A 111,423-nucleotide genomic window follows, 5' to 3' on the forward strand; every position below is an offset into this window, starting at 1 on the left:
ACCGTGTGCCCGGCCTCTTCCAGGGCGTTGGCGTGCTCGATGACCGGACCGCGGATCTCGTAACAGACCCCTGACAGTTTGCTCGACGGCGTGAACCGCATCCGACACCCTCCCGTTGGCGTTCCGGGCTCCGCGGGACTGCTGATCCCGAAACGTTTGCATACTTGGTTCTACCAAGTATGCACTTGGAAAGTCCAACTTGATGGCTAGACTGCTCGCATGCCGCGACGAAGTTACGACCAGTACTGCACCGCAGCCCGCGCCCTCGACGCCATCGGCGAGCGCTGGACCCTTTTGGTGGTCCGGGAACTGCTGGCCGGCCCCCGCCGCTACACCGACCTGCACACCGACCTGCCCGGCGTGAGCACCGATGTGCTCGCCGGGCGCCTCAAGGACATGGAACGCGACGGACTGGTCCACAAGCGCCGCCTCCCCAAACCCGCCAATGCCCAGGTCTACGAGCTGACCGAGCGCGGGCGCTCCCTCCTCCCGGTGATCACGGCGCTGGCGGCGTGGGGCGGACCGGACCTGGTCGAGCGACGCTCCACCGACGCGGTGCGCGCCCACTGGTTCGCGCCCGTCCTGCTCGCCTTGTTCGCCGGGATGGCTCCGGACGCGGACGCAACGGTTGAAGTCGTCCTCGACGAGGGGGTGTTCCGCCTCCGCCTGGGCCAAGACCCCGGTTACACCCATGGGCCGGCCCAGGGCACAGCCGAGGCCAGGGTGGAGACCGACCTCTCCACCCTGGGCGCCCTTGCTTCAGGGGCGATGACCTGGACCGGCGCGCTTACCGCCAACCGGGTCAGGGTGATCGGCGACGGTCCGGTGGCCGATGCTCTGCGCACCCCGGTCAACGACCGCGCCCCGACCGGACCTCCCGTGGCCAGAAGCTCGACCGCTGGCTCGACGCGTTGAAGGTCGCCAGGTCCCGCCCGATCCTCGCCGCCGGCCAGAAGTCCGGACCGCACGGGAGGCCGACCGCATCACTACCGTGTCCGGGGCCCGACCGTGGTGTCGATCCAGTCGGCATAGGCCGTGGCATCACTCCACGCCCCAGGGCCGACGCAGCTCGGGGCGCTCGTGAAGTCCCCGCCCCGGGCCGTTGGGCCATCGGAGCCGGGGGCGCGCTTCCGGGCCTCCTCGGTGGGGTGCTCGGAGCAGAGGGTGCTCGCGGCGTCGATCCCCGTACGCCGGTCGTCGGAAGGTTGTCGAAGTCGTCGGCATGCCCCAGGCAAAGCTGGAAGGGGACCGGCATTGGACGCGAGCCAAGATCCCCGTCCCGGGCGATCTGACGCCCGACCGACTTTCGACGACGGCTGCCCGGCGCAGATCCTACTCCGTTGCCCCTGCCACCATCCTGGGACGGGGGAAGTGGGAGCGGTGCCGCCTACCGGATCTTCATATGGACACGCATCTGCTCGGCAAGCCGATCGAGTTCGGCCGCCTCGGCGGGCGAGGTGTTGTTGAGTCCGCTGTATAGGGCCGTCGGGCTGCGCAAGAAGCGCCGGAGCACGGCCACGAGCAGCCCTTCCGGCAGCGTCCGCAACGCGACGAACCCCCGGGGCACCGGTGGCGTCGGCATGGCGGCCAGGTTCTGCCGCATGAGGTGGAGCATCCGGCGGAGCGCGTCCGCGTCGTCGGCCAGCGCTATTGGACCGCCCGCCGCCCGTACCGCTTGCCCGAGCGGTACGGAGAACGCGGCGTGCGTCCTGAGCCGGGCCTCCATCCGCGGCTCGTGCTTGGCGCTGATCCCGGCCACACGGAACTCGTCCACGATCCGCTCCGGGCGCGGGGTGGTCCGATTGTCGGGTTCGCCGATCGGTACGGCCACCCGGCGGGTCACGAAGTTGGCCGCGCGGTAACGGACCACGTCGCCGTCCATCGTGCCGCCTTCTGTGGGGGAGCCGAGCAGTACCCGTTCGTGGCCGATGACCGCGCCCAGCGGCTCCGCGCCCGCCGCCCAGCCGAGCATGAACAGCACGTCGCCTTCCAGGCCGACGAGCGACTCCAACACCGCACCCACCTGATGCGCGCGGACGAGGACGGCGGTCAGGTCGTACCCGCCGGCCGGCTGCTCGACCACCGGCACCGGTACCCGTCTGACGGCCGAACTGTCCTCCTCGGCGAGCTGCACGCCGTGCCGGCGCAGGGCGGCCAGGCGCTCGCCCCGGGCCAGGAGCGAGACGTCGTGTCCCGCCTCATACATGCGAACGGCGAACAGGCTGCCGGTGACCCCGGCACCGTACACGAGCAGTTTCATTGCACTCCTTTTTCGCACGATCGTTTAATTCATACGTTTGTTTGATCCAAACGTATGTACAGTACACTCCCATGGCGCCACCCGACACCCGCACCCAGATCCTCGACGCGGCCGAACGCCTCTTCGGCGAGCGCGGATACCGTGGCACATCGGTCCGCGCGGTCACCGACCTCGCGGGAGCGAACCTGGCCGCCGTCGGGTACCACTTCGGCTCGAAGGCGGAACTCCTGGCCGCGGTCGTCCGCCGCGTGGTCGATCCCATCAACGCCGCGCAGCGCGCCGCGCTCGATCGGCTGCTCGACCGGACACCGGACCCGTCGGTCGCCGAACTGGTGGAAGCGTTCGCGGGGCCGCTGTTCGACGAGACGCCGGCCGACGACGAGGGGGGCGCCCGGACGTCCCGGCTGATCACGACGATTCTCAGCGACCCGGCCGAGGAGGCGCGCAGCTGGACCGGTCCGGAGCAGGACACGGTCGGTGAGCACTACCTGGCGGCCTTCGCGCGCGCGTTGCCCGGCCTTGCCCCGGAGGAACTGCGGTTCCGGATGCGGGGGATCCTCGCCGTGGCGGCCGTGGACCGTATCGAGGTCAACACCCCGGACTCCACGGCCTGCCCGGCCCCGGTGGTGGGCAAGGCGACCCGGCACTGGACGATCACGTTCCTGACGGCAGCGATGAGCGCACCACCGACCAGGCTCTGACGACTCGCGTCGGCCACGACCAGCTGAAACCGATCCCCTCGCACGCGCGCGGCAGGGACGGCTCCCGTCCCCTTGGCGAACGGCGTCCTCGGCTCCGGGCAGTCCCGGAGAAGGCGCCAAAGCCCCCCGGGCTGGCCGGCAGGAAGAACCGTGGCGCCGAGCCAACGGCAGAGGACGGCCCTCACGCAGACGAGGCCCCTCATCCTTCTGCTCCGACCAGCGCGTTTGCGCACCGTTGGCATCGGGATAGGCGGACCTGCCGGTCGCGGCCCCCGATACGGCCGACCGCTGACGAACAACAGCGGTTGAGTCTCAAGCGGCTTGAGACCCGATAGTGGCGCTATGCACGACAACGACCTGTACCCCATCGGGGACGCCGCGCGCCGATCCGGCCTGAGCGTCAGCACCGTCCGCTTCTACTCCGACGCCGGGATCGTCGCCCCCACACGCCTGACCGAGGCCGGCTACCGGCTCTACGACGTTCACGCCATCGCCCGCCTTGAGTTCGTCGCGACCCTGCGCGAACTCGACGCCGGTCTGGAAGAGATCCGCCGGGTACTCCACGGCGAGTCAACCCTGCACGACCTCCTCACCGCGCATTTGCGCATCGTCGAACGCCAAGAACGCGCCCTGCGCGCCAAGACAGCCGTTCTGAGAACCCTGGTCCAGCAGGAGGGAACCGCCGCCCAGACGGTGCTCCTGGGCAAACTCGTCTCGATGCCCGACAGGGAGCGCGAACAGCTCGTCAACGACTTCTGGAACGAAGTCGGCGCGAACCTCGACGTGCCCGCCGAGTTCGTCGAGCGACTGCGGCAGCTGCGGCCACGACTGCCGCAGGACCCCACCGCCGCTCAACTGGAGGCCTGGATCGAACTGGCCGACCTGGTCGGGGACCGGGAGTTTCGCGAAGCGGTCCGCGCCTATCTCCGGTTCACCTACACGACCGAGCCGGGCAAGCTCATGGCCGCCGCACCGGTGCAGGAGTTCATCTACGAAACGGGGGGGGCCGGTCATGGAGGACATCGCCGCCCTCCAGCGTTCAGGGGTGCCGGTGGAGTCCCCACGCGCCCAGGAGGCGATCACCCGCCTGGTCCAGGCCACCACCGCCCTCGACGAGGAGCCGGACAGCGCCGGGAAACGGGAGGGGATGGCCGCGTACTTCACCGAGATCATCACGCTCATGGACGAGGAGGGAGCGGTGGAGGACCCCTGGTTCGACAGCACGCACGGCAGGTACATCGGCCTGGTCGCGGTGATCAACGGGACCCCGCCCGACGGTGAGGAGGACGAAAGGATGCTCTTGGCGTGGCTGGCGGCGGCCCTGCGCGCGTCAGTCCCCACAGACTGAACCGCTGGACGACGCCCCCGTCGCGGTGGGGACGGCCCACCGCCAAATCCTGGAAGGATCCTTCTCAACCCCTTGAAACAACTGCGCTGCCAAAGAGTCGGGGGTGGTCGAAGCGGAGCGCCGATCCCGGCCACGTTTGCGTCCTTCGGAGTGTCCCTCGTCACTGATGACGTAGAGGCAACCGCGTTTTGTGGCAGATCTGGCGTGAATCGGCAACCGAACGGTGTACTTCGGGGGCTTTTTTGTGGGGTTCCCACAAGTTAGCGGCTCCAGCATTTGCCGTAGGGAACATTGCTGTACCCGGCGGTAATCGAGGAGGGTAGGGAGTCAGGTGCAGGCGACGCTCCGGAAACCGGACGTCGCCTTCTGCGTGTAGGTACTTGGGAGGCTCAGCCGGTGTTCAGTCGTGTCGCCATCGTCAACCGCGGAGAGGCCGCGATGCGGCTCATCCACGCTGTCCGGGATCTTTCTGCTGAAACCGGAACACGAATCGAGACGGTCGCCCTCTACACCGACGCCGACCGCAACGCGACCTTCGTTCGTGAAGCCGACGTCGCCTACTCGCTGGGCCCCGCCTCGGCCCGTCCCTACCTCGACCACGCCGTCCTGGAGCGGGCGCTGGTGGAGACCGGGGCCGACGCCGCCTGGGTCGGTTGGGGCTTCGTCGCCGAGGACCCGGCGTTCGCCGAGCTGTGCGAGAAGATCGGTGTCACCTTCGTCGGGCCGAGCGCGGAAGCGATGCGCAAACTCGGCGACAAGATCGGCGCGAAGCTGATCGCCGAAGAGGTCGGTGTCCCGGTGGCACCGTGGAGCCGCGGCGAGGTCGCCACCCTTGACGACGCACTGCGTGCCGGTACCGAGATCGGCTACCCGCTGATGCTCAAGGCCACCGCGGGCGGAGGCGGACGCGGCATCCGAATGGTCGCCTCGAACGAGGACCTGGCCGACGCCTACGAGCGCACCAGCCAGGAGGCGCTGCGCGCCTTCGGCTCCGGTGTGGTCTTCCTGGAGCGTCTGGTCACCGGTGCCCGGCACGTCGAGGTCCAGGTCATCGCCGACGGGCAGGGCACCGCGTGGGCCCTGGGCGTGCGCGACTGTTCGGTGCAGCGCCGCAACCAGAAGATCATCGAGGAATCCGCCTCCCCGGTCCTGGAACCGGAGCAGACCGCGGAGCTGAAGGCATCGGCCGAGCGGCTCGCCGTGGCCGTCGGCTATCGCGGCGCCTGCACCGTCGAGTTCCTCTACCACCCCGGGGAGAAGCTGTTCGCTTTCCTTGAGGTCAACACCCGGCTTCAGGTCGAGCACCCGATCACCGAGATCACCACCAGCACCGACCTCGTCCGGCTGCAGCTGCACGTGGCGGGCGGCGGGAAGCTGGAGGGGGACCAGCCGAGCGAGGCCGGCCACGCCGTGGAGGCCCGGCTGAACGCCGAGGACCCCGACCGCGACTTCGCCCCTTCCCCCGGCCGTATCGCGCGACTGGTGCTGCCCGCCGGCCCCGGCATCCGCGTTGACACCGGCGTCAGCGAGGGCGACAGCATCCCGGCCGACTTCGACTCGATGATCGCGAAGATCATCGCCTACGGCCGCGACCGCAACGAGGCCCTGGGCAGACTGCGTCGTGCGATGGCCGAGACCACCGTGATCATCGAAGGCGGCGCGACCAACAAGAGTTTCGTGCTCGACCTGCTCGACCAGCCCGAGGTGATCGACGCGAGCGCTGACACCGGCTGGATCGACCGGGTACGCGCCCAAGGCCGCCTGGTCAACCACCGGCACTCCGCGATCGCCCTGGCCGCAGCCGCGATCGAGGCCTACCAGGACGAGGAGGAGGTCAGCCGCCAACGGCTGCTGTCCACCGCCAACGGCGGACGGCCCCAGGTCCAGCACGAGAGCGGCCGTCCCCTGGACCTCAAACTCCGCGGCGCCGGCTACCGGGTGGGCGTCGTCCGTGTCGGTCAGAAGCGTTTCCGCGTCGGCATCTCTGGCGGGGGTGACGTGCACCCGGCGAACGTCGAGGTCGAGCGGTTCGACGCCCACAGCGGCCAGATCGTGGTCAACGGACACCGCTTCCGGCTCGTGTCGGCCACGCACGGCCCGATCCACCTGGTCGAGATCGACGGCGTCACGCACCGCATCAGCCGCGACGAGGGCGGCGTCGTCCGTTCCCCCGCGCCCGCGCTGGTCGTGGCGACGCCCTTGTCGGTGGGCGAAGAGGTCGATTCGGGGGCGCCGATCCTGGTGCTGGAGAGCATGAAGATGGAGACGGTGCTGCGCGCACCGTTTCGCGCCCGGGTCCGCGAGTGCCCCGTGTCGGTGGGCAGTCAGGTCGAGACCGGTACACCGCTGATGCGGCTGGAGCCCCTGGCCGACGAAGGAGCCGAGGAGGAAGCCGCCGGCGTCAGCGAGGTTGACCTGCCGGCCGAGCCGTTGGACGTGTCCGCGGCCGATCGGGTCGAGGGCGACCTCAAGGACCTGCGCAGTCTGCTGCTGGGCTTCGACGTTGACCCGCAGGACCGCAAACGTCTGCTGTCGGGATACCTGGCCGCCCGGGCCGAGCTCGGCGACCGTCCGCTTCCGGGCGAGGTTGACCTGCTGACGGTGTTCGCCGACCTGTCGGAGCTGAGCCGCAACAAGCCGGGCGGCGAGCTGGAGGTCGAACCGGGAAGCCCGGTGCACAGCCCGCGCGAGTACTTCCACGGCTATCTGCAGAGCCTCGACGTCGAACGCGCCGGTGTCACCGAGGGGTTCCAGGCCAAGCTCAAGAAGATGCTCGGGCACTACGGCATCGCCGAACTGGACCGCACCCCGGAGCTGGAGGCGGCGGTCTTCCGGATCTTCCTCGCGCTCCAGCGGATGTTCAACCGACGTCGCTGTCGTCTCGGAGGTGCTGCGGCAGTGGCTGGCCGGGGCGCCTCCGATCGAGTCGCTGAGCGAGCGCGCCGGCCTCGCCCTGGAGCACCTGGTCGAGGCAACGCAGGTGCGTTTCCCCGCGGTGTCGGACCTGGCGCGCGGTGTGGTGTTCCGCTGGTTCGCGCAGCCGTTGCTGCGCCGCAACCGCGCCAAGGTGTACGCCGAGGTGCGCAACGAGCTGCGCCACCTGGACCGCAACCCGGACGCCCCGGACCGCGCGGAGCGGATCCAGGCCATGGTGGCCAGCGCCGAGCCGCTCGTCCGGCTGATCGGGCAGCGGATCGGGCGTCCCGGCCGGGACCACGACCCGCTGCTGGAGGTGTTGACCCGCCGCTACTACGGCAACCGCAGACTGTCCGAGGTCACCGCGCGGGAGACTGCGGGCTGCCGGTTCATCACGGCCGAGCACACCGGTCCCGTCGGAGTGACCCGCCTGGTCACGACCACCGTTGACATCTCCGCCCTGCCCGACGCCATCGGCGCGGTCGGCGCGTTCGCTGCCGACGTCGCCGAGCGCGGGCTCGCCGCCGACCTCTACGTCACGTGGGAAAGCCAGCCCGACGCCGACACCATGGCGGTGCGGCTCGGCCAGCTCCTCGCCGAACACCCCTTGTCAACGGGCGTCCGCCGGATCACCATCACCGTCGCCGGGACCAGCGGCGCGGTGATGCACCACCACTTCACCTTCCGGTTCGACGGTGCGGGCTTCACCGAGGACCGGTTGATCCGTGGTCTGCACCCGCAGATCGCACAGCGCCTGCAACTGGAGCGGCTGCGCGAGTTCGACCTCACCCGGCTTCCCTCAGCCGACGAGGAGATCTACCTGTTCAAGGGGGTCGCGAAGAGCAACCCGACCGACGAGCGGCTCTTCGCGATGGGCCAGGTCCGCGACCTGACGCCCCTGCGTGAGGCCGACGGCCGGCTGGTCGCGCTGCCCGCGGTGGAGGACACGATCACCGGGTGCCTGGACGCGATCCGCAACATCCAGGCGCAGCGGCCGCAGAACAGGCGGTTCGACACCAACCGGATCATGATGTACGTGTGGCCGTTGACCGAACTGTCCGCCGACGAGCTCAACACCCTGGTCCAGCGCATCCTGCCGACCACGGCGGGCGCCGGACTGGAAGAGGTCCAGTTCCTGGCCCGCCAGCGCACCGCGTCGGGTGAACTCACCGAGGTCGCCGTACGGATCGTCCTCGACCAGGACAACGGTGCGCGGGTCCACGTCGGAGAGCCGTTGACGGAACCGGTGCAGCCGCTGGACGACTACCGCCAGAAGGTGCTGCGCGCTTCCCGACGCGGAAACGTCTACCCCTACGAGCTCACCGGCCTGTTGGCCGGGAGCGACGGCGGTTTCACCGAATACGACCTCGACGGGAACGGCGCACTGGTACCGGTCGAGCGCCCCGCGGGAAAGAACTCCGCGGCGATCGTGGCGGGCGTCGTGACGACGCCGACCGAACGGTACCCCGAAGGCGTCACCCGTGTGGTGCTGCTCGGTGACCCGACGAAGGCGCTGGGCGCGCTGTCGGAACCGGAGTGCTCACGCGTGATCGCGGCACTCGACCTGGCCGAGCAGATGCGGGTCCCGCTGGAGTGGTTCGCGCTGTCGGCCGGGGCGCGGATCTCCATGACCTCGGGCACCGAGAACATGGACTGGGTCGCGGCCGCGCTGAAGCGGATCGTCACGTTCACCCAGGCCGGCGGCGAGATCAACATCGTGGTCGCGGGAATCAACGTCGGCGCCCAGCCGTACTGGAACGCCGAGGCGACGATGCTCATGCACACCAAGGGCATCCTCGTGATGACGCCCGACTCCGCGATGGTGCTCACCGGGAAGCAGTCGCTGGACTTCTCCGGCGGCGTGTCGGCGGAGGACAACTTCGGCATCGGCGGCTACGACCGCGTGATGGGTCCGAACGGTCAGGCGCAGTACTGGGCTCCCAGCCTGGCGGCCGCCAGCGACGTGCTGATGGCGCACTACGACCACACCTACGTCGTGCCCGGCGAAACGGCACCGCGCAAGGCGGGGACGAACGACCCGGTTGACCGCAGCGTCTCCGAGTTCCCGCACACGATCGCCGGCAGCGACTTCACCACCGTCGGCCAGATCTTCTCCCCGGAGCACAACCCGGACCGCAAGAAGCCGTTCGACATCCGCACGGTCATGCGTGCGCTGTCCGACCAGGACCACCCGGTGCTGGAGCGCTGGGCGGGCATGGCCGACGCCGACACCTCGGCGGTACAGGACGTGCACATCGGCGGCTGGCCGGTCTGCCTGATCGGGATCGAGTCGCGGTCGGTACCGCGGCGCGGCTTCCCGCCCGCCGACGGGCCCGACACCTACACCGCGGGCACGCTGTTCCCGCGGTCCTCGAAGAAGACCGCGCGAGCGATCAACGCGGCGTCCGGCAACCGGCCGCTGGTCGTGCTGGCGAACCTGTCCGGATTCGACGGTTCCCCGGAGTCGATGCGCAAGCTCCAGTTGGAGTACGGCGCCGAGATCGGCCGGGCGATCGTCAACTTCGACGGCCCGATCGTGTTCTGCGTGATCTCCCGCTACCACGGTGGCGCGTTCGTGGTGTTCTCCAAGGCACTCAACCCGAACATGACCGTGCTGGCGCTGGAGGGCTCGTTCGCCTCGGTGCTCGGCGGCGCCCCTGCGGCGGCGGTGGTGTTCTCCGGCGACGTCAACACCCGCACCGCGACCGACCCCAGGGTGACCAAGCTGCAGGAACAGGTCTCGGCAGCCAGCGGAGCCACACGGGCGACGCTCAACGCCCAGCTCGCCGAGGTGCAGTCCGCGGTCCGAGCGGAGAAGCTCGGCGAGGTCGCCACGGAGTTCGACCGGATGCACAGCATCCAGCGCGCAGTCGAGGTCGGATCGGTGGATTCGATCATCAGCGCCGCCGAGCTGCGGCCGCGGATCATCGAGGCCATCGAGCAGGGCATGCGGCGCTGACTGCCCGTGGAACCGGCCGCACCCCCTGTCCGGCCGGTTCCACGGTTTCCCGGGGAGGGGACACGCCCTCGGCGCCCTGTTCCCGGACAGCGGTAGGACCGTCTGCCCTGCGGGTACCGTACGCGTCCGGCCCGGTCGGTCCCGTCCGCGGCAGCGGGGGAGTGGCTTCGCGTGTCGATCCTCCCGACTTCCGGTTTCCTACCGCCCTGAGCAGTTCCCGGGGGAGCATCGAATTGTTCGGCCGAGGACGATCCCGGGTCCAACGGCGGCGGCAGCGGTGCTCACGTGCACCGCTGCCGCCGTCTCGCCCGTGCGGGACCTCGGGACACAGCAGTCCCATCCCGTACGGGGACGCACCCGGCGCACCCGCTTCCGTCCTGTGGGCGACCGGCATGTGAGCGTGGTAACGGACCTGCTCCGACCCGTGGCGGCCTCAGGCGTGCTACCTTCGGTAACGGTTGCAGTTGTGGTTCCCAAGGACTTTCTCGTGCGCCTCCTGGTTCAGACCTCTAGGCGCATCTTCTTTTTTCGGTCCTCACGTCTTTTGTCTCGGGTGATCATCACGGCGACACGGCACTGCCCGCATCGTGCGGGCCCGCCGGTACAGCCCCCGAAGGAGACTGACATGACCAACGGCACCGTCACGTGGTTCACCGGTGCGGACGGCTCCCGCCGTATCGCCCACCGCTTCGCCGTTGACGCGCAGGGCTTCCGCGCGCCGGCGAAGGGCATCAAGGCCGAGACCATCGGACTCGGCTGAGCCACCACGTCACCGCCGCCCCGATCATGGGACCGCGCTCAACCACGGCCCGGCACCCGACCGCCTCCGGCGGCGGACGTCGGCCATCCCGAAGCCCGCAGCACGGTCGTCCCGTCCGCGCTTCGCATCCGTTTCTTCGGTTCGTTCTTGTGATTCCCCGTGCGGCTTCAGCGCCGCCAGGGCTTCCTCGACCGCGCCGTATCGAGGAAGGCATCACCGTATGAATCGTCCCACCCGCTCCACCGAGCGCTCCTCCCGCCAGGGACAGGGCCGCGGCGGCCGACAGCGCCCCCGCCCCCAGTCCTCGGGTCGCGGCCCCGCCGCCCCGCACGGCGAGTTCGCGCTCCCCGTCAGCACCACTCCGCCGCTTCCCGCGGTGGAGACCTTCGAAGAGCTGGACATGCCGGCTCCGCTGATGGCCACCCTCACCCGCAACGGTGTGAGCGCCCCGTTCCCGATCCAGGCCGCGACGCTGCCCGACTCCCTGGCCGGACGCGACGTCCTGGGCCGCGGCCGCACCGGCTCCGGCAAAACCCTCGCCTTCGGTCTGGCCATGCTGGCGCGCACCACCGGGCAGCGCGCCCAGGCCCACCGGCCGCTGGCGCTGGTGCTCGTCCCCACCCGTGAGCTCGCACAGCAGGTCACCGACGCCCTGACCCCCTACGCCCAGTCGGTGCGCCTGCGGCTGGCCACGGTCGTCGGCGGCATGTCCATCTCGCGTCAGGCCAACGCGCTGCGCAACGGTGCCGAGGTCGTCGTCGCCACCCCCGGCCGCCTCAAGGACCTCATCGAGCGCGGCGACTGCCGACTCGACGAGGTCGGCACGACCGTTCTGGACGAGGCCGACCAGATGGCCGACATGGGCTTCATGCCCCAGGTGACGGCCCTGCTGCAGCAGGTGCGTCCCGAGGGACAGCGCATGCTGTTCTCGGCCACCCTGGACCGCAACGTGGACAAGCTGGTGCGCCGGTTCCTGTCCGACCCGGTGGTCCACTCCGTCAACCCCTCCGCCGGTGCCGTGACGACGCTGGAGCACCACGTGCTGCACGTCTCCGACGCCGACAAGCGCACCGCCGCCACCCACATCGCCGCCCGTGAGGGCCGGGTGATCATGTTCATGGACACCAAGCACGCCGTGGACCGTATGACCCGCCACCTGCTGACCAGCGGGGTGCGCGCGGCCGCGCTGCACGGCGGCAAGTCCCAGCCCCAGCGCAACCGCACCCTGGAGCAGTTCAAGAACGGTCACGTGACCGCACTGGTCGCCACGAACGTCGCCGCACGCGGCATCCACGTTGACAACCTCGACCTGGTCGTGAACATCGACCCGCCCACCGACCACAAGGACTACCTCCACCGTGGTGGACGCACCGCCCGCGCCGGCGAGTCCGGCAGCGTCGTCACCCTGGTGCTGCCCAACCAGCGCCGCGAGATGGCCCGCCTGATGGCCACCGCCCGGATCAACGCGCGCACCGCCCAGGTGCGCTCCGGAGACTCCGAGCTCACCGAGATCACCGGTGCCCGCGAGCCCTCAGGCGTCCCGGTGGTCGTGGCCGCCCCCGCCCCCGAGCGCACCCAGCGTGCGGGGGGAGGCGCTTCGCGTGGACGGCGCAGCCGTTCGGCGCAGAGCCGCCGCGGTTCCGGTGCCCCGCGCGTCGGCGCCGGCAGCTCCGAGCGTCCGGCTCGGCGCAGCGCGGTCTAGCCGCTGAATCACGTTCCCGCGGGGGCGCTCCATGGTCGCGACAGCGACCGCGGGGCGCCCCCGTTCTTCGTTTCGGGGTTCGGCGGAGCAACCGCAGACCTCCCTCCGGGGCAGAAAGGCGAGGGACATCGGGGCGGAATACGAAGCCACGCATTTTCTCTGGTCAGAGGCGTCCAGGAAGGAGTCGGGGTGTCCCGGTGGGGGCCAGTTCGCTCAAGTGAGCTGGTTGACGCGGATGAGGTTGCCGGACGGATCGCGGAAAGCGCAGTCGCGGATTCCGTAGCCCTGGTCCATGGGTTCTTGGACGACATCGGCACCTGCGGTCTGGAGACGGTCGAAGAGCCCGTCGAGGTCGTCGGTGGCCAGCGTGACGGCGGTGTAGGCGCCCTTGGTGATGAGTTCCAGGATGGTGCGGCGCTCCTCGTCGGTGACGCCCGGATCGGCGGCCGGCGGGTGCAGCACGATGGAAGTACCGGGTTGGCCGACCGGACCGACGGTGATCCAGCGCATGTCCTCGTAGCCGACGTCGTTGCGGACCTCGAAGCCCAGGAGGTCGCGGTAGAAGCCCAAAGCGGCTTCGGGGTCGGTGTGCGGGAGGAAGGCGTGGTGAATGGTGATGGTCATGGTCATCACGTTAATCAGGGCTGCCGGGTGCGGGCTTCTTGATTCCTGACCGGTCTGGTCACCTGCTTGGCCAGACACGGCGGGATCCCCGCCCCGGCCTGGGAGTGGTCGCGACGGTAGACGCTCGGCGACACGCCGACCAGCTCGGTGAACCTCGTGCTGAACGTGCCCAGCGAGGAGGAGCCCACCGCGAAGCAGACCTCGGTGACGCTGAGATCGCCGCGGCGCAGCAGCGTCATCGCGCGTTCGATCCGCCGGGTCATCAGGTACGAGTACGGGGACTCGCCGTAGACGCGGCGGAACTCTCGGCTCAAGTGCCCGGCCGACATGTGCGCTCCACGGGCCAGTGCCTCGACGTTCAACGGTTCGGCGTACTCACGGTCGATCCGGTCGCGGACACGACGGATCACCGCGATGTCGCGCAGACGTTGCGCCTCTGCGCACTCCGAGTCCATACGCACCATCGTTCCACGTCGCACCTGCCACCTCGGCAGGGCAGGCGCGTCGTCGGCCGACCGCTCGGACCCGTGCGGTGGGACGGGCATCGGTCAGGAATCGAGAAGCACCGGGCCTCCGCGCACGGATAGCGTCAAAAGCACGTCACACCGATCACGACCGGGAGGGCCACAGCAATGAGCGCGGACACCGACACGAAGAGCACGAACGGCTTCTCCGAGGAGGAACGCGCCGCCATGAAGGAACGCGCGGCGGAACTGAAGAAGGAGGCGACCCGTGGTCGTGGCACCAAGGCGGCCGCCGCGGAACTCGACGTGCTGTCGAAGATCGCGGAGATGGAGGAATCGGACCGGGCGGTGGCCGAACGCATTCACGCCATCGTCACCGCCACCGCCCCGGAGCTGTCGCCGAAGCTGTGGTACGGCCAGCCGGCCTACGCCAGGAAGGGGAAGGTGGTGTGCTTCTTCCGGAGCGGGCACGTCAACAAGGAGCGCTACTCGACCTTCGGCTTCACCCCCGAGGCCAACCTCGATGACGACAGCGGCCTGTGGCCCACGTCCTACGCCGTGACCGAGCTGAGCGGCAAGGCCGAGAAGGCGATCACCGCCCTCGTCGAGAAGGCCGTGAGCTGACGTCACACCGGCGACGACGCGGATGGCCCGCTGTTCGGGGCACGGTGGAAACGATCGCCACGATGCCGCCTACCGGTTTTTCGCATGGGCGCGGATTTGTCCGGCCAGCCCTTCGAGTTCGGCCGCCTCGGCGGGCGAGGTGTTGTTGAGTCCGCTGTATAGGGCCGTCGGGCTGCGCAAGAAGCGCCGGAGCACGGCCACGAGCAGCCCTTCCGGCAGCGTCCGCAACGCGACGAACCCCCGGGGTACCGGTGGTGTCGGCATGGCGGCCAGGTTCTGCCGCATGAGGTGGAGCATCCGGCGGAGCGCGTCCGCGTCGTCGGCCAGCGCTATTGGACCGCCCGCCGCCCTGACCGCTTGCCCGAGTGGCACGGAGAACGCGGCGTGCGTCCTGAGCCGGGCTCCCGGCTGGACCGGCGCAGCGGCCCGCTTCTCACCCGGCTGCCCGTGGACCACCCGTCCACTTCCACGACTTTTTCGTCCTCGGCCTCTCAGCCCGGGCCGGTCTGCCCCTGGATCAGGGGCGCGAGTCCGTCGAGCAGGAGTTTCATACCGAGGTCGAAGATTTCGGGCACGTCGGGCGGCCCTGAGACGCTGAACGTGAGCGGGTACCGACCCTGTTCCGCGATCCGGAGGAATTCCGGGCCCCTGGACCTCCACCAGTCCTCGGTGTCCATTCCGAACTCGTGCTCCTCCACCACCGCCGGTGTGGCCTGGAGGGCCATGCCGGCGGTGTAGGCGGACACGAAGATGAGGATCTTCATGGCCTCGTCGGGGGAGCGCCCCTGGGCGGTGATCACTCGCATCATCCACTCGGCGTTCTCCAGGAGCCGGGGGGACTGGACCGCTCCGGCGAGCATGGTCAGTCGAACGACCCAGGGGTGCCTTCGATAGATGCCCCACTCCGTCCGGAGGGCCAGTTCGAGGGCCGGCCGCCAGTCCCCGGGCGGCGGATCGGGCAGTGCGTGCTCCGTGTAGACCTGGTCGATCATCGCCGTCACCAGCGCGTCCTTGCTCGCGACGTGGCGGTACAGGGCCATGGTGCTCACCCCCAGCTGGGTGGCGACCTTGCGCATGGACAAACCCTCGATGCCCGCGGCGTCGGCGATGGTGATCGCGACCCCGACGATGGCCTCCCGGGTGAGCGCCGGTTCGGAGGCGGAGCGGCGCCCCTCGCCCTCGGCCGGTCGTGGGCGCTGTCCGCCCTGCCCTCGCGGTTCCGGAGCGGGAGCGGGTGCGCCCCGCACGACGGTTCCCACCCCGCGTACCGCTTCGACCAGCCCTTCCTGGCGCAGGGCCGCGAGCGCCTTGGTGGCGGTGGCCATGGCCACCCCCCGCTCCCGGATGATCTCCCTGGTCGAGGGGACCCGGTCGCCCGGGCGCAGTTCCCCGGCGGCGATACGCGCTCGGATATCGGCGACCACCCGCGCGTAGGGCGGCAGTTCCCGTTCCCCAGCCGTGGACATCTACGGCACCTCCTTCGATCTTTCTCCGCTTCTCCAAGTGTACTAGTGCACTTGAGGTACAAAGTACCCATGGAGAGCGCCAGGGCGATCTGAAAAGCCCTTATCGAAGCCTAGTGCACTAGGTCTAATTAGCACAGAAGCTAAAAGGGAGAGAGTTTGCTGCAATCTCGATTTGATGCGTACTATGTACGCATCGCGCACTACCCCCGAGTGGTGCGCATCGGCGTATACACCGTTCCTCAAACTCCGCAGCTCTTCTGGAGGCCCCCATGACGCACACGTCCACCCCCGGACCCCGTTCCCACGCTCCGCCCGGACCGCTCCCGGCCGACCGCCGCTCGCTGACCCCGGACCTGGCTCGCGGCGTCATGCTCCTGCTCATCGCGCTCGCCCACACGCACCTGTTCACCGAGTTCATCGGAGGGCCCGGAAACACCTCCGCCATCGCTGACCAGATCACTACGGCGGGCACGGTCATGTTCGTCAACCTGCGCGCCTACCCCTTGTTCGCGACCCTGTTCGGCTACGGCGTGGCCCAGATCTACCGCCGCCGCAGCGAGCAGGGATACGCGTGGCCCCGGACCCGCGACCTGTTGCGCCGGCGCGGCCTGTGGCTGATCGTCTTCGGCCTGGTGCACACGGCACTGCTCTTCCCCGCAGACATCCTGGCCGTCTACGGCCTGGTGACGCTGCTCCTGATGGGTGTACTGCGCCTGCGCGACCGGACACTGATGATCCTGGCGGCGGCCTTGCTGCCCCTGGCCGTGGCCTTCCACTCCCTGGTCGCCGTCACGACCGGCCGGAACATGCCGCTGCTGCCCGACGGGTTCGTGAACGAACTCTTCTTCCGCCTGACCCTGTTCTCGGTCCTGTCCGTGATCATGGTCGTCAGCACCCTCGTCCCGTTCCTGATCGGCGTCCTGGCGGCACGGCACCGAATCCTGGAACAGCCCCACGAGCACCTGCGGCTGTTGCGCTGGACCGCGTCCATCGGCATCCCCCTGGCCGCTCTGGGCGGCCTCCCCCTGGCCTTGGACAAGGCGGGTGTGTGGACCGACGTCGCCCCCGGGGACATCATGATCACCAGTGCCCTGCACCAGGTGAGCGGCTACGCGGGCGGACTGGGCTACGCGGCGCTCATCGCCCTGGTCGCGGTCCGCCTCACGGGCCGGCCCGGACCGGTGACCAACGCCCTGGCCGCGCTCGGGCAGCGCTCCATGACCTTCTACCTGGCCCAGTCCGTGGCGTGGGCGGTTCTGTTCTCCTCCTACACACTCAACCTGCACCAGACATCACCGGCCGTGGGTGTAGGCATCGCGGTGGCCGTGTGGCTGACCACGGTGGTGCTCGCCGACCTCATGCGCCGTCGAGGCGTGCGAGGGCCGGCCGAGGTGGCGCTGCGCCGCCTCACCTACCGAGGCGGACCGAACACCACCGGCAACGGTCGCGAGTAGGCGAAGGCCCTGAGAGCCGCGCACACCGGCCGGAACTCCCAGGGCAGGGCAGGACGCGGGCAGGACCCAAAACCTCTCCGTAGCGACCGTCATCGATGTCTCGGGGCCCTCCCACCACTGTGGGAGGGCCCCGACGGTGTGTGCGGTCCTCGCGCCCGCGTCCGCGCCGAGGACGGTGCGCCGGTCCCGACGAGGGCCGGGCCTCAGCCCTCGGGAGTCGGCATGGGCGGGCCGGGGCAGGTGTCCGTGGTGGTCCGGCCGGTGGCGAAGAAGTTGACGGCCGCCGTGGCGCAATCGAGGTCGGACAGGGTGCCGTGACCGTCGTCGTTGACGGTCATGACCTCTCCGCCGATCACGTCGCGCATGTCCTCTGCCCAGGCGTGCGGAGTGACCATCTCCTTGGAGTGGCCCACCAGCTGAAGGGGGCTCTGCCCCTGGCGCAGGTCGGGGCCCTCGCCCTCCTCGGGCCATCCCACGCAGAGGTGCTCGTAGAAGCCCATGGCGCCCACGGCGGGGTAGCGCTCGGCCCGCTCGGTGCGGTTGCGCCACACCTCGTCGAAGTCACGGGGGCTGTCGGAGTCGTTGCAGAACAGCGCGACCTGGGCGAAGGCGGTGAACCCGTAGGTCTCGGCGTCCCACCCGGTGTCCGGCGCCTGTCTCTGGGAGAACCCCCATTCGGGCACGCCGCCATCCAGGAGCATGCCTAGCGCACGCGCGTTGGCGGGCCACTCGCGTTCGGGTGTCGCCAGAAGCATGGTCACGGTGTTTCCGTCGGCGACCGTCCCGTCGGGCCCGGTTCGGGGGTGCTCGGTCAACGCGTCCCGGAGCGCGAGGACGTCCTCGCGCAGCCGGGCGGCGTCCGAGCCGTGTCCGTAGACGTCGTGGTGGTGGGCCATCCACGCGGTGAACCGGTGGAAGACGGCCTCACCGGCCTCGACTTGTCCCGCCTCCAGGTGGGTGAGAGAGCTGTCCGGCGAGACCACCGAGTCCAGGAGCATGGCCTCGACCCGGTCGTCGTGGAGCGAACGGTAGGTGGCACCGAGCAGGGTTCCCCAGGACACCCCGTAATAGCCGATGGTCTCCTCACCCAGGGCCTCGCGGATCAGCTCCATGTCCCGGGCCGCGTTCTCCACGGTCAGGGAGGCGACCAACTCGGGGTCGTTGGCGTGGCAGGCGGTGTTCATCCGGCTCTGCTCCTCCGCCACGTGGCGGTCCCTGCCTTCGGCGTCCAGGCCGGGATCGGGTTCGGTCATCTCGTAGTCGCACTCCAGGGCGCTGCTGTAGCCCACGCCGCGGGTGTCGAAACCGATGAGGTCGTGGCGCAGGCCCAGGTCCGCGGCGGAACTCCCCAGGATGCGCTGCGGCATGGTCACCCCCTGCATGCCCGGGCCTCCGGGGTTGAACAGGACGGGGTAGGCGTTCTCCTCGGCGGCGGGCACCCGGGCTACCGCGATCTCGATGGTGCGCCCGTCGGGATCTTCGTGATCCAGTGGCACCGGTACCGAGGCGCACAGGGTGCGGTCGTCGTCCTCGTCCCAGCCTCGGGCGGTGTCGGAACACAACCGCCACTCCAGGTCCGGGGCGGCCGAGGCCGGGACGGCGGCGGCGGTCAGCAACAGGCCGGAGACCGCGGTCAGTGCGGCGCTGCGGGCAAAGAGCACGGGGGTTCTCCGCTCAAATGGGGTCAGGGGTCGCAAACAGGCTATTTTCGCCTGCCCCACCCGCACCTCCGACCGGAGGACGAACCCGCGAGCGACTAAAGGAGGGGCCCGGGACCGCGCGCGTCCTCCCCGACAGGACGGCGGGTGCGCACCGTCACGGGTGTCGGCTCCTGTGACGCGAGGGCGGCCCCGCGGCGACCGGCCGCCCTGGGTACGCCGGTGACCGCTCCGAAGCTCCATCGCTTCCCTAGGAGGAACGACTCCGGCGTTCGGACGAACACCGGGCAACAGAGCTGTTCGGGGCCGGCTCCTGGCCGGCCACGGGCAACGGTGACGACGCTTGCCGCCCCCGGGCCAGCCGTCACACCTTGTTGCGGCATCCGGCGAGGAGGAGGGCGACCATGTCCTTGGCGTCGGCCTGGCCGTAGTCGGGGCCGGTGATGCAGAGGTTCCCGATGGCGCGCAGGAGCGTGTACGCGGCGACACCGGGGCGGAGCTCCTCGGTGGCGGCACAGGCGTCCAGCAATGACGCGCAGGCCGGAACCAGGGTGTCGAGCATGAGGGCGTGGAGGTTCTCCAGTCCTGGGTCGCCCGACCCCAGCGCCGCGCCGAGGCCGTGCTTGGTCACCAGAAAGTCCACGAACGCGTCTGTCCACAGGGCCAGAGCGGTGAACGGCGAGGCGGATTCCTCAAGAAGCCGGGGTGCGAGAGCGGTACAGGCGTCGATCTGGTGCCGGTAGACGGCCGTGACGAGATCCGCACGGGTCGGGAAGTTCCGGTAGACCGTGCCGACACCGACCCCGGCGCGTTCGGCGATGTCGCGGACGGGCGCCTGGATCCCCCTGTCCACGAAGACTGCCGCAGCGGCCTCCAGCACACCACTGCGGGTGCGCTGGGCCTGTGCTTGGCGTACCCCGACCGACTTCGGCACGGATGCCCCCTTGTTCGCGGAACAATGTTCCGCTAATTTGGCGGAACGACGCTCCGCCAAATTATGGCATCCCGGTACTCATGGAAAGTGTGGCTCCCTCATGCCCTCGTCCCACTCGCTCAGCCAACAGATCGTCTCGGTCAAGCCCATCGTCGTCCCCTCGCCCGGGCGCGGCATCGACCTTCAGGTGAAGGTCACCGCACCCCGCTCGGGCCACAACCTGCCCGTGATCGTCTTCTCCCACGGGAACGCGTGGTCACTGGACGGGTACGAGCCCCTCGTCAACCGGTGGGCCGCCGCCGGATTCGTCGTGGTACAGCCCACCCACCTGGACTCCCGGCGCAACGCCATCGCCTGGGACGACCCGCGTTTCGCCACCATCTGGCGCGTGCGGATCACCGACCTGCACGCAGTCCTCGACCACCTCGCGGACGTTCTGGCCCAGGCCGGTCTGGAGACCCGCGCCGACCCTGAGCGCACTGCCGTGGTCGGCCACTCCTGGGGCGCCCAGACCGCGGGCGCCCTCCTCGGTGCGCGCGTGCTGGACGCCGAGGGTGGTGCGGGAGAGGACTTCTCCCACTCCGCGGTTTCGGCCGGCGCGCTGATCGGGGCGACGGGAACCGGCGACACCCTCACCCCGTTCGCCGCCGAGAACCTTCCGTTCATGAAGCCGGACTTCTCCACCATGACCGCACCGGCCCTGATCGTCGCGGGGGGCAAGGACGACTCGCAGCTCTCCACCCGCGGGCCGGAGTGGTTCACCGACGCCTACCACCTCGGCCCGGCGCCCAAGAGCCTGCTCACCATCACCGAGGCCGAGCACACCATGGGCGGAATCGCCGGCGAGAAGGTCGCCGAGACCACCGACGAGGACCCCGCCCGTGTCGCCCTCACAGCCGACACGATCTCCGCCTACCTCCGCTCGGTCCTCGGCCTCGACGACTCCGGGTGGGCCGCCTTGAACGGCACCGCCGGCGACGGTGGGTGGAGCCTCGCCAGCAAATGACCTCGGTCCGACCACCGTCGTGTACTGGGTGGTCGGCAATGCGGGGCGGGGCTCGGCACCGGAGTGCGCCCCGACCCCGCCGGGCCCGTCGGCGCTTATCCGGAGGGAGTCCGGCTCGGGGCGGGCCGGTTCCTCGGTGGACTTCCCGTACGCCACAACCTGCTCATCAGTGGGTACCCCACCGGCGCGAAGCGGACGTGGCACCGACACCCGTCCGACGGTCTTTTCCGCGAACCGCGGTGGAGCCCTCGCCGCTGGACTTCGCCTTCGCCTTCGCCTTCGTCGTCATCGTCACCGGGGACCGCTCGTCTCTTCGTGCGGCATGACCGGCCTTCCACGCGCTCGCGATGGGCGACTACATCCGTGTCCGTGCATACGCGTGCAGCGCGTCGCGGACGAACGCTGCTCCCTCTGCACCGTGGTATTTGGCGGCGAAGCGCGGATCGTTGACGTAGGTGTGGCCCAAGCCTTCCACCATCTGGATCGAACGGTCCCGGTCGCCCTCGGCGGTAGGGGTGCCGGGGATCTCGCGCAGCCATTGGACGTGCCGGGCCGCCAGTAACTGCGCGCGCCCCGACGTCGGGGAAACCCCGGTCTTCCACACGTCGCCCCATGCGGCTACGAGATCCTCGCTGGCCTGCTTCCAGGCCAGCTGCTCTTCGAGGCTCTTGGAGTGCCACCAGTCGTTGCTCGCCCGGAAGGCGCGCTCGCCCCAGCGCGAGGTCACCTCTTCCTCGTAGCGGTCGTTGAACCCGTCGAGCATCACGTCCATGCACGGTTCGGCCCCGGCCAGGGCGGCTTCGAGGGTGTGCCGCACCGCATGGATCCGCTGCTCGATCCGGTCCCGTTCGCCTTCCAGCTCCGCGATGTGCGCCCTGAGCCCGTCGTGCTCGTTGACCTCCTCCGCCAGGACGTCGGCGATGGCCGACAGGCCCATCCCCAACGTGCGCATCAAGAGGATCCGTTGCAGACGGGCGACCGCACCGGGGCCGTAGTAGCGGTACCCGTTCGCGCCCACGCGGGAGGGTGCCAGGAGTCCGATGCGGTCGTAGTGGCGCAGGGCGCGGCTCGTGATGCCGGCCCTCGTCGCGAGTTCGTTGATCGTCCACTCCATCGCCTGCTCCTGATTGTCGCGACCTGTCGGTCGGCCCCCGACCTCCCGAGCAGGCTGCCAGGTGACTAGCCCTCGTGGCGAAGCGCCGTAGCGATGATCTCCGACTTCCCGGCGTGCAGGGCCTGTGCAGCGGTCTGCCCCGTCGCTGCCAGGTAGGCGTTGACCAGCCTGTTGCCGACGGCGTACCCCGCCCCGGTCGGCAGACCGACCGGGGCGGCGCCGAAGCGCTCCGCGGTGGCGTCGCCGTGCACCCAGGCCGTGAAGTTGTGCATCCCGGTCACGTCGAGTCCGGACACCACTTTGGCGAAGACCGCCTCGTCATGCAGGTGGGGCACCCCGATGCGGGTGCGGCCGAGTCCGTCGCCATAGAGCTGGCGGGCGAACGCGTCGGCCAGGCCCTCCGAGACCACGTGCTCGCCGACCGTGACGGTCATGGGGTTCCACTCGACCCCGCCGGGGCCGTAGCGCAGGTTGTGGTTGAGCTCGTGCACAGCGGTGGCCTCCACCCGTTCCACGTTCTCGGGGAAGGGCCACAGCGTGATCACGATGTAGCCCGATATTCCGCCGTTCCCGGTCACTCCGAGGCTCGGGCCCATGAAGTGGGCGTCGCCGGGGTCGCCGAGCACGACCAGCACGGTGATGTCCGGGGCCTCCAGCCCCGGTGTCGCCGCCGTCTGCACGGCGAGAGCGTCGTCGAGGGCACGCTGCATGCGTTCCCAAGCCCCGGCCGCCGCCAGCGTCTCCAGTGCGTCGAGGCAGCGCTTCTCGTCACGGTTGACGGGAAATCCGGACGCCTGCCGGTGCATGTCCACCAGATCGACGTCTCCGGGGAAGTAGCGGTACATGCCGCTGAGGGGGTTGAGCATCGAGCGCAGCAGGGCGACACGGTCCGCGGCGGGAGCCCGCAGGATGCGCGTCATGGCGGAGTAGGTGTCGAGAACGGTGATCGTCATGTCCCCCGACACTAGAGATTGACGCAGCGTCAAGGTCAACCGGAAAAGCGCCGAGACCGGATCGGGCCCGCCCCTGGTGAGGGGCGGGCCACGGACGCGGGGTCTACTCGCTGGCCAGCGCCCCGGTGATCGAGGTGGCCGCGGCGCGGCGGGCGGGCAGCAGGGAGGCCAGCAGTCCGGCCAGGACGGCCACCCCGATGAACACCGCGATCTGGCCGAGGGGGAGCCCCAACAGGACGTTGGGAAGGAGTGCGGCGGTCGCCGCCCAGCCGAACACGATGCCCAGCACGATGCCGATTCCGGCGCCGATCAGGCAGAGCATGACGGCCTCCGTCCCGAGCATGCGTCGCAGTTGGCCTTTCTCCAGTCCCAGGGCGCGAAGCAGGGCGGACTCGCGGGTGCGCTCCAGGACCGACAGGGCCATGGTGTTGGAGATGCCGAACACCGCGATGACGATGGCCAGGCCGAGCATCGCCGCGATGGCGTAGAACGCGGTCTCCAGTACCTGGGTGAACTCCTCCCTGATCTCGCTGGTGGAGAAGACCTCCAGCGTGGGGTAGGGGTTGACCGCCGAGTAGACGGCATCACGGAGTTCCACGGCGGAGGCTTCTTCCGTTCCGCGCACGACGACCATGGAGTCGCCGGCCTGTTCGGGGGCCAGCGCGGCGAAGTCGTGCGGGTGGACGGTCAGCCCGTACCAAAGGGAGGAGCTCTCCACCACGGCCGCGACCTCAAGCGTCAGGTCCCCGGCCGGGGCCTCCAACGTGACCGTGTCCCCCAGCCCCAAGGTATCGGCGTGGGTCTCGGCGACCGCGACCGTGCCCGGCCCGAGGTCGGCGAGGTCGCCCTCGACCACCCCGCCCGGGATCTGGGAGCCGGCCTCGGCGCCTACGAAGGCCGACACCGGGACCGTTCCGTCCACCCCGGCGATCTCCTTCTCGCCGGTGCCCACAGAGGTGGTCTGCTGGGCGAAGACCGTTTCCACCTCCGGGGAGGACACCAGTTGGGCGCGCACCTCGTCGGGGACGGTGGAGAGGCCGTCCGGCACCCCGTCCGGCCCGGACGCGACGTCCTCCACGCCCAGCATGGGCCTGATCTCGTAGTCGGAGGGGAACCGGGAGTCGAGTTCCTGGGTCATCGTGCGTTCGATCGAGGAACTGAGCACGGAGTAGCCGGTAATGAGGGTCGCGCCCACGGTGAGGGCGATCATGGCGGTGGCCGCGCGGCGCGGGCTGCGGATGGAGTTGTCCACAGCGAGCATGCTCGGCACGCCCACCCTGCGCAGGGGGACCCCGGCCAGGCGCACGATGCCGCGCACCAGCAGCGGTCCCAGGACCACCACGCCGACGAAGGCGATCATGCCGGCTCCCGCGACGGCGAACAGGCCGGCGGTGTCGGGTCCGACGGCCAGGGCGAGGGCGACCGCTCCGGCCGAAGCCGCGAAGCACAGCAGGCCGAACGCCACACGGATCCAGCCGGTCCCCTTCTCCAGTCCGGTGGCGGTGGCGCTGGTGCGCAGCGCCGCCAACGGGGGGACCCGGGTGGCACGGACCGCGGGGACCATCGCCGAGAAGGTGGACGTCGCTGTTCCCACCAGCAGACCGGTCAGGACGGCGAGGGGCGTGATCACGACCGAAGTGCCCGCGTCGGCACCCATGAGCGGGCCGCCGACACGGAACGCGAGCAGACCGACGCCCATCCCGGCGAGCACGCCGATCGCGGAGGAGAGCAGACCCACGACGAAGGACTCGGCCAGCACCGAGCGGAAGACCTGGCCGCGTGCGGCACCCACACAGCGCAGCAGGGCCAGTTCGCGTTGGCGCTGGGCGATGAGGATGGCGAAGGTGTTGTAGATGACGATCCCGGCCACGAAGACCGCGATGAGCGCGAACAGCAGTAGCGCGGCACGCATCACGTCGGCGCTCGCGCCGGCGTCGTCGGCCAACCGCTCACCGAAAGCGGTTCCCGTCGCGACCTCGGCATCCTCTCCGAGCACGGTCTTCACGGCAGCCGCTGCCTGCGCCTCGGACACCCCGTCGGCGGCCAGGGCGTCGATCTCGAAGTAGCCTTCGGCGCCGGTCACGGCTTTGAAGGACTCCGGGGTAAGGACCAGTGCGCCCCGGTAGCCGAAACCGGGTTCCAGCCCGAGGTCGAGCAATCCGGTGACGGTGAACGCGTGCTCGTTCTGTTCCTGGTCCAGGAGGGTGACCGTGTCACCGATGCCGAAACCGGTCTGGTCGGCGATCGAGGCGGCCAGGGCGATCTCGCCGTCGGAGGACGGCAGTTCCCCCTCGGAGGCGGAGAAGCGTACGACCTCGTTGACGGTGATCGCCGCCGGTGGGAAGGTGCCGAAGGAACGGCCGGAATCGTCCAGCAGCACCGCCCCGCTCTGGCGCATGCCGCCGGCGTCGCTGATCTGGGGCAGGGCGCGGATCTGTTCGAGCTGCTGTTGGGTGAAGGGGACGGGCTCCTGGGACTCCTCTTCCGGGCCGGGAACGGGCAGACCGGGAGTGGCGATGGCGTTGACGCTGGTGGCGGCGCCCATGACGGAGCGTTCGTAGTCGGCCTTGAGGGTGTCGGCGAAGACCATGGTTCCGGTGACGAACACTACGCCGAGCACGATGGCCAGCACGGTGGTGACGTAGCGGGACTTGTGCAGTCGCAGGCCCGCCAGGGTGGTGCGCAGCATGGCTCAGACCTCCAGATTGAGCAGGCGGGCCGAGACGAGTTCGGCGGTGGGGTCGGTGACCTCGTTGACCAGGCGGCCGTCGCGCAGGAAGACGACGCGGTCGGCGTAGGAGGCGGCGACGGGGTCGTGGGTGACCATGACGATGGTCTGGTGCAGTTCGCGGGTGGAGTTCTGCAGGAAGGCGAGGATCTCGGCGCCCGAGCGCGAGTCGAGGTTGCCGGTGGGCTCGTCGGCGTAGACGACCTCGGGGGCGTTGAGCAGGGCGCGGGCCACGGCAACGCGTTGCTGCTGGCCGCCGGAGAGTTTGGCGGGCAGGTGGTCCAGGCGCTCGCTCAGGCCCACGACGTTGACGATGTGGTCGAGGCGTGCCCGGTTGACGGTGCGTTTGGCGATCTGGGAGGGCAGGAGGATGTTCTGTCGGGCGGTGAGCATGGGCAAGAGGTTGAAGGACTGGAAGATGAAGCCGATCCGGTCGCGGCGCAGGCGGGTGAGTTCGGCGTCGCGCATACCGGTGATCTGGGTGCGACCGAGGTGGACGGTGCCGGACGTGGAGGTGTCGAGTCCGGCAAGGCAGTGCATGAGGGTGGATTTCCCCGAGCCCGAGGGGCCCATGATGGCGGTGAAGGCACCACGGTGGAATTCGATGTTGACGCCGTCCAGGGCGTGGATTTGGCTGGCTCCGGTGTCATAGGTCTTGGTCAGTCCGCGGGCCACGACCACGGGTGGAGCGGTAACCGCGGGGTCGGACTGTGCGAAGGGGTGGTTCACGGCGGACGTGCCCATGACGAACTGCTCCAAGGTGTCGGGGTGATTGCGGTGCCGGCGGCCGGGGCGTCCCGAGCCTTCCGGCGTGCTTCTCACGCTAGGTTCGGGCCCCCTGGCCGGACATCCCCCTTATGGACGACCCCTTCGTGTGCTTATGGACGATGCGGGGCCGGGTCCACGACGCTTTCGTCGGTGCGCCCCCGACGAAAGTCGGGGGCCGAGGAGCGGCGGGGCCTGTAGAGGGCCGCTCCGACTCTGAGCTGCGCGGGAACCCGCCGCAAGAACGGGAGACTGGCGATACTCCGCGCCAATGTCCCCGGGGCCCTGGCCTGCGGCCTCCCGGCGCTGTCGGCCGCGTGCCCGGGGTCAGCTCCGCGGGCTCAGCCCCGCCACGGCCAGCCGGAACAACCGATCCGCCTCCACTGCGGGATCCGGTCGGTGTTCCGTTGCGAGGACGATGCCGACGACCAGCGTGATCAGGTCGGGGACGGTGATTCCCGCCGTCACAGCGCCGTCCTGCACGGCGGCGCGCAGCAGAGGGGCCCCTGCCTCTTCCATCATCGCGGCGCAGGTGTTCTCGTGCAGCGGGTCGGGCACGGCCCCGTCGTAGACCAGGGCGGCCGCCAGCCCGCGGGCGGAGACGCAGTAGGCGACGACGTCGCCCAGCCATTCCAGCAGCACGGCCCGGCTGTCGCCTGTGCCGGTCAGTTCGCGGGCGCGGACGCACAGGGCCTCGATCCGCTGATGGGAGACGGCCTCCAACAGCGCGCGACGGGTGGGGAAGTGTCGGCGCACGGTCGCCGAGCCGACCCCGGCGATGCGGGCGATCTGTTCCAGGGAGGCGCCGGCGCCCTGCGCGGCGACCTCCTCCTCGGCCACGGCGAGGATCCGCGCGTAGTTGCGCCGGGCGTCCGCACGCTGGCGGTCGGGCATGGCGTCATCTCCAGGCTTGCTAAGTGGCGGGGCCCGCCGTATCGTACCGCAAAGTAAACGGCGGGCCCCGCCGTTTACTGTCCGAAGCATTCGAGGAGCACCATGTCCGCAGACTCCGCACCCGTCCTGGTCACCGGCGCAACCGGCCGGCAGGGCGGGGCCACCGCCCGCACCCTGCTCGCGGCCGGCGTTCCCGTCCGCGCCCTGGTGCGCGATCCCTCCACCGACCGGGCGAGAGCCGTCGAGGCGCTCGGTGCCGAACTGGTCACCGGCGATCTCCACGACCGCGGTTCCGTGGTCCGGGCCGCCGAGGGCGCCCGCGCCGTCTTCTCCGTGCAGATGCCCGAGATCACCGAGGAGGGCTTCGACTTCGAGGGGGAGGTGGCCCAGGGGATCAACCTCATCGAAGGCGCGAAGGCGGCCGGGGTGCGACAGTTCGTGCACACGTCCGTCAGCGGCGCGGGGCAGCACACCGAGACCCCCGGCTGGGCCGAAGGCCGCTGGGCTTCGATGGAGCCCACCATGAAAGCCAAGAGCGCGATCCAGGACCGGCTCCGTACGGCCGGCTTCCCGCACTGGACACTGCTCAAGCCGGGCTTCTTCATGGTGAACTTCCTGCCCTCCATGGCGTTCATGTTTCCGCGTGGCGTCGAGGGCGGCCTGGTGAGCGTCCTGAAGCCCGGGACCCGCCTGTCCCTGGTCGCGGTCGAGGACATCGGCAAGGCCGCTGCCGCGGCCATCGCCGCACCGGAGCGATTCGACGGGATCGAACTGGAGCTGGCGAGCGACTACCTGTCGATGACGGAGATCGCCGAAGTCCTCTCCCAGGCCCTGGGCACCCCGCTGTCCGCGCCGGACATGACCGAGGAGGAGGCCCTCGCGGCCGGAATGCCGGCGATGGGGATCGGGCACGAGTGGCTGAACGTGGCGGGCCAGCCGGGCCGTCCGGAGCACGCGCGGGACCTCGGCATCCCGCTCACCGGCTTCACGGCATGGGCGCGGGAACACATGCCGACCGTGGCCTGACCCGCCCCTGGGCGGAGAGGGGCGAGCGCTGCGGCCCGGGTTCGTCGCGGCGCGTGCGGTGCTGTCGCACGGAGGACGCCGCTCACCCGATCGACAGCCCGCGCCGGCCCCGGCGCCGTTCGGGCCGCGGTCGGCCGAGGCCGATGATGAACGCGGCGGGTGGATCGCGCCGTGGCCGTCCTTCTCGCCCCGTGGGCGGGGCGAGAAGCCGGGCCTCGTTCTCAGCCGCCGATGACCACGCGGGCGGTTGCGGTCGGTCCTTCCCACTCGGGTCCGGTCGCGGCGTTGCGGGGTGGACGGGAGACCCGGTTGGCCGTCGTGGTGACGACGGCGTGCGGGCCGTTGAGCACACCCGGATCACCACCGGTAGCGGACTCGGGGGAGTGGACGGGATGCCAGTCCAGGGCCAGGTAGCCCCCGGCCGCGTCCACCGTCAGCACCCCTGAGGAGCCGGGACCGGCCAGAGCGGCCAATACCCGCTCGGGTGCCGAAGCCAGCCAGGCGGGGAAGTCGGTGTGCCCGGCCACCGTCACCAGCAGCCCGCGCTCGGCGGCAGCGGGCACCAGTACCTCCAGGCCCCATCCGGTGCTGGGACGGTAGGCGGCCCACAGGCCGGCGACCTGGCGGGGGCGCACCAGCAGCCCGCGCACCGGATCCTCTCCACCGCCCGCTACCCGAAGCCACACCCCGCGTATCGCGTGTTCACTCATGACTCCCAGCATCGCCTTATCGAGGCAGCGGTGTGGGGTGAACCGGCTGACTCGCCTCACGGGGGAGGCGCGGGACGCCGTCCAGGAGGCGGCCCGGTCAAGCGTTACCGCGCCGCGCGGGAAACCCCCCGTTCCGGTCCCGGGTCGCCCCCAGGGCCGAGTCTCACGTACGGGGCATCACGGGAGCCCCGGCTCGACGGCCCCAGACGACGAAGGCGGAGAGCAGGGCGAGCACCACGTTGAAGGCCACGTCCGTCTCGCCTCTAAAGAGATGGAAGGCGATGGCGCAGACCTGGAGTGCCGAGCATCCGAGAGCGGCCAGCGCCGTCAACTGCGGCTTCACGCGGGTGAGGGCGGGCAGGAGAACGCCGAGGCCACCGAGGATATCGAGCCCGGACGTGACGTAGAGCAAGGCCAGGGGAGTCTCCCCGACCCACGGGAAGACCTCGGCGAGCTGCGCCACGGGCGTGATCAGTTTCCAGGCACCTCCGCCGACGAACACCGACGCCAGTATCCACTGGATGCCCCAGAGGGTGATGTCGAGCCACCTGAAGGCAGGCGATCTGCGGTCGAGTCAACCCTTGGTCGTCATGATGTCTCTCGTTTCGCGTGTTGTCGGAGACCGGAATCGGTGACCACACCTATTGGCCACTGGACAAAGAAAGTAGACGAGTTGAACGATAATGTACAACTCGTTCAGAAGTTTGCCGAGTGGAGAGAACCCGTGGATAGGATCGGTGGCTATGGGAGCGAGGAAACCGGCCGCCGAGGACCCCAGAGTCCTGCGGACGCGCAGAGACGTGGTCAACGCAGCCGTGCGGATCTTCGCAACCGAAGGATGGGCCGCCGTCACCCACGCCGAGGTGGCGCGCAGGGCGGGGTACTCCAAGGCGACCGTCTACGCGCATTGGCCGACGCGTCTGGATCTGATGCGGGCGTCCGTCGGCAAGATCTGCGACGAGACCGACCACCCCGCACCCACTGGGGATCTGCGTGCGGATCTGGTCCACGGGCTGGTCGATTTCGCCGAAGACCTTGAGAGCGGCCACCTCGACCGTGTACTGGGCGGACTGTTGGAGCGCAGCGGGAGCGACCCGGAGGTGGACGGGTTGCGTCGGCAGCTCTACGAGGCGGGGACCCGGTCACTGGAGTCGGTGCTGCGTACCCACCTGCCCTCGGAGGACGTCGAACCGTCCCTCGCGCTCCTGGTCGGCGGCGTGCTCTCCAGAAGCGCGTTCCAGGTGAAACCCTCCACCAAAGCGTTCGTGGAAGACCTCGTTGACCGGGTTCTCGCCTCTTCAGGGCGTCACGGGACCACTCGGTGACGGTTTCGGCGCTGCACACACGCCCTGGCCGGCCCGGTCGGCGCCGGCGGAGTACCACATGACGCCGCCGGGGAGGCGAAAGCGGCGGGTGCGCTGATCCGCACCCACGGCGGCCGGGCCCTGTTCGCCCGGGGTGCGAAGACGGTGGTGATCGAACCGGGGCCGGCTCGCCCATGCCGCCCCCACCTTCGGCACCGGTCTTGAGGGGCGGCCCCCACGATCCCGACCGACGAGGCCGACAGGCCCCGCGCCGTGGAAGTCCCCGGCATCGGCCGGTGAGCACGTGGGGGACCACCGTCAAATCCTGCGGCGATCCGCCCCCTACGCGCCTGCCGCGCGCAGCAGGCGGAGCTGGCCGATCTCGGCGGCGTTCTTCATCAGCTCGGCGTTGACCCAGGCGAGCATGTGGGCGACGGTCATGTCGGAATCGTCCTGCCACGGGAACGGCGCGGCGGCGTCCAGATCCGCGTCGGTGAGCCGGTCCAGGACCCTCAGCCACTCCGCGCGCAGGTCGCGCAACCACTCGACGGCCGGCTCCCCGGGACCGGGCCAGGCGATCTCGACCCGCTCGCGCGGGGTGCGTCCCTGCGCGTGGTCGATGGTCACGCTCCACCACCAGCCGATGTGCCAACTGATCCAGCCGATCGTGGGGACCGGGATCGGGTCGGGTTCGGTCTCGTCCCAGTCCGGCACCCACCCGCCCTCAGGCCCCTGGCGCACCGTCCAGAAGTGCGGCGCGGGCTCCCACAGGAAGTCCTGCGGCTCCAGCCGGTCCAGATGGAATGCGAACAGCGACCAGTTCAACTCGAACTGCCACCGCAACAGGTCACGACGGGAAACAGACATCCGCCGACCCTGCCACACCGGCGGGCCGCGCCGAAAGCGGTTTTCCGGGGGTTCGCCCGCACGTGGGGCAGCTCGGCGGCTCCTCCCCGGGCACGGAGAAGGCAATGGTCATCCCGGAGGTCCGCTCCCACCCGGCCAGCATCTCCTCGGCGTCGGATGCCGTCGAGGCGTACACGGAGAAGAGGTGGCCGCCGCGCCCGTCCTCCATCATGAGCAGGAACGGGGGGACACGGCCGGTGTCGCTGCTGAACGCCCGGATTCCGGCGGCCCCGGCGTCGGTGGAGCGCCCGGCGCCGGTCCACGGGACATAGCCCAACGCGCGCAGGGCGGTGTCCAGAGCCGCATCGGAACCGTCCCAGACAGCTAAGAGGTGGTCCTCGACGAGGGCCCAGGCGCCTTTGGTAACCAGGGACGCCGTGGGGAGCGGCCCGGCTGTTGTCGTCATGGTCCAGACGATAGGCCCCAGGGGCGACATCGCCGGGGCCGCGCGGTCCGAAACCCCCCGACCGGGCCGTACCGCACCCCACACTGGTCCCATGCACGTGATTGTGGTCGGTGGGGGAATCGTCGGGGCCGGTGCGGCCTATGAGCTGACCAGGCGCGGTGTCCGCACCACGCTGGTGGACCGGGGGGCACGCGGAGCCGCGACCCAGGCGGGGGCGGGGGTCGTGTTCCCCTGGCCCTTCCCGGGCACGGCTCCGGCCGAGCGCGCGTTCCGGCTGGGCGCCGCCGCACACTACCCCCGGCTGATGGCCGACCTCGCCGCCGACGACTGCGGCCCCACCGGGTACGCAGTCGTCGGCGGCCTGTCCGTCGGGGCCGACCTCGACTCCCTGCGCGCGGAGTCCGCGGCGGTGACGGCCATGGCGGCGCAAGCCGGCTTCCACGCCATGGGGAAGGTCGATCTCCTGGACGTGGGGGAGCCCGCGCGCCGGTTCCCGCTCGTGCGGGCCGACCTCGCGGGGGTGTGGGTGCCGGGCATGGCCCGGGTCAACGGCGCGGCTGCCTGCGCGGCCCTGCTGACCGCTGCCGAGGAACGCGCGCTGCGCCGACGCGGGGGAGAGGCCCGACTGCTCACCGACGGGACCCGGGTGACCGGTGTCCGGGTGGGCGCCGACGACCTGGCCGCCGATGCCGTGGTGCTCGCCGCAGGTGCCTGGTCGGCGCAGGCGCTGCGTCCGCTGGGGATCGAACTCGGTGTGCGGCCGGTGCGCGGCCAGGTGCTGCACCTGCGACTGGCCGAGGCCGGCGCCGGGCGTTGGCCGGTGGTGCGCGCCGGTGACACCCGGTACCTGGTGCCCGTCGGCCCGGACCGGGTCGTCGTCGGCTCCACCCATGATCCTGGGGCGGGGTTCGACGCCCGGACGACCGCCGGCGCCACCCACCGGCTGCTCGCCGACGCGTTGGCGCTGGCACCCGGACTGACCGACGCGTCCCCGGTGGAGGCCAGGGTGGGCCTGCGCCCCGTGGGGGCGGACGGTGCTCAACTGCTCGGCGGGGTCGAAGGGCTGCCCGGTCTGGTGGTGGCCACCGGTCTGGGCGGCGACGGCCTGACCCTGGGGCCCTACCAGGGAGCGGTGGCCGCGTCCCTTGCCTTGGGCGAGGACCCTGGCCTGGACCTGGAGCCGTTCCGACCGGACCGGTGACCGGGTCGTCGCCTTTCCGGAGGAGACGGCGCCCGGCGCGGCGCTCAGGGGCCGAGGAGGACGCGGGTCCAGCCACCGCCGTCGTGGGTGTAGCGGAGCCGGGTGTGCCTGCGGGAACGGTCGCCCTGCCAGAACTCCACGGTTTGCGCGCGCAACACGTACAGCGTCCAGTCATCGGCCACCGTTTCGGAGTCGGCCCGAAACGCGGCCCGGGCCGCGCGCTCGGCTACGGCCAGTTCCTCGGCGGAACGCAGTGGTTCGCTCTGGCCGCCGATGAGCACCTCCACCCGCGCCTCGGGGGAGCGCGCGAGGAAGTCCGCGGCACTGTGCTCGGGGCTCGCGGGCGCGACGGTTCCACGCACTCGGACCTGACGCGCCTGGCGCGGCCAATAGAAGCCGAGCGCCGCGTCGGGGACGGCCGCGAGCTCCTTTCCCTTGGGGCTGCCGGAACTGGTCGCGAAGTGCCAGCTGTTGCCGTTGACGTCCTTGAGGATCAGGAACCGTGACGAGGGCCGTCCGGCCGTGTTGACCGTGGCCAGGTTCATGACGTGCGGCTCGGGGACTCCCGCCGCGATGGCCTGCTCCAGCCATGACACGAAGAGGGCGCCCGGCTCGTCGGGGGTCTGCTCCGTAGGGAAACCGGGGAGCTCGGTGTCGAACATCCTGATCGTGCGCAGCAGCGCACGCACCGTTCCCGACGAAGTGGGGTGGGACATCGCAGGTGCCGTCCTTCTTGCTGTCGACCACCACGGGGCGGTGTCGTTCCTGGAAAGGCAGGCTCCACGCTACCGGGCACGGACTGTCGATCCTGCGGTGTGACGGGCATCCCCCGATGCCGGGCGCGGCCTGTTCACTCCATCGGAGCGAATGGGGCGCGGCCCTTCTGAGTGGGAGTGGGCTCACTCCGGCTCAGAGGGGGGTTCGTAGCCGGGGGGAGGGTCGATCGGCTTGCCCTCTTCGTCGATGCTCTCGGCGTTCAGGCACCACTCGTGCAGCACCAGCACCACGCCCTGGGGCGAGACCTGGTCGGCCACCGCCGCCCTGGCCTCCGGACTCGCCGTTGCGAGGCTGTCCTCAGTTGCCATGGTGTAGAGGGTTCCGACCGCTCTCAACGACTCGACGAGGTCGTCAACGTCCACACCGGGTTTCGCCGCCTCCAGTGTTCCGGCGGCCGTGTCCTACGCCTTCACGGCCATTCGCGCGTTTGTGCACGCCGAGACGGTGTCGATCTCCTGTTGCTCCAGGGCCTCCTCCGACAGGCCGGTGGTTGAGGGGGACGTCGAGACGTCGGCTGCGGGGGAGGGCTCAGGGCCGGAGGGCTCCCCCTGCCCATGGCACGCGGCGAGGACCAGAGCGAGGATCACGGCCGGGGCGCGAAGGCGACGTGAGGTGGTCATGAGTAGGAGTGTGTCCGGAAACGGGGGACCGGACCGGCATATTCGCGTATCCGGCACCGGCCAGAGCTGGTTCGGCTCACAAGTTTGGTCCGCGGCCGACCGACACGAGTACCAGGGCCACGAGCAGCAGCCTTCATCCACGAGCGAGGACCCGGCCTCGGGTCCGTGTTCTGTCTCGCCCGCGCCATAAACCAGTGGCGTGCGGAGAAGACGCTCATTTAGGTTGGGCCGGTCCCCGATGAGAGGAACCGCGCGCACATGACGCCCCCCGCTCTTTAGACCCGGCTTTCCCACGCATTGGTCGCCGATGTCGCCGTCGGCTCTGTTCCCCGTGCTCTTCGTCGGTTCTTGAGAGAGTTCATGTCTTCGCATCCTCATATCGTGCTGCCCTGGGCAGTGCGCCGCACGTGCCTGCCCCTGCTCGCCCTGCGGTGCGTCGCCTGCCCGTCCGATCGGGCCACCACCGGTGACGGCAGGTTCCGCGTCAACGCCAACGGCAAACTCCTGGACGTGTGGCTCCTGGTCAACTGTGCGGGTTGTGGCCGCACCAGCAGGCTCACCGTCCATCACCGTGTCCCGGTCCGTTCGCTGCCCGCCCGGCTCCTGGCCGGTTACACGAACAACTCCGCCGACCTGGTCGCGGACATCCTGCTCGCCCCGGTGCTCGCCCGACGCCACCGCTTCTCGCTCGACTGGGACGGGTGCTGGGAACTCCACGCGCCCTGCGTCGTCGAGCACACCCGCCCCCTGGAGGTCGTGGTGACCTTCGAGCACCCCGTGCCGGTGCGCCCCGAAGCACTCATCGCCCATGGGCTGGGCATCAGCCGCAGCCAGGTTCCGCTCCGGGTCACGATCGACGTCCCGCTCAAGCGCAGGACGATGAGCGACTTCTCCTTCGTCCTTGTGTGAGCGGTCCCAGTGAACCGAGCCTTGGTTTGAGGTTCGGCGCTCCGGGTCCACGGAAGTACCGCGTTCCGTGGACCCGGAGCGTAGGGAGCACGTCGCAGCAGAGGTCCGCGCCGCGCTCTCCGGCCCCTCCCCCGATCGCGCTTCCCCGGCGTTTTGCGCTCCATCAGGCCCGGCCCATGTCGCGGGACAGGTGGGACCGGTGCAGCCGTCTGGTGCGCCGCAGTCGGGCGAGGTCGGCGCGGGTCTGATGGGAGAGCTGGACGTGGAAGTAGTTCACGTGTTCAAGGACCGCGAACGCCCAGAGGCCGAACCCCGGCCACGCCTGGGACCAGCGGGGACCCACTGCCAGACCCCACAGGACGACCGCTCCACCGGCGAGGAGCAGTAGGACGTTCACCCGCTTCAGGACGCGGAAGACCCGCATTCCCCCGGGACGCCGGGCATGGACGCGGACCTGACGGGACTTGAGCCACCAGTAGGCGCCGCCCTGGGCCAGCAGCAGCGCGAACAGGGCGAAGCCGACCAGGTTGGCCGGCGAGGCGGGCATGCCCGTGCCCCCGAACAGCACCACGGCGAACAGGGGGATGTTGACCATCTCCAGGACGGCCAGGGCGTGCAGACGCTTGAGCATCCCCCGATTGTGCCCGGACTCCGCACGACCACGGCATCCAGGTCAACAGACCTGCGCCTGCATCCTCGTACGGCGGGGCGGGGAGCACTGCGGCAGCGTCCGGTCCTCGAACACGCTCCTCGTCACGAGGGTGGAGTGGAACCGAGGCGCTGGACGCCGGGCCGTGCGGCGATGCGGTCACCGTAGAGGTCCTGCACCCGGAGCACGGGAGCCGGCTCAGAGCCGGTGATTCCGTGCGGTGGTGAGGAAGGCGCTCCACTCGGTGACGGGGAAGGCGAGATGGCCGCACTCAGGGTGCTGGGAATCGCGCAACGCCGCAGCACGGTCGAGATCAGCGACCTCCACACAGTCCTGGTCCTGGGCGCTGTAGCTGCTCTTACGAAACTCCGGAGTCCGGGTCATCACTGGCCTTCCAGATCAGGTGGCAAGGAGTGTGGGGGGAGCCGGCTCAGAGCCAGCGGTCCCGTGCGGTGGTGAGGAAGGCACTCCACTCGGTGACGGGGAAGACGAGGTGACCGCACCCGGGGTGCTGGGAATCGCGCAACGCCGCAGCACGGTCGAGATCAGCGACCTCCACACAGTTTTGGTTTTGGGCGCTGTAGCTGCTCTTGCGGAATTCCGAGGTTCGGGTCATCACTGGCCTTCCAGATCACGTAGCACGGTGGCGATGAACTCGGCGGACAGCGCGGTGGATAGTGCCACGCCCTGAACATTGCCGAAGGCCACGTTATACCGAGCGATTTCGTCCGCTTGTTCCAAGAACAGATCGTCTTCGGCAGTGCCCACGTAAACGATGGGGGAGTCTCGTTGTTCAGGAAAATCGAGGATGCTGAACGGTCCGGCAAGAGCCAAATGGGCGCCAGCGGAGTAAGGCAACACCTGGATGTCGATGTTGTGCCGCAGCGCCATTTGTGTCAGGTAGGTCAGCTGCTCCCGCATGACGTCGGTGCCACCGATGAGTCGGCGTAGCGCGGACTCGTCGATGACGGCGCTCAGGTGAGGCGGGTTGACCCGGTTGAGGATGGCCCGGCGCGCCATCCTCGCCTCGACCCGGCGGGTGACGTCCTTCTCGGAAATTGCACGACCAGCGCAGAAGACGGCCGAGGCGTAAGCGGGGGTCTGGAGCAGACCGGGAATCGTCAGCCCCTCGAAGGTACGGATCATGGACGTCTCGGCCTCCCAGTCGGGAAGGGCGTTGTCACCGAAGACGTCCTTGTACTTGGACCACCAGCCGCGCTCCTTGGACTGGTTGGCGAGTTCGTGCATCGCCTCGCGCGTTGCCGTGTCCACTTCGTACAGGTCGGCCAAGGAATCGAGGTCGGTGTGCCGTAGCCGTCTGGCATCGGCGGTCTCGATTCTCCCCAGCGTCGCCCGGGGCACACCGGCTGACTTCGCGGCGGCGTCCAGCGTCATCTCAGCTTTTTCACGTAGACCACGCAGCACACGCCCCAGTCGTCGGCGTCGGATGTTGGGGCTTTGGTCGTCCATGAGAAAACCTCATTCACAAATTATGGGAATCTGAGATTTCTGCTTGACTCGCAGGATTCCGAGTTTAATCTAGATGTATCCAGAACCTGAAGCCCACCCCGTGAGCTGAGGTTACGCATCCGGCCGCCCTTCCGTCCCCCGAATCGGGGTCCCGTCCCGGTCGCCGCTGCCCGTTCTCCCGTTTCGTCCCAAGGAGTTCCGCCATGCCCGCCACCGCGACCACCACGCCCGAAGCCCCGTCACCCCTCGCGGCGATGCCCGCCGTCACCGTCCCGATGACCGCGTTCGTGCCCGACCGTCTCGCGCACTACTTCTGCGGCCGGTTCACCGGCGCGTTCACCAAACGCGCCTTCCTGTTCCCCGGCGACCACGCCTTCACCCCGTTGGTCCGCGCCTTCCTCGACACCTGCGTGGCCGAGCACGGCGCGGACCACCGTTCCGTGTTCGCCCTCCTCGGCCTCGAACTCGCCAAGAACGCCATCGACCACACCCGCTCCGGGGGACCGGAGAACACCTACCGTCTACTGGTCGAGCGCACACGGACACACACCCTGCTCACCTGCTACGACGACGGGGACCCGGGCCCGCGCGACTGGTTCGGCCACCGCCCCCTGGCAGCCGTGGCCCCGGACCCCATGGCCGAGCGCGGTCGCGGCCTCGCCCTGGTGGACGCCCTCTCAAGCAGGTGGGGCGACAGCGGGCGCACCGCCTTCCGCTCCGTGTGGTTCCGCCTCGACCACACCCGCTGACCGATCGCACCAGGTCGTCCGATCCGGCGTTCCGCCGCATCGGACACAGGAGCACCGGAGCGCTCAGCCCGAAGGCACCGCGCACGGCACCGGTCCCCGCCGGAGAAGCCGACGGGGACCAGTTCAACGGGCGCGGCTCGCTTGACCTTCCAGTTACTGCACCCCCGAAGCTGGACGCATGTTGTCGATCAGCGATTTCAGCGAGATGTGCGCACTCCCCACCCAGACGTTGCGCTTCTACCACTCCGAGGGCCTGCTGGTCCCGGCCGAGGTGGACGAGCGGACCGGCTACCGCTCCTACACGTTCGAGCAGGTCGAGACCGCCATGCTGGTCATGGTCCTGCGGGGGGCGGGGTTGAGCGTCAAGCAGGTCCGGCAGGCCCTGGACGCCCCCGACACCGTCCCCGCCCTGCTTGAGGAGCACACCGAGGCGCTTCACCGCCGACGCGAGGCGGAGGACGAGGCGCTGCGGGAGGCGCACGCGTTCGTCCACACCTGGCCGCAGGTCCGGCGGTCGCACACCCCGGATATGACCGTGGTGTCGAAGGTGGTGCCCCCGACACCGCACACCGCGGGCGATCACTACGACTGGGACGCGGTCGGCGCGGCGGTCGCCTCCACCGTGGGAGAGGTGACCGCCGCGCTGGAGGCCCGCGGGGCCACCGTGGCCGGGACGCCGTGGCGCGGCAACGCCGTCGAGACCCCGGAGCAGAGGGAGCGCTCCATGACGCTGGAGGGACCGCACTGGCTGGTGAAGGTGCCCGTCGAGGCGCCGTCCGACGTGCTCGCCGACCTGCCACCCGACATGGAGGTGCAGACCTTCGAGGGCAGGGACGAACTGGTGGTTTTCATACCGGGGAAGGAGACCATGGCCAAACACGCCACCGCGCTCTCCTGGTTGACCACCCACTCACTGGAGGAGGGCTACCTGGAGAAGGGCTACGTCGCCGATACCGCCCGGGTGCGTACCATGCTGTCCGAGGACGGGGTGGAATCCCGCGCCTGCCTGCTCCGCCTCGACTCCCTGGAGGGACTCGACTCGGCGGAGGAAACCGCGTGACCTGCGAAGGAGGCCGCGCGGCCGCTCAAGTCCCGGTTCGGCTCCCCTCGGGCGGGGTCCCCCGGAACGTGGCCCGGTAGGCGCTGGGGGAGACGCCGAGCGCGGCGTGCAGGTGCTGGCGCAGCGAGACCGGGCTGCCGAAACCGGTGTCGGCGGCGATGCGCTCCACCGACAGGTCGGTGCTCTCCAGCAGCTCCCGGGCGCGTTCGACGCGTCGCAGTGTCAGCCACCGCACCGGGGAGAGCCCGGTCTCCTGGCGGAAGTTCCTGGTGAAGGTCCGCACGCTCATGGATTCGCGGGCGGCGAGTGCGCGCAGGCTCAGTTGGCGGTCCAGGTTCTCCAGCGCCCAGGCGCGCGCCCGGCCGGTGGAGGAGGAGCGCGGCTCGGGGACGGGACGGCGGATGAATTGGGCCTGGCCGCCGTCGCGGTGCGGCGGGACGACTGTTGCGCGCGCGACGTCGTTGGCGACGGCCGCGCCGTGGTCGGAACGGATGATGTGCAGGCACAGGTCGATACCGGACGCCTCACCGGCCGAGGTGAGCACGTCGCCCTCGTTGACGTAGAGGACGTCGGGGTCGAGGGCGATCCCGGGGAACAGTTTCCGGAAACGGTCGCTGGACTCCCAGTGCGTGGTGGCGCGGCGGCCGTCGAGCAGCCCCGCTGCGGCGAGGACGAAGGCACCGGTGCAGATCGAGGCGATCCTGGCCCCCGGGCTGATCCGGGCGAGCGCCGCGGCCAGGACGGTGTCGAGGACGCCGTCGGCCTCGGTGGCGTCGGGATCGTGGGAGGCCACGACGATCACGGTCCGCGCCTGGGCGAGGGCCTCGGGTCCGTGGGCGACGCGAATGGAGAAGTCGGCGTTGGTGCGCACCTCCCCGGGGACGGGAGTACACGTCACCACCTCGTAGAGCGGCGCGCCTTCGGTCGATCGGGCCTGGCCCAGGAGCTGGTGCACGATGCCCAGCTCCATGGGCATGGCCCCGTTGCGCGCGAGGACGGCGACCGGATGCCGGTCGGCGTGCACGAAAACGCTCATGGCCCGATCATTGCACATCGCATGAATCGGGCCATGGCCCGCTGTCCTGGCCACGGTCGCCGTGTTGACAGGCGGCGGCCGGCTGGCTCTAATGGTCCGCGTGTAGCGCGACGCCCGCCAGAAAGCAGGAGGCCGGCCGGCAGTCGAGCGGACACCATTCACCAAGGGACGACGCCATGAGCTCATTCCACTCCTGACGCAAGCCGTCAGTGCGCGTCGCCCCCTGTCCCACGGCAGTTCCCGACCACTGCCGTGCGATGCCGGGACATGCCAGGCCATCCCGCCCCGACCGCCGCCGAACCCCGGCACCCGTTCGCGGTGTCGGGTGTCCGAGGCGTCCCTCTCCGGACAGGGCCCGCGTGTGCTTACGCCGCGCACACCACCGTCATCGCCCCCGCGCCCGTCGCGGCGCCCCTGATTCTTTCCGGAGACCCAGTCGTATGCCCGAATCGTTCAACCAACAGATCATCGACGAGTTCCGCGCCAACGCGGGCCGGGTCGGCGGCCCCTTCGAGGGAGGCGACCTTCTTCTGCTGACCACCACCGGCGCCACGTCCGGCCGGGAGCACACCGTCCCGCTCGGTTACGTCCGCGACGACGGCCTCCTGCTGGTCGTGGGCTCCGCAGGAGGCGCCCACCGGCACCCCGCCTGGTACCACAACCTGCTCGCCCACCCCATGGTGCGGGTGGAGATCGGTACCGAGACGTTCGACGCGGTCGCCGTCCCGACCGAGGGGGCGCGGCGCGACCGGCTGTTCGCACGCGTGGTGGACACCGCCCCCGGATACGCCGACTACCAGGCCCGGACCACCCGGGCCCTGCCGGTGGTGGCCCTGGAGCGCTCAGGGCCGGCGGCAGGGGAGGGCCCCGCGACGATCACCAACCTCGCCGACAAGCTCATGGAGGTCCACACCTGGTTGCGCGCCCAGCTGCGGCACGTGCGCGCCGAGGCCGACGCGCACTTCGCCGCGCGCGCCGAGCACAAGGGGGAGTCTCCCGTTCCGGGGCTGGGCCTACAGATCCGGCAGCACTGCCTGGCGTTCTGCGAGTCCCTGAAATTCCACCACACCAGCGAGGACGCGCACCTGTTCCCCTCGCTCGCGGGGTACCACCCCCACCTGAAGGGCTCCCTCGACCGGCTCCGTGCCGAACACCGCACGGTCGAGCGCGTCCAGAACGAACTGCTCGTCCTGCTCGCCGACATCACCACCGCCGATCCCGAACGGTTTCGCACCGGGCTGGACCGGATGTCGCGCGAGCTCACCGCGCACCTCGACTACGAGGAGGAGTCACTCATCCCGGTCCTGGCCGACGTCCCGTGGCCGCCGGCACCGCCGGATCCCGACCGCTCCGAAGGCGCCTCCGCCTAGGTGCGGGACCGGAGGCGGTGGTCGGCACCTTCTGCGGCAGATGCCGCCTAGGTGGACCCGCAGCCCTTGGGCCCGCTCCCGTGGGGAATCCGCGCTTGTCAGCACTGCTGAGAGCTGACCGGCCCGAAGGCTCACGCGCTGTTCGCGCTCCCCGCGAACGCGAGCGAGCCGAGAAAACGCGTCTGTTCGTGTTCCACCGTGGCATCCAGCTCACCCATCGCCTCCAAGGCGCGAGGATCGCCGAGTGTCATGGCGTTGAGGGCGCGCTCCAGGTGGCCCTGGTCCTCGATCTCCCACAGGTTGAACGCCTCGTACAGCGGTCCGACCTGCGTCACCGTGCCCGCAACCAGCGAGATGCCCTGCGCTTCGAAGAGTTCCCGGATGGTCACCATGGCGGCTTCGTAGCGCGCCAGATTCGCGAAACCGTACTTGAGCTGGAGCTGCGCCAGCATGTAGCTGCTCATCTGTCTGCCTTTCCTGGGGGGGGAGGGCCGTCGAGGCCTTCACCAGGAAGGTAGACGTTCACACTGGTGTGAAGGGCAAGTCACTTGTTGCCGGTCACCGCGTTCAGTACGGCTTCCAGGCCTGTCAGCTTGGAATGCAGTTCCTCCACTTCACGGGAGAGTTCGGCGTGCCGCGTACGCAGCAGAGCCTCGACCCGGGGCGCGGAGTCGGGGAGTTTCCACTCCCGCACCACCGTACGGATCAGGTCGCTCGGCAGGCCCGCGCCGTACAGACGCTGGATAAGCCCGACACAGTCGGCGTCTTTGGCCTGGTACCTGCGGTGCCCCACGGCGTTGCGCGACGGGAGCAGGAGGCCTTGCTCCTCGTAGTACCGCAGTGACCGCGTGCTCACTTGACACCGGTGAGCCAGTTCACTGATCGACAGCGACACGGGGTCCGAATCGGAGTTCCACCCGGGACCTGACTCGGAGGTCGATCCGAGACTGTGCGCCGATCTGCCCCCGCACGGCCAGAGGGCCGTTGGAGACGCCACAGCGCCATCACTGGATGGGGCATTCGAAGCGTTGGAACGCATGGGGGAACTTTAGCCCTCTATCGGCTGGTTCCGTCAGGTATGGCGGTCGGGCGGGTCCGGCTGCGGCGCGGACACGCCGGCGGCAGGCCACCGGCCTTCGACCGCGAGCTCTACAAGGTCCGCAATGTGGTCGAACGGTGCTTCAACCGCCTCAAGCAGTTCCGTACGATCGCCACCCGCTTCGACAAATTCGCCGCCCGCTACAAGGCCGGCATCCACCTCGCGCCCCTCATCCTCTGGCTCCGCGAACCCACCCAAGATCATTTGTCAGACGGCACCCAGGTCACCGGAACCCCGGGGAAGCCCACGGCCTCCGGGAAACTCCATCGGCTTCCCGGTCGGAGAAGTGTTCACCGGGGAGGGGCCCTGGCCGTCCGGCCCCGGACGGCCAGGGGGTGCTCAGGCGCCGGGGGCCGGTACGCACATGGCGTCCGCGATCCAGGCGTAGAGCGCCTGATCCTGGTCCTGGGCCTCCTCGGAAACGGTCCCGTTGACCATTGCCACCAGGGACAGGTACCGGCCGTGGGTGTCGTCGTAGACCGGGCCCTCGGCAGCAGCGTCCTCTTCGGCGATCAGGCGCATGATGTCGGGGAGCCGCCGGTATCCGTCGGCCATCCGGTTGCGCAGTTCGGGGGTCAGGGGAGTGTCGGACAACGCCGCGGACGCCTCAATGAAACGGGTGACGGCGTCCTGCGCCCGGGGGGACCGGGGGGATTCCCCCGCGTGATACGCGGCCAGGACCTCTTCGCTGAGCGCGGCACCGTTCGTGTGGATGAAGTCCTGGAACGGCGCGCTCGCCACGTTCCTCCCCTCGTCGGTGGAGTAGGTCTCGTGAAGGTAGGTGCGCACCGCCTCGCGAAACTCCGGGTCCTGCACCAGATCGGCCAGCTCGATCCACGCCTCCAGCTGGGCGGCCGTGGGCTCCGCAGGGAGAACGGGACGCACTGTTCGCAACCGCTCGACGAAGCCGTCGGGGACGTCGAGGCCGGCGCCGACGTCGTTCCAGAAGTCGTCGATGATCCGTTCGCGTTCCTCGTCGGTCATCGAGACGAGCTTGTGCATCAGGTCGGCCCGCGCGGTCGCGTCGCCCTGCTTGATCAGGGTCCTGAGCACCGCCCGCCTGGCCCGTAGGACGCGCTCCTGGCTCTCGACGATCTCCAGGTGGGTGGTGAGCAGGTCATGCAGGGTCGTGCCGCCGTCGAGCAGGCGGCGGATCTCCTCCAGGTCGGTGTCCAGCTCGCGCAGGGTGCGGACGAGTTCCAGCCGGGCGATGGCGTCGATGTCGTATCGCCGGTGGCCGAACTCGTTCAGGTCCGTGGGTTCGATGATCTTGGCGTCGGCGTAGAAGCGGACGGCGCTGACGCTCAGGCCGCTGCGGCGCGCGGCGTCCCCGATGGGGTACAGCTCGTGGTCGTTCATGAAAACCACTGTGGCGTCTCAAGCCACTTGAGACGCAAGTCCTTTTCCCGGGCTCCCGCCCTCATCGTCGTGCCGCAGGTTCCGCCCGGACACCACCGGGGCGGTCGGCACGGAGGACGACGTGTCCGCTCCTGCCCCCGGGGACGAACTCCGCGTGCTCGACGACCGGCCCCGCCCGGTCGATCCGTGCACGGTAGCCGGTGCCATTGGCCTGACTCCACCACATGGGCGCACCGTCGCCCGGCCGGGAGGCGCACAATCCCGCGAAGGATTTCGGGCCCGGCGGACCAGTGAGGCGGTCACGGCTCTACCGCCAGGTCCCGGACCTGCCGCGCGACGGGGCTGCCGGTGGACGGGCCGGTACACCGGGTCGGCCTCATCCGGCCCTTGACCTCCGAGTACCCGTGCGTCCCGTGCGAAGCCCGGCAGAGCGGGAACGACACCGAGGGGTGACAGGGGCTCCTGGGCCGGACCGAAGAGGTGGTCGCCCACGACCGTGCAGACCGATTCCCGTGTCGTGTCCGGGGACCGGTCGCGTCCAGGTATGGCCATGTGGCGTTGTTCGCCACCCCGGCCCCGCCATGTGGGAAACACTGATCCCATGCGCCTGGACCCACTCGACGAACAGATCATCGCCATTCTCACCAAGGACGGCCGCGCCAGTTTCGCGACCATCGGGGACCGGGTGGGATTGTCGGCCTCGGCGACCAAACGCAGAGTGGACCGGTTGACCGCGACCGGCGCGATCACCGGTTTCACCGCGATCGTGGACCCCTCCGCCCTGGGCTGGGGCACCGAGGCCTACGTGGAACTGCACTGCAAGGGGCAGCCGAAACCCGAGACCCTGGCCGCCGACCTGGAGGGCATCCCCGAGGTCGTGGCGGCCTCGACCGTCACGGGAGAGGCGCACGCGCTGTTGCGGGTTCGGGCGGGCGACGTACGCCAGTTCGAGCAGATCCTGCAGCGTCTCTCCGGACTGCGCTACGTCTCCTACACGAAGACGACCATGGTGCTCTCCGCCCTCCTGGAGCGCTCCCACAGCGGAGTGGCCGAAGAACGCTGACCCTACTGCGCAGGATCACTGCGCGAAACATGACCCATACGCAATGAAGTACCGATAACCAGCAGTTTTCTCCTCTTGGGGTGCGCGCCCACGGGCAATAACGTGCAAGTGACGTCCCACTGCGCCGAACGCCCGCCCGGGCGCGCGCCCCAGTCACGAGGGAGACCCATGACGACGAGTGCCCCCCGTACCCACAGCGAGCAGCAGATCGCACTGGCCGAAGAGCACGGCGCGCACAACTACCACCCGCTGCCGGTCGTCATCACCGACGGGCTGGGGACAAGGGTGACCGACGTCGAGGGCCGCGCCTACCTTGACTTCCTCGCCGGGTACTCCGCGCTGAACTTCGGACACCGCCACCCCGGACTGATCGCCGCCGCCCACGCCCAACTCGACCGGGTGACCCTCACCAGCCGGGCCTTCCACCACGACCGGTTCGCGCCGTTCTGCGCCGGGCTGGCCGCGCTCGCGGGCAAGGACATGGTGCTGCCGATGAACACCGGCGCCGAGGCGGTCGAGACCGGGATCAAGGTGGCCCGCAAGTGGGGTTACGAGGTCAAGGGCGTCCCCGAGGGCCGGGCAACCATCATCGTGGCGGGCGGCAACTTCCACGGCCGCACCACCACCATCGTCGGCTTCTCCGACGACCCCGACGCCCGCGACGGATTCGGGCCGTTCGCCCCCGGTTTCGTGACCGTGCCCTACGGCGACTCCGCCGCTGTGGCGGCCGCCATCGACGAGACCACCGTGGCCGTACTGGTCGAACCGATCCAGGGCGAAGCGGGCGTGCTGGTGCCGCCCACGGCCTACCTTCCGGAGCTGCGCCAACTGTGCACGGGCGCCGACGTGTTGCTGATCCTGGACGAGATCCAGTCCGGACTGGGCCGCACCGGCGCGACCTTCGCCGCTGAGCACAGCGGTGTGGTGCCGGACATGTACCTGCTGGGCAAGGCCTTGGGCGGGGGAGTCGTCCCGGTCTCGGCGGTCGTGGCCGACCGCGACGTCCTGGGCGTGATCAAGCCCGGCCAGCACGGCAGCACCTTCGGCGGCAACCCGCTGGCCAGTGCCGTGGGCAACGCGGTGGTCAACCTGCTGCGCACGGGGGAGTTCCAGGAACGCGCCCGCGTCCTGGGCGAGGTCCTGCACAGCGAGCTGTCCGCCCTCCTCGGCCACGGGGTCGTCGCCGTGCGCGGCCGAGGGCTATGGGCAGGCGTGGACATCGACCCCGACCTGGCCACCGGACGCCAGATCAGCGAGGACCTCCTGGCCGAGGGCATCCTGGTCAAGGACACCCACGGCTCCACCATCCGGCTCGCCCCGCCCCTGGTGGTGACCGAGGAGGAGATCCGCGAGGCGGTGGGAGCGCTCGGTCGTGTGCTGGCGGCCCGGACGGCTTCGGCACTCGTGGGGGACGCCCACTAGGACCGGTCGGGAAGTGCCGGTCGCGACCACTCGTCGAGGGCTGCGGCCGGCACGGTCGCCCGGTAGCGAGCGTGCCGGCTCCAGGGGCTGCGCCATTGACAACGGCTGCGAACGGACAGCACCCGGGGGACGACGCACTCCGACGTCGAGTCGGAACCGATACGACGTCCGCACCGGTCGAGGATTCGGTGTCCGGGATCACCGTCCGGGCCGGGCCGTCGGTCGCGACTTCCCTTGACCCCGACGCAACGTCAGGGTCTTTCCTGGTCCCATGCCGCTCAAACAGCACCTGGTCGTCGTCTCCTATCTCGCCTCGCATCTGCTGAGCCTGCTCGGCAACGGCATCGCGGCGGTGGCGCTGCCGCTGATCGTGCTCCAGACGACCGGCAGCCCGTTGGGCACGGCGGCGCTGGCGGCCGCGACTGCGGTCCCGGCCGTTCTGGTCGGACTGCTCAGCGGGGTGGTGATCGACCGGATCAACCGGCGGACGGCCTCGGTGGTCTCCGACGTCATCTCCGCCGCCTCGGTCGCCGCGCTGCCGCTGGTCAACCTGTTGTGGGGCCTGGACCTGGCGTGGTTCATCGTGCTGGGCATCCTGGGCTCGTTCGGGGACGTGCCGGGGACGACGGCCCGTGAGGTGCTGGCCCCGATGGTGGCCCGGCACGCCGGGTTCGACCTGACGCGGGTGATCGGCCTGCGCCAGACCCTGACCTCTGCCGCCCTGGTGATCGGCCCGGCTGCGGCCGGTGTGCTGCTCGCCGCCTTCGACGCCGCTTCCGTACTGTGGATCACTGCGGCAACCTCGGCGGTCGCGGCGCTGCTGACGCGGACGCTTCCGCGCCGGCTCGGTGAGATCGAGGCCAACAGGTCGCCTCGCCGGTCGATCCTGCGCGAACTCGGAGAAGGTATGGCGGTAGTGGGACGCAGCCGGTTCCTGCTCGGCACGTCGGGCATGGTCGTCGGCCTGGCCGTGGCGCTCGGCGGGTTGCAGGGCCTGGTGATGCCGCTGTACTTCGACCTCATCGCCCGCCCCGACCTGCTCGGCCTCGTCCTCACCGCGCTGGCCGTCGGGATGCTGAGCGGCGCGACGCTCTACAGCAGTATCGGTTGACGACTCTCATCGCCGGCATGGTTGTCGGCCGGGCTCGTCATCACCACCGCAGGGTTCCTGATGATGGCCTCCCTGCTTGCCCCGGCCGTGGTGTTCGCCGGCGCCGCGACGCTCGGCCTGGGCAACGCCGTGGTCGGAGCAGTCATCGGGGTGTTGCAGGTCGAACGGACCACCGGTGCGGTACGCGGTCGGGTTCTCAGCGTGAAGACCGCCTTGCTGATGATCGCCGCGCCGGCGGGGATCGGTCTGGCCGGGGTGACGGCTGAGTACGGGTCCCCGACCCTGGCCGGGTTCGGCGTCACCGGGGTGTGGATCCTCGTGTTGCTGGCCGTGATCGCCTCGCGTGCTCTGCGCGACCTGGAGCCGAAGGAGCTGTCCGATGCTCAGCAGTGAGCTCGCCGAGCTGGCCGGCGTAACCGTCCGCACGTTGCGCCACTACCATCAGATCGGGCTGCTGCCCGAACCACCGCGCTCGGCCGGGGGCTACCGGCACTACGACGTGGGCCACCTCGTCCGTCTCCTGCGCATCACGAGGATGACCGCACTGGGAATACCACTGTCCGCACTACCTGCGGTGCTGGACGATCCAGCGGCCGCGGAGGAGCTGCTCGACGAACTCGATCGCCAAGCCGCCGCCGACATCGAACGGCTCGCCGCCCGCCGGGCCAGTATCGCCGCGCTGCGCAGCAGCGGCGCCCCACCCGACCTCCCACCCGAGCTTTCGGCATGGCGTTCCGCCCCCACAGCGGAGATGCCGACGGACATGGCCCGTTACGAGCACGAACAGCTGATCCTGTTCGGACACCTGCTCGGGGAGGACGGCCCGGCAGGACTCGCCGCCCTGTTCGGTGGAGCGGACGACGGCATGGCCGCAGCCGCCCCACTGACGGCACGCTTCTACGCCCTCGGACCCGACACCCCCGACGACGAGGTCTCATCACTGACCGACGAGCTGGTCGCACACCTCAAGCCGGTGATGGTGCGAGTGGCCGGCCTGCCCTCACTCGACGCGCAGGCCTCAGCGCTGATGGACGAACTGAACCAGCAGACTCTCAGGCCCGTGCAGCACCGCGTTCTGCGCCGGGTCCAGCAGCGGTTGACCGGGCCCGACGAAGCCTGACCGGGGGCCGAGGCCCTTCATCGGTCCACACTCCGCAACATCCTGTGATCCAGACCACTCCGCGGGGCCTTGAGTACGACGCGACGTCGGAGTTTTGACTCGGGGGTGTCCGCATCCATCGACCAGGAGGATCCGTCATGACCGCCCCGTCGAAGCTGATCACTGTCGAAGAGTTCTTCGGCCCGCCCACCCGTAGCCGGGCCCTGCTGTCCCCGGACGGCACGAATGTCGCCTACCTCGCCCCATGGCACGGCCGGCTCAACGTGTTCCTCCGTGATCTGGACACGGACTGGGCCGCCCCCGACGACGTGCACGACGCCGGCGCCCCGGGCGCCCAGCGCATCACCTCTGACACCCGGCGCACCATCGACACCTTCTTCTGGACCACCGACGGCCGCTACCTGCTGTTCCAGCAGGACACCGACGGCGACGAGAACTGGCACCTGCATCGCGTTGACCCGACCCGACCCGACGAGCCCGCGGTCAACCTGACTCCCTTCGAGGGCGTGCGGCTGCTCGGCGCGCACCTCCCACCGGACCGGCCGGGGACGGCTTTCGTGCAGCTCAACATGCGCCGCCCCGACCTGGCCGACCTGTTCGAGCTGGACCTGGCGACCGGCCTGCTGACCTTGATCGCGGAGAACCCGGGCGACGTCATCTCCTGGCTGCGCACCCCGGACCGCTTGCTGGTCTTCACCATGGAGGAAGGGGGCGAACACGTCCTGTCGGAGTGGGCTCCGGGCGAGCCGCGCCCGATCGCGCGATTCGCCGGCACCGATTTCCTCTTCGGGGTCCTCCCGGCCGCGCTCACCCCGGACGGGAACGGACTGTGGATCGGTTCGTCGCGCGGCTCGGACCGCACCCGCCTGGTCCGGGTCAACCTGGACACCGGCGAGCAGATCGGGGTGGACAGCCACCCCGTCTTCGACCTGGACACGCCTCGCCCCGAGGCAGACCCGCGCTTCCCGTCCTCGCTGATCCTGCACCCGAGCACCGGGGAACTGCTCGGCGCCCGCTATCTCGGTGCCCGTCAGGAGATCCACGCGCTCGACCCGCACTTCGCCACGGTGCTGCCGCGACTGGCCGAGCTGTCCGACGGCGACCTGGCCCACGTGTCCTGCGACGCCACGGCGCAACGCTGGGTGGTGGACTTCACCCACGACCGCGATCCCGGCGCCACCTGGTTCTACGACCACGCCACGGGACAGGCGCGCCGCCTCTTCCGACCGTTCCCGCACCTCGACCCGGCCCTGCTGGCCCCGGTCACCCCCATCACCGTCACCGCCCGCGACGGCCTGGCCCTGCCCTGCCACCTCACCCTGCCGGTCGGGGTCGAGCCGCGCGACCTACCGACCGTGCTGCTGGTGCACGGTGGACCGTGGTACCGCGACAGCTGGTGCTACGACCCAGAGGTCCAGCTTCTGGCCAACCGCGGCTACGCGGTGCTACAGGTCAACTTCCGAGGGTCCACCGGTTACGGCAAGGCCCACACCCAGGCCGCGATCGGCCAGTTCGCCGAGCGCATGCACGACGACCTGATCGACGCCCTCGACTGGGCGGTCGAGCAGGGCTACACCGACCCGGACCGGGTCGCGATCTACGGCTGTTCCTACGGCGGCTACGCCGCACTCGTCGGGGCCGCGTTCACCCCGGACCGGTTCGCCGCTGCGGTCAGCTACACCGGGATGTCCGACCTCGTCAACCTCGTCCAGTCGGTCGTTCCGTTCGCCCGTCGCAGCGTCGAGAACAGCTACCTGCGCTACATCGGCGACCCGGACGACCCCCGCCAGGAGGCCGACATGCTCGCCCGCTCACCCATCAACCGGGTCAACGGCATCACCGCACCAATGCTGCTGATCCACGGCGCCAACGATGTGCGCGTCGCCCGCCGCCACTCCGACCGGGTCGTCAACGCGCTTCGCGCCCGCGGCGCCGAGGTCGAGTACCTGCTGAACGAGACCGAGGGCCACTGGTTCATCAACACCGACAGCAACATCGAGCTGTACCGCACGCTCGAACGCTTCCTGGCCCGCCACCTGGGCGGACGGTCTTCGACCATGTCCTGATCCACGGCGGGCGAGCGACGACCGCACACCACCGCGCCCTTCTCGGGCCCAATGCCGCGGCCCGGCCGGTGAGAAGCGATCATGATCGGAGCGGAACGGGCCATGGAGCACACCGATCACTCGATCGACGCCTCCTTGCGGTCCCGCCCCCGCTTGCGGTGGAGAACCTCGGGGCTCGACCACGGACCGTCGTCGCGTGGCGGGGGAGTACTTCGAATCCCCCGGCACGGGCGGTACTCACTCGTTGACGGAAGGAGTAAGCCGAAGCTGAGTAGGAGTGCTCAGGTGGCGGTATCCGGTGCGCCCCACACTGATCGCATGATCTCAACACCCTTTGCACCGGTCAGTCCGCTTCGTTCGTTCCTGACTGGTTTCGCCGCAGGCACAGGCGCGGCTTTTGGCGCATCGCTGCTGGGCGGTCTGGTTACCGCCCTGATAGCGGCCTACATGTCGGAAGACGTGGTGGGAGCCAACATCGGTGCCGGCCTGGCCGGCACGGCCACGGTGATCGTCATCGCCCCGATCCTGGCCTGGCTCCTGTTGCGGCTCGCCAAGGCGGCCTCACCGCTCCTGACGGCCGTGCTCTCCTTCCCCGTGCAGCTCGTGCTGTTAATGGTGGCGACGAGCGCGGGGATCGCCGTGGACGACTGGCTGTGGACATCGGCGCCGGCCCTCGCCGAGGCCGTCCCCACGATGGTGCCCTTCGTGGTCATGGACGTGATCGCCATCGGCGTCTCGGTCGCCATCGCGGCCCTGGCCGTGAACTGGTTCCGCTCTCGCCGCACATCCGCCGCTCTGCCCGCGCAATCCTCTGATCAGCGCCAGCCCGAGGCCCTCTGACGGGTCGGCCCGGTTCTGCCGAGAGTACGGCGGGACCGGGCCGATTCCTCACCCCACCGGTTCCTCGTCCGCGGCCCCTCCCCGCCCGGGGCGGCTGCACCGGCCGCCGGTCCTCCGAGGTGCCGACCGCCTCCCCGCCCCCCTATAGCCAGTCGTGTTCCCGTGCGTAGCGTGCGGCTTCGTGTCGGGTCCGGGTCTGGGTCTTCTGCATGGCGTTGGAGAGGTAGTTGCGAACCGTGCCTTCGGCCAGGTGCAGCTGGGCGGCGATGTCGGCGACCGCGTACCCCTCGCGGGTCGCTCGCAACACGTCGATCTCTCGATCGGTGAGGGGGCAGTCGTCGATGACGGCGAGCGCGGAGACGTCGGGGTCGATCCATCGCTTGCCCTGGTGCAGGGCCGTGATGACCGAGGTGATGTGTGCGGGGTCCGCCGCCTTGCTGACGAAGCCCTGGACCCCGAGTTTGAGCGCCTTGCGCAGCACGCCGGGTCTGGCGTGGCGGGTCAGCATGAGAACCACCTGTTCGGGCAGTGTGCGGCGGATCTCCGCGACCGCGCCGAGTCCGTCCACGCCGGGCATCTCCAGGTCGATGACGAGCACGTCGGGTCGGTGGTGCAGCGTGGCGTGAACGGCGCTCTCCCCGTCTTCCGCTTGGGCGAGCACGGTGATATCGCCTTCGAGGGGCAGCAGGGCGGCCAGTGCTTTGCGCAGGAGGGCTTCGTCGTCTGCGAGCACCACTGTGGTCACTGGTCGTCCTTGCGTGTGTCGGAGGGGGTCGCGGCGGGAAGGGTCGCGGCGGTGCAAAACCATCCGTCTTGCTGGTGCACGCGCAGTTCGCCCGCGCTGTCGGCTACTCGTTGCCTGAGGGTGGAGAGTCCTCTGAGATCGGGAAGAGGTCCCTCGCGCGCGCCGTCGTTGACGATGGTGATTCCCATGGTGGAGAGAGTAATCCGCACCTGTCGAGCCTGGGCGTGACGCAGGATGTTGGTCGTGGTCTCCCGGAGGACCTGGCCGAGCAGTTCGCCCGCGTGTGAGTTGACCTCGGATTCACGGTCAACCCGAACACGGATACCGGCGGCCTCGAAGAGGTTCTTGGCGTTCTCCAGTTCCGCGGACAGGTTGAGCCGTCGTTGGGCGTAGGCGAGTTCCTTGGTCTGTGCGATGGTCTCGCCGACGAGGGTGTGGATCTCCTGGAGTTCGTCCTCTGCCCGTTCGGTGTCAACGCGCACGAGCTTGCGTGCCAGTGCGAGCTTGAGCTTCACCACGTGGAGCGTGTGGCCCTGGATATCGTGCAGGTCGCCGGCGAAACGCATGCGCTCGCGGATGACGGCGTGTTCCGCCTCCCGTCGTCGCGATTCCCCCAACTCCGTGATGAGGTCGTGGACCGCGTAGATGAGCATCGTGAAAACGATTCCCGCCGCGGCGACGCAGAGGGAGATGAAGACGAACTCGCCCAGGGCCGCGACCCCGTCCTCGCGCGCCACGACCAGTTTCGTCGCGAGCACGACGACGGCGAAGGCGGCGATGCCCGCGATCACCGCCCGCCGGTGACGCGGCAGTTCGAAGGCGGCGATGGTGGCCACGATGGCGAACCCGTAGGACGGTGCCGAGACGTTCAGCGCCAGCACCCCGACGACCCACACGATCGCGGTGACGATCAGGCCGGGGAGCACCACACGGGAGAAACGGCTCACGGTCCACCGGTTGACGACCAGCAGTGTCGTGGCCAGGCCCACGCCCATGAGAAGCGCGTCCCACCAGGTCCTGGCGTCGCCCGCCACCAGCAGCGCGCCGACGGCGGAGATCGCGCCGGACACGATGCCGAAATTGAGCGTGCGCAGCTGGCCCTGTGTCTTCTCGCTCTGCCCCGACGTCATGCACGCCCCTTCCGCACTCGTTTCCACAGCCCCCGCACATCGTCCTCCATCCCGGCCCTTCCGGTGTCGGAGCGAAGGCGTCCCGAGCCGTGGGGAAGCCCCCGTACGGCCCGGGACGCGACGGCCGCCTCGAAACACGGTCAACGGGCCGCGTCACGGTGTCCTTTGTGCTCAGGCGTCAGGATTGCGTCCAGTCTGCTCCCGCCCGACCGCGTCCACCAGTGACACCACGTCATGGGTTCGCCGCAGAAATGTCACGGGAGAACGGTGACGCGGTCCCACTGCCCGGAGGCGGCGCCGATGGACGAGGGTGGCGTCATGTCCGTGACACCCGTCATCGATGCCGACGCCCCACGCTCCGATGCAGCGGCTTCCCCCTCCCGCGAAGAGTCTCTTCGTCGGGCTGCCTCGCAACGGGCCCCACGCGCGACTCGACACGAACGGGGTCGAAAAGACCTTGTCCGCAACCCGCTGCCCCTACAAGACGATCTGGAGTCCACTCCGATGACGGTTGCCCGTTCCGGCGACTCGCCGCCCACCACACACCACCCGGTACAAGCGACCCCCGTCACCGAACGCGTTTTGGCCCCCGACCTGGCCCGCGGCATGATGCTGCTGCTCATCGCCCTGGCCCACGTGCCCTGGTTCATCTACGACGCCCCCGCCGGCATCGCCCTGCTGCACCCCGCACACGGCAACCTCGCCGACAAGATCACCCAAATCCTCACCATCGTCATCGTCAACGCCCGCACCCACACCATGTTCGGGTTCCTCTTCGCCTACGGCATCGGGCAGATGTACGCCCGCCAGACAGCGCGCGGCACACCCCCCGCCCGCGCCCGCCGGCTCCTGCGCACCCGTCACCTATGGCTCCTGGCCTTCGGCGCCGTGCACGCCGCCCTGCTGTGGCAGGGCGACATCCTGGGCACCTACGGCCTCATCGGCCTGCTCATGATGCCGCTGTTCTTCAACCGCAGCGACCGCACCCTCAAGATCTGGATCGTCGTCCTGCTGGTGGCCGGCGCCCTTCTCAGCGCCCTGACCGTCCTCTCCGCGATGGCCGCGCCCGCGGGTGAGGCCATCGCGGCAGCAGACCTGCAACGCCTCAGCATCGCCGAGGCCGGCTTCCTGCTCTCGGCCGCGATCCGCGTGCCCACCTGGATCTTCGGACTGTTCTCGGGGGTGGCGACCCTGGCGTTGCCCACCGTGTTCCTCATCGGTCTGCTCGCCGCGCGCCACCACGTCCTGGACGAGCCCGCCCGCCACCTGCCGTTGCTGCGCCGGGTGGCCCTGACCGCCATCCCGTTGGGTTGGGCCGCGGGGGCGGTGCTGGGTCTGGAGCACACCGGTGTCATCACCACGGGCTACGAGAGCGTGTGGAGCACGCTGCACTTCTACACCGGGACCTTCACCGGGGTGGGTTATGCCGCGCTGTTCGGGCTCCTCGCCCATTTCCTGGCCACCCGCGACGCCCACCGCGCGCTGCCCGTCCAAGCCCTGGTGGCGTTGGGGCGCCGCTCGCTGAGCGGGTACCTGGCCCAGTCGGTGGTCTTCGCACCCGTGTTCGCGGCGTGGGGCCTGGGGTGGGGGATGTATTTGTCGAGTTGGTCGGCGGTAGGGGTGGCGGTGGGTACCTGGGTGTTGACCGTGGCCGCGGCACTGTGGATGGAACGCGCTGGTGTACGCGGGCCGGCCGAAACCCTCCTGCGCACACTCACCTACCGAGGAACGACCCGCCGGGTCCACGCCGACAAGGCCCGTTAGCGGCACTGCGGAGCATGAGCCACCGCGCCAGGAGTCCTCTGAGGATCTCCTCGGCGCGGGTCCACGACGGGGAGCCACTGTCATCCGGGGGAAACACCTGCGCGCAATGGGTTGCGTGCGGCGGACGCGGTCCCGTGACCGGGAGAGCGAACGGGCCCGGTGTCCGAGCCACCGCCGCACCGGAGGCCCGGTGTGTTCGACTCCGTGCGCCGTGCACCATCAGCCGGGACCTACGGTTCTCCCATGGGGAGCCGGTCGCAGGGGTACGCCTTCCCCAAGGAACTCGAACGGGTATCCGGCGGCCTCGGGTTCACCCAGTGGCGGAACCTCCTCAAGGGACGCCGGAGAACGGTGTCGGGACGGACATACGGGGGCTGACATGTCCACGACGCGCTTGCTGGTGCTCGGCCTGGTGGTGGGGCACGGCACGACGCACGGCTACGCGATCCACCATGAACTCGTCCTGTGGGACGCCGACAAGTGGGCCAACGTCAAGTGGGGATCGATCTACCACGCGCTGCGACAGTTGACGAAGGAGGGCAAGCTCGCCTCCGTCGAAGACCCCTCCGGGCGGGTGGACTACCGCATCACCGACGAAGGCCACGAGGCGTTCATGCTGCTGTTGCGCGGCGCGCTCAGCGACGGGGGAGCCCACGCCGACCTCTTGTCGGCGGGGCTGGCCTTCCTGACCGCCCTGCCCCGGGCCGAAGCCATCGCGCTGCTGGAACGCAGGCGCGCCGCCCTGGAGGAGGAGCGGGAGCGCACCGCAACCATCGTCGGGGCCGGCCCCGACCGGGCGTGGAAGACACCCGGTACCGAACACGTGCCGGAGATGTTCGCCCTGTGGCACGGCAACGCCGACCACGCGCTGCAGTGGACGTCGGGGCTGATCGAACGGCTGCGCGGCGGCGCGTACACGATGGCCGACGACGTACGGGCGTGATCGACCGGTCGCACGGACCGGTGGGCAGCGGTTGCGCAGGAGCCGTTGCCGTCGTCCCGGAAGCGGGGGATCAGTCGGTGGAGAAGTGGCTGGCGACTTTCTCGGCTTCCACCGAACCCTCACCGATCGCGGTGTAGAGGCTTTCCAGGTCGGCGTGTCCGGCTCTGCGAGCCACCCCTACCATCTTGCCTATTGCCTCGGAGTCCACCAGCCGGACCTCGCCCACGAGGTCCGCGAGACGCCGGCGGCCGGCCTGTTCGGCGTGTTCGCGGGCGCGCGTGCGGTGCCACGTGGTGATACCGACCCGGGCTTCACCGGTCTTGGCCGAGGCCAGCCAGTCGCGGTCGGGGTTGGGCTCGTCCTTGGTGATGATCCGCACGGTGTCCCCGTCACGGACCGGGCTGGAGGGGCCGACGAGGCGTCCGCCGATAATGGCGGTGGAGAAGTGGTTCCCGGTGTCGGTGCTGATGGTGTAGGCGACGTTGACCGGGGTGGCGCCCTCGGGGAGGGTGAGGATTCGTCCGTCCTCGGTCAGGACGGTGATGGTCTCGGCCAGGTCGGTGCGCACGCCGCGCAGCAGTTCCTCGGCGGATGCCTGCTCCTGCCAGCCCAACAGGCGGGTCAACCACTCCGGGTCGGTCGTGCGTTCCCGGGTCAACCGGCCGTCCCGGCCGGTCACCTGACGGATCTCGGCGACGATTCCGAGCTCGGACACCTGCTGGGCGTGGGAGTCGCAGATGATGATCTGCACCCGCCGGCCGGAGTCGGTGACCACGGTGGTGTGCAGCGCCCGGTAAAGGTTGTATTTGGGGATCGCGATGAAGTCCCGGAACTTCTGCGGTACCGGGCGCCAGCGCCCGTGGACCGCGCCGAGCGCGAGGTAGGCGTTCTGCTCGCTGCCCTTGACCACTACCAGACATCGGACGGTGTCGAGTGCGTCGAGTCGCTCACCGGGGCCGCGCCCGGAGGTGAACACCGAGTAGAGGTGCCGTTCGCGGGTCTCCACCGTCGCCTTCACCCGGAAGGAGACGAGCATGTCGCGGAGACGATGGCGCACGGCGTCGAACTCGTGCCGACAGTCCTTGCGTACCTGCTCCACCTTTGCCCGGGTGCGGTCGTGCTCGTCGCCCTCCAAATACGCGAAGCACAGGTCCTCCAGCTCGCGCTTCAGGCGGTACACGCCGAGGCGCTCCGCCAGCGGGATGAGGAGCTCCCTGGTTCCCTGGGCGATCTTGATGCGCTTGTGGGGCGGCTGGAACTGCAGGGTGCGCAGGTTGTGCACCCGGTCCGCCAGTTTGATCAGCAGTACGCGGAGGTCGTCCCGCGCGGCCAGGACCATCTTGCGGAAGGTCTCGCCCGCGGCGGCGTTGCCGTACATGGACCGGTTGACCTTGGTGACCCCGTCCACCATGATGCCGACCTCGACCCCGAACTCGGCGCTGAGGTGGGCGAGGCTGAAGGGGGTGTCCTCGACGGTGTCGTGCAGCAGGGCGGCAACCAGCGTGGCCGTGTCCAGTCCCATCTCCGCGAGGATCGTGGCGACCGCGAGCGGGTGGATGATGAACGGTTCCCCGCTCTTGCGCTTCTGGTCCCGGTGCAGGTGCTCGGCGACCGCGTAGGCACGACTGAGCAGGGCTGCGTCTGCCTTGGGGTACCAGCGCAGGTGTTCGTCCACGAGCGGCTGGACATCGGGGCAGGGGCTACGGGTGGCCATGGCCTTGTTCAGGCCCTTCCACCATGCGGAGGAGGCGATGAGATCCGCGGATGCGGCCATGTGGGAGTCCCCCTTCGCGTACGCGCGAGTGTGGTGTGTCGCCGATATTACATCGGCTCCCGGGTGCCACCGGCGGCCAGGGGAGCCTCACCGATCCACCGCAGGTCAGCGGCCCGATCCAGCTCGCCCAAGCACACTGGAACTTACCGTATTCGCAGGTCAGAAGGTTGCTGTTGATGGAGTTGGGTCCCCCCGATCGGGGGGAGGGAAAAGGGCTCGGGACCACCGCCGGTGGGGCGCTTCTCACCCGACGGGCGGGGCCACCGTGTCGGAGCTGCGCCGAGGTGCGGGACGGGGAAAGCGAGGCGCTGATTTCGCCCTCGACTGGCCTTAACCGTTTCAGTAGGGTGTCCGCCATGACGACTGGACACGGTGAACTGCGGTGGGGTATCCAGGCCACGGGCGCAATCGCGGCGGCCTTCGCGCAGGGGCTGCGCGCGGTGGGGGGAGCGCGGCTCACCGCCGTGGGTTCCCGCACGGTCGAGGGTGCCGACCGGTTCGCCGACCAATGGGGCATCCCCAATCGCCACGGCAGCCTCGCCGGGCTTGCCGCCGACCCCGATGTGGACGTGGTCTACGTCGCCACCCCGCACCCGGCCCACCATACGGCGACCCTTGCCTGCCTGGAGGCGGGCAAGCACGTCCTGTGCGAGAAGCCCTTGGCGATGAACATCCGCCAGGCGACGGAGATGGTCGAGGCCGCCCGCCGCAACGAGCGCTTCCTGATGGAGGCGATGTGGACCCGGTTCGCCCCCGCCACCCGCGCGATCAAGCGGCTGGTGGACGACGGCGCGATCGGCGAGCTCCGGGTGCTCAACGCCGACTTCGGCAACGCCGTTCCCTACGACCCCCGACACCGCATCTGGGCTCCCGAACTGGGTGGCGGCGCACTGCTCGACCTGGGTGTCTACCCGATCGCGCTGGCCTCCTTCTTTCTGGGCGAGCTGACCGTCGTGGGCGCCACCGGCCATCGTGCCCCCAACGGAGTCGTTGACGCCCAGGCAGCGGTGGTGGTGGTCGGAGCGGCAGGGGCCACCGGGCTGTTGTCGTGCTCGTTGGAGGCGCCGCTTCCCAACCGGGTGGCCCTGGCCGGGACGCTCGGGCGCATCGAGTTCGACCGTTGGTGGTGTCCCACGGAGTTCACCCTGCACCGCAACGGCCGCGACCCCGAGTCGTTCGTGTTCCCCCATCGCGCCAACGGCTACGAGTACGAGGCCGAGGAGGTCGCCGCGCGCATCGCCGAGGGCGCGCTGGAGAGCCCGTTGATGTCCTGGGACGAGAGCCTGCGCGTGACCGCGGTCCTGGACGAGGTCCGCGCCCGCCTCGGCGTGGTGTACCCGGCCGACGCCGGATGAGTTTGGGGCCGGGGTGTTGCCGAGAAGGCCCGCGTGTTCACCGCGGACTTCGACTGGGGACCGCTGTTGGCCACGGTGTTGCCCGCCCTCGGCGTCCCGCCCCGGCCTCCGGCCGCCCCAGGGCATGCACAGCGCGCCTATCTCGGTGCGCTCGTGGCCGACGAGTCGTTGTGGGGGACCGACGTGGGCAACGCCCTCTTGGCGTTTCAGCGGGCGGGGCCGCCCTACGACCGTCGTGCCGGGCTACGGCCGGCGGCGGCCCCGTGCCCGCTAAAGGGGATAGGGCCCGAAGCGTCCCCATGCCACGAAGGCCGCGAGGGCCAGCAGCACCGCGTTGAAGACGATCCCGCTGTATTCCTTGCGTCGCAGGTGGACGACGGCTGCCAGTGCCATGGTGACGGCGAGGCCCGCCGCGGCCAGCGGGGTGAGCACCGTGGCCACCCCGGTGGCCGCGGGCAGGACCAGGCCGAGTCCGCCGAGCAGTTCGGTGACGCCGATGGCCTTGACGGCCGTGGCGCCGAAGTCCTCGACCCAGGGCATTTTGGGGGCGAGTTCGTCCTTGGTCCGGGTCGCCTTCACGACTCCGGCCATGACGAACATGGCGGCGAGCACGATCTGTACAACCCACAGGGCGGTGTTCATCGAGGTGGTGTCCTTGGTCGTGTGAGGGGGACCGCTACCGAGGCGGTGGGGCGGGGCAGGCAGGGCAGACGCGTCCGGCGCGGCCGGTCGCCGACCTCACCCGGCTTCAAGTGAAGGAATTCCTCCACTTCTGCGAAGCATAGCAGGGTAAGCGGAAGAATTCTTCCGCTTGTACGCTGGCCCCATGGCCTCAACCGACACACCCGGGCAGGGGACAGGGCACGAACAACCGGTCCTGCGCGCCGATGCCGCCCGCAACCGTGAACGCATCGTTTCCGCTGCCTGTGCGGTCTTCTCCCAACGCGGCCTGGAGGTGGCGATGGAGGACATCGCCCGTGAGGCAGGGGTGGGGGTAGCGACCCTCTACCGGCGCTTCCCCACCCGCGAGGCCCTCATCGCCGACGCCTTCGAGCACAAGATGACGGCCCATGCCGATGCGGTCGCCGATGCCTTGGAGGACCCCGACCCCTGGCGCGGCTTCTGCGGCTATCTCGAACGCGTCTGCGCCATGCAGGCCGCCGACCGGGGCTTCGCCAGCGTGCTCACTCTGACTTTTCCCGCCGCCAAAGGATTCGAGGCCCAGCGTGACCGCGCCTATCGCGGTTTCGTCGAGCTGATCCAGCGGGCGAAGAACGCCGGCCGGTTGCGCGCCGATTTCGTCGCCGAAGACCTCGCCATTCTCCTGATGGCCAACGCCGGCGTGGTGGAGGGCACCGGAGAGGCCGCCCCCGAGACCTGGAAACGGCTGCTGGGCTACATGATCCAGTCGTTCGCCACCCCCGCCCCCCAGCCGCTGCCCGACCCGCCCAGCCCCACCCTCATGCACCGGGCGCTGCTGCGCCTGCGACCGGGGCCCCGAAAAGGCTGCCCGCCTCGACGGTGAACCGGGCGGCCGCAACGGGCCATGACGGGTTAGCCCGACGGCCATTGGGGTTAGGAACAGCGTGATCACCGGAACAGGGGACGAGGAGCACGCGCACACGTGAAGAACGGACGTACGGGTTCACGGCCGGGCAGGCGGTCGCGGTGGCGCCGGCTGGGCGGGGCGATTCCCTGGTGGGCATGGCTGTTCGTGGTGGGCCTGCTCCTGCGGGGAGCCGCCTGGATCTTCACCAACGTGGAGCACCTCTGGCTGTGGCTGCTGGGCGCCGCCGCGATCGCCGCGCTGACGGCATGGGCCGTGGTCAAGGTACGCCGGGTCCGCTCCCGCGCATGGCTGGCCGCCCACGCCGACCTGGAGATGATCGACTCGCTGCCGGGGCCGGACTTCGAGACCTACGTGGCAGAGCTGTTGCGCCGCGACGGCCACGCGCGGGTGCGGGTGCAGGGTGGCGCCGGAGACGGTGGAGTGGACATCCTCGGTGTCACGCCGCGGGGAGAGCGCTTCGTGGTGCAGTGCAAGCGCTACTCCCGGCCCGTGGCCCCTGCTGCGGTCCGGGAGTTCCAGGGCGTCCTGCACACCACGCACCGCGACCACATCGGGGTGTTCGTCGCCTCCAACGGCTTCAGCGCCGCCGCGCGGCAGGCCGGTACGGGCATCATCCTGATCGACCGACCGCGCCTTGCCCTCTGGGCACGGGGACGGGTCCCGCTCACCCTCGACGAGGACGCCCGAGCGGCTTGACCGCCCGCACCCGAAGCCTCCGGTAGTCGGCCCACCAGTGGCCGTCCCGGTGCAGATCGGGGCGCGAACGCCGTTCCAGTTCGACCAGGAAGGCGTCGGGGTCAGCGACGCCGGAGAGCAGGTGGGCGCCGAACATCCGCAGCCAGTCGGCCAACCCGCCCTCTGCCGCGAGGCGGGTCGGCCGGTCGAACAGCCAGGCGTCGCGAACCTCGAACCCGGCGTCCTCCAGGACCCGGGCGTACTCGGCGACCGTGGGGAAGTACCAGGGGCTGGCCGCATCGGGGAGCCCCTGGTCCAGGCGCAGGGCCCGTGCGGCGGAGTCGATGGCCCCGATGTTTCCCGTACCCCCCAGTTCGGCGACGAGCCGCCCACCGGGGCGCAGTGCGGCGTACAGACCGGCAGCGGCATCGGCCGCATCGGGAATCCAGTGGAGTACGGCGTTGCTGAGAACCGCGTCGAACTCCTCCGCGAAGTGGAGGTTGCGCAGGTCGGCAAGGAGGAAATCAGGGCCGGAAAAGCGTTCGCGGGCCCGTTCGATCATCGCGGCGCTGGCATCCACGCCCACCGCCGTCACCCCGGATTCGCCGAGCGCGGCGACGTGTTCCCCTGTGCCGCAGCCGGCGTCCAGGACGCGCTCACCGGGCCGGGCATCCAGGAGGTTGACGAGCGCCTCGCCGTATCCGGCCACGAAGGAGTGCCGGGTGTCGTAGAGCTCGGCGTTCCAGTTCTGCGAGGTCATCCCCCGACCCTAGATCACCGTCTCTTCATTTGAAACTCACGTCTCACATTCAGAGACGTCATCGTCCGGTCGGCCCGTGGTCCGACCGGGCGGCGCGGGCAGGGCTGCCCGGCAGCGCGGAGGCCGTCTCGCGGATCCGGGCGTCGAGATCGCGCACGGTCGGAACCGCGCCGCCCTCCGAGGCGTCCGCCCGCGCCGGCCCGTCGTCGGGAACACGTGTTCACCGGGATCGGGTTCAAGCCGCATAGCGACGGGCAGCATCCGGGGGCGGGGAAGACGACGTCGGAAAACGTCCGGGTACGCCCTGCCGCCCAGCAGCCGCAGCAGGGTGGACTTGCCGACGCGAAAATCCAGTGACCGGCGCAGGCGGATTGGGTAGAGTGCAACCGTCCTGTTGTCTCCGATAGAGGTGGACGTTGCGCATCTGAGGTCCGCGATCATCGCGCGGTACGGCCCTGTCCGTAACCAGTCACTCCGCAGCCGGCTCTGTGCCGCCGTGACCCCGCGTAGATGCGACCTCGGTGCATGAAACGTCCCTCGCCCTTCGGGCAGGACCGCACCCCTTTTCCCGGTCTGGTCACCGCGTGGTGTTCGCACACGAAGCCCTTTCATCCACTGCGCTTGCGACTGCGAGAACACCAATGACCAATCCCATCACCCCCAGTACGCCTGTGACCTGCTCCGACCTGTCCTTCCAGTGGCCGGACGGCACGACTGTCCTCGACGGTCTCTCCGTCAGCATCAGTGGGGGCCGGACCGGTCTCGTCGGGACCAACGGCGCCGGCAAGTCCACCCTGCTGCGGCTGCTGGCCGGCCGGTTGCGCCCCTCCAACGGATCGGTCACCGTCGGCGGCAGCCTCGCCTACCTGCCGCAGGACATCACCCTCGACACGGCTCTGCGCGTTGACCAGGCCCTGGGCATCGCCGAGCGGCGTACCGCGCTGCGCGCCATCGAGGATGGCGACGTAGGCGAAGAGCACTTCGAAACGATCGGCGACGACTGGGACGTCGAGGAGCGGGCCCTGGCGACCCTGGGCTCCCTCGGTCTCGGCGGCCTCGAACTGGACCGCACCGTCGGGCAGATGTCGGGCGGGGAGACCGTTCTGCTGCGCCTGGCCGCGCTGTTGTTGGAACGCCCCGACGTACTGCTGTTGGACGAACCGACCAACAACCTCGACCTGTTCGCACGGCGCCGGCTCTACGATGCCGTCGATTCCTGGCGGTCCGGCGTGCTGGTCGTGGTCAGCCACGACCGCGACCTGCTGGAACGGGTGGACCGCATCGCCGAACTGCGCTCCGGATCGGTGAGCTGGTACGGGGGCGGATGGTCGGCCTACGAGGAGGCCCTTGCCGTCCAACAGGAAACAGCCGAGCGGATGTTGCGGTCGGCGGAGGCCGACGTTCGACGGCAAAAACGCGAACTGGAGGAAACCCAGACCAAGGTGGCCCGGCGCCAGCGGCACAGCAGGAAGATGGACGCCCAGCGGCGGGCTCCGAAGATCATCGCCGGCAAGCACAAGCGTTCCGCGCAGGAGTCGGCGGGCAAGCTTCGCGGCGTCCACGAGGACCGTCTCAACGAGGCACGCGAACAGCGCGAGGAGGCCGCGGAGGCGATCCGCGACGACGCCGAGATCCGGGTGAGTCTTCCCCACACCGCTGTGCCCGCAGGTCGCACCGTTTTGACCGTGCAAGGGCTGCGGCCTCGGTTCGGCGCACTGCGCGAAGGCGACCTCCAGGTGCGCGGCCCGGAGCGCATCGCCCTGGTAGGACGCAATGGAGCCGGCAAAACTGCACTGCTGCGCACCCTCACCGGAGAACTGACGCCCTTGTCAGGAAAGGTCGAGACGTTCGTACCGCTGCGGTTCCTTCCGCAGCGCCTGGACGTACTGGACGAGGAGCTGAGCGTGGCGGCCAACGTGGCCCGCCTGGCTCCGGGGACCACCGACAACCACATCCGCTCCCAGCTCGCACGCTTCCTGTTCAAGGGGGCGCGCGCCGAACAGCAGGCGAGGACCCTTTCGGGCGGGGAACGCTTCCGGGCCGCCCTCGCAGCGACGATGCTCGCCGCACCGGCACCGCAACTGCTCATGTTGGACGAGCCGACCAACAGCCTCGACCTGGCCAGCGTGCGACAGTTGACGAGCGCTCTGGGGTCTTACGAGGGAGCGCTTCTGATCGCCAGCCACGACCTGGCATTCCTCGAATCGGTCGGTGTCACCCGCTGGCTGCTCGTGGCGGAGGAATTGCAGGAGACCAGCGCCGAAGAGGTCCGCGACCTGCTCGAAGCGTCCGGGGCCTGCTGAGGGCACGACGGTTCTCGCCCGCTGCTTCCCTTTTCCGCGGTTCATCGCGGAAAAGGGAAGCAGCCCGGGGCGAACGGCGGTCGATTCCTCCACGACGCGCCGGGCGGCAGCCGAACCGCGGGATTCGGGGAAACAGAATGCCGACCGACACGGTGGGCCGAAAAGCGCCGACCGATCGCTTTCCCCGCGAAACCCCCGGGCCCGGGTAAGCGGCTTTCGGGGCCTACCGCACAGGAACTCTCCCGTACAGGCGTGTGGCCAGAGCCAGCCAAGAATCGCCGTCGGTGACTTCCCAGCGAAGAATTCGGGGATGTTCCTGCATGGCGCCGGCTCAGGAGCGGATCCTCCTGCCGGCCCGGACCCGGTGCCGTCCCACGAGGCCGGCCCGGGTTCGTCCCCGCTTCTCATCCCCGAAGAGAAGGATCCGTGCACCAGAAGCGCCCGCCCGTCCTGACCTCCTACGATCTTCGTCCCCAGGCAGCCGGGCTCCGTGCCCGGGGCCCACTCGTCCAGGTGGAGATCCCCGGAGGGGTCATCGCCTGGGCGGTCACCACCCACACGGCGGTTGCCGAGATGGCGACCCATCCCGACGTCAAGAAGGGCCTCTCCTACTGGAGCGCGTTCTCCCGGGGCGAGATCCCGCCGGACTGGCCGCTGATCTCCTGGGTGGCGGCCGAGAACATGTTCACTGCCGACGGCGAACGGCACGATCGGCTGCGTCGGCTCGTCTCCACAGCCTTCACCCCGCGCCGCATCGAAGCGCTGCGGTCCCGCGTCGAACAGATCGTGGCCGCCCTGCTCGACGACATGGCGTCCGGGGACGGCACGGCCGACCTCAAGGAATCACTGGCCCGGCCGCTGCCCATGACCGTGATCACCGAACTGTTCGGGGTGGACGCCGCAACGAGCACGCGGATGACCAACCTCGTCAACACCGCCTTCGACACGACGTCCACCCCCGAGACCGCGGCGCGCAACCAAACAGCCCTCATGGCCCTTCTCGGCGAACTCGTCGCCGGCAAACGGGACCATCCCGGCGACGACATGACCAGCACGCTGATCTCCGCCCGGGACGACTCCGACCGGTTGAGCGAGTCGGAGTTGGTCTGGACACTGATCCTGATGATCGGGGCGGGCTACGAGACCACGATGAACCTGATCGCCAACGCCGTCCACGCACTGCTCACCAACCGCGACCAGTTGGGCCTGATCCTGGACGGTTCCTATGGCTGGGACGCGGCGGTCGAGGAGGCCCTGCGCTGGAACGCTGCGGTGCAGAACGTCCCTCTGCGGTACGCCGCGGTCGATATCACCATCCAGGGTGTGACGGTTCCTGCGGGGGACCCGATCCTGCTCGGATACGGTTCGGCCAACCGCGACCCCGCTCAACACGGACCGGATGCACACCTATTCGACATCACTCGGCAACAGCGGCCGCACCTGGCGTTCTCGCGCGGAGCGCACTACTGCCTGGGCGCGAGCCTGGCCCGCCTCGAAGCCGAAACGGCGCTGCGCATGCTGTGGCAACGCTTTCCCGATCTTGTAGCGACCCTGGAGGACCCGCCCTATGAGCCCTCCATCGTGACCAACGGTTTCACCACGCTGCCGGTCGCCTTCACCCCGTGAGTTTCCGCTCCGCCGTCCGGAGCTGGGTCAGCAGAGAACGGCCAGCGTGTCCAGGGCCGCGAGGGGGTCGGGGCCCGTAGGCGCCAGGACCGTGTCGGTGACGCCGGCGCGGTGCAGTTCCTCGATGCGGTTCCTGGCCTGCTCGGGGGTACCGGTGACGGAGAGCTGGGAGATCCATTCGTCGGGCATGCGCTGGGTGAACTCCTCGCGGGTGGAGCACCGGGCGCGCAGTGCGGTGAATTCTTCGGCGAAGGGGAGGGGCGCGATGTGGGCGTGCCAGTCGGGTTCACCGATCCATTCGAGTGCGGGCCGGGCAGCGGCGATCGCGGTGGCCGGATCGGGGTTGACCGCGGCGATGTTGTAGGCGACGAGGCGGTGCGGCCGGGTGGCGTCGATCTGTCGGAGGGCGGCGCGAGCGTACTGCGGTGCCACTGGTTCGGCGAGGATGGTGCCGTCGGCCACCGCACCGGAGACGGCGAGGGACTTGGGGCCGCGTACCCCGGCAAGGATGTCGGGAACGGTGTCGGGAAGGGCGCTTGTGTCGAGGTGGACGCCGTCGAGGTGGACGTAGCGGCCGCGCGTGTCCAGACGCTGGCCGCGCAGCAGTTGGCGCAACGCGTCGATGGACTCGCGCAGGAAGGCGAGAGGGCTCGTGGGCCACTGGCCCACGCTGCGCATCCAGCCGGGCATCCCGTGCCCCACGCCGATGTCGATGCGGCCGGGAAAGAGCTGGGCGAGGGTGGCGACCTCCATGGCGGCGAACGCGGTGTTGCGGGCGCCGGCGGGGAGGAGGCCGATGCCGACCCGAATATCGGTGGTGGCGGCCAGGACGGCGGCGGCCTGGGCAATGCCGCCGCGAAAGCCCAGGTCTTCGACGACCCAGACAGCGGCGAAGCCCAGCTCTTCTGCGCGGCGGGCGAACGGCAGGATCTGCGCGGTGGGCAGGTCACGGGCCAACAGCACGCTCACGGCAGGTACGGCGGGGGTGGGACTCACGGTGTTCTCCCTGGATCGTGGAGCGGCCCGGCGCGGACGTGGGCATCAGACGCCGACGGGGCGGCGGAGCGACATGGGACCGACGGGGACGGTTCGGTGCCGTTCTTTCACCAATGAACATAATGAACAAGATTGATGTTCGCAAAGCAATACTTCAAACATTTTAAATGTTTATTCAAGGGTGGTGGTTCGAGCGCGGCCGAACTGGACCGTCGTCGCCCTGGGCGAGTCCGCTGCGACGTACCGGACCGTCCGAACCTGCGCTCCCGACCACGGCGGGGCGACCGGTCCGGCTGTCGATGCCGCGTGGCGGGCGATTCCCGGCACCGGCCACCACGGCTCGGGTGAAAAACACATTGCCCGGCACCCTGCCTTTCAGGAGACTGTGCCGGTAACCGAAGCAGCGGAGAACACCGATACCGACCGACGAGGAAGCGGGCGACGACGACCGGCACCGGTCGCACAGGCGGTCCTGCATGGGCTGCACAGGCGTTGGCGCCGTGCACCGGCAACCGGGAAACCGGTGGGGGAGCCCTCAAGCCAGCAGCGCGGCAACCTGTTCGGGGGTCCATGCTCCGCGGGCGCCCGGACGGTTCGCCAGATAGGCACCGATGCGCCCGGTCCCCCAATCGTGGGCGGCCGACAACCCGGTTCCGATGGTGCGCAGATAGGCCGCGCTGGGCGCGACCGTCTCGACGCGTGCCATGGGCCACGGCGCGGTGAAGCCCAGCACGGGGTGCCCCTCCAGGACACCCAACCGCAGCAGGGTCTCGTAGCGCCCCTCGCCCAACTGGTGCCGCCCCCGGGAAAGGACGGTGGACAGGTCCAGGTCGGTACCCGGTTCGCGGTACATCTCCTGAGCGGCGATATCGCTGAACTGGGCGGTCGTGACCAGGTGGGCGCGTGCGGGTGCGGCTCCGGGCAGAGCGGGGTCGTACACCGCAAGGCCACCGCCCCACATAGGGGAGCGCAGCGCGAAATAGACACCGCCGGACAGCCACACCGCCCGGCTGTCCCGGGGAGCAGCACGATCGCGGCACCCCGGGTTGGCCCTGGTCCCGCCCGGGGGCATTCCGCCCTCGATGTAGCAACCCAACCGGTCCGAGGACATGTTCGCGCCGTAGGACGCGTACCAGACGAGGAGAGGCTGGGTACTCACGCCGCGGAGACGACCAGGATCCGCTCGAAGCAGACGCTCTGGGGGGAGTCGGCGTAATAGCCGAAGCGGTCGATGCGGTGGTAGCCGCACCGTTCGTACAGGCGCTGGGACTCGGGCTGGGCGGTCCCCGTCTCCAGGCGCATGCGCACCGCGCCCTTGGCGACCGCCGCTTCCTCCAACGCGCGCAGCAGAACCTCGCCGATCTGACGGCCGCGCCACACCGGCGTCACATACACGCGTCTTGCCTCGAACGTCTCCTCGTCGAGACGGCGCATCCCCCCGCAGCCCACCGCAACGGCGGTCTCGGCGTCCCGGGCCAGAAGAAACAGATCGACGTCGGTCTCCGAAGGCTTGGGCCCCGGTTCGGTATCGGCTCCGTAGCGCTCACTGATCTCCGCCTGCTGCTCCAGGCGCAGCCGAACTCCAACCGGGTCGTCCCAGCTCACGGTTTCCACGATGATTCCCACGCGCAGCAGGCTACGCTACCTGGCCCCCCGTTCGGGGCGAGACAGCCGGTACAGGACATGGGAGGCAAAGGGGTGACCGGCTCCGAGGTCGGGGTTGGTGAAATCGGCGGTCGTATCGCGTCGCATCCCCAACCGCCGCATGACCGCCTGGGAGCGACGGTTGGCGGCTGCGGCCATGGCCACGACCTCGGTGAGCCCGACCTCGGTGAACCCGAACTCCAGGGCGGCCCGCCCGGCCTCGGTGGCGTATCCCTGCCCCCAGGCGTGCCGGGCGAGCCGCCAGTTGACGTTCACCGCGGGGGTGAAGTCGGCGGTGAACCCGACGTTGCTCAGGCCGGTGAATCCGATGAACTCCCCTGAGTCAACGACCTCCAGCGCCCACGGACCGAATCCGTAGATTTCGAAGTGCAGTTCGTAGCGGTCGATGGAATCGTCGCTCTGCTCCCTGGACCGCCGAGCCGGGAAGAACTCCATTACCACCGGATCGGTGTTGATCGCCGCGAACGGCTGGCGGTCGCGATCGCACCAGCGCCGCATCAACAGGCGTTCGGTGCGCAACTCCGGTGCATCACCCATGACCGCAGGCTAACCCGCCCCGAACGGACTGGGAAGCGCTTGGAGCGCACCGCAGGGATCAACCGGCCCGACCGGTAAGAGCGAGCAGCCTGGTCTGGGCCGGTGTGTCGGCGGAGACCGGGCGCGGAGGGTCGAAGAGCGGGGAGGGGCCGAGGAAATCCTGTTCGTGCGCCCAGTGAAGGAGCGCGGCGCTCAGCTCGGGGTCGAGTTCGTCGTCGGCGCTGATCGCCCTGGCCAGGTCCCAGGCGTGCACGGCCAGGTCGAAGGTCATCTGCCACAGGTACTCCTCGGCGAGGACGTCGCCGTAGGACAGGTGGACGGTGCGCGTGACGGAGTCGGGTGCCAGCCAGGCCGTCCGGGCCTCGCGCGCGACGATCTCCCACGTGGCGATCGGTTCTTCCCCCAACCGGTCGCCGTCGTAGCGGTCGCCGGCCTCGGCGATGGTGCCACCCGAGAGCAGATGCGGTACCCACAGTTGCTCACTGACCAGATGGTTGACGAGATCGTGCACGTCCCAGTCGGTGCAGGGGGTGGGCAGCGCCCACTGCTCCAGGCGCACGGCGCGTACCCGGCGGTCGAACTCGGCCATCGCCTGTCCGTGCAGGTCGAGGATGTCACTCATGGGATCTCCATCGTGTTCGGACGTCGTATGACCTAGACCGTGTACCCGCTGAACGGCGAGACACGTGTGAAGGAGCGATTTTCCGCAAGTTGTCAGGGGCTCACGCTGTGTCGCAGGCACCCCATGCGCACCCGGATGGCGATCATGGGAAAAGCCCCAGGCCAAGAGTGGGGCCCACAGTGGAAGTCGCCGGTCCGCGACGGTCGGGGCCATAAAGGAGGACATGTGTCGGACAGGAGCACATCGGCGTCCAGGGGCGGTGAGGACCTCAACATCGTGCACGTGGCGCTGATCGCGGGTGCTGCCGCGATGGGCGGTTTCCTCTTCGGCTACGACACCGCCGTCATCAATGGCGCGGTCAGGGCGATCCAAGAAAACTTCCAGGTGGGAGCGGCCGAAACCGGGTTCACCGTTGCCGGTGCGCTGCTCGGTTCGGCGCTGGGCGCGGCCATCGCCGGTAGTCTCGCCGACCGGTTGGGACGAATCCGCGTCATGCAGATCGCGGCGGTGCTGTTCGCCGCGAGCGCGGTCGGCTCGGCGCTGCCCTTCGCGATCTGGGACCTGGCCGCCTGGCGCATCCTGGGCGGTATCGCCATCGGCATCGCGTCGGTGATCGCGCCCACCTACATCGCCGAGATCTCCCCGCCGGCATGGCGCGGACGTCTGGCGTCGTTGCAGCAACTGGCGATCGTGCTGGGCATCACGGTGTCCCAACTGGTCAACTACGCGCTGGCCGCTTCGGCGGGCGGCAGCGCACTGGACGACCTCGGCCCTCTCATGGCCTGGCAGTGGATGCTGGGCGTCGGCCTGGTGCCCGCCGTCGTCTACTTCCTGCTCACCCTGATGATCCCGGAGTCCCCACGCTTCCTGGTGCGGGCCGGTCGCCTGGACAAGGCCCGCCGCGTGCTGGCGGAGGTGGAGGGCGGCGACGTGGACCAGCGCGTCAGCGAGATCCGCGCGGCCCTCGGTTCGGAGTACAAGCCCAAGCTCAGCGACCTGCGCGGCCGGTACGGCCTGCTGCCGATCGTCTGGGTGGGAATGGCGCTGTCGGCGTTCCAGCAGCTGGTCGGCATCAACGTCATCTTCTACTACTCGGCGTCGCTGTGGCAGTCGGTGGGAATCAACGAGAGCGACTCGCTGCTGCTGTCGTTGTTCACCTCGATCGTCAACATCGTGGGCACCTTCATCGCCATCGGCCTGGTGGACCGGATCGGGCGCAAGCCGCTGCTGCTCGTCGGGTCGGCGGGAATGGCCGTGGCGCTGGCGGTCACCGCGTTCGCGTTCAGCAACGCCGAGGTCGTGGGGGAGCAGGCCCAGTTGCCCTACGCGTGGGGCGTGGTGGCGCTGATCTCGGCGAGCTCGTTCGTGCTGTTCTTCGCGCTGTCGTGGGGCGTGGTGACCTGGGTCCTGTTGGGGGAGATGTTCCCGCTGCGCATCCGCGCCGCCGCGATGGCGGTGGCCACGGCCACGCAGTGGATCGCCAACTGGCTGGTCACCGTGACCTTCCCGGCACTGCGCGACTGGAACCTGTCGTCAACCTATCTGATCTACACGGGGTTCGCCGTGCTGTCGTTCATCTTCGTGTGGAGGTTCATCTCGGAGACGCGCGGGAGGACGCTGGAGTCGATGGGGACCTGAGCCCTTCGACACCGTGGCCCCGGTCGGATTCCGGCCGGGGCCACGTGCTTTCGACTCAGAGCCGGTCGATCGCGGTGAGGTTGACGTTGACCGCGAAAGGGACGGTGAGCGTCAGCCGGTCGTGGTGGATACCGGTCAGTGCGTACGCGGCCGTGGCCGGGTCGAGTTCGTAGACGTAGACGGTCGGCTTGCCCGACACCTCCTCCACCCGCCAGAAATGCGTGATACGCGCCGCCGCGTAGAGCTGGGGCTTGCGCTGGCGGTCGCGTTCCTGCCGAATCGGGGGAGACGACCTCGACCGCCAGCTCGACGGCCTCGGGACGATAGGCGGTCTGGGCGGGGCCGTCCTCTGCTTCGGCCCGCACGACCAGGAGGTCGGGTTCGGGGCGCTGGCGGGGCGCCAGGACCACCGACGTCTCCCGACGAACCCGCAGATGTGGGGGAACCCCCACGCGCAGTCCCTGTTCCAGCAAGTACATGGTGAGGCTGTGAAAAAGTTTCTGCGGACCCACGAAAACAAGGCTTCCGTCGATCAGCTCGGTGTGCGCAGGAAGGTCGGGCAACCGGTCGAGGTCGGCGGCGGTGAAACCGCGGGCCGGCGGAACGAGCCAGTCAGGTATCGGTTGCGCGGTCATCGCCTGTCGCTCCCCGTCAACGGTCTGCTCATGCAGCTCAGCGTAGCGACAGAACGACCGGTTCCGGCTGGCCGCGCACCACGTCCGCTCCCCGCAAGCCCTACCCTGAATTGTCGCAATTGGCGGTGAAAGGGCGGGTCATGCGGGTGCTCATCGTGGACAACCACGACTCCTACACCTACAACCTCTTTCAGCTGATCGCCGAGGTCGTGGGAACCGAGCCGACCGTGCTGGCCAACGACGACCCCGCACTGGCCGGCCTCGAACTGCGCGCCTTCGACGCGGCCGTGGTCTCCCCGGGGCCCGGAACCCCGCGGCGGCCCGGTGACATCGGCGGCGTCCCCCGGCTCCTCGACGCGCCGTGGCTGCCCGTACTGGGGGTCTGCCTGGGCCACCAGGCAATCGCGCACCTGGGGGGCGGCGACGTCACCTCGGCCCCGTTGCCCAGGCACGGCCACCTCACCCGGATCCGTCACGACGCGGCCGGTCTCTTCACCGGCCTGCCCCAGGACTTCACCGCCGTGCGCTACCACTCGCTGCGCGTCGCCGACCCCCTGCCCGCCGACCTCACGGTCACCGCCCGCGCCGAGGACGGGGTGGTCATGGGCCTGACCCACCGTTCGCTACCGCGCTGGGGCGTGCAGTTCCATCCCGAGTCGATCGCCAGTGAGCACGGTGCGGTGCTGATCGCCAATTTCGCCCGGCTCGCCCGGCGGTGGTGCGGCGGCGGCGCCTCCTCGCCCCCGACCGGCACCGCCCGCGTCGCTCCCGTGACCGAAACCCCTCCGGCTCCACGGCAATCGGCAGCTACCGGCGACGAAACGCGGCGCTCCACGGCTCCACGGTCCCAAGCCCCCGTGGAGGCGACGGGTCGGCCCCCCGGTCCACTGGTGTTTCGGGTCCTGGAGGACGCCCCCGCCACCGACGCGGTCTTCCACGCCCTCTACGCCCGCGCCCCCTACTCCTTCTGGCTGGACAGCAGCCGCGTGGGCAACACCGCGCGGTTCTCCTTCCTGGGGGACGCGAGCGGTGCGCGTGGGGAGGTCCTGACCTACCGGGTCGGGACCGGATCGGTTCGCGTCGAGACCGCAGGGAACACGTACACCGAGCCCGGAACCATCTTCGACGTGCTCCAGGACCGGGTCGCGACCGTTCCCACCGCACATCCCGTTCTGCCCTTCGACTTCACCGGTGGCTACGTCGGCTACTTCGGCTACGAGCTCAAGGCCGACTGCGGAGGGGCTGCGGTCCACCGGTCGCGCACGCCCGATTCGGCGTGGCTGCGCTGCGACCGGTTCGTGGCGATCGACCACCTCGAAGGCCGTTGCTACCTGGTGGCGGCCGACGGCGACACCGCGTGGCTGGACCACGTCGCCGATGTCCTGACCGGTCTACCGGCGGCACCCGACCTCCCCGACGGTGTCCCCGCGGTCGAGCCCGAACCCTTGCTGGAACGGCACCGGGCGGGGTACCTGGCAGACGTCAAGGAGTGCCTGGCGCAGCTGACCGCGGGGGAGAGCTACGAGATCTGTCTGACCAACCGACTGCGCCTGAGCGCGCCCGCCGACGGGTTCTCCTTCTATCGACGGTTGCGCAGGGCCAGTCCCGCACCCTACGCGGCGCTGGTGCGGATGGGCGGCCTTACCGTGCACAGCGCCTCCCCCGAGCGGTTCCTTCGGGTGGACGGCGAGGGCTGGCTGGAGAGCCGGCCCATCAAGGGCACCGCACCGCGCCACCCCGATCCGGTCGAGGACGCCCGGTTGCGCGACGAGCTGCGCACCAGCGCCAAGACCCGGGCCGAGAACCTGATGATCGTGGACCTGCTGCGCAACGACCTGGGGCGGGTGAGCGAGGTGGGGACCGTGTCGGTCCCGGAGTTCATGTATACCGAGTCCTATGCCACGGTGCATCAGCTGGTCTCCACCGTGCGCGGCCGGCTGCGCACGGGGGTGTCGCCGGTGGCCGCGATCCGCGCGTGCTTCCCGGCGGGGTCGATGACCGGGGCGCCCAAGCGCCGCACGATGGAGATCCTGGACCGGGTGGAGTCCAGTGCGCGCGGGGTGTACTCGGGTGCACTGGGCTATCTCTCCTACTCCGGCGCCGCCGACCTGAGCGTCGTCATCCGTTCCGCGGTCAGCACCCACGGCGGGATGGAGGTGGGGGCGGGGGGAGCGATCGTGCTGGACTCCGACCCTGCCGAGGAGTACGAGGAGATGCTGTTGAAGGCGCGGGTGCCGCTGCGGGGCCTGGGCGGCGGGTGAGGGGCCGGCCACCCGCCCGCACGCGGGTGGCCGGGGGCCGGGCGGGGGCAAAGAGGGGGATTCAGCCCCGCCCGGCGAGGGGAAAGGTCGTGCGCGCTACTCCACGGTGCAGGTGGTTCCGTTGAGGCGGAAGTCGGTCGGGACCTTGGGACCCGCTGGGGCGTTGGCGTTGAAGCCGAACGACACCGATCCGTGGTGGGGGATGACGGCGTTCCAGGCCGCGTTCTTGACGCTCACGCTCGCCCCGGTCTGGGTGAGGGTGCTGTTCCATCCGTTGGTCGCTACCTCGCCGTTGGTGAAGTCCCATTCCAGGGTCCAGCCGTTGACGGGGGTGTGGCTGTCGTTGAACACACTCACCTGACCGGTAAACCCGCCGGACCAGGGGTTGGGGGTCTGGTAGTCCACCACACAGGGGTTCTCGGGCGGGCTTCCGGTGGTGAAGGTGCGGTTGGCCGAGGCAGGTGAGTTGTTGCCCGCGGCGTCGTGGGCCACGACGTAGACCTCGTACTGGGTGTTCGGTGACAACCCGGTGACCGTGGCGCTGGTGTTGGGCGTGGTGGCCAGGACCGCGTCGGTGGTCGCGTTGTGCACGGTGTAGCTGGTGACGGCGGTGTTGTCCGTGGCGGCCGTCCAGCTCAGCTGGGCCGAGTTCCCGGTGATGGTACCGACCGTGGGGGTACCGGGTGCGGTTGGCGCCTGGGTGTCGGGAGGGCCGGGATTGGTCGAGCCCTCGAAGACGACGTCGGAGCAGTTGTAGAACGCCTCCGGGCTGTCGGAACGCTGCCAGATGGAGTAGATGATGTGCCGACCGCTCTTCACGGGCAGTTCGGCGTCCCAGTAGTACTCCGCCCCTTCGGGGCCGCCCTGGCGCAGGGGCGGGTCGGTCACCTGGTCGAAGGGAACGGGCTCAAGGTCGTCCCAGGCCAGCGGGGTGTTGGGGTTCCAGTTGTCCTTGGTGATGTACTGGTACCAGGTACCGGGGTGCGGGGCCCAGGCGTTGTACTGGAAGGTGATGTCGGCGCCGGACTGCAACGTGGTGGTCGGCCAGTGCTCGCTGACCGCGTTGAACGAGTCGAAGGATGCGGTGGGCCCGCACAGCTTGCCATCGGGGATGATCTCCCGATGGCGTCCGCCGGCGTTGCTGATCAGGTTGCCGAACCAGTTGTAGAAGGCGTAGTTGCCGCCCTCGTTGAGCGCGTCGCGGCAGACCGGGTTGGTCGGGTTGACGTTGCCGCCGAGTCCGCCTGCGATGCCGTCGAGGTAGCAGGCGTAGGTGCGGGTGGCGGGCAGGGTCAGACCGCCGTGCGCCTCGGCGGGTGGCGCGGGGAGCGCGACGAGCGCGCCCGCTGCCAGGCCCACTGCCGCGGCGAGAGCGGCGATCCGGCTTCGGGTTCTCACGGTGGGACTCCTTGGGGGATCGAACAGCCGTGCTTCGGGGTGGGGGACTGGACCCCTGGCCGCCGGGGCGGCCTTGCGGGGCCGGGAAAGCGGATCGCCGTGAACGAATCGGTGCGTGCATGCCCTTTTGCACAGGACCGCACGAGTTTTGGGAGCGCTCCCAAAAGAGGCTGGTAAGTAAATAGTGATACAGGTCACGCAACCTGTCAACAGATGGTCACAACCCAGTGACCCACCGGAAACATTCGGTCCTATCCACCGCTCACAAGAAGACCCAGTTCACGGCTGGAACGCCAGTTTCCGTAGAGCGCATGCCAACGGAAAAACCGGTTCAGCTCTTTTTCCCCGACGGGCCGGCCCGTCGTCCGCGTGTCCCAGGAGTGGAACAGAAGCCTTGCGCGGCAGTCTCTTGCGCACCGCACCCGGCCCGAACCCGGCCGGGAATCCCCCCGGCCACATCCGGCGGAATTCCCGGCCGCCCACCAGCACGCATTTCCTCGAAAACGCGCTTGCGCGGTCAACCGGGACGGTCGGGCACCAGGAGAACCACCGGGCGGAATCGTTTTCTCCCCCGAGAGAAAAGCGTCACGGGTCGGCCATCTATTCGCAGTTCATGGTTATCGCAGATACCTAACGAACGATCAGGCCCTGGAGGACTTCAGCGATATCGATGGGGGTTTCCTCTGCCTCAAATGTCAAGCTCTCACCGGTGGCTCCTCGAAGGAGAGCCTCGGATACGTCACGACGTCTGCACCGAGCCGGCGACGATCTCCCGCAAGGCTCGGATGTGGCTCCGGTATGCCGCCTTGCCTCGTGGCGTGAGTGTCAGCCAGATGCGACGGGAATCTTCCTGGGCGCGTTCCTGCGTGACATATCCGGCATCAACGAGCGGTGCCACCTGTTTGCTGAGCGCGGACGCACTCAGGCCGACGACCTCCTTGACGAGAGCCATCTCCACGGTGGTGCCAGCGTCGAGCATGGCGCAGATCTTCAATCGGTGCGTCGGGTGAATGACTGCATCCAGTTGTGCGGTCATCGGTGCGTGCTCCGGTAGTGCAGGATCGAGCCGAGGCCGTAGCTGGCCACCGCCCCGATAGCGCATACGACGATGGCCCACTCCAGGCCTGCGGCGCGCGCGAACAGTGATCCGATCACGAACGCACCGGATACGGCGCCGAGGATACGGAAGCCCGTACTGGTCGGAATCACGAACGGAGCGCCCATCAGTCGGCCCGCCCAGTAGTTGAGTGCGGCCAGTGCGATACCGATGATGAGCACGACGAACGTCGCAAGCATCGACGAGTGGAGGAGGCCAGCCAACGCCAGCCCACCCAGCAGGATTGCGTTGATCGGATACAGCCAGACAGGCCACGGGCGATCTCGAACCGCGCGCCGCGCGCCTGCGGCGGCGTCAAGCCCGGCGGCTGCCTCACGTGGGTCGGGGTTCGGGTTGATAGTTTCCATGTCGGCAATCATATTCGATAGTTTCCATGTCGGCAACTATCATCGGCGGGTCTCGAGCCCCAGGGGCCGACTATGCTGCGGCCGGCGCCCATCAGTGCCTGCCGCACTGCGAAGCAGCGTGGACACGCGTCGGGCCAGGTGGCGCTTCAACGCGCGGATCGCCTCGGTGGTCGGGTCCCCCAACGCTCGACATCCCGCGAGGTAGTCCTGAGCGAGTGGGTGCATCCGCTTCTGAGTGATCGCGATGCGGTGGAGCCGCCACCGCCCAACGGTGCGGTCCGAGCTTGCGCGCCCAGGCAAGCAAAGCCCGACATCCGCGCGGCCCCGTGGTGGCATCCTTCACTTCGAGCTGCCTGCCATTGCCGTTCACCGCGACAGCAAACAGGACGCCTCTATGCGAATCGAGCCCGATCACAACTTCCGCCTCAATCTCCGTTCTCCTCTCATAAGTCCTGCTGGAGTACCGCGACGGGCATACGCAGGTGGCTGTCTGCTGCGCGATCGACCCCTTTGCGAACGTGCTGCGCTTTTGTTGACCCGCAGAGGAGGAGCGAGTCGGATGGACGGGGTTCACCCGCCCACCGCCCGGGCACGGTGACGAAATGGGGGAACCGCAGTTCAGTGAGGACGGCCACCACATCATCGTCGCCGGCCGACGGTGGCGGGCGAGCGATCCGCTACTGCCCGAGGCCACACGCGAGACGCTGGTACGGCATCTGATGGCGGCGCGTCGTGCCGTTGCCCGAGCCGGCAGGGACGGCGACACCGGAGGCGAACGGGTGGCGCGCGCACGGGTTCAGCAAGCCAAGCTCGGTCTGGGGGAGCGGGGCGTCCCCTGGTGGGAGTGCTCCACGGCCGAGCGTCGGGCCCGTTGGGAGTCGGCACTGCACGACCTGGACGCACGGGCACCGCACCCCGAACACTAGGCCGCCCTGTCCCTGCGAAGCGGGAGCCGCCGATCAGAGCGGGGGGTCCAGCGCCTCGCCTCGTGCGACGCGACGCATCATGCGTTGCATGGATTCGGTGTCGTTGAGGTGCGGAAACGGCTCGTTGACAGGAAGCTCGACGCCGAGGAACCGGCACAGCGGCTCCCAGCCCTGGCCCAATTCGTAGACGAGAAGTCGGTCGGCAGGGATTGCGGCGCGCACCTGTGCGTTGTGCCGCTCGAAGGCGGCGATGGCCGTCTCCTCGTCGGGGATCTCGGTGAGTTCCGTACCGAAATAGGCCCTGCACATCAGCTCCAATGCGGGCCGTACGTGCTTCATCCCCTCCAGGCTCGGCGAAACGCCGCTGGTGAGCGATGATGTGCGATCACTGAAGACGGTGTTGCGGGCGCTGGCGTACCACCCGTGCGGCTCACGCACGGTAAGCAGCACCTTCGCCTCGGGGAACGCTGCGGCCAACTCCCTCCAGTAGAACGACGCCGGCCAGTCCACCTCGGAGGAGAAGCCGGCGAAGACGGCGTTCCAGTCGATGGTGTCCCTGCGGCCCGCGGCATCGGCCCGTGCGACCCAGGCCCATCGTTCGCCCAGTTCCGGGACGGCCATGATGGTGTACATGTGGTGGCAGGGGCCGAATCCGAGCCGGTCGAGCGCGGCTTTCATCGAACTCGTCCCGGTGCGCGGGAAGCCCGCCCCGATCACCTTCAGCATTGCTCTCCTTCGGTGTGCCGCCCGCACCTGTCCGCGATCCGATCCGCAAAAAATCTCGGATTACCGATCGCATTGATTTGAACACGGAGGGCACTCATTTGGGTGCGCGTGCCACCGGGGTGAGCAGCCCTTTTCCGGCGGTCGCGCAACCGGGCAAAGGAGGGGGCGCTCGGCGAAATGCCGAGCGGCCCCAATGTAACCGTTTTAAGTAGTTACATCGGCCGGCGGTGCACACCGGCCCACGTCATAACCGGGGGTCAGGCGCGACGGACGCGGGCCAGCCACGCAGGCAGGTCGCCCAGTTCCCCGCCGCTGCCGACCACGCCACGATAGAGACTGGGGCTCAGGTCCTCGATGACCCATCCCTGCCCGAATGCCTCGCGGATCGCCGCCTCGCCCACCGTGGGCCAGGGTCCCTGACCGACATCGGACAGCGCCAGCACGTGCACCAGTGCACCGGGGAGACAGACCCGACGGAGACTGCGGGTGTAACGGGCCCGGTCCCCGGCCGAAAAGACGTGGAACAGTGCGCTGTCCACGACGGTGTCGTAACAGGGGGCGTCGCCCAGTTCCAGGGCGTCCGCGACGGCGAACCGTGCCTCGACCCCTTGTTCTGCGGCTCCCGTCCTCGCCTGTTCGATCGCCGGCCGCGAAGAGTCGATCCCTCGGACGTCGTAGCCGATCCGGGCCAGATGGATCGTGTGTTCACCGGTACCGCAGCCCGCGTCGAGCACCGCGCCGCCGATCAGGCCGGCCTCCTCCAGAGCGACCACGACCGGCTGCGGGCCCCCGATCACCCACGGGGTGGTGCCGGCCACGTACGCCCGGTCGAATTCCGACGCCGGATGCTCCGGCTCCTCCGCCGCTTCGCCGGCCAGCCGCCCCTGGGCCTCGGCGATGTCCTCCTGGGTGGGCGCGTCGTCCTGGGTCAGGGCGAGCCGCCAGTGCCCGGTGAAGTCGATGGCCTGGCGGTCCACCCCTCGCTCGTTGACGAGATGACGGCGCAGGGCGCGCACCACACCGGCCTCGGCGGCCAACCAGACGGCCGCGGCTCCCGCGGGGAATCGGGTCGTGCGCACGGCGTCGAGCAGCAGGTCACCGCGTCCCGGCGCGGTGGCCCCCCGGTACAGCCAGTGCATGTGGACCTGCGCGCGGGTGGCGAACGACTGCTTCTCCGCGGCGTCGGCGACCTCGACGTAGACCAGTGCCCGGGCTCCTTCGGGCAGCGTCTCCAGCAGCGCACCGATCGCCGGAAGCGCGGTCTCGTCCCCGGCGAGCAGCAGCCAGTCGGCGTCCTCGACCGACGAGGCGAACAACGAGACGGGGGAGAAGAACGTCGAAGGACCGAACATGGCGAGCGTGTCACCGGGTGCGGCCGAGCGCGCCCATTGTGTGGCGGGGCCGGCGTCGTCGTGCAGGACGAAGTCGATGTCGATGGTGGCGGCGTGCGGATGGTGCGCGCGGACGGTGTAACTGCGCATCCACGGCTGCTCCGCCTCGGGGACAGCCGCACAGGACTGATACCAGGACGTGAAGTCGTCATCGGCTCCGGGCAGCGGCAGGAGGGGAACGCTCTGGCCGGGCTTGGGGAAGTACAGCTTCACCTGCTGATCGGGAGCCTGGGTGACGAAGTCGGCGAGGTCATCGCCGCCGAAGGTGACGCGTGCCATGCGCGGGGTGATCCGCTGGACGTCGGTGACACGAATGAACCGGACCGGCAATCTCTGCTGCACGAAAACTCCTCATCCTATTTGGTCGGGGACGATTCTTCAATCCCCGAGCTAGAGTTCTAACAGCATCGTCCGCGGAAAAGTCAAGGCCGGAAATTGCTTTTTTCCGAGAGGTGGATCACCCTGCGTTCGGCCGGATTCGCGCCTTGCCTGGCGGCGCACGAGGGGTCAGGGCGTCCGGGGCAGCGTCTTGGCGCGTGACGCCCTACGACCGCTACGGGCGACCGAATGGCGAACCGTGGGGGATGCAGACCTTCCCTGGGCGGCAGCGACCGATGTGCCTCGAACGCGTCCTGGAGGCGGTCGAGGTGTATGGGAGCACGGGGAAGCGGGCAAGTGGATCGCCTTCCCCGAGGACTCCTCGCACGCGACCGGCACTGCCGTGGACATCGGTCGTACCGACGCGGCGTACTGGTTCTCCTGGCGCAGCCCCGATTTCGGGCTCCGCCAGACCTACGCCGATGAAATCTGGCATCACGGACTCGCCGTAGAGCCCGGCGGCACCTGCCTCGGACCCCTGGCGGACGCGCCCACTGATCGAGGGGACCGAGGACCGACAGATGGGCGCCGACCCTCGGGGCGCCACCCCTGCCGGATACCCCGGTCCCCGGCGTCCCATCAGGCCGATTCATTGAGATCGCGATACCGTAGCGGCCATGGGCACCCCTTCTAATCGGCCGTCCACATCCGTTGAGGACTACGTCAAAGTGATCTACGACCTGCAGGAGCGCGGGTCCGGTCCGGTGACGATCTCCCGCGTGGCCGAACGGCTGGCGGTGTCCAATTCCTCGGTCTCGGGGATGCTGCGCAAACTCGGCGAACTGGACCTCGTCAACCACGAGCGCTACGGAGCGGTGCACCTGACCCCCACGGGGACCAAGGTCGCTCTGGCGGTGCTGCGCCGCCACCGGCTCATCGAGCTGTACCTGGTGGAAGCCCTGGGCTACTCCTGGGACGAAGTCCACGACGAGGCCGAGATCCTGGAACACGTGGTCTCGGACCAGTTCGTGGACCGCATCGCCGACCATCTCGGCGATCCCACCGTCGATCCGCACGGCGACCCCATCCCCACCCGGGACGGCGAGGTCGTGGAGCGCGACACCCGGCTGTTGTCCGAGCTCGACACCGGGGTGCACGGGGTGATCGTGCGGGTCAACGACTCCGACCCCGATCTGCTGCGCTATCTCGCCGACCAGCACATCAGTATCGGTATGCAGGTGGAACTGGTCGAACGGCAGCCTTTCGGCGGCCCTCTGGTGGTCCGCCTGGGCAGTCAGGACGAGCAACGCGTCCAATCTCTTGGCGTAGGAGCGGCAGACGCCCTGTGGATCGCCGCGCACCCCTGACCCGCGCGGGCCGGTGCCTCGGGCGATCCCATTCGGCAGCCGAGGATCAGCGCTCCAGGTCGATCTTGCGTTGCAGGAACTCCTCGCGGTCAACCTCGCCCCGCGCGTAGAGCATCCGCAGCTCCTCCTGCGCGGGGTCGGGCTCGACCGGCGTGGAGCGGGAGCGCTGGTCACCGGTGAGCTGTTCGGCCGCGGAAGCCGTGATACTCAGACTCACGGCCAGCGCGGTCACGGCGAACAGTATGACGGTCGCAATCAGAAATCCCATGTCGTTCCTCCAGCCGACGCGAGGGCGACACACCCCTCACACTCCTGTGTACCCCCGGAACGAACCCTCCACCGGCAAACAGGCCCCCGACGACTCAAGACGTGCCGGAGAAGCGTCCGGAAAGCCACCACGGACACGGGAGCCGTCATCGGAAACCCGTGGCATGTTTCGTCGAGATCGGATGCCATGGCGCGCGGATGTCCCACCGTTCAACGGATTTCCCATGGTTTCCCTTCTCCCCGACCGGGCTCCAGCCCTCCACGCCCCTTGCCCCGGAACTGGGCGAAAAGCTCCTGTGATAAAAGTTAGGCGTGCCGAACAATAAAGATTGGCTCTTCGTCAATTCGGTCGTGCTCACCCTCGCGCTCGGCCTCACCGCCTGTGCCGCCCCGCGATCGGAGACCCCGGACGACGGCCGCCCCCTGGTCCTGACCACCTTCACCGTCCTCGCCGACATGGCCCGCAACGTCGCCGGCGACCACGCGCGGGTGGAGTCCATCACCCGGCCGGGAGCAGAGGTCCACGAGTACGAGCCCACCCCCGGCGACCTCGTGCGCGGCCAGGACGCCGACCTCATCCTCAACAACGGGATGAACCTGGAGTTGTGGTTCACCCAGTTCACCGACCGGGTTGACGCCCCCGAACGCGTCCTCACCGAGGGCATCGAGACCATCCCGGTGGCGTCGGGCGGCTACCAGGGCGAACCCAACCCGCACGCCTGGATGTCCCCGGCCAACGCCCTGATCTACGTGGACAACATCCGCGACGCACTGATCGAGATCGACCCCGACCACAGTGCCGAATACACGGCCAACGCAGTGGAGTACCAGGAGAGCATCGCCGAGATCGGCAGGTTCCTGGACACCGAACTCAACTCGCTGCCCGAGGAGCACCGCGCACTGGTCACCTGCGAGGGGGCGTTCTCCTACCTGGCACGCGACGCGGGTCTGAGCGAGCACTACCTCTGGCCGATGAACTCCGACGCCGAGGGCACCCCGCAGCAGATCGCCTCCGTCGTGGAGTTCGTTCGCGACAACGAGGTGCCGGCGGTGTTCTGCGAGAGCACCGTCAACGACAGTGCCCAGCGCCAGGTGGCCCGCGAGACCGGGGCGACTCTGGGTGAGGCGCTCTACGTCAACTCGCTGTCCGAGGAGGACGGCCCCGTGCCCACCTATCTGGACCTGCTGCGCCACGACGCCGAAGCCATCGCGGCCGGCCTGGGCAAAGGGAGGACGCGATGACGGGTGAACCCGCGGTACGGGTCAACGGCGTCACGGTGCGCTACGGCGACGTCCTGGCACTGGACCGGGTGGACCTCACCGTCCCCGGCGGCGTGATCTGCGGCCTACTGGGCACCAACGGATCAGGCAAGTCCACCCTGTTCAAAGCCATGACCGGAATGATCGCGCCCCTGAACGGCACCGTCGCCATCAACGGCCTCACGCCGAGCAAGGCGCGCAGGCGCGGCCTCGTCGGCTACGTTCCCCAGGCCGAACAGGTGGACTGGGCCTTTCCCGTACGGGTGGCCGACGTGGTCATGATGGGACGCTACGGGCACATGGGTCCCACCCGCAGACCGCGAAACGCCGACCGCGCGGCCGTGGCCGAGGCGCTGGCGCGCACCGACCTGACCGACCTCGCCGACCGCCAGATCGGCGCTCTGTCCGGGGGCCAGCGCAAACGCGCGTTCGTGGCCCGTGGCATCGCCCAGGGCGCCGACGTCTTCTTCCTCGACGAGCCCTTCGCCGGCGTGGACAAGCGCTCCGAGGCCACGATCGTGGCGGTACTGCGCGAGATGCGGGCCGCCGGGCGAACCCTGATCGTGTCCACCCACGACCTGGCCTCGGTCCCCGGGCTGTGCGACGAGGCGGTGCTGCTCCAGCAGCACGTGGTGGCGCGCGGCACCCCCGCTGAGGTACTCACCCCCGAACGACTCATGCAGGCGTTCGGCCTGGACGAACGGAGGGTCGCACCGTGACCGCGGTCATCGAGTGGTTCACCGTCCCCCTCGCCTTCGAGTTCATGCAGCGCGCACTACTGGTCAGCGTCGTCACGGGCACGGTGTGCGCGGTCCTGTCCTGCTGGATGACGCTGATCGGGTGGTCGCTGCTGGGCGACGCCGTCTCCCACGCGGTCCTTCCCGGTGTCGTGCTCTCCTACCTCGTAGGGGTCCCCTTCGCGGTGGGCGCGCTGGTGTTCGGTGCGGGTTCGGTGGCGCTCATCGGCGTGGTCAACCGCACCTCCCGGGTCAAGGAGGACGCGGTGATCGGGGTGGTGTTCACCGCGATGTTCGCGGTGGGCGTGGTGCTGCTGTCCACGGTCCCCACCAATACCGACCTCATGCACATCCTGTTCGGCAACGTGTTGGGTGTCTCCGACACCGACATCTGGCTGATCATGGCCATGGCTGCGGTGACGCTGACGGTCGTGGCGCTCAAGCACCGGGACCTGACCCTCTTCGCCTTCGACCCCACCCACGCCCACGCCATCGGCCTCAGTCCGCGGCGCCTTGAGGCACTGCTGCTGGGGTTGCTGTCGGTCACGGTGGTCATCGCCCTACAGGCGGTCGGGATCATCATGGTGGTCGCCATGGTGATCATCCCCGGCGCCACCGCCTACCTGCTCACCGACCGTTTCGAGCGGATGCTGGGGATCGCGGTGGCGGTCTCGGTGGTGGCATCGGTGCTGGGCACCTATGCCAGCTTCCACCTCAACGTGGCCACCGGCGGCGCGATCGTGGTGGTGCAGGCGAGCGCGTTCGCACTGGCCTACCTGTTCGCGCCGCGCCACGGGGTACTCGGCCGGGCGACCGCACGTAGACGCGCCGAAACGACGGCGTCCTCGTGAACCCCCGGAAATGGGAAACGACCGTGCTCGACCATTCTCCCTACCACCAGGGCCTGAGGATCGACGCCCCCGTCCACGTGACCACCGGCAAGGGGCACTACTCCCGGAAGATCCGCACCGACCTGCGTTGACGCGGCTCCGTGGCGGCAGACCCCCGGCTTCAACCAGACCCTCGTCGCCTCCATCCTCCTGTGGATCCGCCCCTTTGGAGACGACCTCCAGGCGACAGCGGTCGGACCTCGGTTGGCCCACCCGCCCGGGCCGGGCGCACCTCGCCCCGCAGAAAGTCGCCGACTCCTTCCGGGTAAGAGGCGGACTGCCCTATTTATTCGCTACCGCGTTCGCCACAGTGATCTCCGAACAACGTTGTCCAGATAAGTGAAGCGGGCTGGTCGTGAGAGCAGTGGTCGGTGGGATCGGGCGCGTCCTGGCAGTCGGTGTGATGGTCGCGGCGTCGGCGTTGTCCGTGAGTTCCCCGGCTTCGGCCGAGGACCAGTCCCAGGCCCAGGCACCGGCGAACAGGGTCTGCGCCAAGGCGTACGTGCAGGGCACGGGTTGGACGGCCGAACAGTGCGCCAACACCGGGCAGTCGGTGACGGTCGGCGCGGCCGGCGCGGGACGCCCGGTCGAGGCAGTCGAGATGGCGGTCGCCGGGAGCCGTCTCTGTGCCAGGGGTTATCTGCAGGGCACCGGATGGCAGGCTGAGCAGTGCGCCGCCTCGGGCACCCGTATCACGCTCGGCGCCCCGGGCAAGGGGCTGCGCCTCGAAGCGGTGCTCTTCAGCGTGCAGTCGGGAATGATCTGCGGCAACTCCTACGTGCAGGGCGTGGGCTGGAATCCGATCTGGTACTGCGGGGTCAACGGCGAGAGCAACGGGATCGGCACCACCGGGCAGAACAAGCGCATGGAGGCCGTGGCCTTCATGATCGTGTGATGGCGGCCGACCTCCCTTGCCCCGGAGGGTGTCTTCCGGGTTGCGGGCGCTGGTGCCGCTGCAACGGTGTCAGCCGCAACCAAGTGGAATCGGCCTGGTTGGACGGAGCGCACCCGCGAGGCCGTAGCCGCAACCACGCATGCCGCGACCGGTCGCGGCGGCTGCGTGCGCGACGTTGACGCCCTTCCCGCCACCTGGAACGACCGTCCCGCGCTTGCCCGGCCCCGCTGAAACCCGCTGTGTGAGCGGTGGGTGCGCAAGGCAATGGGAGGGTCACGGCAGCGTGACCGCCAGGGCGCGACATGGCCACGAGAGCGGGCAACTGCTTGAGGTCGCGGCCCGTTTGGGTGAACCTGCCGGTTATGGACACCCGACCCGGGGGGCGCCGACGCCGCACGGCAATCGTGGCGGCGCCGATCCACACGCCCCGCCTCACCCTGGAGCCGTTGCGCCTGGACCATGCAACGGAGATGGCCGAGGTGCTGGGCGACCCCGCGCTCTACCGCTACCTCGGCGGGCGCCCTCCCCAGGAGGAGGAGCTGCGTTCGCGCTACGCCGACATGCTGGAGGGCTCGGACGAACCGGGTGTTCGCTGGTGCAACTGGATCGTCCGTGAGGACTCCGGGCAGGCGGTGGGAACGGTGCAGGCCACCGTGGGCCCCGACATCGGCGGCCTGCGCGCGGTGATCGCGTGGATGGTGGGGACCCCTTGGCAGCGGCGCGGTTACGCCGCCGAGGCATCGCGCGGCATGGTGGAGTGGCTGCACGCCCGGGGTGTGCGCAAGGTCAACGCCCACATCGACCCGCACAACGAGGCATCGGCGGCGGTGGCGCGCGGCATCGGGCTGATTCCCACCGACGCCGACTACCACGGCGAGACCGTCTGGACCGGACGTCCGCGTTTTTGAGGGACCGGGCGCCTTCGGAGCCTGCACCCGTTCGGGAAAACACGGCATGTCACGGCTGGTGACCTCACGGACGTGCCGGCCGGGCTGGCCCCGGGAAGACCGGCGCCTTCCCGGAACCGCTGTGTGCCCGCTGTGCCCGGCCGGCTCAGACCTGCCCGGCGTGTGCGACAGCCGCGTCGTACGGGGGCTCTTGGACACCGCGGAAGGAGAGCAGGACCAGTCGCGCGACCCCGTGGTAGGCGGCACGGGCGGTCAGGGTGCGCACGCTGGTGGCACCCTGGGGCGCGCAGGCCGGTCGTGCCGGTGCCGCCCAGGACCAGGACCGGTTGTGTTGTCATGAACCCCGTCAAGCGCCGCGGCGCGGTCCGAGGAGTGGTCGAGGATCGTGTGGACATGTCCGTACGTCTACGTCCCCGCAGAGGGACACACGGTTGTGCGGACACCACCGACGCCAGTGACCGAAATTCATCTCCCCCCGACCGCCTTCCTCGATACACCCACTGAACTGCGGCGATAAAAAATCATCCGGACCGAAACCCGTGCAGCGCGGTTCGGTCGGTGGTTCGGTCGCCTCGGTGACCGAAAACGGCGGCTCGCGACGATGACTAGCCCGCTCGTGGCCGGCATGGCTCCAATGGGTCAAAAGAAGACGATTCCTTGACCTGATCACGGCACCGGGAGTAGACACGGATGCAGCCCGGACGCCCGGACCCGGCCAACCCCTCACCGAAAGCGACACAAAGTACAAAAATTCACTTTGCATGACAAGTTTCACAAAGTATGCTTTTTGGGTTCCGTGACTCTCTTGTGATGAATACCCTCGGTCGCGGCGGCCTACCTGAATACTCCCAGTTCAGAGCCGCTCACACCGCCCACCCCCTGCCCCGGGTGGCTCGCTGCGCCTCGCGCCGCCCCCAGCCGACAGACCTCCTGTAGCGCGCAGCTCTTCCTGTCGCCTCTCAAAGGACTCCTTGCCGTGGGCCACCACAAACCCCGCCCCTCCCTGGGCGCACGCCTCAAATCCAAGCGCGTGCTCGTCGTCTCCACCGCCACCCTCGGCGTGCTCGCCCTGGGCGGCGCGGCCGGCGCCTACGCCCTCAGCGGCCAAGGCGGCGCCCCCGAATCGGCGGTCGGCGCAATCACCATCCCCGACGCCCAGACCAGTGCGCCCGTGGCCCCCTCCTCCACCGATCCCAAGACGCGCGAGCAGGCCCGGAGCCAACGGGCCGACGCCGTCGAGCAGGCGTCCACGACCACCCAGGCCCAGGCCGAGCAGGCCAAGGAAGAACCCGAGCCCGAGGAGAGCGCCGCGGCCGACTCCGGATCCGCCGACAACCAGGGCAGCGGCTCGACCCTCACCCCCAGCGGCGAAGGCGGCCAGTGCGAGGCGTCCATGTACGGCGACCCCCAGCCCACCGCCTCGGGCGAGACCTTCGACCCCTCGGCCATGACCGCCGCGCACAAGACCCTGCCCTTCGACACGATGGTCGAGGTCACCAACACCGCCAACGGCAAGTCGGTGACCGTGCGCATCAACGACCGCGGCCCCTTCATCTCCGGGCGCTGCCTGGACCTGAGCACCGCGTCCTTCACCCAGATCGCCTCCGCCAACGCCGGCGTCGCCCAGGTCCAATGGCAGGTCGTGAGCTAGACCTCGACCGCGACGACACACGCGGTCCACTCACCGCCGGCGAGGGGACCAACTCCACCCCGACCAGGCGCGACTCTCCCTTCACCGGCCACGACACCCCCTGACGGAGCCGTCCTGCCGGTCCACGGCGGACCCGAAAACCCTTATTCATCGGCACACCCGTGCAAGAATGCCCCGCAAGTCTCGACAGTGGCGGGGGTGGCTGGTGTTCCGTACCGGGTCAGGGTGGGTGGTCTCACCCACCGACCTCGTGGACGCAATGGAGTGCGAGCACCGCAGCGCACTCAAGGCCGCCCTGTCCGCAGGAGTCGAGGGCGCACCGCTGCCCGCCGCCGTGGACCCGCTGGTGGCCCAGAACGGCGCCGTGCACGAACGTGCCGAACTTCAACGGCTGACCGACCTCTTCGGAGACGGCGTGGTCACCATCGACGCTCCCCGCCCCACGGAAACCGGCCTCGCCGCCGCGGCCGAGGCGACCCGCACCGCCATGCTCAGCGGCGTTCCCGTCGTCTACCAGGGCGTGTTCTACGAACCGGTCCGCCCCGGCGTCGCGTTCCACGGCCGCGCCGACTTCCTGATCAGCACCGCCGTCAACCCCGCCACCGGCGGGGCACGCACGGGGGCTGCTCCCGGCTACGAGCCCTGGGACACCAAACTCGCCCACCACGCCCGCCCCAGCGCCGTACTCCAACTGGCCGCCTACGCCGAAGCGCTGGGGCGCACCGGCCTGGGCGAACCCGAACTGATGTACCTGCTCACCGGCGACGGCACCACCCACCCCCTGCGCGTGGCCGAATACCTGCCGTTCCTGCCGGGCGTACGCGAACGGCTGCTGAAACGCCTCAGCAGCGACCAGGCGCTGCCCAGCCCCCTGTGGGGCGAGCCCTGCCACTCCTGTGAGGGCTGCGCCTACTCCGCGCTGTGCGCCGAAGGCCGCTCCCGGGCCCGACACCTGTCCCTGGTGGCCGGAATCCGCAGCGACCAGAGCGCCAAACTGCGCGACGCCGGCATCGACACCATCGACGCCCTGGCCGTCGCCATCGACGAGGACCGCCCCGGCCTGCTGCCGCGCCACTCCTACACGCGCCTGCGCGAACAGGCCGCCCTCCAGGTGCGCCAGGACGCCACCCGCACCGCCGACAACCCCGTGGGCACCGTCATCGCCGAGGTGTACGCCGAGGAGGGCCTGGCCATGCTGCCCGAGCCCTCTGCCGGTGACGTGTTCTTCGACATGGAGGGCTACCCCTACTACGAGGGGCGCGGCCTGGAGTACCTGTTCGGCGCCCTCACCGAAGACGGCACCCAGGACTTCCACCCCTTCTGGGCCCACGACCGGGCCGGGGAGAAACGCGCCTTCGAAGCCTTCGTGGACTTCGTCATGGCCCGCATCGACGACGACCCCGACGCCCACGTCTACCACTACGCCTCCTACGAGGTGGACCGGCTCAAATCGCTCTCGGCGGGTTTTGGCACCAGGGAGGGCGAGGTCAACCAGCTCCTGCGCGAGCGCCGCCTCGTTGACCTCTACACCGTCGTCAAGAAAAGCCTGCGGGTCTCCCAGCGCTCCTACTCCATCAAGTACCTGGAGCCGCTCTACCTGGACGCCGGACGCACCGGCGAGGTGGTCACCGCCTCCTCCAGCATCGACGCCTACGCCGAGTACGTCGGCGCGCGCGACGCCGGCGACACCGAGCGCGCGGCCAAGATCCTCGACGGCATCGCCGCCTACAACCTCGACGACTGCGTCTCCACCGCACGGCTGCGCGACTGGCTGGAGCGCACCCGCACCGATCACGGGATGAGCACCCGCCCGGGCGGGCAGGCGATGCTGGTGGAGGAGGACTCCGCCGAGCGCGCGGCGGAGTCGGCGCGACGCCGCGCCGAGGCCGAGGCGCGCGAACGCGCCCTCACCGAACCCCTGCTTCAGGGCGTCGCCGAGGAACCGGGCCTGCGCGACGACGAGGAGCACGCCCGCGCACTGCTGGCAGCCCTGGTGGGCTACTACCGGCGCGAGATGAACCCGTCGTGGTGGGAGTTCTTTCGCCGGCTCAGCGCCCCCATGGAGGAGCTGGAGGCCGACCCCGAGTGCCTGGTCCCGGTGCGCGCCCGCGCAGGGGAGTGGCAGGAACCCCAGGGACGGCAGAAGAAGGCGCGCCGCGAACTGGAGCTGCGGGCCGATCCGGCGCGCCCTCACCCCTTCAGTACCGGCGACAAGGTACGCCTGCTCTATCCGGGCCCCCCGGGGCGCCCCTCCGACACCGTGGACGCCGCCGTGGAGAAGTCCGGCCCCGACCGCGTCACCCTGGTGGAGACCTGCGACCCCGGCGACCTCTACGCACGCATGCCCGCCGCAGTGCTGCCGGGGTCCCCGGTCCAACCCAAACCCAAGGACCAGACCCTCATCGAGGTCGCCGAACGCGCGGTGGCCGCCCTGCCGGGCACGCCCGAACTCGCCGGCCTGGACGTACTGCGCAGGGCCGCGCCGCGCCTGCGCGGCGGCGGCACACTGCCCGACCCCGCCGACCACAACGGCGACCTGGTGGCCACGGTCATCGCGGCCGTGGACCGCCTGGACTCCTCCTACCTCGCGGTGCAGGGACCGCCCGGGGCGGGCAAGACCTATCTGGCGGCGCGCCTGATCACCCACCTGGTGGGGCGCGGCATGAGCGTGGGCGTCTGCTCCACCAGCCACAAGGCCATCGAGAACGTGCTGGAGGCCGCAGTGCGCGCGGCCTCCGCCCAGGGCGCACCGCTGGCGTGCGCCAAACGCCAGCCCAGCGGCAAGAAACAGGACCCCGAACTGCCGTGGGACCAGCCCAAACAGGTCAAGGAGTTGGTGGGTTGGCGTGCCGGGCAGGACGGCGGCTACCTCGTGGGCGGTACCGCGTGGAACTTCGCCAACGAAACCATGACCAGCGACCCCTTCGACGTCCTGATCATCGATGAAGCGGGCCAGTTCGCACTGGCCGACACCGTGGCGGTCTCGGCCGCCGCCCGCGACCTCGTCCTGCTGGGCGACCCCCAGCAGTTGCCGCAGGTGGTGCAGGGCACCCACGGCGAGGGTGCCGACGCCTCGGCCCTGGAACACCTGGTGGGCGGCTCCGAGATCATCGATCCGGCGCGCGGCTACTTCCTGGACCAGACCCGGCGCATGCACCCCCGGGTGTGCGCACCGGTATCGAACCTGTCCTATCGCGGACTGCTGCACGCCCACCCCCTGGCCGCGCAGCGGAGCCTCGCCGGCGTGCAGGCGGGGTTGTACCGGGTGGCCACCCCGCACACCGGGCGCAGCACCCACAGCCCCGAGGAGGTCGAGACGGTGGTGGCGCTGGCCGCACGGTTGACGGGCACCCGCTTCAGCGAACCGGGCGCCCCCGATCGCGAACTGACCGGTGCCGACATCCTGGTCGTAGCCCCCTACAACCTGCAGGTGCGCGCACTGCGCCGTGCCCTGGAAGAGGCCGGGCTGGATGAGGTGCGGGTGGGAACAGTGGACCGCTTCCAGGGCCAGGAAGCCCCCGTGGTGCTGTGTTCGATGACCGTCTCCAGCGCCGCGGAAGCCGCACGCGGACTGGACTTCGTGCTCTCGCGCAACCGGCTCAACGTGGCGCTGTCCCGCGCCCAGGTCATGGCGGCGCTGGTCTACTCCCCGCAGTTGACCACCGCTGCGCCGCGCTCGGTGGCCGAACTCCGGGTCTTGGCGGGGTTCGCCGGCCTGTGCGCCCAGGCCGGCGACTGGGCCTAACCCACGGCGGTGCGCAAAAGCGGGACGCCGGACGCGCCCCGGCCCCGGAGCAGCCGTGACGGTTGAGCCTGCTCGCACAAGGGCGGCCCCGGCCGCGAGCCGACCGGGAAAGGCGTCGTCGAGTTCGTCGCCTGCGCAGGGTGGTCGGGCGGAAGGGCGCGACGCAGCCCTGACAGGCCCTCTCCGGCCGCGACCGCCGCCACGGGGTCCGCGGTCTTCTTCCCGGGGATGCGCGCCGTGGGCGAGCACGCCGTGCCCCATAGGGCCCGGGCCGATACGCGAGACGTCCGTTCCGGTGGGCCCGGTCTTGACGTACCGCGCAGTTTTCATGCCTCCTTGATGGTGAGGACCGGCGCGGCCACATGTCTTTCCCGGCCCGTCGCCATCACCCGCGTCTTTTGCCCCTGCACACCACAAGCCCCCGGGAAAAGCCCGAACCTCGCAATGACTGCCGCTTGCACCCGAGCCGGCCCGTACCGTCCGGCGCCGTTGCGCCAACGGTCGAGTTGACCCCTTAGGGTGGCGGATCGGGGTTGGCCGCTCGGCCGCCCCCCACCCCGGCCGGAGGACCGATGGCCCCCAAGAAGAACACCACCCGCAAACCGCGCACCGCGCGCCCCCGCGAGCCCGTGGTGCTTCCCGACCCCAGGCCGCGCTGGCCCATCGCGGCCTGGACGGCGCTGGGCGCCCTGTGGGCGTTGGGGTCACTGGTGGCGTTCGTTCTGGTGCTGACCGCCGCCGGGGTCATGCCCGAGGACGTCACCGACGCCACCCGCCGCGAGGGGGCCTGGGCGCTGGTATGGCTCCTCGTCTTCGCGCTGGCCGTCCCCGCCGCGGGCACCGTCTGGGCGGCACTGCTGCGCCGCCCCGTCGCCGCGGTGATGTTCGCTTTCGCCTTCGCGCTCTCGGGTGCCGCGCTGTGGCTCATCGCCCCTCCCGCTGAGCTGTGGGCCGCACTGTCGGGAGGGTTGGGCCGACCATGACCGACGCATCGCCCCACTCCGACCCCCAGTCCTCCGCCGCCGATTCGGCCATGATGGAAGCCGTGACGACCACCCCGGAACCCGACGCCCTGCCCGAACCGGTCCGCGCCCGCCTGGAACGGGTCACCCACAGCGTCCTGGTGGACACCCGCTCCCTGGAGGCGGTGCGCCGCCGTTTCGACGACGAACAGGCCGCGTCCCTGGGCCGCTACCTGGCCGCCGCGCAATCGGCCAACACCCTTCGGGCCTACCGCTCGGACTGGGTGGCCTTCACCGCGTGGTGCGGCCAGGAGGGGCGCCAGGCCCTGCCCGCCGACCCGGTGGACGTGGCCGTCTACCTGGCCGCGGGCGCCGACGCCCTGCGCGAGGACGAGCCGGCCCGATGGGCGTTGTCCCCGGCCACCCTGGAGCGCAAGGCCGCCGCGATCGCGGCGGTGCACGGCGCCAACGGCCTTGCCTCACCCACCCGCACCGAGGTCGTGCGCATGACCCTGCGCGGCATCCGCCGCAGACGCCGCGCACTGCCCAACCGCAAACGCCCGGTGGTGCTCTCCACACTGGAAACGCTGCTGGCCGAACGCCCCCCACCCGGCCACCCCACCGGCGTGGCCCGCCGCCGCGACGCGTTGCTGCTGCTCACCGGATTCGCCGGTGCCCTGCGCCGCAGTGAACTGGCCGGACTGTCCCTTGACGACGTGGCCGTGGACTCCGACCCCACAACCGGCGAACCGCTGCTGGTGGTGCGCCTCTCGGCGACGAAGACCGACCAGGAGGCCCGTCACGCACACCAGGTCGCCCTTCCCCGGGGCCGCCGGCCCGCGACCTGTCCGGTGTGCGCGTTCGCCCAGTGGGCCCGGGTCCTGGAGGTCCACCGCGACGGCGGGGACCCCGGCGTGCGCGCGCTCCTGGAGGGCCAGGACCCCGAAGAGACCGACCCGGTCCACCTGTGCCACACCTACACCGGCACCGATCTCGCCGACGGCAGCGCCCGCCCCCTGTTCCCCTCCGTCGACCGCCACGGCAGGATCGCGGCCCGCGCGATGTCCGGTCAGGCCGTAGGCTCCCTGGTCAAGCGCTACGCTGAGCGCGCCGGCCTGGATCCCAAGGTGTTCGGCGGCCACTCACTGCGCTCGGGGTTCGCCACCCAGGCAGCACTGGGCGGTGCCAGTGACCGCGAGATCATGCGTCAGGGCCGGTGGACCAACGCGCGCACCGTCCACGGCTATATCCGAACCGCCAACCCGTTGGAAGACAACGCTGTGACCAGGCTGGGCCTGTGACCACACCGTGCCCGATATGTGGAAGGATGCCCGGGTGATCGATGCGTTTCGTGCCGCCTTCCAGGAGCTGATCGACGCCTCCCTGCTGGGGGACCCGCAGCGTTTCGGCCCTGCCGTCGGCCAGGTTTACAACCTCGCCTCCCAAGTCCCCTCGTCCGAGCGAGAAATCGCCCTGGAAGCCCTGGGGCCGATCTTCTCGGGCCATCACACCGGCCCAGGCGCCGAGGCCGACCTCACGGTCGTGGCCGGCGCCTTCGTGGAGATGGGCACTCCTCCTGGGGCCACCGGGATCGAAGTGCTGCGCCTGGTCCGCGAGACCGGCAAGGCAGCCGGTGTGTTCCTGCACGCCTGGGACAAGACCGGAGGCGGCCCTCCGCCCGAACCCGAACGGGTGACCGCGGCCGACGAGGACCGGGTCGCCAAGGCCCTGAACGAGTCGGCCACGATGGCCACGATGTGCTGGTGGACCGCGCGGCGCTTCGGCCTGTCGGCCAAGACGATGCTGAGCAGGGCCGAGATCCGCGCCGAGATCCGCGCCGACTCCTCCATGCACGGCGACCTGTTGGCCATCGCCGGCCAACTCTCCGCCCACCTGCCCGAATACGGCGAGATCTCGGCGCTGCTTCGCATGGACGAGGTCAACAGCGCACTGGTCCTGGACCGCGCCTCCAGCCGCGCTTTTCGGGTGGGTTTCGAAGGGATCGGCGACAACTTCCAGCTGCACACCCTGCTGGCCGCGGCCCTGATCGGCGACGGGGGCCGCGGTCTTGCCGGAGAGGTCCCCGACCCGCGCTGGGTGTCGGCCTTCACCGACGCCGATCCCGATCCGCGCGCGCGGATCGTCAGCGGCTGGTGGAACCTGGTGGCCGCCGACGGCACGTGGGTGTGGAACGAGGGGGTCCCCGCCGATATCCCCGTGCTCGAAGGCGAGCGGATCCTGGTACTGGAGGAGCAAACCTACCCGCGCTCCTGGAACGCCGGACGGCTGTACCCGCTGGTTGCCGCAGCACTGTGGGTGCAGGAGGAACTGGAGTCCGAGGACGCCCGCCGGTGGTGGTCGCTGATCCAGCCCGAGGAGCGGGTGGAGGGGTTCATCTCCGACCCCGACGTGTCGGTGTTCGCCTCGCCGTCGAGCGCCGACTCCTCCCCGGTGGGTGTTTCGGTTTTCCTGCCCGAACCGGGGGACTCCTCGCCGCCGACCCCGCCCTGGGAGAAGACGTGGAGCGACGTTGCGGAGGAGCCCGCACCCCACCCCGTGGCCGAGCCGGAGCCCGCCCCCGAACCGCAGCCCGAGGTGTGGTCGGCGTGGTCGGCTCCGGCCTCCGCGCGCCCACAACCCGACCCCGCCGAAGCCGTCCCCGAGCCGGAGCCGGAACGGGCCTTTGCGCCCGCACCCGAGGCCGCCCACGACCCCGAGCCGGTGCACGTGGAGCCCGAGGTGCGTCCGGCCCCGGTGTCCATGGCGGCGACCGAGGTATTCGCCGCCATCACCGACGACGACCTCAACGGCCCGCCCCCCACCGCGCGCACCAGCCCTGCCCAACAGCCGGAGGAGGACGACGCCGAGCAGGACAAGCAGAACAAGGACACCCCGGGCGCCTCGCTACTGCCCCCTCTGCCGCCGGGCGTCTCCGACAGCTCGGGGTGGGGCCCCAGCTGGTTGTGACCCGGGCTCAGTCATCGTCGCGTGACCCGCGGCGCGGTTCGTCGTCGCGGTAGTCGGTGTCGTCGCGGTAGTCGGCGTAGCTGTCCTCGTAATCATCGTCGTCCTCGTCGGGCTCCTCGCCCTTACCGAAGGCATGTGCGCCGCGCGGGCGGTAGCTCTGCCAGCGCGAGGACAGAAACAGCGGCAGGATCAACGCCAACGCAAGCGGCAAGTACAGGCCCAGCTCCAGCAGGGTGGTGGCCCCGGCCACTCCGGGGTAGTGCGGAATGCGCGCGACCAGATCGGGACGCACCAGGTCCAGGGCGGTCAGTCCGGCCAGGGCCAGACCCGCCGAGCCGGGCAGCAGCGGAGTGAGCCGGGGAGCGGCCAGCACCACGGCCACGAACAGGGCCAGCAGGCTCAGCGCGCCGATCGCGCTGAGCCCGGTCACGCCGACGAACGTGCCTCCCGACTCCGCGACCGCGGTGATCCGAGGCAGCGCCCAACCGGTTCCCAGCAAAATGACCGGCACCAGCACGATTCCAACGATGAAGCCGACGACATGTCGCACGGGGGTGCTCCTCTCGAATCCAGCTGCACCCTACCGACAAACCCTTCAATAAGGACATATCCCTTTTTCTTTCTGGTCCCCCGACCGGGACGCGCCCACCCCGCCCGATCGCGCATCCCGCTCGTATCGGTCTAGGCTTGCCCGGTGAGCAACACGACTCCCGACGAGCCCGACCCCGACGTCGTCAACCTGGCGACGATGATCTTCGACCTCGCCCGCACCGGCGCCACCGACTCCCTTGCGGACTACCTCGCCGCGGGAGTACCCGCCAACCTGACCAACGACAGCGGCGACTCCCTGGTCATGCTGGCCGCCTACCACGGACACGCCCAGACGGTCGAGCGACTGGCCGCCCACGGCGCCGACGTCAACCGGCTCAACGACCGCGGGCAGTCACCCCTGGCCGGTGCGGTCTTCAAGGGCGAGGACGCGGTGGTGCGCACGCTCGTCGCCCACGGCGCCGACCCCGCCGCCGGCCGCCCCTCGGCCCTCGACGCCGCCCGCATGTTCGAGAAGGAACAGTACCTACGCCTGTTCACCCAGGTCTGATGCGCGCGAGCGGCCCGCCCCCGGCCGGCACAGCGGTACCCACCGCCGTCGCGGCCTTGGCCGGCACCGCTTTGCTGCGGGTGGTGTGGCGCAACGAGGCCGGCGGCCTGACGTTCGCCGCCGGGACACCGTCCGCCCGACGCTTCATCAAGTGGGCTCCGGCCGGATCGGGGCTGGACCTGCGCGCCGAGGCCCTGCGCCTGGCCTGGGCAAGCCACCACACCAGGGTTCCCCCCGTCCTGGGACAGGGGAGCACAGCGGCCGGGGAATGGCTGGTCACCCGCGCCGTCGCGGGCGAGAACGCGGTCACCGCCCGATGGAAGGCCGCCCCGGAGCGGGCCGTGCGCGGGGTCGCCCTGGGCCTGCGCGCACTCCACGAGACGCTTCCGGTGGGGGACTGCCCGTTCTCGTGGTCGGTCGTTGACCGGGTCCGCGCCGCACGCGCACACGGCGTCCTCACCGCCGCGGCGTCCGCCGAACTACTGGCCGGCGCGCCACCGGTGACCGATCCCGTGGTGTGCCACGGGGACCCGTGCATGCCCAACACCCTGCTGGACGGCAACGGCGACTGGTCGGCACACGTGGACCTGGGCAGCCTGGGGATCGCCGACCGGTGGGCCGACATCGCCGTGGCCGTGCACAACACGCGCCTCAACTACGGCCCCGGATGGGAGCAGGCGTTCCTGGACGCCTACGGCATCGACCACGACTCCGAGCGGGCGTCCTACTACCTGGAGCTGTGGCAGCACACCTGAGCCGCTTCGCGCGCTCGCCGCGCCCACGGACACGGGGGCGGCGTGTGGGCCTCGGACTTCAGCCACGGGCCAGGAGAGGGCCAAGATCCCCAAAAGGGGCCCTCGACACCGCCTCCCGGGGTAGGGAAGGCCGGGAGCGGCCCCGTTGCGGGGCGAGGCCGTACCCGGTCGGGTGACGACGCCGGGGTCCGGGGCTGCCGCGAATCGACGGCACCGATCACGGAGGTTGACGCCGCAGGAGGAACCGTGAATCTCCAGATACTTCCGCTGGCGATCACCATGATGATGGGGCCGCAGATCATCTCCGCCATCATCTTGGTGACCACCGGCCGGCCGGTGCGCGACTCCGTGGCGTTCCTGGCCGGGGTGGCCCTGGCCGCGTCGGTCGGGGTCACCATCACCCGCGGGATCTTCTCGCTGCTGGGCCACGGCGTCTCGCTGGGCGACCCCTCCCAACGGGGCTCGGTGGGCACCGTCATCCAGTTCGGGCTGGTGATCCTGCTGCTGGGCGCCGCGGTGAAGAACTACGTGCGGCGGGAGACGGTCGAACCGCCCAAGTGGTTGAGCGCGTTGATGGAGGCAGGGCCGGGAAAAGCGTTCGCGACCGGGTTCCTGGTGATCCTGTTGATGCCCTCCGACATCGTCGTCCTGTTGACGGTGGGGGCCAACCTGGAGCAGAACAAGGCGAGCGTTGTCGCGGCGCTGCCGTTCATCGGCGCCACCGTGCTGATCGCCGCGCTGCCGTTGCTGGCTCTGCTGCTGTTTCACCGGCGAGCCGCAACGGCCATGCCCCGGGTCCGGGAATGGGCGAACTCCCACAGTTGGGTGATCAACGTCGTCACCTGCCTGATCTTCGTCCTGCTCATCCTGTGACAGGGGCCGACTCCGCGGCCGGGCCGGTGCCCGCCGGACTAGGTCGTGGGACGGTAGGCGTACCCGACCCGACGCACGGTCACCAGGTGCGCGGCCACGGCCGGAAGTTTGCGGCGCAGGCGGTGCATGTGCACGTCCACGGTGCGGGTGCCCTCGGCCCGGGGATTGGCCCGGTGGCCCGGCCACACCTGGTCCAAGAGCTCGGTGCGGGTGAAGACCCGGTGGGGTGCGGCCCTCAGGTGGGCCAGGAGTTCAAATTCCTGGAAGGACAGTTCGACGTCGCGTCCGCCCAGGCGCACCGACCGGGTGCGCCGGTCCAGGACCAGGTCGTCGCCGCAGGTCGGGCCGGGCGGTGTCACGACGTGGCCCACGACGACCATGACGGCGCCGTCGTCAAGGGGGACCACTCCGAGCATCGCGTCGGAGTCGATGTGGGCGGGCAGCGGAATCGCGGCGCGCTCGCCGGGGGTCAGATCGCGCAGGAGAGCCGAGTGGGGCCACTGGTGGGTGGCGCGTTCGGTCACGGTGAGCTGATGACTCATGGCTCCATCATCCCCATAATTACCAACTAAATCAACTAGTTTAATAGGTAATTATGGTGGGGAACCCGGCGAGCGTCCACGCGGACGGGTGCACCGAGGATCAGGCACGGGTCGGGGCGGGGGGAAGCCTCCGCGCAGAGCACCGCGGGCGCTTCCCCCCACCTGAGGGGCTCGGGTGATCCCTGCGTCTGGTTGTTCCCACCAGGCCACTCACCTGACCACTGGTTTCTGGCCACGCGCACGACCGGGCGGGGGATGAGGTGGGGGCTAGGTCAAGGGCATACTACGGCGGCGGGGCGCCTTCGGGTCACGACGTCCAGGCCGCCGCGAACCCGTGTTCCAGGTAGTGGACGGCCTCGCCACGCAGGCAGGCACGGATGCGGCGGGCCTGGTTGGCCGGCAGCAGCGCGCCCAGGTCCTCCGCCGTGGCCATGCGCGCGTCCGCCAGCTCCTCAGGGGGCAGGCGGACCCGATCGAAGTCACCGGGTTCCAGCTTCCCGGAAAACACGAAGATGGTGGCGGGACGCCGGTCGGGACTGACCGTGGGGGGCAGCCAGTCCACACAGACCAGGTGCTCAAGAACCGGGACGAACCCGAGTTCCTCAACACACTCGCGCCGACACGCGGCCAGGGGGGACTCACCCATCTCGATCACTCCGCCGGGCAGCCCCCAGCCCGGCCGGTAGGTGGGTTTGACCACGAGCACCCGGCCACCGTCGTCACGCAACAGCGCGCTGGCCGCGCCCCGGGTGCGCGGCAGGCTTTCGAAGAACTCCAACTCGGAATCGGCCATGGGCCGAACCTTATGGGGTACCGCCACGCAGTGTGACAGAGCGGGGGGCTCAGTCGGAGCGGCCCGGGTGCTCGCGGTCGTAGCGCTTCTTGAACTCCTCCAGCAAGGCCGCCGAACGAGCCGGATCGCCTTTCTCCTGGGCCTCGTACTCCTGCACGGTGATGGCCTGGGCAGCGTAACGCTCGTAGTCGTCGTCGCCCGGGACCAGGTTGAAACCACCGCATCCAACAGCGGTTCCGTCCGCGTCCTGGAAGGCATGGGGGACGTTGACCGTCCCATCGGGGAAGATCACCGCGGTGACGGGCTTCATCGGATCACCCCGTAGTTCTCCTGGAAGTATGCGAACACAGCGTAGGCGAGTTGCTCGTCCCCGGCCAGCATCTTGGCCAGCCCTTCCATGTCACGCTGGGCGACATAGGCGAAGCATTCGGCCCACCACTCGTGCCGGGCGTGCCAGTAGGGATTGTCCAGATGGGGCAGGCAGGAGGCGTGCAGCTCCCGCCAGTGCCGAGTCTCCGACATCATCAGATCGGCCAGGTCCAGGACATGGGCGACCTCGTGCAGGACCAGCGAAGTGGAGGCGTTGGGCAGGGTCCCCAGCAGTAACACCCCGAACCGGTAGATCCCCGCGAGACGGTCATAGGTCAGCGCGTCGGGGTCGGTGGGATCGGTGGAGACCCCGCGCAAATGCCCGTAACCGGCCAGATCCACCACCGATCCCTCACCGATGAAGATGTCGTCAACCTCGGTGATGATGCGCTCCACCAGGGGGGAGGGCAGACTGGCCAGAGTATCGATATGCGCGATGACCTGCGGGGAAGGAATGGTCCCGGCCGGCCACCGGCGGTGCAGTACAGTCTCCAGCCGCCCCAGGTGGCGCCGACCGTCCATGGGAACGGGATGCGTACCCACCGGGTGCGGGCCGCATTCGATGCGTTCGTTCACATCAGGAACGTTAGCGATCATCACGAAGTGGTCAGGTGGTTTCAGCGCACAAAGCCGCTTTGTGCGCACAAGATCCGCTTCCCCGGGGCCGGGCCGCCCCCGCCACGAACCGGGCGGGCTAAGATCTCACCCGGGGTCGCCCCCGGTCCCACCCACCAATTCTTCCTGCAACACGTAAAGGTGGACCCGTGGCCGGCGTGCGGCACCGCTCCTCAGGACTGGCCTTCGCAGCCGCCTCCGCACTGGCCTTCGGAGGCTCCGGGCCCTTCGCCCGCCCACTCCTGGACGCCGGCATGGACCCCCTGCACGTGACATGGCTGCGCCTGGCCGGCGCCGCCCTGCTCCTGGCCCCCGTGGCCATCGCCCGACGCCGTGTCCTGCGCAGCCACCCCTGGCTACTGCTGGCCTACGGGGTGTTCCCCATGGCCGGAGTGCAGGCGTTCTACTTCGCCTCCATCTCCCGCATCCCCGTGGGAGTGGCGCTACTCATCGAGTTCCTGGGCCCCGTCCTGGTCCTGCTCTGGATCCGCCTGGTACGCCGCACCCCCGTCTCACGCGCGGCCGTCATCGGCGTGGTCCTGGCCGTGGCAGGACTGGGCTGCCTGGTGGAGGTGTGGGCCGGTGTACGCCTGGACGCCGTGGGACTGGCCCTGGCACTGGCAGCAGCAGCCTGCCAAGCCGGATACTTCCTGCTCTCCGACGCGGCCGGGGACGACATCGACCCCCTGGCCGTCATCTCCTACGGCGCCATCATCGCCACCGCCCTGATCACCGTGATCGCCCAACCCTGGACCATGCCCTGGCAGCTGATCACCGGCCCCGTCACCATCGCCGGCGTCACCGTTTCGGGCCTGGTCTCCGTGGGGTGGCTGGTCGTGATCTCCACCGCGATCGCCTACGTCGCCGGAGTGGCCGCCATCCGCCGCCTCTCACCGGTGGTCGCCGGAGCCGTGGCCTACCTGGAGGTCGTCACCGCGATCGTGCTGGCGTGGCTGATGCTGGGCGAGGCGCTCAGCCCCGCCCAGGCCATCGGCGCGATCATCGTGCTGGCCGGAGCGTTCATCGCCCAGTCCGCCGTACCCTCCGCCCCCGCACCCCCGACCACCCCCCAGATACCGGCAACCACGCCTACCGAGGCGGATGCAGGCGAGGTGGGTGCAGGGTCAACGGCTGATCGCTGACCGGAACCCGCCCCCACCGGCGACGCAACTCATAGGCGCCCAACGCCACCACCGCGCTGGCCAACGACGCCCCCAACGCCGCGCGCTGCCCCTCGATCACCGCCATAGCCCCCAACGCCACCACCATCCCCACCAACATCACCCACGTCAGGTAGGGAAACCCCCACATCCGGAAGGTGAGGGACCGGGGCCCTTCCCTACGCGCCCGCGCCCCCAAAATCAGCTGCGACACCCCGATCACGATGAACAGCAACAAGAAGATCGCGCCGACCGAGGCCACCAGAAACGCGAACACCGTCTGGGGCCAGGCGTAGTTGGCCAGCACCGACACGTACCCCACCACCGTGCCCAACACCAGGGCACGCACCGGCACCCCGCGCCGGTTCACCCGCACCAACCCCATCGGCGCATCGCCGTGACGCGTCAAGGCGTGCAACATCCGCGACGAGGTATACATCGCGGCGTTGAGCACACTCATCACGGCGACGAACACCACGACCTCCATCACCGGCACCGCGCCGGGGATACCCACGCGCTCCAGCACCGACACGAACGGGCTCGTGGCCACCCTCGCGTCGTTCCACGGCAACACCGTCACCACCACCGCGATGGACGCCACGTAGAACAGGGCGATGCGCCACAGCACACTCGTGGCGGCCCGCGCCACATTGGCCTCGGGCTCGTCGCTCTCACCCGCGGCAATGGTCACGATCTCCACCCCGCCGAAGGAGAACAGCACCACCACCGTGGCCGCCAATACCGCCGTCCACCCATGGGGAGCGAACCCCCCGTACTGCCACAGGTTGGCCGTACTCGCCCCACCCGCTCCAGGCCACACCCCGACCGCGAACAACGTCCCAACGATCAAAAACGCCACGATAGTGACGATCTTGACCACGGAGAACACCGTTTCCGTCTCACCGAAAACGCGCACCGACACCAGGTTGACCCCCGTCATGGCCACCAGCAGCACCAACGCCAGCAGCCACTCGGGAGCCTGCACCCAACGCCCCAGGATCGCCGCGCCGGCCACCGACTCCGCCGCCACCAACACCGCGTACAACCACCAGTACAACCATCCGATCACGAACCCCGCGCGCGGCCCCAACGCCATGCGCGCGTAGTCGGAGAACGATCCGGCCGCGGGATAGGCCACCACCATCTCGCCCAGCGCACGCAACGTGAACAGGACCAGCGTCCCGGCGAGCACATAGGAAACCACCGCCGCGGGCCCGGCCGCACCGATCACCGTCCCCGACCCGATGAACAAGCCCGCCCCCACCGAGCCACCCACCGCGATCATCGCCATGTGCCGGCGACGCAAACCGCGCGCCGGGGCCAGCGCAGCGGAAGCATCGGCGGGGCGCGGCTCTTCATGCGAAGTCACGACTACAAAGAGTAATAGTTCAGCTACCGAATTTGAGCCGATCGGCGCCGCCGCCCCTCCTCCAGCCGCACACCGATGCCCCAGTCGCTATCCTCACCACCCGTGCCCCCGCCGTGCACACCGAACACCTGCTCCTGCGGCCCTACACCCCAGCCGACGAGGAAGCATTCGTCGCGGTCCTGGACGATCCGCGCGTCACCCGCCGGATGGACCATCGACGAAGGCACGACGCGCGTCCTGACCCGCACCCGCTGACCAACCCCGCAAAACACGAGCGGCGACTCGGACCGGTCCCGTCGCTCACGCCCACCGGGCAGTAGGTTCACGAAGATGACACCACCACACACCCAGATCACCATCGTGCTCTTCCCCAACGTGACCCAACTGGACTTCACCGGCCCCGCACAGGTGTTCGCCAAAATGGCCAACACCACCGTGGAACTCGTCGCCGCATCCACCGACCCCGTGCCCACCGACTGCGGCTGGTCGGTGGTCCCCACCTCCACCTGGAACACCGCACCCCCATGCACGGTCCTCATGGTCCCCGGCGGCCAGGGCGCCTTCGACGCGATGCTGGAACCCGCGACACTGGACTTCGTGCGCGCCCAAGCACAAGGAGCCGACTGGATCACCTCGGTGTGCACCGGTTCGTTCGTCCTGGGGGCCGCAGGCCTGCTCACCGGCAAACGCGCGACCAGCCACTGGGGATCGCTGCACCTGCTCCGCCACTTCGGAGCACACCCAATCAGCGAACGCGTGGTCCGCGACACGACCACCATCACCGGCGCCGGTGTCTCCTCGGGAATCGACTTCGCCCTGAGCCTGGCCGCCCGACTCCACGGCCAAAGCGCCGCCGAACGCATCCAACTGGGCATCGAATACGACCCCCAGCCCCCCTTCTCCACCGGTTCGCCCGACCGCGCACCCGCCGAATGGGTCAAACAGGTCCGCGACCACGCCGACGCCAACCGGGCACCCATGGTCCGGCGCGCAGCCGACCGCCTGCGCACCGACGACCACACCTAACCGCCCGCGACCCCGCACCGGACGGGCGCCCTCGACCCCAGGACGACCGCCCACCCCAAACACCGACGCACCCCACCACCCGCCACGGAAAGAGAACCCCGCCCATGGACCACGCCACCGTCACCGGCGTCAGCCTCGACCCCGTGCACGCCTTCACCAAACCCGCCCGCACCCGAATCGAACTCCTCGCCGGCCTGGGCGTGCGCGGCGACGCCCACCTGGGCACCACCGTGCAGCACCGCTCACGCGTGGCCCGCGACCCCAGCCAACCCAACCTGCGCCAGGTCCACCTCATCCACGCCGAACTGCACACCGAACTCGCAACCGCCGGCTTCACCGTCGCCCCCGGCGACCTGGGCGAGAACATCACCACCACCGGTATCGCCCTGCTGGACCTGCCCCGCGACACCGTCCTGGCCATCGGCGCCACCGCACGCGTGCGCATCACCGGCCTGCGCAACCCCTGCGCCCAGATCAACGCCTTCCAGCCCGGCCTGCTCAACGCCGTCATCCAACGCACCCCCGACGGCGCCACCGTGCGCAAGGCAGGCGTCATGGCCGTGGTCCTCAACAGCGGCACCGTGCAGCCGGGCGACCCCATCACCGCACACCTGCCCCCGGAGCCCCACGCCCCGCTGCAACCCGTATGACCCGCCCCTGGGGTGGGTCCCGCGCACCGACGATGCACGGCACCCACCCGACGCCGGACCCGGGGGAGCAGCCACAGCCCCGGCGCACCCGCCCCGTCTACTCCGTGCGCGACGCCCGCCCCGCCACCACATCGGCGGCATCGGCCACGATGTTGGTGAACGTCTCGGGCTGGTCCAGGCTCACCATGTGCCCCGCCCGCGGCACCACCAGCAACCGCCCGTCCACGCACGCATCCAAGAACAACTTCTCGTGGATACGGAAATGATCACGCGCACCGTTGATCAGCCACACCGTCCCCGGATAGGCGGCCAACAGGTCCAACACGTTCAGATCGACGATCTCCTCGATGACCGCCCGCGCCGCCTCCATCGCCAGTCCGCCGTCCAACACCGCCTCGGCCGCACCGGCGGGCAGCGTCAACCGGTGGAACCGCTGATTGACCGCCAACCCCTTGTCGGGCAACCGGTCCAACAACGCCGCCGGAATCCGGTACATGTGCGCCAACCCGTTGGCCGGACGCGCCGAACAACTCGTGGCCACCAACGCCGCGACCCGGTCGGGGTAGGCCGCCGCCGTCGCGATCGACACGAACCCGCCCAGGCTCAACCCCGCCACCAGCGCATGGCCGCCCACCGAGTCGATGGCGTCCCGCACCACCTCGACGGCACCGCCGAGCGTGAACGCCTCGCCCCGCCGCGACCCATGCCCGGGCAGGTCAGGAGCGACCACGGTGCGCCCCTGCGCACTCAACGCCTCCACCTGCGGACGCCACATGCTCCCCGAAATCCGCAAACCGTGCACCAACACGATCGGCACCCGCATCAAACGCTCCCCACCAGCGAACCAACCAACCGGCCGACGGCGACGCCCGCCACGATCATTGTGCACGCCACCGACCCACCACCACGCACTCAGCCCGCATACACCGCGGTCACCGGCGCGTGATCGGACCAGCGCTGCTCGTGGGAGGCCGCCCGCTCCACCTTCGCCTCACGCGCCCGCCCCGCCAACCCAGGCGTAGCGATCTGGTAGTCGATACGCCACCCCGCGTCATTGTCGAACGCCTTCCCACGATAGGACCACCACGAGTAGGGCCCCTCCTGGTCCGGCAGCAGCGAACGCATCACGTCCACGTACCCCACCTCCGACAACACCCGCGACAGCCACTCCCGCTCCTCGGGCAGGAACCCCGCGTTCTTGCGGTTGGCACGCCAGTTCTTCAGATCCGCCTCGCGGTGGGCGATGTTCCAGTCCCCGCACACCACCAACTCCCGGCCCGCCGCCTCCACCTCCGCACGCCGTTTGGCCAGGTACTCGATGAAGACGGCCATGAACCGCTCCTTCTCCTCCTGACGCTCGGTCCCCACCTCGCCCGAGGGCAGATACAGGCTGGCCACACTCACCGCACCGAAATCCGCCTCGACATAGCGTCCGGAGTCCTCGAACTCCTCAGCACCGAACCCCACCCGCACCGCATCGGGGCGCACCCGCGAATACAGCGCCACCCCGGCACGCCCCTTGGCGGCAGCCGGCGCCAACACCACGTGCCACCCCTGCGGCTCGATCACCGCGCCCGGCAACTGCTCGGCCTCGGCCCGCGTCTCCTGCAGACACACCACCTCAGCCGACGTCTGAGCCAACCACTCCACAAACCCCTTCTTCGCCGCAGCCCGCAAACCATTGACGTTCACCGTTGTCACGATCATCTGCGCAAGCCTAACCACCCGGGCACCGTCCCCGACCCGGGAAAACCCCGCCCGCAATGATCACCATCCCGCCAAAGAGGGGAAGGTGAAGACCATGAGCGTCGCCCTGGACAGCCAGACCAACCACCCGTCCCCCCTGCGCACCACCGAGGCCATCGAGGAGTACCTCATCGCCCGGCGCACCGCCAAACCCTCACCCCACACCATCGCCGCCTACCGCCGCGACCTCAACACCGTCCTGGACCACGCCGCCCACATCCACCGCACCGACCCCACCGCCCTGACCATCGGCGACCTCACCGGCCCCCTCCTGCGCCAGGCCTTCGCCGACTTCGCCACCGACCGCGCCGCATCAAGCGTCCTACGCGCCTGGTCCACCTGGAACGGCTTCTTCTCCTTCCTCGTCAGCGAAAACCTCGTCAACGGCAACCCCATGCCCGCCGTCAGCCGCCCCCGCCTCCCCGCCCGCCAACCCAAACCCCTCATGGGCGAGGACACACCAGAACGCCTCCTCCAGGCACTCGCCGACGGCTGCCGCAAAGCCCGCGACCCCTGGCCCCAACGCGACCTCGCCGTACTCGCCCTGGCGCTGCTCACCGGCCTGCGCTCCGCCGAAATGCTCAGCCTCACCATCGAATCCTTCAGCGGACGCCCCGGGGAACGCCGCGTCCGCGTCATCGGCAAAGGCGGGAAAACCCGCTCCCTCCCCGTGGAAACCCCCCTCGAAATCCTCATCGACGCCTACCTCGACACCCGCCGCACCCGCTTCGCCACCACCCTCAAAAGCACCGACGCCCTCCTCGTCGACAACCGCGGCAACCCCCTCCAACGCGGCGGCCTGCAATACCTCGTCCGCCAGTGCTACCGCCACGCCGGCGTCTACGACCGCGTCGCCCAGGGCACCCTCGTACACGCCCTGCGCCACACCTTCGCCACCCGCCTCGCCGAGGACGGCGCCTCCGTCACCGAGATCATGCGCCTCCTCGGCCACGCCTCCATCACCTCCTCGCAGTCCTACATCGACGTCACCGCACAAGCCCAGCGCGAAGCCGCCCGCGCCAACCGCACCTACGGCGTCCTGCGCCGCCTCACCGGCGCCCCCACCCCCGACACCCCACACAACACAACGGGCGAAGCGCCGACGACGCCCCGCCCGCACCCGCCCACGAACTAGGGGATACGCGTCGCCACCCACGACGACACCGCGTGCAACGGCCACTCCAACGGCCCCCGCCCCACCAGCGCCCGCCACGCGGTCGCCCCCACCAACGACCCCACCAGGATCGTCAACGACAACTGCTCACTGACGAACGACAACGGAGTCCCCTCCACCAGCCCCTGCTCATCCACCCAGATCACCAGGATGTGCCCCACATACGTCGTCAACGCCAACGCACCCACCGCCATCAGCGGATACACCAGCACCCCCAACCGCTGTGCCACCAACAGGCACACCCCCAGCACCGCCACCGCCAACCCACCCGACCCGAACACCTCGACGGGGGTCCCACTGTGCGGCGCCCCCGTCAGCAGCCACACCCAGTCCGTGGTCGGCACCGTTCCACCGAACCCCTCGTACAGGACCTCCTCCAACCCGGCAGGACCATAGGCCGCCCCCATCAACGGGTCGAACCCGCCCGCCAACCGCTCGGCGCCGCCCAGCACGTTCATCGCCAGCCACGACACCCCGTACGCCGCACCCGCGACCGCGAACCCCGAAACGACCAGCAACCACCGCACCCTCACCGACCGCAGGTCCAACCGTCCGATCGCCAACCCCGCCAACACGAACGGCATCCAGGTGATCGCCGGATAGGAACCGGTCAACAGGAAGTCCACCACCCCCTCATCGGCCAGCGCCACGAACGGGTCATAGCTGTTGATCGCCTCGACCACCCCAAAGAGCGGACCCTCGTCCTCGATCAGGCCGCGCACGACGAACGACACCACCGGCCCCACCACGCCCAGCAGCGCGGCCGTGCCCGCCACCATCTGCCACCGTTCGGTCAACAGCATCGCGGTCAGCACGAAGAACACCGCGTAGTAGGCCAGGATCACCGACACCGGGGTCCCCATCATCGTCAGCGCCGTGCCCAGCACCAACATGACCAGGCCGCGCACCACCACCCGCCACAGCGCCACCCCCAGATCCTTGTTGACCTTGCGGTGGACGCCGCCCGACAGCAGCGCGATCGACACGCCCGCCAACAGCGCGAACAACACCGAGGAGTGCCCCGCCGCAACCGGGTACAGCGCGTTGGAGCCGTCCGCCAGCGTCCAGCCCACCCCCACATGCACCACGAACATCCCCAGCACCGCCAGACCACGGGCCACGTCCACCCCCACCAAGCGGGAGCGACGCTCGGCCGGGGGAGCGGGGGAGCCCGCCCCCGAGGAGGGAACCCGGGCTTCGGGGGACACCACGTCCGGCGGCTCCAGCCCGGGAGGAGCAGAGGCGCGGTCGTTGGACTGGCGAAAACTGTTGGACACGCCTATGAGGATCCCCCTCCCCGCCCGTGATCACCGGTCTTTAACCCAGTTGTGACCACTTGTGGACGATCCGCCCCGACCGCTTGCCCTCGCCCCGACATCTCCTGCGCGCCAGGCGTCCCCGCGCCCCAACCCACCCCCGGCCACCAGCGCGCACACGTGATCAGGCACTATCGGTCACTTGATCACCAACGGTCACACTTGATACCAATTTCAACCAGCCGTGCGGGAGAGTTCCCCGCACACCCCCACGGTGCGACAGTGAAGAAAAGAAGGATTCCGTGTCCCTCCTCAGCGTCCTCGACCGACAACGGTCGGTGGCCCCCGCCAACTACAACCGGTGGCTCATCCCTCCCGCGGCCCTGGCGGTGCACCTGTCCATCGGGCAGGCCTACGCCACCAGCGTCTACAAGAGCTCCCTGGTAGAACACTTCGACACCGGCCAGACCCAGATCGGCGTCATCTTCTCGATCGCCATCGTCATGCTCGGGCTCTCCGCGGCGGTCGGCGGCACCTGGGTCGAGCGCAACGGCCCCCGCAAGGCCATGCTCGTCTCCGCCCTGTGCTGGAGCAGCGGCTTCATGGTCGGTGCCCTGGGCATCGCCACCTCCCAGTTGTGGCTCGTCTACCTGGGATACGGCTTCATCGGCGGCATCGGCCTGGGCATCGGTTACATCTCCCCGGTCTCCACCCTCATCAAGTGGTTCCCCGACCGTCCAGGCCTGGCCACGGGTCTGGCCATCATGGGGTTCGGCGGCGGCGCGCTCATCGCGACCCCGTTGTCCAACCAGCTCCTGGGCTTCTACGACCCCGCCTACGGCTCCGCCGAGGCGGCAACGGCATCGGGAAGCGCGCTGGTCGGCCTCTTCGTGACACTGGGCCTGGGCTACCTGGCCCTGATGATGCTTGGTGTCGTCCTGATCCGGGTCCCGCAGGAGGGGTGGCGGCCCAAGGGCTTCACCCCCAGCCAGTCCACCAAGTCGGCGCTGGTCACCACCGCCCAGGTCTCGGCACGCAACGCCGTGCGCACCCCGCAGTTCTGGCTGCTGTGGATCGTGCTGTTCACCAACGTCACCGCCGGCATCGGCATCCTGGAGCAGGCCAGCCCCATGATCCAGGACTTCTTCCGCGACAACGGCACGGCCGTGACCGTGGCCGCCGCGGGCGGCTTCGTGGGCATGCTGTCGCTGTTCAACATGCTGGGCCGGTTCGTGTGGTCCTCGACCTCCGACATCATCGGCCGCAAGAACGTCTACATGATCTACCTGGGCGTGGGGGCGCTGCTCTACACCCTGCTGGCCACGCTCGGCGGCACCTCGGTGGCGCTCTTCGTCCTCCTGGCCTGCGTCATCCTGTCCTTCTACGGTGGGGGCTTCGCCACCATCCCCGCCTACCTGCGCGACCTGTTCGGCACCTACCAGGTGGGCGCCATCCACGGCCGGCTGCTGACCGCGTGGTCGGCCGCCGGCATCGCCGGCCCGCTCATCATCAACTCCTTCCT

The 111,423-nt window shown here is 69.6% G+C and carries 107 protein-coding genes and 3 pseudogenes (2 of these 110 only partly in view); 55 read left to right on the top strand and 55 right to left on the bottom strand.

What is annotated here, in order from left to right:
* Nucleotides 1-101, bottom strand: partial view of a pyridoxal phosphate-dependent aminotransferase gene (locus AC0VYP_RS12385; RefSeq protein ID WP_475469745.1) — the start only. Its footprint begins 1,111 nt before the window's first position; only the first 101 of its 1,212 coding nucleotides appear in the window; the start codon lies at nt 99-101; the stop codon falls past the left edge of the window.
* A 118-nt stretch (nt 102-219) separates the two neighbouring features.
* Between AC0VYP_RS12385 and AC0VYP_RS12390 the strand changes: the two genes are divergently transcribed.
* A complete protein-coding gene (locus AC0VYP_RS12390; protein ID WP_475469746.1) occupies nt 220-915 on the top strand; it encodes a winged helix-turn-helix transcriptional regulator in 696 nt (231 codons plus the stop codon).
* Nucleotides 916-1,387: 472 nt separating this feature from the next.
* Here the strand turns inward: AC0VYP_RS12390 and AC0VYP_RS12395 are convergent, their stop codons facing one another.
* Nucleotides 1,388-2,260 (bottom strand): ketopantoate reductase family protein, encoded by an 873-nt coding sequence (locus AC0VYP_RS12395; protein WP_475469747.1) that lies wholly within the window; start codon nt 2,258-2,260, stop codon nt 1,388-1,390.
* 71 nt (nt 2,261-2,331) lie between these two features.
* On the opposite strand from AC0VYP_RS12395, the gene AC0VYP_RS12400 reads away from it, so the two are divergent.
* A complete protein-coding gene (locus tag AC0VYP_RS12400; protein ID WP_475469748.1) occupies nt 2,332-2,961 on the top strand; it encodes a TetR/AcrR family transcriptional regulator in 630 nt (209 codons plus the stop codon).
* Nucleotides 2,962-3,303: 342 nt separating this feature from the next.
* Nucleotides 3,304-3,465: pseudogene (locus tag AC0VYP_RS12405) on the top strand (MerR family transcriptional regulator); the annotation flags it as partial.
* Between the two features lie 66 nt (nt 3,466-3,531).
* On the opposite strand, the gene AC0VYP_RS12410 reads toward AC0VYP_RS12405, so the two are convergent.
* Nucleotides 3,532-3,975: a hypothetical protein gene (locus AC0VYP_RS12410; protein WP_475474364.1), complete on the bottom strand. Its 444-nt coding sequence runs from the start codon at nt 3,973-3,975 to the stop codon at nt 3,532-3,534.
* On the opposite strand from AC0VYP_RS12410, the gene AC0VYP_RS12415 reads away from it, so the two are divergent.
* The 4 genes and pseudogenes from AC0VYP_RS12415 (at nt 3,974) to AC0VYP_RS12430 (ending at nt 12,646) form a co-directional block, all read left to right on the top strand.
* The gene (locus tag AC0VYP_RS12415; protein ID WP_475474365.1) at nt 3,974-4,309 is read left to right on the top strand and encodes a hypothetical protein; all 336 of its coding nucleotides are present in this window, start codon (nt 3,974-3,976) and stop codon (nt 4,307-4,309) included. The two genes, AC0VYP_RS12410 and AC0VYP_RS12415, sit on opposite strands and share 2 nt — an antisense overlap.
* A 396-nt stretch (nt 4,310-4,705) precedes the next feature.
* Nucleotides 4,706-10,184, top strand: a pseudogene (locus AC0VYP_RS12420) (ATP-binding protein).
* A 625-nt stretch (nt 10,185-10,809) separates the two neighbouring features.
* A complete protein-coding gene (locus tag AC0VYP_RS12425; RefSeq protein ID WP_285759842.1) occupies nt 10,810-10,944 on the top strand; it encodes a hypothetical protein in 135 nt (44 codons plus the stop codon).
* Between the two features lie 220 nt (nt 10,945-11,164).
* Nucleotides 11,165-12,646, top strand: coding sequence for a DEAD/DEAH box helicase (locus tag AC0VYP_RS12430; protein WP_475469750.1), 1,482 nt, complete (start codon nt 11,165-11,167; stop codon nt 12,644-12,646).
* Between the two features lie 213 nt (nt 12,647-12,859).
* On the opposite strand, the gene AC0VYP_RS12435 is transcribed toward AC0VYP_RS12430, so the two are convergent.
* A complete protein-coding gene (locus AC0VYP_RS12435; protein WP_285759844.1) occupies nt 12,860-13,270 on the bottom strand; it encodes a VOC family protein in 411 nt (136 codons plus the stop codon).
* A gap of 14 nt (nt 13,271-13,284) precedes the next feature.
* A complete protein-coding gene (locus AC0VYP_RS12440; RefSeq protein WP_475474241.1) occupies nt 13,285-13,725 on the bottom strand; it encodes a helix-turn-helix transcriptional regulator in 441 nt (146 codons plus the stop codon).
* A gap of 177 nt (nt 13,726-13,902) precedes the next feature.
* Between AC0VYP_RS12440 and AC0VYP_RS12445 the strand changes: the two genes are divergently transcribed.
* Nucleotides 13,903-14,358, top strand: coding sequence for a DUF1801 domain-containing protein (locus tag AC0VYP_RS12445; RefSeq protein WP_475469752.1), 456 nt, complete (start codon nt 13,903-13,905; stop codon nt 14,356-14,358).
* A 69-nt stretch (nt 14,359-14,427) separates the two neighbouring features.
* On the opposite strand, the gene AC0VYP_RS12450 is transcribed toward AC0VYP_RS12445, so the two are convergent.
* Entirely contained in the window at nt 14,428-14,814 is a 387-nt protein-coding gene (locus tag AC0VYP_RS12450) for a hypothetical protein (RefSeq protein ID WP_475469753.1), read from the bottom strand.
* A gap of 35 nt (nt 14,815-14,849) precedes the next feature.
* Complete coding sequence (locus AC0VYP_RS12455) at nt 14,850-15,824, bottom strand: GntR family transcriptional regulator (protein WP_285759847.1); 975 nt, start codon at nt 15,822-15,824, stop codon at nt 14,850-14,852.
* 269 nt (nt 15,825-16,093) lie between these two features.
* Here AC0VYP_RS12455 and AC0VYP_RS12460 point away from each other — a divergent pair, with 269 nt between their 5' ends.
* Nucleotides 16,094-17,278, top strand: coding sequence for a DUF418 domain-containing protein (locus AC0VYP_RS12460; protein WP_475469754.1), 1,185 nt, complete (start codon nt 16,094-16,096; stop codon nt 17,276-17,278).
* A gap of 203 nt (nt 17,279-17,481) precedes the next feature.
* On the opposite strand, the gene AC0VYP_RS12465 is transcribed toward AC0VYP_RS12460, so the two are convergent.
* Nucleotides 17,482-18,939, bottom strand: a complete 1,458-nt coding sequence (locus AC0VYP_RS12465) for an alpha/beta fold hydrolase (protein WP_475469756.1) — start codon at nt 18,937-18,939, stop codon at nt 17,482-17,484.
* A gap of 361 nt (nt 18,940-19,300) precedes the next feature.
* Complete coding sequence (locus AC0VYP_RS12470) at nt 19,301-19,870, bottom strand: TetR/AcrR family transcriptional regulator (protein WP_475469758.1); 570 nt, start codon at nt 19,868-19,870, stop codon at nt 19,301-19,303.
* 100 nt (nt 19,871-19,970) lie between these two features.
* Between AC0VYP_RS12470 and AC0VYP_RS12475 the strand changes: the two genes are divergently transcribed.
* On the top strand, nt 19,971-20,876 hold the full coding sequence (locus AC0VYP_RS12475; RefSeq protein WP_475469760.1) for an alpha/beta hydrolase family protein: 906 nt from the start codon (nt 19,971-19,973) through the stop codon (nt 20,874-20,876).
* 197 nt (nt 20,877-21,073) lie between these two features.
* Nucleotides 21,074-21,202 carry a hypothetical protein gene (locus AC0VYP_RS12480; protein ID WP_475469762.1) on the top strand — a complete coding sequence of 43 codons (129 nt, stop codon included), beginning with the start codon at nt 21,074-21,076 and terminating at the stop codon, nt 21,200-21,202.
* 29 nt (nt 21,203-21,231) lie between these two features.
* Here the strand turns inward: AC0VYP_RS12480 and AC0VYP_RS12485 are convergent, their stop codons facing one another.
* The 5 genes from AC0VYP_RS12485 to AC0VYP_RS12505 all read right to left on the bottom strand — a co-directional run bounded on the left by AC0VYP_RS12485 (nt 21,232) and on the right by AC0VYP_RS12505 (nt 27,330).
* The gene (locus AC0VYP_RS12485) at nt 21,232-21,990 is read right to left on the bottom strand and encodes a MerR family transcriptional regulator (protein ID WP_475469763.1); all 759 of its coding nucleotides are present in this window, start codon (nt 21,988-21,990) and stop codon (nt 21,232-21,234) included.
* A gap of 65 nt (nt 21,991-22,055) precedes the next feature.
* A complete protein-coding gene (locus AC0VYP_RS12490; protein ID WP_475469765.1) occupies nt 22,056-22,943 on the bottom strand; it encodes a DUF2268 domain-containing putative Zn-dependent protease in 888 nt (295 codons plus the stop codon).
* 103 nt (nt 22,944-23,046) lie between these two features.
* A complete protein-coding gene (locus AC0VYP_RS12495; protein WP_475469767.1) occupies nt 23,047-25,632 on the bottom strand; it encodes an ABC transporter permease in 2,586 nt (861 codons plus the stop codon).
* A 3-nt stretch (nt 25,633-25,635) separates the two neighbouring features.
* Nucleotides 25,636-26,415 carry an ABC transporter ATP-binding protein gene (locus AC0VYP_RS12500; protein WP_475469768.1) on the bottom strand — a complete coding sequence of 260 codons (780 nt, stop codon included), beginning with the start codon at nt 26,413-26,415 and terminating at the stop codon, nt 25,636-25,638.
* A 348-nt stretch (nt 26,416-26,763) separates the two neighbouring features.
* Nucleotides 26,764-27,330 (bottom strand): TetR/AcrR family transcriptional regulator, encoded by a 567-nt coding sequence (locus tag AC0VYP_RS12505; protein ID WP_285759856.1) that lies wholly within the window; start codon nt 27,328-27,330, stop codon nt 26,764-26,766.
* Between the two features lie 102 nt (nt 27,331-27,432).
* Here AC0VYP_RS12505 and AC0VYP_RS12510 point away from each other — a divergent pair, with 102 nt between their 5' ends.
* Nucleotides 27,433-28,356, top strand: a complete 924-nt coding sequence (locus tag AC0VYP_RS12510; protein ID WP_285759857.1) for an NmrA family NAD(P)-binding protein — start codon at nt 27,433-27,435, stop codon at nt 28,354-28,356.
* Nucleotides 28,357-28,577: 221 nt separating this feature from the next.
* Here the strand turns inward: AC0VYP_RS12510 and AC0VYP_RS12515 are convergent, their stop codons facing one another.
* Nucleotides 28,578-29,066 carry a hypothetical protein gene (locus tag AC0VYP_RS12515; RefSeq protein WP_285759858.1) on the bottom strand — a complete coding sequence of 163 codons (489 nt, stop codon included), beginning with the start codon at nt 29,064-29,066 and terminating at the stop codon, nt 28,578-28,580.
* A 163-nt stretch (nt 29,067-29,229) separates the two neighbouring features.
* Entirely contained in the window at nt 29,230-29,604 is a 375-nt protein-coding gene (locus AC0VYP_RS12520) for a DoxX family protein (protein WP_475474242.1), read from the bottom strand.
* A gap of 205 nt (nt 29,605-29,809) precedes the next feature.
* On the opposite strand from AC0VYP_RS12520, the gene AC0VYP_RS12525 reads away from it, so the two are divergent.
* Nucleotides 29,810-30,391, top strand: coding sequence for a TetR/AcrR family transcriptional regulator (locus AC0VYP_RS12525; protein WP_475469770.1), 582 nt, complete (start codon nt 29,810-29,812; stop codon nt 30,389-30,391).
* Nucleotides 30,392-30,712: 321 nt separating this feature from the next.
* Here AC0VYP_RS12525 and AC0VYP_RS12530 read toward each other — a convergent pair whose 3' ends face one another.
* Nucleotides 30,713-31,237: a DinB family protein gene (locus AC0VYP_RS12530; RefSeq protein ID WP_475469771.1), complete on the bottom strand. Its 525-nt coding sequence runs from the start codon at nt 31,235-31,237 to the stop codon at nt 30,713-30,715.
* On the bottom strand, nt 31,218-31,682 hold the full coding sequence (locus AC0VYP_RS12535; RefSeq protein ID WP_285759862.1) for a hypothetical protein: 465 nt from the start codon (nt 31,680-31,682) through the stop codon (nt 31,218-31,220). Before AC0VYP_RS12535 ends, AC0VYP_RS12530 begins: the two co-directional genes overlap by 20 nt.
* Nucleotides 31,683-31,773: 91 nt before the next feature.
* Here AC0VYP_RS12535 and AC0VYP_RS12540 point away from each other — a divergent pair, with 91 nt between their 5' ends.
* Nucleotides 31,774-32,883, top strand: coding sequence for an NAD(P)/FAD-dependent oxidoreductase (locus AC0VYP_RS12540; protein WP_475469772.1), 1,110 nt, complete (start codon nt 31,774-31,776; stop codon nt 32,881-32,883).
* 44 nt (nt 32,884-32,927) lie between these two features.
* Here AC0VYP_RS12540 and AC0VYP_RS12545 read toward each other — a convergent pair whose 3' ends face one another.
* From AC0VYP_RS12545 to AC0VYP_RS12555, 3 genes are all read right to left on the bottom strand, one after another.
* Nucleotides 32,928-33,599: a pyridoxine/pyridoxamine 5'-phosphate oxidase gene (locus AC0VYP_RS12545; protein WP_475469773.1), complete on the bottom strand. Its 672-nt coding sequence runs from the start codon at nt 33,597-33,599 to the stop codon at nt 32,928-32,930.
* Nucleotides 33,600-33,782: 183 nt separating this feature from the next.
* Nucleotides 33,783-34,022, bottom strand: a complete 240-nt coding sequence (locus tag AC0VYP_RS12550) for a hypothetical protein (RefSeq protein WP_475469775.1) — start codon at nt 34,020-34,022, stop codon at nt 33,783-33,785.
* A 39-nt stretch (nt 34,023-34,061) separates the two neighbouring features.
* Nucleotides 34,062-34,280, bottom strand: a complete 219-nt coding sequence (locus AC0VYP_RS12555) for a hypothetical protein (protein WP_475469776.1) — start codon at nt 34,278-34,280, stop codon at nt 34,062-34,064.
* Between the two features lie 360 nt (nt 34,281-34,640).
* On the opposite strand from AC0VYP_RS12555, the gene AC0VYP_RS12560 reads away from it, so the two are divergent.
* Nucleotides 34,641-35,189 (top strand): DUF1062 domain-containing protein, encoded by a 549-nt coding sequence (locus AC0VYP_RS12560; RefSeq protein ID WP_475469778.1) that lies wholly within the window; start codon nt 34,641-34,643, stop codon nt 35,187-35,189.
* 163 nt (nt 35,190-35,352) lie between these two features.
* On the opposite strand, the gene AC0VYP_RS12565 is transcribed toward AC0VYP_RS12560, so the two are convergent.
* From AC0VYP_RS12565 to AC0VYP_RS12580, 4 genes are all read right to left on the bottom strand, one after another.
* The gene (locus AC0VYP_RS12565; protein WP_475469779.1) at nt 35,353-35,820 is read right to left on the bottom strand and encodes a hypothetical protein; all 468 of its coding nucleotides are present in this window, start codon (nt 35,818-35,820) and stop codon (nt 35,353-35,355) included.
* Nucleotides 35,821-36,036: 216 nt separating this feature from the next.
* Nucleotides 36,037-36,222, bottom strand: coding sequence for a DUF397 domain-containing protein (locus tag AC0VYP_RS12570; protein ID WP_475469780.1), 186 nt, complete (start codon nt 36,220-36,222; stop codon nt 36,037-36,039).
* 46 nt (nt 36,223-36,268) lie between these two features.
* Nucleotides 36,269-36,454, bottom strand: a complete 186-nt coding sequence (locus AC0VYP_RS12575) for a DUF397 domain-containing protein (protein WP_475469781.1) — start codon at nt 36,452-36,454, stop codon at nt 36,269-36,271.
* Nucleotides 36,454-37,308, bottom strand: coding sequence for a helix-turn-helix domain-containing protein (locus AC0VYP_RS12580; RefSeq protein WP_475469783.1), 855 nt, complete (start codon nt 37,306-37,308; stop codon nt 36,454-36,456). The genes AC0VYP_RS12575 and AC0VYP_RS12580 overlap by 1 nt, the downstream gene beginning before the upstream one ends.
* A 203-nt stretch (nt 37,309-37,511) precedes the next feature.
* Between AC0VYP_RS12580 and AC0VYP_RS12585 the strand changes: the two genes are divergently transcribed.
* Both AC0VYP_RS12585 and AC0VYP_RS12590 read left to right on the top strand, forming a co-directional pair.
* On the top strand, nt 37,512-38,057 hold the full coding sequence (locus AC0VYP_RS12585; protein WP_285759870.1) for an ATP-binding protein: 546 nt from the start codon (nt 37,512-37,514) through the stop codon (nt 38,055-38,057).
* A gap of 178 nt (nt 38,058-38,235) precedes the next feature.
* Nucleotides 38,236-39,117, top strand: a complete 882-nt coding sequence (locus AC0VYP_RS12590; protein WP_285759872.1) for a MerR family transcriptional regulator — start codon at nt 38,236-38,238, stop codon at nt 39,115-39,117.
* Between the two features lie 25 nt (nt 39,118-39,142).
* On the opposite strand, the gene AC0VYP_RS12595 is transcribed toward AC0VYP_RS12590, so the two are convergent.
* Nucleotides 39,143-40,153 (bottom strand): GlxA family transcriptional regulator, encoded by a 1,011-nt coding sequence (locus AC0VYP_RS12595; protein WP_475469785.1) that lies wholly within the window; start codon nt 40,151-40,153, stop codon nt 39,143-39,145.
* Nucleotides 40,154-40,593: 440 nt separating this feature from the next.
* Between AC0VYP_RS12595 and AC0VYP_RS12600 the strand changes: the two genes are divergently transcribed.
* Nucleotides 40,594-41,523 carry a nitroreductase/quinone reductase family protein gene (locus AC0VYP_RS12600; protein ID WP_475469786.1) on the top strand — a complete coding sequence of 310 codons (930 nt, stop codon included), beginning with the start codon at nt 40,594-40,596 and terminating at the stop codon, nt 41,521-41,523.
* 131 nt (nt 41,524-41,654) lie between these two features.
* On the opposite strand, the gene AC0VYP_RS12605 is transcribed toward AC0VYP_RS12600, so the two are convergent.
* The 3 genes from AC0VYP_RS12605 to AC0VYP_RS12615 all read right to left on the bottom strand — a co-directional run bounded on the left by AC0VYP_RS12605 (nt 41,655) and on the right by AC0VYP_RS12615 (nt 43,981).
* Nucleotides 41,655-41,987: an NIPSNAP family protein gene (locus AC0VYP_RS12605; RefSeq protein ID WP_285759875.1), complete on the bottom strand. Its 333-nt coding sequence runs from the start codon at nt 41,985-41,987 to the stop codon at nt 41,655-41,657.
* Between the two features lie 80 nt (nt 41,988-42,067).
* Nucleotides 42,068-42,562 (bottom strand): MerR family transcriptional regulator, encoded by a 495-nt coding sequence (locus AC0VYP_RS12610; protein ID WP_475469788.1) that lies wholly within the window; start codon nt 42,560-42,562, stop codon nt 42,068-42,070.
* Between the two features lie 399 nt (nt 42,563-42,961).
* On the bottom strand, nt 42,962-43,981 hold the full coding sequence (locus tag AC0VYP_RS12615; protein WP_475469790.1) for a MerR family transcriptional regulator: 1,020 nt from the start codon (nt 43,979-43,981) through the stop codon (nt 42,962-42,964).
* Nucleotides 43,982-44,582: 601 nt separating this feature from the next.
* Here AC0VYP_RS12615 and AC0VYP_RS12620 point away from each other — a divergent pair.
* From AC0VYP_RS12620 to AC0VYP_RS12650, 7 genes are all read left to right on the top strand, one after another.
* On the top strand, nt 44,583-45,044 hold the full coding sequence (locus AC0VYP_RS12620) for an Lrp/AsnC family transcriptional regulator (protein ID WP_285759881.1): 462 nt from the start codon (nt 44,583-44,585) through the stop codon (nt 45,042-45,044).
* A gap of 168 nt (nt 45,045-45,212) precedes the next feature.
* A complete protein-coding gene (gene rocD / locus AC0VYP_RS12625) occupies nt 45,213-46,466 on the top strand; it encodes an ornithine--oxo-acid transaminase (RefSeq protein WP_475469792.1) in 1,254 nt (417 codons plus the stop codon).
* A 271-nt stretch (nt 46,467-46,737) separates the two neighbouring features.
* A complete protein-coding gene (locus AC0VYP_RS12630; protein WP_475469793.1) occupies nt 46,738-47,577 on the top strand; it encodes an MFS transporter in 840 nt (279 codons plus the stop codon).
* Nucleotides 47,578-47,637: 60 nt separating this feature from the next.
* Nucleotides 47,638-47,970 (top strand): hypothetical protein, encoded by a 333-nt coding sequence (locus AC0VYP_RS12635; protein ID WP_475469795.1) that lies wholly within the window; start codon nt 47,638-47,640, stop codon nt 47,968-47,970.
* Nucleotides 47,957-48,697, top strand: a complete 741-nt coding sequence (locus AC0VYP_RS12640; protein WP_285759884.1) for a MerR family transcriptional regulator — start codon at nt 47,957-47,959, stop codon at nt 48,695-48,697. Before AC0VYP_RS12635 ends, AC0VYP_RS12640 begins: the two co-directional genes overlap by 14 nt.
* Nucleotides 48,698-48,834: 137 nt before the next feature.
* Nucleotides 48,835-50,763, top strand: coding sequence for a S9 family peptidase (locus AC0VYP_RS12645; protein WP_475469797.1), 1,929 nt, complete (start codon nt 48,835-48,837; stop codon nt 50,761-50,763).
* A 447-nt stretch (nt 50,764-51,210) separates the two neighbouring features.
* A complete protein-coding gene (locus AC0VYP_RS12650) occupies nt 51,211-51,603 on the top strand; it encodes a hypothetical protein (protein WP_475469799.1) in 393 nt (130 codons plus the stop codon).
* A 142-nt stretch (nt 51,604-51,745) separates the two neighbouring features.
* Here the strand turns inward: AC0VYP_RS12650 and AC0VYP_RS12655 are convergent, their stop codons facing one another.
* Complete coding sequence (locus AC0VYP_RS12655; RefSeq protein WP_285759887.1) at nt 51,746-52,348, bottom strand: response regulator transcription factor; 603 nt, start codon at nt 52,346-52,348, stop codon at nt 51,746-51,748.
* Nucleotides 52,345-53,478, bottom strand: a complete 1,134-nt coding sequence (locus tag AC0VYP_RS12660; RefSeq protein WP_475469802.1) for a histidine kinase — start codon at nt 53,476-53,478, stop codon at nt 52,345-52,347. Before AC0VYP_RS12660 ends, AC0VYP_RS12655 begins: the two co-directional genes overlap by 4 nt.
* Before the next feature lie 504 nt (nt 53,479-53,982).
* On the opposite strand from AC0VYP_RS12660, the gene AC0VYP_RS12665 reads away from it, so the two are divergent.
* Entirely contained in the window at nt 53,983-55,242 is a 1,260-nt protein-coding gene (locus AC0VYP_RS12665) for a DUF418 domain-containing protein (protein ID WP_475469804.1), read from the top strand.
* 379 nt (nt 55,243-55,621) lie between these two features.
* The gene (locus AC0VYP_RS12670; protein WP_285759890.1) at nt 55,622-56,185 is read left to right on the top strand and encodes a PadR family transcriptional regulator; all 564 of its coding nucleotides are present in this window, start codon (nt 55,622-55,624) and stop codon (nt 56,183-56,185) included.
* Nucleotides 56,186-56,255: 70 nt separating this feature from the next.
* On the opposite strand, the gene AC0VYP_RS12675 is transcribed toward AC0VYP_RS12670, so the two are convergent.
* A complete protein-coding gene (locus AC0VYP_RS12675; RefSeq protein ID WP_475469806.1) occupies nt 56,256-57,959 on the bottom strand; it encodes a RelA/SpoT family protein in 1,704 nt (567 codons plus the stop codon).
* A gap of 356 nt (nt 57,960-58,315) precedes the next feature.
* Here AC0VYP_RS12675 and AC0VYP_RS12680 point away from each other — a divergent pair, with 356 nt between their 5' ends.
* Complete coding sequence (locus tag AC0VYP_RS12680; protein ID WP_285759892.1) at nt 58,316-59,314, top strand: Gfo/Idh/MocA family protein; 999 nt, start codon at nt 58,316-58,318, stop codon at nt 59,312-59,314.
* Nucleotides 59,315-59,584: 270 nt separating this feature from the next.
* Here AC0VYP_RS12680 and AC0VYP_RS12685 read toward each other — a convergent pair whose 3' ends face one another.
* The gene (locus AC0VYP_RS12685; RefSeq protein WP_285759893.1) at nt 59,585-59,956 is read right to left on the bottom strand and encodes a DoxX family protein; all 372 of its coding nucleotides are present in this window, start codon (nt 59,954-59,956) and stop codon (nt 59,585-59,587) included.
* 184 nt (nt 59,957-60,140) lie between these two features.
* Between AC0VYP_RS12685 and AC0VYP_RS12690 the strand changes: the two genes are divergently transcribed.
* Together AC0VYP_RS12690 and AC0VYP_RS12695 are read left to right on the top strand one after the other, a co-directional pair.
* Complete coding sequence (locus tag AC0VYP_RS12690; RefSeq protein WP_285759894.1) at nt 60,141-60,839, top strand: TetR/AcrR family transcriptional regulator; 699 nt, start codon at nt 60,141-60,143, stop codon at nt 60,837-60,839.
* A gap of 99 nt (nt 60,840-60,938) precedes the next feature.
* Nucleotides 60,939-61,580: a restriction endonuclease gene (locus tag AC0VYP_RS12695; protein ID WP_475469808.1), complete on the top strand. Its 642-nt coding sequence runs from the start codon at nt 60,939-60,941 to the stop codon at nt 61,578-61,580.
* On the opposite strand, the gene AC0VYP_RS12700 is transcribed toward AC0VYP_RS12695, so the two are convergent.
* Nucleotides 61,549-62,319 (bottom strand): methyltransferase domain-containing protein, encoded by a 771-nt coding sequence (locus AC0VYP_RS12700; protein WP_475469809.1) that lies wholly within the window; start codon nt 62,317-62,319, stop codon nt 61,549-61,551. The genes AC0VYP_RS12695 and AC0VYP_RS12700 overlap by 32 nt on opposite strands.
* Before the next feature lie 641 nt (nt 62,320-62,960).
* Between AC0VYP_RS12700 and AC0VYP_RS12705 the strand changes: the two genes are divergently transcribed.
* On the top strand, nt 62,961-64,622 hold the full coding sequence (locus AC0VYP_RS12705; RefSeq protein ID WP_475469811.1) for an ATP-binding cassette domain-containing protein: 1,662 nt from the start codon (nt 62,961-62,963) through the stop codon (nt 64,620-64,622).
* 519 nt (nt 64,623-65,141) lie between these two features.
* The gene (locus AC0VYP_RS12710) at nt 65,142-66,248 is read left to right on the top strand and encodes a cytochrome P450 family protein (protein WP_475474243.1); all 1,107 of its coding nucleotides are present in this window, start codon (nt 65,142-65,144) and stop codon (nt 66,246-66,248) included.
* A 27-nt stretch (nt 66,249-66,275) separates the two neighbouring features.
* Here AC0VYP_RS12710 and AC0VYP_RS12715 read toward each other — a convergent pair whose 3' ends face one another.
* The 5 genes from AC0VYP_RS12715 to AC0VYP_RS12735 all read right to left on the bottom strand — a co-directional run bounded on the left by AC0VYP_RS12715 (nt 66,276) and on the right by AC0VYP_RS12735 (nt 70,068).
* Nucleotides 66,276-67,244, bottom strand: a complete 969-nt coding sequence (locus AC0VYP_RS12715) for an LLM class flavin-dependent oxidoreductase (RefSeq protein WP_475469813.1) — start codon at nt 67,242-67,244, stop codon at nt 66,276-66,278.
* 535 nt (nt 67,245-67,779) lie between these two features.
* A complete protein-coding gene (locus AC0VYP_RS12720) occupies nt 67,780-68,403 on the bottom strand; it encodes a histone deacetylase (protein WP_349497206.1) in 624 nt (207 codons plus the stop codon).
* Complete coding sequence (locus AC0VYP_RS12725) at nt 68,400-68,858, bottom strand: GNAT family N-acetyltransferase (RefSeq protein ID WP_475469814.1); 459 nt, start codon at nt 68,856-68,858, stop codon at nt 68,400-68,402. Before AC0VYP_RS12725 ends, AC0VYP_RS12720 begins: the two co-directional genes overlap by 4 nt.
* A 27-nt stretch (nt 68,859-68,885) precedes the next feature.
* Complete coding sequence (locus tag AC0VYP_RS12730; protein ID WP_475469816.1) at nt 68,886-69,446, bottom strand: GNAT family N-acetyltransferase; 561 nt, start codon at nt 69,444-69,446, stop codon at nt 68,886-68,888.
* Nucleotides 69,447-69,504: 58 nt separating this feature from the next.
* Nucleotides 69,505-70,068, bottom strand: a complete 564-nt coding sequence (locus AC0VYP_RS12735; protein WP_285759901.1) for a TIGR03086 family metal-binding protein — start codon at nt 70,066-70,068, stop codon at nt 69,505-69,507.
* Nucleotides 70,069-70,293: 225 nt separating this feature from the next.
* Between AC0VYP_RS12735 and AC0VYP_RS12740 the strand changes: the two genes are divergently transcribed.
* Nucleotides 70,294-71,706, top strand: a complete 1,413-nt coding sequence (locus AC0VYP_RS12740; protein ID WP_285759902.1) for a sugar porter family MFS transporter — start codon at nt 70,294-70,296, stop codon at nt 71,704-71,706.
* Between the two features lie 55 nt (nt 71,707-71,761).
* On the opposite strand, the pseudogene AC0VYP_RS12745 reads toward AC0VYP_RS12740, so the two are convergent.
* Nucleotides 71,762-72,341 (bottom strand): annotated as a pseudogene (locus tag AC0VYP_RS12745) (Uma2 family endonuclease).
* A gap of 140 nt (nt 72,342-72,481) precedes the next feature.
* On the opposite strand from AC0VYP_RS12745, the gene pabB reads away from it, so the two are divergent.
* Nucleotides 72,482-74,602 (top strand): aminodeoxychorismate synthase component I, encoded by a 2,121-nt coding sequence (pabB, locus tag AC0VYP_RS12750; protein ID WP_475469818.1) that lies wholly within the window; start codon nt 72,482-72,484, stop codon nt 74,600-74,602.
* Nucleotides 74,603-74,698: 96 nt separating this feature from the next.
* Here the strand turns inward: pabB and AC0VYP_RS12755 are convergent, their stop codons facing one another.
* From AC0VYP_RS12755 to AC0VYP_RS12765, 3 genes are all read right to left on the bottom strand, one after another.
* On the bottom strand, nt 74,699-76,000 hold the full coding sequence (locus AC0VYP_RS12755; protein ID WP_475469819.1) for a lytic polysaccharide monooxygenase: 1,302 nt from the start codon (nt 75,998-76,000) through the stop codon (nt 74,699-74,701).
* A gap of 739 nt (nt 76,001-76,739) precedes the next feature.
* Nucleotides 76,740-77,036, bottom strand: a complete 297-nt coding sequence (locus AC0VYP_RS12760) for a transcriptional regulator (RefSeq protein WP_285759905.1) — start codon at nt 77,034-77,036, stop codon at nt 76,740-76,742.
* Nucleotides 77,033-77,476 carry a hypothetical protein gene (locus tag AC0VYP_RS12765; RefSeq protein ID WP_475469821.1) on the bottom strand — a complete coding sequence of 148 codons (444 nt, stop codon included), beginning with the start codon at nt 77,474-77,476 and terminating at the stop codon, nt 77,033-77,035. The genes AC0VYP_RS12760 and AC0VYP_RS12765 overlap by 4 nt, the downstream gene beginning before the upstream one ends.
* 590 nt (nt 77,477-78,066) lie before the next feature.
* Between AC0VYP_RS12765 and AC0VYP_RS12770 the strand changes: the two genes are divergently transcribed.
* On the top strand, nt 78,067-78,390 hold the full coding sequence (locus tag AC0VYP_RS12770) for a hypothetical protein (RefSeq protein ID WP_475469822.1): 324 nt from the start codon (nt 78,067-78,069) through the stop codon (nt 78,388-78,390).
* Between the two features lie 33 nt (nt 78,391-78,423).
* Here AC0VYP_RS12770 and AC0VYP_RS12775 read toward each other — a convergent pair whose 3' ends face one another.
* Both AC0VYP_RS12775 and AC0VYP_RS12780 read right to left on the bottom strand, forming a co-directional pair.
* On the bottom strand, nt 78,424-79,116 hold the full coding sequence (locus tag AC0VYP_RS12775; RefSeq protein ID WP_475469824.1) for a sulfotransferase family protein: 693 nt from the start codon (nt 79,114-79,116) through the stop codon (nt 78,424-78,426).
* Between the two features lie 257 nt (nt 79,117-79,373).
* Nucleotides 79,374-80,849, bottom strand: coding sequence for an SIP domain-containing protein (locus AC0VYP_RS12780; protein WP_475469825.1), 1,476 nt, complete (start codon nt 80,847-80,849; stop codon nt 79,374-79,376).
* Between the two features lie 653 nt (nt 80,850-81,502).
* Between AC0VYP_RS12780 and AC0VYP_RS12785 the strand changes: the two genes are divergently transcribed.
* The gene (locus AC0VYP_RS12785) at nt 81,503-82,192 is read left to right on the top strand and encodes a metal-dependent transcriptional regulator (RefSeq protein ID WP_475469827.1); all 690 of its coding nucleotides are present in this window, start codon (nt 81,503-81,505) and stop codon (nt 82,190-82,192) included.
* Between the two features lie 46 nt (nt 82,193-82,238).
* Here AC0VYP_RS12785 and AC0VYP_RS12790 read toward each other — a convergent pair whose 3' ends face one another.
* Complete coding sequence (locus tag AC0VYP_RS12790; RefSeq protein ID WP_285759913.1) at nt 82,239-82,460, bottom strand: SHOCT domain-containing protein; 222 nt, start codon at nt 82,458-82,460, stop codon at nt 82,239-82,241.
* 311 nt (nt 82,461-82,771) lie between these two features.
* Here AC0VYP_RS12790 and AC0VYP_RS12795 point away from each other — a divergent pair, with 311 nt between their 5' ends.
* The 10 genes from AC0VYP_RS12795 to AC0VYP_RS12840 all read left to right on the top strand — a co-directional run bounded on the left by AC0VYP_RS12795 (nt 82,772) and on the right by AC0VYP_RS12840 (nt 96,474).
* The gene (locus AC0VYP_RS12795) at nt 82,772-83,701 is read left to right on the top strand and encodes a metal ABC transporter substrate-binding protein (RefSeq protein ID WP_475469828.1); all 930 of its coding nucleotides are present in this window, start codon (nt 82,772-82,774) and stop codon (nt 83,699-83,701) included.
* On the top strand, nt 83,698-84,438 hold the full coding sequence (locus AC0VYP_RS12800; protein ID WP_285759914.1) for a metal ABC transporter ATP-binding protein: 741 nt from the start codon (nt 83,698-83,700) through the stop codon (nt 84,436-84,438). Before AC0VYP_RS12795 ends, AC0VYP_RS12800 begins: the two co-directional genes overlap by 4 nt.
* Nucleotides 84,439-84,482: 44 nt before the next feature.
* Nucleotides 84,483-85,307 (top strand): metal ABC transporter permease, encoded by an 825-nt coding sequence (locus AC0VYP_RS12805; RefSeq protein ID WP_285760159.1) that lies wholly within the window; start codon nt 84,483-84,485, stop codon nt 85,305-85,307.
* A 394-nt stretch (nt 85,308-85,701) separates the two neighbouring features.
* On the top strand, nt 85,702-86,241 hold the full coding sequence (locus AC0VYP_RS12810) for a hypothetical protein (RefSeq protein ID WP_475469829.1): 540 nt from the start codon (nt 85,702-85,704) through the stop codon (nt 86,239-86,241).
* Between the two features lie 362 nt (nt 86,242-86,603).
* Nucleotides 86,604-87,149 carry a GNAT family N-acetyltransferase gene (locus AC0VYP_RS12815; RefSeq protein ID WP_285759916.1) on the top strand — a complete coding sequence of 182 codons (546 nt, stop codon included), beginning with the start codon at nt 86,604-86,606 and terminating at the stop codon, nt 87,147-87,149.
* Between the two features lie 976 nt (nt 87,150-88,125).
* Nucleotides 88,126-88,800 (top strand): septal ring lytic transglycosylase RlpA family protein, encoded by a 675-nt coding sequence (locus AC0VYP_RS12820; protein WP_285759917.1) that lies wholly within the window; start codon nt 88,126-88,128, stop codon nt 88,798-88,800.
* A 205-nt stretch (nt 88,801-89,005) separates the two neighbouring features.
* A complete protein-coding gene (locus AC0VYP_RS12825; RefSeq protein ID WP_475469830.1) occupies nt 89,006-92,545 on the top strand; it encodes a TM0106 family RecB-like putative nuclease in 3,540 nt (1,179 codons plus the stop codon).
* Nucleotides 92,546-93,117: 572 nt separating this feature from the next.
* A complete protein-coding gene (locus AC0VYP_RS12830) occupies nt 93,118-93,528 on the top strand; it encodes a hypothetical protein (protein ID WP_285759918.1) in 411 nt (136 codons plus the stop codon).
* 53 nt (nt 93,529-93,581) lie between these two features.
* A complete protein-coding gene (locus AC0VYP_RS12835; RefSeq protein WP_432707483.1) occupies nt 93,582-94,808 on the top strand; it encodes a site-specific integrase in 1,227 nt (408 codons plus the stop codon).
* 34 nt (nt 94,809-94,842) lie between these two features.
* A complete protein-coding gene (locus tag AC0VYP_RS12840) occupies nt 94,843-96,474 on the top strand; it encodes a hypothetical protein (protein WP_475469831.1) in 1,632 nt (543 codons plus the stop codon).
* Nucleotides 96,475-96,481: 7 nt separating this feature from the next.
* Here the strand turns inward: AC0VYP_RS12840 and AC0VYP_RS12845 are convergent, their stop codons facing one another.
* Entirely contained in the window at nt 96,482-97,024 is a 543-nt protein-coding gene (locus AC0VYP_RS12845; protein WP_475469833.1) for a hypothetical protein, read from the bottom strand.
* 198 nt (nt 97,025-97,222) lie between these two features.
* Between AC0VYP_RS12845 and AC0VYP_RS12850 the strand changes: the two genes are divergently transcribed.
* The 3 genes from AC0VYP_RS12850 to AC0VYP_RS12860 all read left to right on the top strand — a co-directional run bounded on the left by AC0VYP_RS12850 (nt 97,223) and on the right by AC0VYP_RS12860 (nt 99,201).
* Nucleotides 97,223-97,573, top strand: a complete 351-nt coding sequence (locus AC0VYP_RS12850; protein WP_285760162.1) for an ankyrin repeat domain-containing protein — start codon at nt 97,223-97,225, stop codon at nt 97,571-97,573.
* Nucleotides 97,573-98,328, top strand: a complete 756-nt coding sequence (locus tag AC0VYP_RS12855) for an aminoglycoside 3'-phosphotransferase (protein ID WP_285759921.1) — start codon at nt 97,573-97,575, stop codon at nt 98,326-98,328. The genes AC0VYP_RS12850 and AC0VYP_RS12855 overlap by 1 nt, the downstream gene beginning before the upstream one ends.
* Before the next feature lie 246 nt (nt 98,329-98,574).
* Nucleotides 98,575-99,201, top strand: coding sequence for a GAP family protein (locus AC0VYP_RS12860; protein WP_285759922.1), 627 nt, complete (start codon nt 98,575-98,577; stop codon nt 99,199-99,201).
* Nucleotides 99,202-99,239: 38 nt separating this feature from the next.
* Here AC0VYP_RS12860 and AC0VYP_RS12865 read toward each other — a convergent pair whose 3' ends face one another.
* The 4 genes from AC0VYP_RS12865 to AC0VYP_RS12880 all read right to left on the bottom strand — a co-directional run bounded on the left by AC0VYP_RS12865 (nt 99,240) and on the right by AC0VYP_RS12880 (nt 101,481).
* Nucleotides 99,240-99,743 carry a winged helix-turn-helix domain-containing protein gene (locus AC0VYP_RS12865; RefSeq protein WP_285759923.1) on the bottom strand — a complete coding sequence of 168 codons (504 nt, stop codon included), beginning with the start codon at nt 99,741-99,743 and terminating at the stop codon, nt 99,240-99,242.
* Between the two features lie 307 nt (nt 99,744-100,050).
* On the bottom strand, nt 100,051-100,536 hold the full coding sequence (locus AC0VYP_RS12870) for an NUDIX domain-containing protein (RefSeq protein ID WP_285759924.1): 486 nt from the start codon (nt 100,534-100,536) through the stop codon (nt 100,051-100,053).
* A 49-nt stretch (nt 100,537-100,585) separates the two neighbouring features.
* On the bottom strand, nt 100,586-100,846 hold the full coding sequence (locus AC0VYP_RS12875; protein WP_285759925.1) for a hypothetical protein: 261 nt from the start codon (nt 100,844-100,846) through the stop codon (nt 100,586-100,588).
* On the bottom strand, nt 100,843-101,481 hold the full coding sequence (locus AC0VYP_RS12880) for a hypothetical protein (protein ID WP_285759926.1): 639 nt from the start codon (nt 101,479-101,481) through the stop codon (nt 100,843-100,845). Before AC0VYP_RS12880 ends, AC0VYP_RS12875 begins: the two co-directional genes overlap by 4 nt.
* 188 nt (nt 101,482-101,669) lie before the next feature.
* On the opposite strand from AC0VYP_RS12880, the gene AC0VYP_RS12885 reads away from it, so the two are divergent.
* A complete protein-coding gene (locus tag AC0VYP_RS12885) occupies nt 101,670-102,662 on the top strand; it encodes an EamA family transporter (protein ID WP_475469836.1) in 993 nt (330 codons plus the stop codon).
* Here the strand turns inward: AC0VYP_RS12885 and AC0VYP_RS12890 are convergent.
* The gene (locus AC0VYP_RS12890; RefSeq protein ID WP_475474246.1) at nt 102,610-103,971 is read right to left on the bottom strand and encodes an amino acid permease; all 1,362 of its coding nucleotides are present in this window, start codon (nt 103,969-103,971) and stop codon (nt 102,610-102,612) included. The two genes, AC0VYP_RS12885 and AC0VYP_RS12890, sit on opposite strands and share 53 nt — an antisense overlap.
* Before the next feature lie 191 nt (nt 103,972-104,162).
* Between AC0VYP_RS12890 and AC0VYP_RS12895 the strand changes: the two genes are divergently transcribed.
* From AC0VYP_RS12895 to AC0VYP_RS12905, 3 genes are all read left to right on the top strand, one after another.
* Complete coding sequence (locus tag AC0VYP_RS12895) at nt 104,163-104,369, top strand: GNAT family N-acetyltransferase (protein WP_475469838.1); 207 nt, start codon at nt 104,163-104,165, stop codon at nt 104,367-104,369.
* Between the two features lie 10 nt (nt 104,370-104,379).
* Nucleotides 104,380-105,075 carry a DJ-1/PfpI family protein gene (locus tag AC0VYP_RS12900; RefSeq protein ID WP_285759929.1) on the top strand — a complete coding sequence of 232 codons (696 nt, stop codon included), beginning with the start codon at nt 104,380-104,382 and terminating at the stop codon, nt 105,073-105,075.
* Nucleotides 105,076-105,179: 104 nt separating this feature from the next.
* The gene (locus AC0VYP_RS12905) at nt 105,180-105,725 is read left to right on the top strand and encodes an MOSC domain-containing protein (RefSeq protein ID WP_285759930.1); all 546 of its coding nucleotides are present in this window, start codon (nt 105,180-105,182) and stop codon (nt 105,723-105,725) included.
* A gap of 97 nt (nt 105,726-105,822) precedes the next feature.
* On the opposite strand, the gene AC0VYP_RS12910 is transcribed toward AC0VYP_RS12905, so the two are convergent.
* Together AC0VYP_RS12910 and AC0VYP_RS12915 are read right to left on the bottom strand one after the other, a co-directional pair.
* Entirely contained in the window at nt 105,823-106,548 is a 726-nt protein-coding gene (locus AC0VYP_RS12910; protein ID WP_285759931.1) for an alpha/beta fold hydrolase, read from the bottom strand.
* A gap of 89 nt (nt 106,549-106,637) precedes the next feature.
* The gene (locus AC0VYP_RS12915) at nt 106,638-107,432 is read right to left on the bottom strand and encodes an exodeoxyribonuclease III (protein WP_285759932.1); all 795 of its coding nucleotides are present in this window, start codon (nt 107,430-107,432) and stop codon (nt 106,638-106,640) included.
* 94 nt (nt 107,433-107,526) lie between these two features.
* On the opposite strand from AC0VYP_RS12915, the gene AC0VYP_RS12920 reads away from it, so the two are divergent.
* On the top strand, nt 107,527-108,606 hold the full coding sequence (locus AC0VYP_RS12920) for a tyrosine-type recombinase/integrase (protein WP_285759933.1): 1,080 nt from the start codon (nt 107,527-107,529) through the stop codon (nt 108,604-108,606).
* Here AC0VYP_RS12920 and AC0VYP_RS12925 read toward each other — a convergent pair.
* Entirely contained in the window at nt 108,603-109,922 is a 1,320-nt protein-coding gene (locus tag AC0VYP_RS12925; RefSeq protein ID WP_285759934.1) for a DUF418 domain-containing protein, read from the bottom strand. The genes AC0VYP_RS12920 and AC0VYP_RS12925 overlap by 4 nt on opposite strands.
* A gap of 281 nt (nt 109,923-110,203) precedes the next feature.
* Here AC0VYP_RS12925 and AC0VYP_RS12930 point away from each other — a divergent pair, with 281 nt between their 5' ends.
* Nucleotides 110,204-111,423 carry the 5' portion of an OFA family MFS transporter gene (locus AC0VYP_RS12930; protein WP_285759935.1) on the top strand. 310 nt of this gene lie beyond the right edge of the window, so only the first 1,220 of its 1,530 coding nucleotides appear in the window; its start codon is at nt 110,204-110,206; its stop codon lies beyond the right edge, outside the window.

The organism is Nocardiopsis sp. iso_186 (genome assembly GCF_056173365.1).

Coding starts and splice junctions, on each gene's coding strand:
- AC0VYP_RS12395 (WP_475469747.1), bottom strand. CDS start 2,260: ATGAAACTGCTCGTGTACGGTGCCGGGGTCACCGGCAGCCTGTTCGCC.
- AC0VYP_RS12515 (WP_285759858.1), bottom strand. CDS start 29,066: ATGAGTGAACACGCGATACGCGGGGTGTGGCTTCGGGTAGCGGGCGGT.
- AC0VYP_RS12705 (WP_475469811.1), top strand. CDS start 62,961: ATGACCAATCCCATCACCCCCAGTACGCCTGTGACCTGCTCCGACCTG.
- AC0VYP_RS12785 (WP_475469827.1), top strand. CDS start 81,503: ATGGGCACCCCTTCTAATCGGCCGTCCACATCCGTTGAGGACTACGTC.
- AC0VYP_RS12590 (WP_285759872.1), top strand. CDS start 38,236: ATGTTGTCGATCAGCGATTTCAGCGAGATGTGCGCACTCCCCACCCAG.
- AC0VYP_RS12770 (WP_475469822.1), top strand. CDS start 78,067: ATGGGGGAACCGCAGTTCAGTGAGGACGGCCACCACATCATCGTCGCC.
- AC0VYP_RS12650 (WP_475469799.1), top strand. CDS start 51,211: ATGTCGGAAGACGTGGTGGGAGCCAACATCGGTGCCGGCCTGGCCGGC.
- AC0VYP_RS12675 (WP_475469806.1), bottom strand. CDS start 57,959: ATGGCCGCATCCGCGGATCTCATCGCCTCCTCCGCATGGTGGAAGGGC.
- AC0VYP_RS12495 (WP_475469767.1), bottom strand. CDS start 25,632: ATGCTGCGCACCACCCTGGCGGGCCTGCGACTGCACAAGTCCCGCTAC.
- AC0VYP_RS12670 (WP_285759890.1), top strand. CDS start 55,622: ATGTCCACGACGCGCTTGCTGGTGCTCGGCCTGGTGGTGGGGCACGGC.
- AC0VYP_RS12570 (WP_475469780.1), bottom strand. CDS start 36,222: ATGACCCGGACTCCGGAGTTTCGTAAGAGCAGCTACAGCGCCCAGGAC.
- AC0VYP_RS12585 (WP_285759870.1), top strand. CDS start 37,512: ATGCCCGCCACCGCGACCACCACGCCCGAAGCCCCGTCACCCCTCGCG.
- AC0VYP_RS12415 (WP_475474365.1), top strand. CDS start 3,974: ATGGAGGACATCGCCGCCCTCCAGCGTTCAGGGGTGCCGGTGGAGTCC.
- AC0VYP_RS12870 (WP_285759924.1), bottom strand. CDS start 100,536: ATGGCCGATTCCGAGTTGGAGTTCTTCGAAAGCCTGCCGCGCACCCGG.
- AC0VYP_RS12680 (WP_285759892.1), top strand. CDS start 58,316: ATGACGACTGGACACGGTGAACTGCGGTGGGGTATCCAGGCCACGGGC.
- AC0VYP_RS12615 (WP_475469790.1), bottom strand. CDS start 43,981: ATGAACGACCACGAGCTGTACCCCATCGGGGACGCCGCGCGCCGCAGC.
- AC0VYP_RS12875 (WP_285759925.1), bottom strand. CDS start 100,846: ATGAAGCCCGTCACCGCGGTGATCTTCCCCGATGGGACGGTCAACGTC.
- AC0VYP_RS12765 (WP_475469821.1), bottom strand. CDS start 77,476: ATGATTGCCGACATGGAAACTATCAACCCGAACCCCGACCCACGTGAG.
- AC0VYP_RS12440 (WP_475474241.1), bottom strand. CDS start 13,725: ATGGACTCGGAGTGCGCAGAGGCGCAACGTCTGCGCGACATCGCGGTG.
- rocD (WP_475469792.1), top strand. CDS start 45,213: ATGACGACGAGTGCCCCCCGTACCCACAGCGAGCAGCAGATCGCACTG.
- AC0VYP_RS12760 (WP_285759905.1), bottom strand. CDS start 77,036: ATGACCGCACAACTGGATGCAGTCATTCACCCGACGCACCGATTGAAG.
- AC0VYP_RS12645 (WP_475469797.1), top strand. CDS start 48,835: ATGACCGCCCCGTCGAAGCTGATCACTGTCGAAGAGTTCTTCGGCCCG.
- AC0VYP_RS12500 (WP_475469768.1), bottom strand. CDS start 26,415: ATGGGCACGTCCGCCGTGAACCACCCCTTCGCACAGTCCGACCCCGCG.
- AC0VYP_RS12435 (WP_285759844.1), bottom strand. CDS start 13,270: ATGACCATCACCATTCACCACGCCTTCCTCCCGCACACCGACCCCGAA.
- AC0VYP_RS12905 (WP_285759930.1), top strand. CDS start 105,180: ATGGACCACGCCACCGTCACCGGCGTCAGCCTCGACCCCGTGCACGCC.
- AC0VYP_RS12580 (WP_475469783.1), bottom strand. CDS start 37,308: ATGGACGACCAAAGCCCCAACATCCGACGCCGACGACTGGGGCGTGTG.
- AC0VYP_RS12430 (WP_475469750.1), top strand. CDS start 11,165: ATGAATCGTCCCACCCGCTCCACCGAGCGCTCCTCCCGCCAGGGACAG.
- AC0VYP_RS12665 (WP_475469804.1), top strand. CDS start 53,983: ATGACGGTTGCCCGTTCCGGCGACTCGCCGCCCACCACACACCACCCG.
- AC0VYP_RS12545 (WP_475469773.1), bottom strand. CDS start 33,599: ATGTCCCACCCCACTTCGTCGGGAACGGTGCGTGCGCTGCTGCGCACG.
- AC0VYP_RS12910 (WP_285759931.1), bottom strand. CDS start 106,548: ATGCGGGTGCCGATCGTGTTGGTGCACGGTTTGCGGATTTCGGGGAGC.
- AC0VYP_RS12735 (WP_285759901.1), bottom strand. CDS start 70,068: ATGAGTGACATCCTCGACCTGCACGGACAGGCGATGGCCGAGTTCGAC.
- AC0VYP_RS12490 (WP_475469765.1), bottom strand. CDS start 22,943: ATGACGATCACCGTTCTCGACACCTACTCCGCCATGACGCGCATCCTG.
- AC0VYP_RS12540 (WP_475469772.1), top strand. CDS start 31,774: ATGCACGTGATTGTGGTCGGTGGGGGAATCGTCGGGGCCGGTGCGGCC.
- AC0VYP_RS12425 (WP_285759842.1), top strand. CDS start 10,810: ATGACCAACGGCACCGTCACGTGGTTCACCGGTGCGGACGGCTCCCGC.
- AC0VYP_RS12830 (WP_285759918.1), top strand. CDS start 93,118: ATGGCCCCCAAGAAGAACACCACCCGCAAACCGCGCACCGCGCGCCCC.
- AC0VYP_RS12855 (WP_285759921.1), top strand. CDS start 97,573: ATGCGCGCGAGCGGCCCGCCCCCGGCCGGCACAGCGGTACCCACCGCC.
- AC0VYP_RS12525 (WP_475469770.1), top strand. CDS start 29,810: ATGGGAGCGAGGAAACCGGCCGCCGAGGACCCCAGAGTCCTGCGGACG.
- AC0VYP_RS12390 (WP_475469746.1), top strand. CDS start 220: ATGCCGCGACGAAGTTACGACCAGTACTGCACCGCAGCCCGCGCCCTC.
- AC0VYP_RS12610 (WP_475469788.1), bottom strand. CDS start 42,562: ATGCGTTCCAACGCTTCGAATGCCCCATCCAGTGATGGCGCTGTGGCG.
- AC0VYP_RS12800 (WP_285759914.1), top strand. CDS start 83,698: ATGACGGGTGAACCCGCGGTACGGGTCAACGGCGTCACGGTGCGCTAC.
- AC0VYP_RS12660 (WP_475469802.1), bottom strand. CDS start 53,478: ATGACGTCGGGGCAGAGCGAGAAGACACAGGGCCAGCTGCGCACGCTC.
- AC0VYP_RS12485 (WP_475469763.1), bottom strand. CDS start 21,990: ATGGAGTGGACGATCAACGAACTCGCGACGAGGGCCGGCATCACGAGC.
- AC0VYP_RS12555 (WP_475469776.1), bottom strand. CDS start 34,280: ATGACCACCTCACGTCGCCTTCGCGCCCCGGCCGTGATCCTCGCTCTG.
- pabB (WP_475469818.1), top strand. CDS start 72,482: ATGCGGGTGCTCATCGTGGACAACCACGACTCCTACACCTACAACCTC.
- AC0VYP_RS12400 (WP_475469748.1), top strand. CDS start 2,332: ATGGCGCCACCCGACACCCGCACCCAGATCCTCGACGCGGCCGAACGC.
- AC0VYP_RS12685 (WP_285759893.1), bottom strand. CDS start 59,956: ATGAACACCGCCCTGTGGGTTGTACAGATCGTGCTCGCCGCCATGTTC.
- AC0VYP_RS12900 (WP_285759929.1), top strand. CDS start 104,380: ATGACACCACCACACACCCAGATCACCATCGTGCTCTTCCCCAACGTG.
- AC0VYP_RS12835 (WP_432707483.1), top strand. CDS start 93,582: ATGGAAGCCGTGACGACCACCCCGGAACCCGACGCCCTGCCCGAACCG.
- AC0VYP_RS12805 (WP_285760159.1), top strand. CDS start 84,483: ATGCAGCGCGCACTACTGGTCAGCGTCGTCACGGGCACGGTGTGCGCG.
- AC0VYP_RS12475 (WP_475469760.1), top strand. CDS start 19,971: ATGCCCTCGTCCCACTCGCTCAGCCAACAGATCGTCTCGGTCAAGCCC.
- AC0VYP_RS12530 (WP_475469771.1), bottom strand. CDS start 31,237: ATGTCTGTTTCCCGTCGTGACCTGTTGCGGTGGCAGTTCGAGTTGAAC.
- AC0VYP_RS12630 (WP_475469793.1), top strand. CDS start 46,738: ATGCCGCTCAAACAGCACCTGGTCGTCGTCTCCTATCTCGCCTCGCAT.
- AC0VYP_RS12775 (WP_475469824.1), bottom strand. CDS start 79,116: ATGCTGAAGGTGATCGGGGCGGGCTTCCCGCGCACCGGGACGAGTTCG.
- AC0VYP_RS12915 (WP_285759932.1), bottom strand. CDS start 107,432: ATGATCGTGACAACGGTGAACGTCAATGGTTTGCGGGCTGCGGCGAAG.
- AC0VYP_RS12620 (WP_285759881.1), top strand. CDS start 44,583: ATGCGCCTGGACCCACTCGACGAACAGATCATCGCCATTCTCACCAAG.
- AC0VYP_RS12600 (WP_475469786.1), top strand. CDS start 40,594: ATGCCCGAATCGTTCAACCAACAGATCATCGACGAGTTCCGCGCCAAC.
- AC0VYP_RS12505 (WP_285759856.1), bottom strand. CDS start 27,330: ATGCCCGACCGCCAGCGTGCGGACGCCCGGCGCAACTACGCGCGGATC.
- AC0VYP_RS12815 (WP_285759916.1), top strand. CDS start 86,604: ATGGACACCCGACCCGGGGGGCGCCGACGCCGCACGGCAATCGTGGCG.
- AC0VYP_RS12460 (WP_475469754.1), top strand. CDS start 16,094: ATGACGCACACGTCCACCCCCGGACCCCGTTCCCACGCTCCGCCCGGA.
- AC0VYP_RS12920 (WP_285759933.1), top strand. CDS start 107,527: ATGAGCGTCGCCCTGGACAGCCAGACCAACCACCCGTCCCCCCTGCGC.
- AC0VYP_RS12890 (WP_475474246.1), bottom strand. CDS start 103,971: ATGGCGATGATCGCGGTGGGTGGCTCGGTGGGGGCGGGCTTGTTCATC.
- AC0VYP_RS12690 (WP_285759894.1), top strand. CDS start 60,141: ATGGCCTCAACCGACACACCCGGGCAGGGGACAGGGCACGAACAACCG.
- AC0VYP_RS12730 (WP_475469816.1), bottom strand. CDS start 69,446: ATGGGTGATGCACCGGAGTTGCGCACCGAACGCCTGTTGATGCGGCGC.
- AC0VYP_RS12565 (WP_475469779.1), bottom strand. CDS start 35,820: ATGCTCAAGCGTCTGCACGCCCTGGCCGTCCTGGAGATGGTCAACATC.
- AC0VYP_RS12865 (WP_285759923.1), bottom strand. CDS start 99,743: ATGAGTCATCAGCTCACCGTGACCGAACGCGCCACCCACCAGTGGCCC.
- AC0VYP_RS12790 (WP_285759913.1), bottom strand. CDS start 82,460: ATGGGATTTCTGATTGCGACCGTCATACTGTTCGCCGTGACCGCGCTG.
- AC0VYP_RS12635 (WP_475469795.1), top strand. CDS start 47,638: ATGATGGCCTCCCTGCTTGCCCCGGCCGTGGTGTTCGCCGGCGCCGCG.
- AC0VYP_RS12535 (WP_285759862.1), bottom strand. CDS start 31,682: ATGACGACAACAGCCGGGCCGCTCCCCACGGCGTCCCTGGTTACCAAA.
- AC0VYP_RS12560 (WP_475469778.1), top strand. CDS start 34,641: ATGTCTTCGCATCCTCATATCGTGCTGCCCTGGGCAGTGCGCCGCACG.
- AC0VYP_RS12455 (WP_285759847.1), bottom strand. CDS start 15,824: ATGTCCACGGCTGGGGAACGGGAACTGCCGCCCTACGCGCGGGTGGTC.
- AC0VYP_RS12605 (WP_285759875.1), bottom strand. CDS start 41,987: ATGAGCAGCTACATGCTGGCGCAGCTCCAGCTCAAGTACGGTTTCGCG.
- AC0VYP_RS12640 (WP_285759884.1), top strand. CDS start 47,957: ATGCTCAGCAGTGAGCTCGCCGAGCTGGCCGGCGTAACCGTCCGCACG.
- AC0VYP_RS12575 (WP_475469781.1), bottom strand. CDS start 36,454: ATGACCCGAACCTCGGAATTCCGCAAGAGCAGCTACAGCGCCCAAAAC.
- AC0VYP_RS12445 (WP_475469752.1), top strand. CDS start 13,903: ATGAGCGCGGACACCGACACGAAGAGCACGAACGGCTTCTCCGAGGAG.
- AC0VYP_RS12410 (WP_475474364.1), bottom strand. CDS start 3,975: ATGACCGGCCCCCCCCGTTTCGTAGATGAACTCCTGCACCGGTGCGGC.
- AC0VYP_RS12510 (WP_285759857.1), top strand. CDS start 27,433: ATGTCCGCAGACTCCGCACCCGTCCTGGTCACCGGCGCAACCGGCCGG.
- AC0VYP_RS12850 (WP_285760162.1), top strand. CDS start 97,223: ATGATCTTCGACCTCGCCCGCACCGGCGCCACCGACTCCCTTGCGGAC.
- AC0VYP_RS12700 (WP_475469809.1), bottom strand. CDS start 62,319: ATGACCTCGCAGAACTGGAACGCCGAGCTCTACGACACCCGGCACTCC.
- AC0VYP_RS12595 (WP_475469785.1), bottom strand. CDS start 40,153: ATGAGCGTTTTCGTGCACGCCGACCGGCATCCGGTCGCCGTCCTCGCG.